The 114,529-nt window shown below is 71.1% G+C and carries 92 protein-coding genes, 12 tRNA genes, 1 other RNA gene and 4 pseudogenes (2 of these 109 running past the window's edge); 54 read left to right on the forward strand and 55 right to left on the reverse strand.

Going from position 1 to position 114,529, the window contains the following annotated elements; all coding sequences use genetic code 11:
* On the reverse strand, positions 1-720 hold the 5' portion of the coding sequence (locus ACZ6KY_RS13725; RefSeq protein ID WP_469310487.1) for a YcnI family copper-binding membrane protein. Its footprint begins 15 nt before the window's first position; 720 of the gene's 735 nt are visible here — the first part of the coding sequence; its start codon is at positions 718-720; the stop codon falls past the left edge of the window.
* 223 nt (positions 721-943) lie between these two features.
* Entirely contained in the window at positions 944-1,783 is an 840-nt protein-coding gene (locus ACZ6KY_RS13730; protein ID WP_469310488.1) for a hypothetical protein, read from the reverse strand.
* A gap of 251 nt (positions 1,784-2,034) precedes the next feature.
* On the opposite strand from ACZ6KY_RS13730, the gene ACZ6KY_RS13735 reads away from it, so the two are divergent.
* A complete protein-coding gene (locus tag ACZ6KY_RS13735; RefSeq protein WP_469310489.1) occupies positions 2,035-2,490 on the forward strand; it encodes an ATP-binding protein in 456 nt (151 codons plus the stop codon).
* 278 nt (positions 2,491-2,768) lie between these two features.
* Complete coding sequence (locus ACZ6KY_RS13740; protein WP_469310490.1) at positions 2,769-3,593, forward strand: triphosphoribosyl-dephospho-CoA synthase; 825 nt, start codon at positions 2,769-2,771, stop codon at positions 3,591-3,593.
* A 168-nt stretch (positions 3,594-3,761) separates the two neighbouring features.
* Here the strand turns inward: ACZ6KY_RS13740 and ACZ6KY_RS13745 are convergent, their stop codons facing one another.
* Both ACZ6KY_RS13745 and ACZ6KY_RS13750 read right to left on the reverse strand, forming a co-directional pair.
* Entirely contained in the window at positions 3,762-5,249 is a 1,488-nt protein-coding gene (locus ACZ6KY_RS13745) for an aminopeptidase P family protein (RefSeq protein ID WP_469310491.1), read from the reverse strand.
* Between the two features lie 99 nt (positions 5,250-5,348).
* On the reverse strand, positions 5,349-6,860 hold the full coding sequence (locus ACZ6KY_RS13750) for a PP2C family protein-serine/threonine phosphatase (RefSeq protein ID WP_469310492.1): 1,512 nt from the start codon (positions 6,858-6,860) through the stop codon (positions 5,349-5,351).
* 482 nt (positions 6,861-7,342) lie between these two features.
* Here ACZ6KY_RS13750 and ACZ6KY_RS13755 point away from each other — a divergent pair, with 482 nt between their 5' ends.
* Both ACZ6KY_RS13755 and ACZ6KY_RS13760 read left to right on the forward strand, forming a co-directional pair.
* On the forward strand, positions 7,343-8,008 hold the full coding sequence (locus ACZ6KY_RS13755; RefSeq protein WP_469310493.1) for a bifunctional DNA primase/polymerase: 666 nt from the start codon (positions 7,343-7,345) through the stop codon (positions 8,006-8,008).
* 179 nt (positions 8,009-8,187) lie between these two features.
* A complete protein-coding gene (locus tag ACZ6KY_RS13760; RefSeq protein ID WP_469310494.1) occupies positions 8,188-8,784 on the forward strand; it encodes a hypothetical protein in 597 nt (198 codons plus the stop codon).
* 232 nt (positions 8,785-9,016) lie between these two features.
* On the opposite strand, the gene ACZ6KY_RS13765 is transcribed toward ACZ6KY_RS13760, so the two are convergent.
* The 3 genes from ACZ6KY_RS13765 to ACZ6KY_RS13775 form a co-directional block, all read right to left on the reverse strand.
* The gene (locus tag ACZ6KY_RS13765; RefSeq protein WP_469310495.1) at positions 9,017-9,985 is read right to left on the reverse strand and encodes a DUF5926 family protein; all 969 of its coding nucleotides are present in this window, start codon (positions 9,983-9,985) and stop codon (positions 9,017-9,019) included.
* Between the two features lie 137 nt (positions 9,986-10,122).
* Positions 10,123-10,752, reverse strand: coding sequence for an ATP-binding protein (locus ACZ6KY_RS13770; RefSeq protein WP_469310635.1), 630 nt, complete (start codon positions 10,750-10,752; stop codon positions 10,123-10,125).
* A gap of 125 nt (positions 10,753-10,877) precedes the next feature.
* The gene (locus ACZ6KY_RS13775; RefSeq protein ID WP_469310496.1) at positions 10,878-11,687 is read right to left on the reverse strand and encodes a glycerophosphodiester phosphodiesterase; all 810 of its coding nucleotides are present in this window, start codon (positions 11,685-11,687) and stop codon (positions 10,878-10,880) included.
* Between the two features lie 257 nt (positions 11,688-11,944).
* On the opposite strand from ACZ6KY_RS13775, the gene ACZ6KY_RS13780 reads away from it, so the two are divergent.
* Positions 11,945-13,435, forward strand: coding sequence for a S1C family serine protease (locus tag ACZ6KY_RS13780; RefSeq protein ID WP_469310497.1), 1,491 nt, complete (start codon positions 11,945-11,947; stop codon positions 13,433-13,435).
* A gap of 166 nt (positions 13,436-13,601) precedes the next feature.
* On the opposite strand, the gene ACZ6KY_RS13785 is transcribed toward ACZ6KY_RS13780, so the two are convergent.
* On the reverse strand, positions 13,602-14,420 hold the full coding sequence (locus tag ACZ6KY_RS13785; protein WP_469310498.1) for a DUF2637 domain-containing protein: 819 nt from the start codon (positions 14,418-14,420) through the stop codon (positions 13,602-13,604).
* On the reverse strand, positions 14,413-14,622 hold the full coding sequence (locus tag ACZ6KY_RS13790; RefSeq protein ID WP_469310499.1) for a hypothetical protein: 210 nt from the start codon (positions 14,620-14,622) through the stop codon (positions 14,413-14,415). The genes ACZ6KY_RS13785 and ACZ6KY_RS13790 overlap by 8 nt, the downstream gene beginning before the upstream one ends.
* 438 nt (positions 14,623-15,060) lie before the next feature.
* Between ACZ6KY_RS13790 and ACZ6KY_RS13795 the strand changes: the two genes are divergently transcribed.
* Positions 15,061-15,147: transfer RNA gene (locus ACZ6KY_RS13795), tRNA-Ser, on the forward strand.
* A 354-nt stretch (positions 15,148-15,501) separates the two neighbouring features.
* Here ACZ6KY_RS13795 and ACZ6KY_RS13800 read toward each other — a convergent pair.
* Together ACZ6KY_RS13800 and ACZ6KY_RS13805 are read right to left on the reverse strand one after the other, a co-directional pair.
* Positions 15,502-16,779 (reverse strand): hypothetical protein, encoded by a 1,278-nt coding sequence (locus ACZ6KY_RS13800; protein WP_469310500.1) that lies wholly within the window; start codon positions 16,777-16,779, stop codon positions 15,502-15,504.
* 627 nt (positions 16,780-17,406) lie between these two features.
* Entirely contained in the window at positions 17,407-18,288 is an 882-nt protein-coding gene (locus tag ACZ6KY_RS13805) for a bifunctional DNA primase/polymerase (protein ID WP_469310501.1), read from the reverse strand.
* 372 nt (positions 18,289-18,660) lie between these two features.
* Between ACZ6KY_RS13805 and ACZ6KY_RS13810 the strand changes: the two genes are divergently transcribed.
* From ACZ6KY_RS13810 to ACZ6KY_RS13845, 8 genes and pseudogenes are all read left to right on the forward strand, one after another.
* Entirely contained in the window at positions 18,661-18,972 is a 312-nt protein-coding gene (locus tag ACZ6KY_RS13810) for a hypothetical protein (protein WP_469310502.1), read from the forward strand.
* 246 nt (positions 18,973-19,218) lie between these two features.
* Positions 19,219-20,421, forward strand: coding sequence for an acyl-CoA dehydrogenase family protein (locus ACZ6KY_RS13815; RefSeq protein ID WP_469310503.1), 1,203 nt, complete (start codon positions 19,219-19,221; stop codon positions 20,419-20,421).
* Positions 20,422-20,480: 59 nt separating this feature from the next.
* Positions 20,481-21,581 (forward strand): bifunctional MaoC family dehydratase N-terminal/OB-fold nucleic acid binding domain-containing protein, encoded by a 1,101-nt coding sequence (locus ACZ6KY_RS13820; RefSeq protein ID WP_469310636.1) that lies wholly within the window; start codon positions 20,481-20,483, stop codon positions 21,579-21,581.
* Position 21,582: 1 nt separating this feature from the next.
* Positions 21,583-22,899, forward strand: a complete 1,317-nt coding sequence (locus ACZ6KY_RS13825; RefSeq protein ID WP_469310504.1) for an acyl-CoA dehydrogenase family protein — start codon at positions 21,583-21,585, stop codon at positions 22,897-22,899.
* Positions 22,896-23,273, forward strand: a pseudogene (locus ACZ6KY_RS13830) (MaoC family dehydratase); the annotation flags it as partial. The gene ACZ6KY_RS13825 and the pseudogene ACZ6KY_RS13830, both read left to right, overlap by 4 nt.
* A gap of 137 nt (positions 23,274-23,410) precedes the next feature.
* Complete coding sequence (locus tag ACZ6KY_RS13835; RefSeq protein WP_469310505.1) at positions 23,411-24,577, forward strand: lipid-transfer protein; 1,167 nt, start codon at positions 23,411-23,413, stop codon at positions 24,575-24,577.
* A gap of 230 nt (positions 24,578-24,807) precedes the next feature.
* A complete protein-coding gene (locus tag ACZ6KY_RS13840; protein WP_469310506.1) occupies positions 24,808-25,401 on the forward strand; it encodes a SigE family RNA polymerase sigma factor in 594 nt (197 codons plus the stop codon).
* Between the two features lie 100 nt (positions 25,402-25,501).
* Positions 25,502-27,157 (forward strand): long-chain fatty acid--CoA ligase, encoded by a 1,656-nt coding sequence (locus ACZ6KY_RS13845; RefSeq protein WP_469310507.1) that lies wholly within the window; start codon positions 25,502-25,504, stop codon positions 27,155-27,157.
* A gap of 183 nt (positions 27,158-27,340) precedes the next feature.
* On the opposite strand, the gene ACZ6KY_RS13850 is transcribed toward ACZ6KY_RS13845, so the two are convergent.
* Both ACZ6KY_RS13850 and ACZ6KY_RS13855 read right to left on the reverse strand, forming a co-directional pair.
* Positions 27,341-31,438: a hybrid sensor histidine kinase/response regulator gene (locus ACZ6KY_RS13850; RefSeq protein ID WP_469310508.1), complete on the reverse strand. Its 4,098-nt coding sequence runs from the start codon at positions 31,436-31,438 to the stop codon at positions 27,341-27,343.
* A gap of 234 nt (positions 31,439-31,672) precedes the next feature.
* Positions 31,673-32,260 carry an SSI family serine proteinase inhibitor gene (locus ACZ6KY_RS13855; RefSeq protein ID WP_469310509.1) on the reverse strand — a complete coding sequence of 196 codons (588 nt, stop codon included), beginning with the start codon at positions 32,258-32,260 and terminating at the stop codon, positions 31,673-31,675.
* A 157-nt stretch (positions 32,261-32,417) separates the two neighbouring features.
* On the opposite strand from ACZ6KY_RS13855, the gene ACZ6KY_RS13860 reads away from it, so the two are divergent.
* Positions 32,418-32,508: transfer RNA gene (locus ACZ6KY_RS13860), tRNA-Ser, on the forward strand.
* Positions 32,509-32,746: 238 nt separating this feature from the next.
* Positions 32,747-32,819, forward strand: a tRNA-Arg gene (locus tag ACZ6KY_RS13865).
* A gap of 594 nt (positions 32,820-33,413) precedes the next feature.
* Here ACZ6KY_RS13865 and ACZ6KY_RS13870 read toward each other — a convergent pair.
* The 5 genes and pseudogenes from ACZ6KY_RS13870 to ACZ6KY_RS13890 all read right to left on the reverse strand — a co-directional run.
* Positions 33,414-33,638, reverse strand: a complete 225-nt coding sequence (locus ACZ6KY_RS13870) for a hypothetical protein (RefSeq protein ID WP_469310510.1) — start codon at positions 33,636-33,638, stop codon at positions 33,414-33,416.
* Between the two features lie 285 nt (positions 33,639-33,923).
* Positions 33,924-34,151, reverse strand: a complete 228-nt coding sequence (locus ACZ6KY_RS13875; protein ID WP_469310511.1) for a hypothetical protein — start codon at positions 34,149-34,151, stop codon at positions 33,924-33,926.
* Between the two features lie 359 nt (positions 34,152-34,510).
* Positions 34,511-34,837, reverse strand: coding sequence for an RRQRL motif-containing zinc-binding protein (locus tag ACZ6KY_RS13880; RefSeq protein WP_469310512.1), 327 nt, complete (start codon positions 34,835-34,837; stop codon positions 34,511-34,513).
* Positions 34,837-35,690 (reverse strand): annotated as a pseudogene (locus ACZ6KY_RS13885) (protein spdB). The gene ACZ6KY_RS13880 and the pseudogene ACZ6KY_RS13885 overlap by 1 nt, the downstream one beginning before the upstream one ends.
* Before the next feature lie 335 nt (positions 35,691-36,025).
* Positions 36,026-36,286 (reverse strand): annotated as a pseudogene (locus ACZ6KY_RS13890) (DUF6284 family protein); the annotation flags it as partial.
* A 495-nt stretch (positions 36,287-36,781) separates the two neighbouring features.
* On the opposite strand from ACZ6KY_RS13890, the gene ACZ6KY_RS13895 reads away from it, so the two are divergent.
* Complete coding sequence (locus ACZ6KY_RS13895; RefSeq protein ID WP_469310513.1) at positions 36,782-37,555, forward strand: GntR family transcriptional regulator; 774 nt, start codon at positions 36,782-36,784, stop codon at positions 37,553-37,555.
* The gene (locus ACZ6KY_RS13900; protein WP_469310514.1) at positions 37,552-38,118 is read left to right on the forward strand and encodes a GNAT family N-acetyltransferase; all 567 of its coding nucleotides are present in this window, start codon (positions 37,552-37,554) and stop codon (positions 38,116-38,118) included. The genes ACZ6KY_RS13895 and ACZ6KY_RS13900 overlap by 4 nt, the downstream gene beginning before the upstream one ends.
* Positions 38,119-38,146: 28 nt before the next feature.
* Here the strand turns inward: ACZ6KY_RS13900 and ACZ6KY_RS13905 are convergent, their stop codons facing one another.
* Complete coding sequence (locus ACZ6KY_RS13905) at positions 38,147-38,701, reverse strand: DUF4760 domain-containing protein (protein WP_469310515.1); 555 nt, start codon at positions 38,699-38,701, stop codon at positions 38,147-38,149.
* A 614-nt stretch (positions 38,702-39,315) separates the two neighbouring features.
* Here ACZ6KY_RS13905 and ACZ6KY_RS13910 point away from each other — a divergent pair.
* The 9 genes from ACZ6KY_RS13910 (at position 39,316) to ACZ6KY_RS13950 (ending at position 50,485) form a co-directional block, all read left to right on the forward strand.
* The gene (locus ACZ6KY_RS13910; RefSeq protein ID WP_469310516.1) at positions 39,316-40,281 is read left to right on the forward strand and encodes a hypothetical protein; all 966 of its coding nucleotides are present in this window, start codon (positions 39,316-39,318) and stop codon (positions 40,279-40,281) included.
* Between the two features lie 214 nt (positions 40,282-40,495).
* Positions 40,496-41,398 carry a DUF2797 domain-containing protein gene (locus ACZ6KY_RS13915; protein WP_469310637.1) on the forward strand — a complete coding sequence of 301 codons (903 nt, stop codon included), beginning with the start codon at positions 40,496-40,498 and terminating at the stop codon, positions 41,396-41,398.
* Positions 41,399-41,590: 192 nt separating this feature from the next.
* Entirely contained in the window at positions 41,591-41,941 is a 351-nt protein-coding gene (locus ACZ6KY_RS13920) for an antibiotic biosynthesis monooxygenase family protein (RefSeq protein ID WP_469310517.1), read from the forward strand.
* 28 nt (positions 41,942-41,969) lie between these two features.
* On the forward strand, positions 41,970-42,911 hold the full coding sequence (locus ACZ6KY_RS13925) for an amidohydrolase family protein (protein WP_469310638.1): 942 nt from the start codon (positions 41,970-41,972) through the stop codon (positions 42,909-42,911).
* A gap of 203 nt (positions 42,912-43,114) precedes the next feature.
* Positions 43,115-43,855: a response regulator transcription factor gene (locus tag ACZ6KY_RS13930; protein WP_328554635.1), complete on the forward strand. Its 741-nt coding sequence runs from the start codon at positions 43,115-43,117 to the stop codon at positions 43,853-43,855.
* Positions 43,852-45,498 (forward strand): sensor histidine kinase, encoded by a 1,647-nt coding sequence (locus ACZ6KY_RS13935; protein WP_469310518.1) that lies wholly within the window; start codon positions 43,852-43,854, stop codon positions 45,496-45,498. Before ACZ6KY_RS13930 ends, ACZ6KY_RS13935 begins: the two co-directional genes overlap by 4 nt.
* Before the next feature lie 14 nt (positions 45,499-45,512).
* Positions 45,513-47,021 carry a bifunctional glycosyltransferase family 2/GtrA family protein gene (locus tag ACZ6KY_RS13940; protein WP_469310519.1) on the forward strand — a complete coding sequence of 503 codons (1,509 nt, stop codon included), beginning with the start codon at positions 45,513-45,515 and terminating at the stop codon, positions 47,019-47,021.
* Positions 47,018-49,303, forward strand: coding sequence for a glycosyltransferase family 39 protein (locus ACZ6KY_RS13945; protein WP_469310520.1), 2,286 nt, complete (start codon positions 47,018-47,020; stop codon positions 49,301-49,303). Before ACZ6KY_RS13940 ends, ACZ6KY_RS13945 begins: the two co-directional genes overlap by 4 nt.
* Before the next feature lie 408 nt (positions 49,304-49,711).
* Positions 49,712-50,485 (forward strand): TetR/AcrR family transcriptional regulator, encoded by a 774-nt coding sequence (locus ACZ6KY_RS13950; protein WP_469310521.1) that lies wholly within the window; start codon positions 49,712-49,714, stop codon positions 50,483-50,485.
* Positions 50,486-50,515: 30 nt separating this feature from the next.
* On the opposite strand, the gene ACZ6KY_RS13955 is transcribed toward ACZ6KY_RS13950, so the two are convergent.
* Positions 50,516-50,986, reverse strand: a complete 471-nt coding sequence (locus ACZ6KY_RS13955; protein WP_469310522.1) for a PPOX class F420-dependent oxidoreductase — start codon at positions 50,984-50,986, stop codon at positions 50,516-50,518.
* A 154-nt stretch (positions 50,987-51,140) separates the two neighbouring features.
* On the opposite strand from ACZ6KY_RS13955, the gene ACZ6KY_RS13960 reads away from it, so the two are divergent.
* Positions 51,141-51,887 (forward strand): ANTAR domain-containing protein, encoded by a 747-nt coding sequence (locus ACZ6KY_RS13960; RefSeq protein WP_469310639.1) that lies wholly within the window; start codon positions 51,141-51,143, stop codon positions 51,885-51,887.
* Between the two features lie 7 nt (positions 51,888-51,894).
* On the opposite strand, the gene ACZ6KY_RS13965 is transcribed toward ACZ6KY_RS13960, so the two are convergent.
* From ACZ6KY_RS13965 to ACZ6KY_RS13975, 3 genes are all read right to left on the reverse strand, one after another.
* On the reverse strand, positions 51,895-52,716 hold the full coding sequence (locus ACZ6KY_RS13965; protein WP_469310523.1) for a YceI family protein: 822 nt from the start codon (positions 52,714-52,716) through the stop codon (positions 51,895-51,897).
* Between the two features lie 112 nt (positions 52,717-52,828).
* Positions 52,829-55,318, reverse strand: a complete 2,490-nt coding sequence (locus tag ACZ6KY_RS13970) for an MFS transporter (protein WP_469310640.1) — start codon at positions 55,316-55,318, stop codon at positions 52,829-52,831.
* An 82-nt stretch (positions 55,319-55,400) separates the two neighbouring features.
* Positions 55,401-55,925, reverse strand: a complete 525-nt coding sequence (locus ACZ6KY_RS13975) for a MarR family winged helix-turn-helix transcriptional regulator (RefSeq protein WP_469310524.1) — start codon at positions 55,923-55,925, stop codon at positions 55,401-55,403.
* 400 nt (positions 55,926-56,325) lie between these two features.
* Between ACZ6KY_RS13975 and ACZ6KY_RS13980 the strand changes: the two genes are divergently transcribed.
* A complete protein-coding gene (locus ACZ6KY_RS13980) occupies positions 56,326-56,523 on the forward strand; it encodes a hypothetical protein (protein ID WP_469310525.1) in 198 nt (65 codons plus the stop codon).
* A 98-nt stretch (positions 56,524-56,621) separates the two neighbouring features.
* On the forward strand, positions 56,622-57,449 hold the full coding sequence (locus ACZ6KY_RS13985) for a hypothetical protein (RefSeq protein ID WP_469310526.1): 828 nt from the start codon (positions 56,622-56,624) through the stop codon (positions 57,447-57,449).
* A 163-nt stretch (positions 57,450-57,612) separates the two neighbouring features.
* Here ACZ6KY_RS13985 and ACZ6KY_RS13990 read toward each other — a convergent pair whose 3' ends face one another.
* From ACZ6KY_RS13990 to ACZ6KY_RS14025, 8 genes are all read right to left on the reverse strand, one after another.
* Entirely contained in the window at positions 57,613-58,509 is an 897-nt protein-coding gene (locus tag ACZ6KY_RS13990) for an RNA polymerase sigma factor SigF (RefSeq protein ID WP_469310527.1), read from the reverse strand.
* A gap of 244 nt (positions 58,510-58,753) precedes the next feature.
* Entirely contained in the window at positions 58,754-59,842 is a 1,089-nt protein-coding gene (locus ACZ6KY_RS13995; protein WP_469310528.1) for an RNA polymerase sigma factor SigF, read from the reverse strand.
* Positions 59,843-60,058: 216 nt separating this feature from the next.
* Complete coding sequence (locus ACZ6KY_RS14000) at positions 60,059-60,352, reverse strand: Dabb family protein (protein ID WP_469310529.1); 294 nt, start codon at positions 60,350-60,352, stop codon at positions 60,059-60,061.
* 151 nt (positions 60,353-60,503) lie between these two features.
* Positions 60,504-60,683, reverse strand: coding sequence for a hypothetical protein (locus ACZ6KY_RS14005; protein WP_037615173.1), 180 nt, complete (start codon positions 60,681-60,683; stop codon positions 60,504-60,506).
* A 499-nt stretch (positions 60,684-61,182) separates the two neighbouring features.
* Positions 61,183-61,267, reverse strand: a tRNA-Ser gene (locus tag ACZ6KY_RS14010).
* Between the two features lie 165 nt (positions 61,268-61,432).
* Complete coding sequence (gene tadA / locus ACZ6KY_RS14015; protein ID WP_401329587.1) at positions 61,433-61,864, reverse strand: tRNA adenosine(34) deaminase TadA; 432 nt, start codon at positions 61,862-61,864, stop codon at positions 61,433-61,435.
* A 285-nt stretch (positions 61,865-62,149) separates the two neighbouring features.
* Complete coding sequence (locus ACZ6KY_RS14020) at positions 62,150-62,689, reverse strand: tRNA adenosine deaminase-associated protein (protein WP_469310641.1); 540 nt, start codon at positions 62,687-62,689, stop codon at positions 62,150-62,152.
* Positions 62,690-63,230: 541 nt separating this feature from the next.
* Positions 63,231-63,413, reverse strand: a complete 183-nt coding sequence (locus ACZ6KY_RS14025) for a hypothetical protein (RefSeq protein WP_351551613.1) — start codon at positions 63,411-63,413, stop codon at positions 63,231-63,233.
* Positions 63,414-63,550: 137 nt separating this feature from the next.
* Here ACZ6KY_RS14025 and upp point away from each other — a divergent pair, with 137 nt between their 5' ends.
* Positions 63,551-64,186, forward strand: a complete 636-nt coding sequence (gene upp / locus ACZ6KY_RS14030; protein ID WP_261703858.1) for a uracil phosphoribosyltransferase — start codon at positions 63,551-63,553, stop codon at positions 64,184-64,186.
* A 144-nt stretch (positions 64,187-64,330) separates the two neighbouring features.
* Here upp and ACZ6KY_RS14035 read toward each other — a convergent pair whose 3' ends face one another.
* Both ACZ6KY_RS14035 and ACZ6KY_RS14040 read right to left on the reverse strand, forming a co-directional pair.
* Complete coding sequence (locus ACZ6KY_RS14035; protein ID WP_469310530.1) at positions 64,331-64,987, reverse strand: LytR C-terminal domain-containing protein; 657 nt, start codon at positions 64,985-64,987, stop codon at positions 64,331-64,333.
* A 90-nt stretch (positions 64,988-65,077) separates the two neighbouring features.
* A complete protein-coding gene (locus tag ACZ6KY_RS14040) occupies positions 65,078-65,374 on the reverse strand; it encodes a type II toxin-antitoxin system VapB family antitoxin (RefSeq protein WP_003999914.1) in 297 nt (98 codons plus the stop codon).
* Positions 65,375-65,479: 105 nt separating this feature from the next.
* On the opposite strand from ACZ6KY_RS14040, the gene ACZ6KY_RS14045 reads away from it, so the two are divergent.
* Entirely contained in the window at positions 65,480-67,132 is a 1,653-nt protein-coding gene (locus ACZ6KY_RS14045; RefSeq protein ID WP_469310531.1) for a helicase HerA-like domain-containing protein, read from the forward strand.
* A gap of 120 nt (positions 67,133-67,252) precedes the next feature.
* Here ACZ6KY_RS14045 and ACZ6KY_RS14050 read toward each other — a convergent pair.
* Positions 67,253-67,825 (reverse strand): annotated as a pseudogene (locus ACZ6KY_RS14050) (HhH-GPD-type base excision DNA repair protein); the annotation flags it as partial.
* A gap of 51 nt (positions 67,826-67,876) precedes the next feature.
* Between ACZ6KY_RS14050 and ACZ6KY_RS14055 the strand changes: the two are divergent.
* From ACZ6KY_RS14055 to ACZ6KY_RS14065, 3 genes are read left to right on the forward strand one after another with little or no spacing between them, the layout of a single operon-like run.
* A complete protein-coding gene (locus ACZ6KY_RS14055) occupies positions 67,877-69,973 on the forward strand; it encodes a penicillin acylase family protein (RefSeq protein ID WP_469310532.1) in 2,097 nt (698 codons plus the stop codon).
* On the forward strand, positions 69,963-70,595 hold the full coding sequence (locus ACZ6KY_RS14060) for a GNAT family N-acetyltransferase (protein WP_469310533.1): 633 nt from the start codon (positions 69,963-69,965) through the stop codon (positions 70,593-70,595). Before ACZ6KY_RS14055 ends, ACZ6KY_RS14060 begins: the two co-directional genes overlap by 11 nt.
* A gap of 42 nt (positions 70,596-70,637) precedes the next feature.
* The gene (locus ACZ6KY_RS14065) at positions 70,638-72,650 is read left to right on the forward strand and encodes a copper resistance CopC/CopD family protein (RefSeq protein ID WP_469310534.1); all 2,013 of its coding nucleotides are present in this window, start codon (positions 70,638-70,640) and stop codon (positions 72,648-72,650) included.
* Between the two features lie 127 nt (positions 72,651-72,777).
* Here ACZ6KY_RS14065 and ACZ6KY_RS14070 read toward each other — a convergent pair.
* Positions 72,778-72,865: transfer RNA gene (locus ACZ6KY_RS14070), tRNA-Ser, on the reverse strand.
* Positions 72,866-72,937: 72 nt separating this feature from the next.
* On the opposite strand from ACZ6KY_RS14070, the gene ffs reads away from it, so the two are divergent.
* From ffs to ACZ6KY_RS14100, 6 genes are all read left to right on the forward strand, one after another.
* Positions 72,938-73,036, forward strand: an RNA gene (ffs, locus tag ACZ6KY_RS14075) — signal recognition particle sRNA small type.
* A gap of 153 nt (positions 73,037-73,189) precedes the next feature.
* Positions 73,190-75,559, forward strand: a complete 2,370-nt coding sequence (locus ACZ6KY_RS14080) for a DNA polymerase III subunit gamma and tau (RefSeq protein ID WP_469310535.1) — start codon at positions 73,190-73,192, stop codon at positions 75,557-75,559.
* Positions 75,560-76,165: 606 nt separating this feature from the next.
* Positions 76,166-77,419: a phosphoribosylamine--glycine ligase gene (purD, locus tag ACZ6KY_RS14085; protein WP_469310536.1), complete on the forward strand. Its 1,254-nt coding sequence runs from the start codon at positions 76,166-76,168 to the stop codon at positions 77,417-77,419.
* A 366-nt stretch (positions 77,420-77,785) separates the two neighbouring features.
* On the forward strand, positions 77,786-79,633 hold the full coding sequence (locus ACZ6KY_RS14090; RefSeq protein ID WP_469310642.1) for a M48 family metalloprotease: 1,848 nt from the start codon (positions 77,786-77,788) through the stop codon (positions 79,631-79,633).
* A gap of 191 nt (positions 79,634-79,824) precedes the next feature.
* Positions 79,825-81,354: a N,N-dimethylformamidase beta subunit family domain-containing protein gene (locus ACZ6KY_RS14095; RefSeq protein WP_469310537.1), complete on the forward strand. Its 1,530-nt coding sequence runs from the start codon at positions 79,825-79,827 to the stop codon at positions 81,352-81,354.
* Positions 81,355-81,512: 158 nt separating this feature from the next.
* The gene (locus ACZ6KY_RS14100) at positions 81,513-82,412 is read left to right on the forward strand and encodes a phosphoribosylaminoimidazolesuccinocarboxamide synthase (protein ID WP_469310538.1); all 900 of its coding nucleotides are present in this window, start codon (positions 81,513-81,515) and stop codon (positions 82,410-82,412) included.
* 127 nt (positions 82,413-82,539) lie between these two features.
* Here ACZ6KY_RS14100 and ACZ6KY_RS14105 read toward each other — a convergent pair.
* From ACZ6KY_RS14105 to ACZ6KY_RS14140, 8 genes are all read right to left on the reverse strand, one after another.
* Positions 82,540-82,612 (reverse strand) — tRNA-Gly (locus ACZ6KY_RS14105).
* 22 nt (positions 82,613-82,634) lie between these two features.
* Positions 82,635-83,279: a response regulator gene (locus ACZ6KY_RS14110; RefSeq protein ID WP_469310539.1), complete on the reverse strand. Its 645-nt coding sequence runs from the start codon at positions 83,277-83,279 to the stop codon at positions 82,635-82,637.
* On the reverse strand, positions 83,276-84,691 hold the full coding sequence (locus tag ACZ6KY_RS14115; protein WP_469310643.1) for a sensor histidine kinase: 1,416 nt from the start codon (positions 84,689-84,691) through the stop codon (positions 83,276-83,278). Before ACZ6KY_RS14115 ends, ACZ6KY_RS14110 begins: the two co-directional genes overlap by 4 nt.
* Before the next feature lie 20 nt (positions 84,692-84,711).
* Positions 84,712-85,515 carry an ABC transporter permease gene (locus tag ACZ6KY_RS14120; protein ID WP_469310540.1) on the reverse strand — a complete coding sequence of 268 codons (804 nt, stop codon included), beginning with the start codon at positions 85,513-85,515 and terminating at the stop codon, positions 84,712-84,714.
* Positions 85,512-86,567, reverse strand: coding sequence for an ABC transporter ATP-binding protein (locus tag ACZ6KY_RS14125; RefSeq protein ID WP_469310541.1), 1,056 nt, complete (start codon positions 86,565-86,567; stop codon positions 85,512-85,514). Before ACZ6KY_RS14125 ends, ACZ6KY_RS14120 begins: the two co-directional genes overlap by 4 nt.
* A gap of 168 nt (positions 86,568-86,735) precedes the next feature.
* Positions 86,736-86,808 (reverse strand) — tRNA-Gly (locus ACZ6KY_RS14130).
* A 116-nt stretch (positions 86,809-86,924) separates the two neighbouring features.
* Positions 86,925-86,996: transfer RNA gene (locus ACZ6KY_RS14135), tRNA-Gly, on the reverse strand.
* Between the two features lie 140 nt (positions 86,997-87,136).
* Positions 87,137-87,454, reverse strand: a complete 318-nt coding sequence (locus tag ACZ6KY_RS14140) for a histone-like nucleoid-structuring protein Lsr2 (RefSeq protein ID WP_469310542.1) — start codon at positions 87,452-87,454, stop codon at positions 87,137-87,139.
* 361 nt (positions 87,455-87,815) lie between these two features.
* Between ACZ6KY_RS14140 and purS the strand changes: the two genes are divergently transcribed.
* The 3 genes from purS to purL are packed head-to-tail and all read left to right on the forward strand — an operon-like array spanning position 87,816 to position 91,053.
* Positions 87,816-88,079 carry a phosphoribosylformylglycinamidine synthase subunit PurS gene (purS, locus tag ACZ6KY_RS14145; RefSeq protein ID WP_005482678.1) on the forward strand — a complete coding sequence of 88 codons (264 nt, stop codon included), beginning with the start codon at positions 87,816-87,818 and terminating at the stop codon, positions 88,077-88,079.
* Positions 88,076-88,780: a phosphoribosylformylglycinamidine synthase subunit PurQ gene (gene purQ, locus ACZ6KY_RS14150; protein ID WP_469310543.1), complete on the forward strand. Its 705-nt coding sequence runs from the start codon at positions 88,076-88,078 to the stop codon at positions 88,778-88,780. Before purS ends, purQ begins: the two co-directional genes overlap by 4 nt.
* Positions 88,777-91,053, forward strand: coding sequence for a phosphoribosylformylglycinamidine synthase subunit PurL (gene purL, locus ACZ6KY_RS14155; RefSeq protein WP_469310544.1), 2,277 nt, complete (start codon positions 88,777-88,779; stop codon positions 91,051-91,053). The genes purQ and purL overlap by 4 nt, the downstream gene beginning before the upstream one ends.
* A gap of 86 nt (positions 91,054-91,139) precedes the next feature.
* Here purL and ACZ6KY_RS14160 read toward each other — a convergent pair whose 3' ends face one another.
* The gene (locus ACZ6KY_RS14160) at positions 91,140-91,730 is read right to left on the reverse strand and encodes a Uma2 family endonuclease (protein ID WP_469310545.1); all 591 of its coding nucleotides are present in this window, start codon (positions 91,728-91,730) and stop codon (positions 91,140-91,142) included.
* Positions 91,731-91,996: 266 nt separating this feature from the next.
* Between ACZ6KY_RS14160 and ACZ6KY_RS14165 the strand changes: the two genes are divergently transcribed.
* The 4 genes from ACZ6KY_RS14165 to purM all read left to right on the forward strand — a co-directional run bounded on the left by ACZ6KY_RS14165 (position 91,997) and on the right by purM (position 96,375).
* Positions 91,997-92,797, forward strand: a complete 801-nt coding sequence (locus tag ACZ6KY_RS14165) for a maleylpyruvate isomerase family mycothiol-dependent enzyme (protein ID WP_469310546.1) — start codon at positions 91,997-91,999, stop codon at positions 92,795-92,797.
* 55 nt (positions 92,798-92,852) lie between these two features.
* Entirely contained in the window at positions 92,853-93,644 is a 792-nt protein-coding gene (locus tag ACZ6KY_RS14170; protein ID WP_469310547.1) for an META domain-containing protein, read from the forward strand.
* 61 nt (positions 93,645-93,705) lie between these two features.
* Positions 93,706-95,232 carry an amidophosphoribosyltransferase gene (gene purF / locus ACZ6KY_RS14175; RefSeq protein WP_469310548.1) on the forward strand — a complete coding sequence of 509 codons (1,527 nt, stop codon included), beginning with the start codon at positions 93,706-93,708 and terminating at the stop codon, positions 95,230-95,232.
* 42 nt (positions 95,233-95,274) lie between these two features.
* On the forward strand, positions 95,275-96,375 hold the full coding sequence (gene purM / locus ACZ6KY_RS14180) for a phosphoribosylformylglycinamidine cyclo-ligase (protein WP_469310549.1): 1,101 nt from the start codon (positions 95,275-95,277) through the stop codon (positions 96,373-96,375).
* A 202-nt stretch (positions 96,376-96,577) separates the two neighbouring features.
* On the opposite strand, the gene ACZ6KY_RS14185 is transcribed toward purM, so the two are convergent.
* Together ACZ6KY_RS14185 and ACZ6KY_RS14190 are read right to left on the reverse strand one after the other, a co-directional pair.
* Positions 96,578-96,832, reverse strand: coding sequence for a DUF3073 domain-containing protein (locus ACZ6KY_RS14185; RefSeq protein ID WP_356376542.1), 255 nt, complete (start codon positions 96,830-96,832; stop codon positions 96,578-96,580).
* A gap of 301 nt (positions 96,833-97,133) precedes the next feature.
* Positions 97,134-98,228: a Leu/Phe/Val dehydrogenase gene (locus tag ACZ6KY_RS14190; protein WP_469310550.1), complete on the reverse strand. Its 1,095-nt coding sequence runs from the start codon at positions 98,226-98,228 to the stop codon at positions 97,134-97,136.
* A 222-nt stretch (positions 98,229-98,450) separates the two neighbouring features.
* Between ACZ6KY_RS14190 and ACZ6KY_RS14195 the strand changes: the two genes are divergently transcribed.
* The gene (locus tag ACZ6KY_RS14195; protein ID WP_469310551.1) at positions 98,451-99,299 is read left to right on the forward strand and encodes a DUF8083 family protein; all 849 of its coding nucleotides are present in this window, start codon (positions 98,451-98,453) and stop codon (positions 99,297-99,299) included.
* A gap of 612 nt (positions 99,300-99,911) precedes the next feature.
* Entirely contained in the window at positions 99,912-100,118 is a 207-nt protein-coding gene (gene bldC, locus ACZ6KY_RS14200) for a developmental transcriptional regulator BldC (protein WP_003949541.1), read from the forward strand.
* A 467-nt stretch (positions 100,119-100,585) separates the two neighbouring features.
* Here bldC and ACZ6KY_RS14205 read toward each other — a convergent pair whose 3' ends face one another.
* From ACZ6KY_RS14205 to ACZ6KY_RS14245, 9 genes are all read right to left on the reverse strand, one after another.
* Positions 100,586-100,777: a DUF6274 family protein gene (locus ACZ6KY_RS14205; RefSeq protein ID WP_469310552.1), complete on the reverse strand. Its 192-nt coding sequence runs from the start codon at positions 100,775-100,777 to the stop codon at positions 100,586-100,588.
* A 252-nt stretch (positions 100,778-101,029) separates the two neighbouring features.
* Positions 101,030-101,104: transfer RNA gene (locus tag ACZ6KY_RS14210), tRNA-Asp, on the reverse strand.
* 95 nt (positions 101,105-101,199) lie between these two features.
* Positions 101,200-105,177, reverse strand: coding sequence for an ATP-dependent RNA helicase HrpA (gene hrpA, locus ACZ6KY_RS14215; protein ID WP_469310553.1), 3,978 nt, complete (start codon positions 105,175-105,177; stop codon positions 101,200-101,202).
* Between the two features lie 198 nt (positions 105,178-105,375).
* Positions 105,376-105,759 carry a hypothetical protein gene (locus ACZ6KY_RS14220; protein ID WP_469310554.1) on the reverse strand — a complete coding sequence of 128 codons (384 nt, stop codon included), beginning with the start codon at positions 105,757-105,759 and terminating at the stop codon, positions 105,376-105,378.
* A 247-nt stretch (positions 105,760-106,006) separates the two neighbouring features.
* A tRNA-Phe gene (locus ACZ6KY_RS14225) sits at positions 106,007-106,083 on the reverse strand.
* Between the two features lie 24 nt (positions 106,084-106,107).
* Positions 106,108-106,182, reverse strand: a tRNA-Asp gene (locus ACZ6KY_RS14230).
* 46 nt (positions 106,183-106,228) lie between these two features.
* Positions 106,229-106,301, reverse strand: a tRNA-Glu gene (locus tag ACZ6KY_RS14235).
* Positions 106,302-106,381: 80 nt separating this feature from the next.
* Entirely contained in the window at positions 106,382-107,962 is a 1,581-nt protein-coding gene (locus ACZ6KY_RS14240; protein WP_469310555.1) for a metallophosphoesterase family protein, read from the reverse strand.
* Between the two features lie 112 nt (positions 107,963-108,074).
* Positions 108,075-108,425 carry a metallopeptidase family protein gene (locus ACZ6KY_RS14245; RefSeq protein WP_469310556.1) on the reverse strand — a complete coding sequence of 117 codons (351 nt, stop codon included), beginning with the start codon at positions 108,423-108,425 and terminating at the stop codon, positions 108,075-108,077.
* Between the two features lie 166 nt (positions 108,426-108,591).
* On the opposite strand from ACZ6KY_RS14245, the gene ACZ6KY_RS14250 reads away from it, so the two are divergent.
* The 4 genes from ACZ6KY_RS14250 to ACZ6KY_RS14265 all read left to right on the forward strand — a co-directional run.
* Positions 108,592-109,842: a serine hydrolase domain-containing protein gene (locus ACZ6KY_RS14250; RefSeq protein WP_469310557.1), complete on the forward strand. Its 1,251-nt coding sequence runs from the start codon at positions 108,592-108,594 to the stop codon at positions 109,840-109,842.
* 192 nt (positions 109,843-110,034) lie between these two features.
* Entirely contained in the window at positions 110,035-110,562 is a 528-nt protein-coding gene (locus ACZ6KY_RS14255) for a hypothetical protein (RefSeq protein WP_469310558.1), read from the forward strand.
* Between the two features lie 361 nt (positions 110,563-110,923).
* Entirely contained in the window at positions 110,924-113,215 is a 2,292-nt protein-coding gene (locus tag ACZ6KY_RS14260; protein WP_469310559.1) for a DEAD/DEAH box helicase, read from the forward strand.
* Between the two features lie 211 nt (positions 113,216-113,426).
* Positions 113,427-114,529, forward strand: partial view of an FG-GAP-like repeat-containing protein gene (locus tag ACZ6KY_RS14265; protein ID WP_469310560.1) — the 5' portion only. The gene runs 2,020 nt beyond the window's last position; only the first 1,103 of its 3,123 coding nucleotides appear in the window; its start codon is at positions 113,427-113,429; the stop codon falls past the right edge of the window.

The following is a 114,529-nucleotide window of genomic DNA, read 5'->3' on the forward strand; positions in this document are numbered from 1 at the left end:
CCGCCGGCCGGCCAGAACGCCGTACGCCACGCCCGCCAGGCCGACGGCGATGCCCACGACGCCGAGCACGCGCGCGGTGGTGTCGCCGCCGTCCGCGGAGGGGGCCGCCTCGGTGGTGTCCTTGGCGGTCTTCCCGGTGTCGGTGGCGTCCTCCGCGACGGCGGACCCGTGATGGCCTTCCTCGGTCGCGGCCGAGAGTGCGAGCACCGGAGCCGGGTTCTCGGGCTCTTCCGCGCCCGCCTTCTGCGGCTCGATCCAGCGCACGACCTCCTTGTCGGAGTACGTCTGGACGGCCTTGAAGACGAGTTCGTCGGTGTCCTCGGGAAGCGCGCCGATGGAGAGCGGGAACTTCTGGAAGAAGCCCGGCTCGATGCCCTTGCCGTCGGCGGTCCAGGTGACCTTGGTGACGGCCTCGCTGATCTTCTCGCCGTGCGCGGTGACCGGCTTGGCCAGCTTGGACTTGGTGACCTTCACGGTCCAGCCGTCGAGCGGCTGCGGCATGACGGAGGCCAGCGGGTGGTCGGCCGGGAGGTTCACCTCGACCTGGGTGGTCGAGGCGTTGTCGCGCTCGTTGGGCACCTTGAAGTTCACGACGGCGTAGCCGCCCTTGGAGGCCGCACCCTCGGGCTGCACGCTGACGTGCGCGAACGCGGGGGCGGACAGGGCGAGAACGGCCGTGGCGGCGACGGTGCCGACGGCGGCGAGACGAGAAGCCTTCATGGAAAGGAACACTCCACTTTCAGTCCGGTGACGAAGGGGACGCGCGCGCCTCGGTGTCCCGCGGAAGAGGCGGGACGGCGCCCGGGGGAGACCCGGTGGGCACGCGCGCGTGCGGCACGACCGCGTCCCCTTCGAGAAGGTCCGTGAAGCCCGTGAGGTCCATGAAGTCGAGGACTTCGGGGACTCGGGGAATTCAGCGGATTCCGTGAAGCGGCGCGTCGTGTCAGGCGACGAGGACGAGTGCGGTGGAGGCGGGCGGCCCGCGGCGGACGACGGTGTGCTGGAGGGCGGTCGTCCGTGGAGCGAGGGGCGCGAGCAGCGCGGTGCGAGGCGTGCGCGCGACTTCGGGCGCCCCGGGAAGTCCCGTACGCAGGGCGCGTACGAGTGTCAGAGCGGCGCGCAAGGACCGTACGAGCGCCGCTTCCGCGACTCCCTGCGCCGACAGCCGCATGAGACGCAGGAGCGCCAGGTCGCCGCGGCGCAGCACCCACCCGGCGGCGACGGCCGCGAGAACGTGGCCGAGCAGCATCGTCAGGGAGGGCAGCACCGGCATCGGGGTTCCCGCGGCGGCCGGTACGGCGTCCGCGGCATGGCGCATGGACGACGTCATGCCCGTCATGCCCGTGTCGATCCGCGCGTCGACGAGGATCTTCCGGGCGGCCGCGGGGCTGATCGCCGTCGCGGCCGTACCGCACACCAGGTGGGCGGCCCGCGCCACGAGCGAGGCGTCGGACATCGACATCCCCGAGGCCGTCGAGCCCGTGGACCCGGTGGCCGTCGCAGTGGCCTGCAGGCCCAGTCCGAAGAGCGTGTGCAGCACGGTCTGGCCGAACGCGAGGAGCGCCACGATGCCCGGCAGCGCGCGTTCCCGTCCCGCCAGCGCCGCGGCGACGGCGAAGACCGCGAGGAAGCCGGCGCCCAGCGTCCACAGGGGGACCGTGGCGCAGGAGGCGATTCCGTGACCGACCGCGGCCAGCACGACGCAGACCGCGGCGAACACCGCGGCCCTCAGGGTCCGGAGGCCTGCTCCGGAGCGCGCCGAACGCTGGTGGGGGGCAGTCATGGCGGGCCCATCATCGCACTGGGCGCGGACGCCCCACGCGGCAGGTCCGATTGATGGCATGTGACCGGTCCGTCCGCAACGCGGCGTTGGGCCGGAAGGCCGTCATCCGGCGTCGACTCGCTTGTGCATACACCGCCCCTTCGCGAGAGCGCATCGGCCGTATGGGCGGCATCACGTCGCGTATGCGATTGCGCACGGGTGGTTGCGGCAATACGTAACGGTATGTCGAGCCGCGGCCGGGAGGCTGGAGCATGAGCATCTGGTGGTCACTCCATTTGCGGCGCGAGGCTGCGAGTGTTCCGCTCGCCAGACGCCTCTTGCTCGGCACGATGGAGAGCGCGGGTGTCGACCCGGACATCTCGTACGACCTCTCCGTCGCTCTCACCGAGGCCTGTGCCAACGCCGTCGAGCACGGCGGTGACGACGTGCGGGGCGCGTCCTGCGAGGCGTACCGCGTGACGGCCTATCTCGACGGCGATCAGTGCCGCATCGAAGTCGCCGATTCCGGTCCCGGTTTTCCCGCCGGGAACTCCCGCACTCTGCTCCGCCAGGCCGGGGAGGAGGCGGAGCACGGCCGGGGGCTGTGCCTGATCCGCGAGCTCGCCGACCACGTCCACATCGGCAACAAGCCGGGGCGGGGCGGTGCGGTGGTGAGCTTCGACAAGATCCTCAAGTGGAAGAAGGTTCCCTCGCTGCTGCCGGCTTGATGCGCCGGGCGGCGGCGACGTCCGACCGTGGCGTCTGACCGCGCGGGCCGACCGTGCCGTCTGACCGCGCGGGCCGACCCCGCCGCCGGGAGAACACCGGTCGCCGAAAGGAGCCCTTCACTCCACGGCCTGGGCTCCGGGTGCCCCGGAGCCCACAGGTCCGTCACAGGCTGCACCCAGGTTCTTGAGGGCTGATGTGCCTAGTTTTCCCTCGCACGCAGCCGGCTTCGTCTCCAGGTGCCTTCACCGCCGGCGTCCTCATGGGAAGGGGTACGTCGATGAGCAGCCGCGAGGGCGATGAGGTGCTGGCGCGGGCCGCGGTGGCCGCGTTGACCCGTCAGCTGGTGCTGACGCCCAAACCCGGACTGCCCGACCCGCGTGACCTCCGCGCCCGGGTCACCCGGCGGGATCTCGGCTCCCTGCGCTGGTCCGCCAAGGCGCTCACCCCCGGCCTCGCGGCCATGGCCGCCGCCGCCCGCCGCACCGGCCGGGCCACGCCCGAACTCCGCGCGGAGCTGGGCTCGATCGGCCGGTGCACCGAGCACTCGGTGGCCCTGACGGGCGGCGGCCACCGCGGTGCCCTGTGGGTTCTCGGGCTGCTGGTCGCCGCGGCGGCGCTGGACCCCGGGGGCGCTGGAGCCGATGTCACCGCGACGGCCAAGCGGATCGCGGCGCACGCCGACCGGCGGGCACCACGGCGGCCGTCCCGCGGCTCGTCCGTCTCCGCGAAGTACGGCGCGGCGGGTGCGCGCGGTGAGGCGCGTGCCGGATTCCCGCACGTGCGACGGGCGTTGGACGCGCTCGCCGGCGCCCGCTCGGCCGGCGTGCCCGAACCGTGCGCCCGTCTCGACGCCCTCCTCACCGTCATGTCCACCCTCCAGGACACCGAGTTGCTGTACACCGCCGGTCCCCATGGCCTCCGTCATGTCCAGGCGGGCGCCCGGGGCGTGCTGGAGGCGGGAGGTACGTCCACGGAGGCGGGGCGGGCGGGCCTGTCCGCCCTCGACGACGATCTCCACGCGCGCGGGTGGAGTCCCCGGGGCAGCGGCGGCCTGATCGCGGGCGCGCTGTTCGTGGACGCTCTGCCGGTCACGCGCCTCTGACGGGCCCGCCCAGGTCTACTCCGGCACCGGACCGGAAGCCGGAGTCCGCGCGGGGCCGCCCTCGTGGTCACGCCGGAGTCCGGAGGCCGCCCCCGGACACACCGCTGGCCGGGCACCCTGAAGGGCACCCGGCCAGCGGTCTCGTATCAGCCCTCGCGGGCACTGGCGTCAGCCCTTGAGGGACGCCATCCAGGCCTCGACCTCGTCCGAGCGGCGCGGCAGGCCGGCCGACAGGTTCCGGTTGCCGTCCTCGGTGACGAGGAGGTCGTCCTCGATACGGACGCCGATGCCGCGGTACTCCTCGGGCACGGTCAGGTCGTCCGCCTGGAAGTACAGGCCCGGCTCGACGGTCAGGCACATGCCCGGCTCCAGCGTGCCCTCGACGTACGTCTCGGTGCGCGCGGAGGCGCAGTCGTGGACGTCCATGCCGAGCATGTGGCCGGTGCCGTGCAGGGTCCAGCGGCGCTGGAGGCCGAGCTCCAGGACGCGCTCGACCGGCCCCTCGACGAGGCCCCACTCGACGAGCTTCTCGGCGAGCACGTGCTGGGCGGCGTCGTGGAAGTCGCGGTACTTGGCGCCCGGCCGCACGGCCGCGATACCGGCCTCCTGGGCCTCGTACACGGCGTCGTAGATCTTCTTCTGGATCTCCGTGTACGTGCCGTTGACCGGGAGCGTGCGCGTGACGTCGGCGGTGTAGAGGGTGTGGGTCTCCACGCCCGCGTCGAGGAGCAGCAGGTCGCCGGAGCGGACCGGGCCGTCGTTGCGCACCCAGTGCAGCGTGCAGGCGTGCGGTCCTGAGGCGCAGATCGAGCCGTAGCCGATGTCGTTGCCCTCGACCCGCGCGCGCAGGAAGAAGGTGCCCTCGATGTAGCGCTCGCTGGTGGCCTCGGCCTTGTCGAGGACCTTCACGACGTCCTCGAAGCCGCGCACGGTGGAGTCGACGGCCTTCTGCAGCTCGCCGGCCTCGAACGCGTCCTTGACGAGCCGTGCCTCGGAGAGGAAGACGCGCAGTTCGTCGTCGTGCTCGCGGGTGACCTTGTCGGTCAGGGCGGCCTCGACCGCGGCGTCGTAGCCGCGCACGACCCGGACGGGTCCGGTGGCTTCCTTCAGCGCGGCCGGCAGTTCGCGGACGTCCGACGCCGGGATGCCGTAGAGCTGCTCGGACTCGGTGAGGGAGTGGCGGCGGCCGACCCACAGCTCGCCCTGTCCGGACAGCCAGAACTCGCCGTTCTCGCGGTTGGAGCGCGGCAGCAGGTAGATCGTCGCCTTGTGACCGTCGGCGACGGGCTCCAGCACGAGGACGCCGTCCTCGGTGAGGTTGCCGGTGAGGTACGCGTACTCGACCGAGGCACGGAAGGGGTACTCCGTGTCGTTCGAGCGGGTCTTCAGGTTGCCCGCCGGGATCACCAGGCGCTCGCCCGGGAAACGAGCGGACAGCGCGGCGCGGCGGGCCGCGGTGTACTCGGCCTGCGCGATGGGCGTGAGACCCCGCAGTTCCGTGTCGGCCCAGCCGGACTTCATGCTGTCGGCCAGTTCGTCGGACACGCCCGGGTACAGGCCGTTCTTGCGCTGCTTGATGGGCTCTTCCTCGCCCGCTTCGTCAGCGGCTTCGTCGAGCACGGCTTCCGGGGTCTCCGGGGTGAGCGCCTCCGACACGGTCTGCCTCCTTGATACGACTCTGGACCTCCCCCATCGTACGGTCGTACTGAAGGGGGCCCAGGGCCGGAAGGCCTATTACACCGGGTATTCGTCCGCTCACTCGAACCGGGCCGCCAGCAGGACCACGTCCTCGTCGCTGTCCACCTCGTCGAGACCGTCCGGCAGCACGCAGCGCAGCACATGGTCGGCGATGGCGCCGGGGTCGTCGCGCAGCGCCCTCGGGACGCTCGCCCCCGCCGCGTGCAGCCGCGCGAAGGCACGGTCCATCGGATCGCCGGTGCGGTGCAGCAGGCCGTCGGTGTAGATCAGCACGGTCTCGCCGGGGTCGGCGGTCAGTTCGACGCTCGGGGCCTCCCAGCACGCGAGCATGCCCAGGGGCGCCGACAGGGAGGTCTCCACGAACTCGGTGCGCCGCGGGCCGATCACCAGGGGCGGGCTGTGTCCGGCACCGGCGAGCGTGAGCTTGCGCAGGGCGGGCTCGCAGTACGCGAAGAGGGCGGTCGCGGAGCGTGCGGGTTCGGTCAGCCGCAGCAGCAGTTCGAGGTCGGAGAGCACGGCGACGGGGTCCTCGCCCTCCATGACGGCGTAGGCCCGCAGGGAGGCCCGCAGCCGGCCCATGGCGGCGACCGCGCTGGGACCGGACCCGGTGACGGAGCCGACCGCGAGGCCGAGCGCGGCGTCGGGCAGCGGCAGCGCGTCGTACCAGTCGCCGCCGCCGCGCGGGCCGGTGCGGTGCCGGGCGGCGAGCTGGACGCCGGACACCCGGGGCAGCCGTGGGGGAAGCAGCTCCGCGGACATCGTCGTCACACAGGCACGCGCCCGTTCCAGCTCCAGCAGCCGCGCCAGGTGTTCCGTGGCGTAACGGACGTAGAGGCCGATGAGGTGGCGCTGACGCTCCACCGGTTCGGCGGGTTCGTCGTAGAGCCATACGGCGGCACCGAGACGGCCCGCCGCCTCCGTGGACAGCGGCAGCGCGTAGCTCGCCGCGTAGCCGAGACGGGCGGCCACCTCGCGGTGGCGCGGGTCGAGTCCGTCCTCCGAGAGGAGGTCCGGCTGGGTGATCTCGCCCTCGCCGCCCGGCAGCCCGTCCAGGATCTTCCCGTACGACATGGAGCTGCGCGGCACCGTCTCGATGTGGCCGAGGTCCGCTCGGGCCAGGCCGAGGCCGATCGTGGTGTCGGGGCCGAGGCCGTCGCCGGGTTCCATGACGACGAGACCGCGCCGGGCGCCCACGAGGGCGGCTCCGGCACGCAGCAGTTCCTGCAGTGCGTCGCTCAGTGTCGCGGTGCGTGCGAGGCGCTCGGTGAGTTCGTGGAGCGTGGTGAGGTCCGAGACCCAGCCCGCGAGACGATCTTGGAGAGCGGCCCCGGGACCGGCCGACGCGGTGGCCGAAGAGGCACCCGCGGGAGCGGGCGCCGGCGCGACAGTGTGTGCGGGCGATGGAACCGTTGAATCGATTCCGGCCACTTTCGGAAGGTGAGGGGCGTTCATGACGTCCGGCTTTCCGACCGGTGCGTATTGCTCAATAGCATCGCAAACCCCCATGTCGTTCTGCGCCGCTAGCGGTGTCTCCACATGTACACGTAGTCGTGAGGGGATGTCCAGCATTGTCCTGCTGGGATTCCTGGTGTCCGTGAGACCGGCGGTAACCCTTGCGGGAAATCAAAATTGGCCTAAAACTGACTCGGGTAACGGCTTATTGAGGTCGACTGGCCTCGTTCGACGGAGCGTCACAGCGGTCGTGATGGGTACGTACTCGGTGAAGGCCAGGGGTGGTTGAGATCCGCCCGGAACCTGGCGACGGACCCGGGCGTCTTAACCACCGACGACCGTGCCCCATCCTCCCGTGGCGGAGGCGGCAAGGAACACGCGGGACGTAAAACGCCAGGCGCCGCCACCCCACGCCATGCCCATGCTCTGGATCCACGCAGTATGGGCGCGGACACAGCCACATGCTCGGCCCAGAGGGGTTCCCCTTGTCTCCAGCGGGGGTGTGATGCGCCAGCAGGTACGCACAGTGAAGTGATCGACACATGGTGTGATGTGATCCTCGGTGTTGCCAGGCGTGCAACGGAAAGGAACGAGCGCTCATGCGCGAGATCCTCGGAAGGCGACGCAGGCTCCTGTCCAGGCGGAACAACGGGAGGCCTGAGATGCTCAGCGCGGCCCTGACCTTCGCGACCGAATGGCGGTGGCCCGTACTCCCGGGTGTGGCGGCCGACCCGCAGGGGCGTGCCCGCTGCGGATGCCCCGACCCGGAGTGCACGGTGCCCGGCGCCCATCCCTTCGACCCCGGCCTTCTCGCGGCCACCACCGACCAGCGCATGGTGCGCTGGTGGTGGACCAACCGGCCGTCGGCCCCCATCGTGCTGGCCACCGGAGGCGGCGCCCCGTGCGCGGTGAGCCTGCCCGCACTCGCGGCGGCCCGCGCTCTCGAGGCCCTCGACCGCACGGGCATGCGCCTCGGCCCGGTCGTCGCGTCCCCCTCCCGCTGGGCGATCCTCGTCGCCCCGTACTCCATGGAGCAGCTCGGCGAACTGCTCTACGCCAAGGACTTCGTTCCCGGCTCCCTGCGCTTCCACGGAGAGGGCGGCTACATCGCGCTGCCGCCGTCCGAGACGGGCCAGGGCCAGATCCGCTGGGAGCGTGCTCCGCTGCCCGGTTCGGCCGCCCCCTGGGTGCCCGACGTGGAGGCCGTGGTGGATGCGGTCGTCGAGGCGCTCACTCGTACGGGTGTGAGCGCTCCCGAGTTGTAGGGGCGTGGGGGGGGGGGGGGGGGGGGGGGGGGGGGGGGGGGGGGGGGGGGGGGGGGGGGGGGGGGGGGGGGTGGGTATGGGAGCGCACTCGGCGGGGGGGGGCCCCCCCCCCCCCCCGTGCGCCCCCCCCCCCCCCCCCCCCCCCCCCCCCCCCGGCCCGTGCTCGTTATCGTCCGCCTATGCAGCGTCATTCTCGGGGGCATCTGGCCTCAACGCCGGCGCGCGGCGGCCCGGACCCCCGAAGAGTCCGTCTGGTGGCGCTGGCCGGTGTCGTGGCGTTCGTCCTCGGCCTGCCACTGGCCGTGGCCTCGGCCGGCTCCGTGGGCGACGACGACTCCGCGGCCGCGCGCGGGGCGGCTCGTACGGAAGACCGGCCGCGGGCGCCCGAACCCCGGCGCTCTCCCCCACTCCTCGGCCTCGGTCTCGCCACCGCCGCCCGGTGCGGCCCCGAGCTCTCCTCGCCCGACGGCGTCGAGGCGCAGACCTGCGTCCTGACGCGGGGCGAGGAGACGTGGGCGCGCACCTACTACCGCAACGCGACCGGCGACGCGCTGAGCTCGGACCTGACTCTGATGGGCCCCGGCGGACGCACGGTGCAGATGAACTGCGCGGTGGACGCGGAGGACGACCCGGGGGCGTGCGAGACGCCCAGGGAGCGCACGGCGGGGGATCCGGGGGCGTATTCGGCGGTCGCGGAGTTCGCGAGGAGCGCCGGCTCCGACGGGCCGCTGCTGCTGCGCTCGGGGAGCAACTCGGGTCGCTGGCAAGGCGGTTGATGCCCTACGGGATTCCGGGCATGGAAAGACCCGGTTGCTGGCGACGGGGGATGCACCAGCAACCGGGCTACTCGAACGGTAACAAGAGATCTGCGGTTCGCAAATTCGATCTCGGCTATTCGGACACGGATTTACCTGTCACAACGGGGAGTTGTGACAGGAGTCACCCGTTTCCGAGGGCCTGACCAGCTGACCGGTCGGTCAGTTTCCCGGTCTGTGGTTCCGCTGTGGGTCAGCTGAGCGTCACCTGGCGGTTGGTGAGCCCCCCGCGCGCGCGGCGTTCGTCCGCGGTCAGCGGCGCGTCCATGGCCAGAGCGGTGGTGAGGCGCTCGGCGAACTCGGCCGCCGGCTTCTCGACGTCGTCCGCCGTGACACCGGTCGGCAGGTCCCAGACCGGCACCGTGAGGCCGTGCGCGCGGAAGGAACCGACCAGCCGGGTGCCCTCCCCGAGGCTGGACCGGCCCTCGGCGTGCAGCCGCGCGAGGGCGTCCAGAAGCTGCTCCTCCGCGTACGGCATGACCCAGCGCAGGTGGTTCTTGTCGGGCGTCTCGCACCAGTAGGCGGCGTCGACCCCGGCGAGCTTCACCGTCGGGATGGCGGCGGCGTTGGCCCGCTCCAGCGAGGCGGTCACCTCGGCCGACGCGTTCTCCGCGTCGGGGACCCAGAATTCGAAGCCGCTGTGCACAACTGGCTCGAAGGTGCCTTCGGGGTCGAGCAGGTCCTGGAGCCGCGGACCGTCGGCCGGGGCGCGCCGGCCCTCGACCGGGGTGCCGGGCGGCGCGACGAGCGCGCGCTGGAGGGTGTCGGCCAGGTCGCGGCTGATGTCGCCGGACGCCGTGTCGTTCTGCAGGCCGAGCAGCACCGAGCCGTCCTCGCGGCGCAGCGCGGGCCACGCCATCGGCAGGACGGTGGCGAGGGTGACCGAGGGAACGTCCTCGGGCAGGCTCTCCTTGAGCTTCAGCTCGACGGTCGCGGCGGGCACCAGCTCGCGCAGCGCGACCCAGTCCCCTTCGCCCCGCAGGCCCTCGAACGGACGGTGCACCAGCTCGGTCACGGCGTGCGCGGCAGCCCGGCCGTGGCAGGCCTTGTAGCGGCGGCCGCTGCCGCAGGGGCAGGGCTCGCGAGCGCCGACAACCGGGATCTCGCCGCCGTCCTTCAACTGCGGCTGCTTGGCCTTCGTCTGGGGTCGCTTCTTGGCCATCGTGGGTGTCTCCCGATCACGGCTCGTCTCGTACTGCCGCGAGCCTAGCCGTTCGTACGGGGACCGACGGGATCCTGTGGACAACGCACCGCGTCGTCCTGGAACCCGGCGGCCGGCCCGCGTGCCCCGGTCCGGTCTCAGTCGAGGTCGTCGAAGGCGTCCACGAAGTCCAGTCCGGGTATCCCGGACACCCTCGGTGACGCGACGCGCGTAGCGAAGTCGTCGTGCCGGCGCGCCGTTTCGACGTCGTCCTGGATGACCACCCACACCGTGACCTCGCCGTGGATGTCGTCCCGTACGCCCCAGTCCTTGGCCAGCGCCCTGATGATGTTCAACCCGCGACCGCCCCGCGCGGTGACCGACGGGGTGGCGGGGACGGGGCGGGTCGGGCCACCACCGTCCGTCACCTCGACCGTCAGCCGTCCCGCCGGGTCGATACGCCAGGTCGCGCGCACATCGCCGTCGCCCGCGAGGGCGTCGCCCAGGGGCCGGCCATGTCGGCAGGCATTGCTGAGCAGTTCGGAAAGGATCAGTACGGCATCGTCGATGACTGTTTCCGCCACACCGCCGGCGCGCAGTTGATCCCGCATCCGGTGTCTTGCTTCCCCCACGCCCGCAGGGCCATGGGGTACGGCCATGCTCGACGACGTGGGCACCTCCTGTGCCACCACCAACGCCACCCCCGAGACCTCCTTTGCCCCACGCCACGGAGTGGATGCCCCTTTGGAATGGACCGGAAACCGGCCAATCAACGTCTGCTGACGCACTCGTAACGATCGAATGCGGAACGAACGCGCCGGTGCACTCCCTGTAATCGAATGGCCGATTCTCGATGGTTTTCGAGGGGTGGCCATGGTGTTTTCCGTGGGTGCGCACTTCGGGGCAGGCCAGGTCAGCGGCCCAGTTGACGCAGTACCGCGCGCGGACGGTTGGTGATGATGGCGTCAATGCCCAGCTCAACGCAGAGATCGACGTCCTCGGGCTCGTTCACGGTCCAGACGTGCACCTGATGTCCGGCTCGTTTCAGTCGTTCGATGTACCCGGGGTGACTGCGTACGATCCGCATCGACGGGCCCGCGATCCGGACACCCGCGGGCAGTCGTCCGTCCCGTAGCCGGGGCGAGACGAACTGGAGCAGATAGACCGTCGGCAGGGTCGGGGACGCGGCGCGGACGCGGTGCAGCGAGCGCGCCGAGAAGCTCATGACGCGCACCGCGGAGTCGTCGGCGGACGCGGGGGCGTCCAGGCCGAAACGCTTCAGCAGGTGCAGCAGCCGTTCCTCGACCTGGCCCGCCCAGCGCGTCGGGTGCTTCGTCTCGATGGCCAGCTCGACGCGGCGGCCGGCGTCGGCGACGAGTTCGAGCAGCCTCTCCAGGGTGAGCACGGAAGTGTCCTCGAGGCCCACGGGGGCGTGCTCCCAGTCGGGCGACTCCTCGCGGTTCTTCCAGGAGCCGAAGTCCAGTGCGGCGAGTTCGGCGAGCTCCAGGGCGGAGACGGCTCCGCGGCCGTTGGACGTACGGTTCACGCGGCGGTCGTGGACGCAGACGAGATGGCCGTCGGCGGTCAGCCGTACATCGCACTCGAGGGCGTCCGCACCGTCCTCGATAGCCTTCTTGTACGCGGCCAGGGTGTGCTCGGGGGCCTCTTCGGAGGCTCCGCGGTGGGCGACGACCTGAATCGGGTGCTGTCGTGCGAGGGTCACCGCGTCATGGTGCCATCGTCGCGCGGCGAGCGTGAGGTGAGATGCGTCCCAATTCATTCCTTTCGACCGTAAAGGTCCGTTATAAAGGATGGCCTCGGACGCACAGCCACCGCTTATGGTGCCCTGACGCCCTGTGGGAAAAGCTGACGGCGTACAAAAGCACATGCACAGCTGAATCGCGCCGGGCCATCGACAAGCGTGAGTGGGCGTGACCGAGTGCGACCGAGAACAACAGCCGTGGATCGAGGAGAAGAGCTGTGAGCACCGAGAACGAGGGCACCGCAGTACCCCCGGCCCCGTCCGCACCTCCCGTGCCGGTGGAAACTCCTGCTGCTTCCGCGCAGGGCGCCTCGCACGCGGGGGGCGCGCCGACCGCTCCGATTCCCGCGGTGCCCGGCACCTCCGGCGCACCGGAGCACGCGTCGGCGCCCGCGGGCATGCCGGCGTACGCGTCGGCCGGAGCCGGGCAGGGGGCCGACCCCTACGGACAGGCCGCGACCCAGGGTTCCGCCCCCGAGGCGGGCTGGCCGCCTCCGCCGCCCGCCACCCCCTCGTACGCCGACGGCGGCGGCTCGGGAACCGGCGGCTGGGGCTCCTCCTACCAGCAGCCCGCCCCGAAGCCGAAGAACGGGCGCGGCGGCCTGGTCGCCGCGGTCCTGGTGGCCGCGCTGGTCGCCGGCGGCGTGGGCGGCGGCATCGGCTATTCCCTGGCCAAGAACAACGACGACTCCACCGACTCGACGACGGTGTCCGCCCCGAGCACCAGCGGCCAGGTCAAGCGCGCCTCGGGCACGGTCGCGAACGTGGCGGCCAACGCGCTGCCGAGCACCGTCACCATCGAGGCGCAGAGCACCAACGGCGAGGGCGGCACCGGCACGGGCTTCGTCTTCGACAAGCAGGGCCACATCCTCACCAACAACCACGTGGTGGCGGACGCGGTCGACGGCGGCAAGCTCACCGCGACCTTCCCGAGCGGCAAGAAGTACGACGCCGAGGTGGTCGGCCACGCGCAGGGGTACGACGTCGCGGTCATCAAGCTGAAGAACGCGCCCTCGGACCTGAAGCCGCTCGTCCTGGGCGACTCCGACAAGGTGGCCGTCGGCGATCCCACGATCGCGATCGGCGCGCCCTTCGGTCTCTCCAACACGGTGACCACGGGCATCATCAGCGCGAAGAACCGTCCGGTCGCCTCCAGCGACGGCAGCGCCAGCAGCAAGTCCTCGTACATGAGCGCCCTGCAGACGGACGCCTCGATCAACCCGGGCAACTCCGGCGGTCCCCTGATCGACGCCTCGGGCGCGGTGATCGGCATCAACTCGGCGATCCAGTCGTCGACCAGTGGCGGTCTCGGCAGCTCCGGCCAGTCCGGTTCCATCGGCCTGGGCTTCGCGATCCCGATCAACCAGGCCAAGTACGTCGCCCAGCAGCTGATCCAGACCGGCAAGCCGGTCTACGCGAAGATCGGTGCCTCGGTCTCCCTGGAGGACGGCACGGGCGGCGCGAAGATCACCGAGCAGGGCGCGAGCGGCTCGTCGGCGGTCGAGTCCGGCGGCCCCGCGGCCAAGGCGGGTCTCAAGCCCGGCGACGTCATCACCAAGCTCGACGACATGGTGGTCGACAGCGGCCCGACCCTCATCGGCGCCATCTGGACCCACAAGCCCGGCGACACCGTCAAGCTCACCTACACGCGCGACGGCAAGACCCACACGGTCGACGTCACCCTGGGCTCCCGGGAGGGCGACAACTGACCCTCGGCTCCTGTCCCGGACCGGGCCGATCCACGGGTCGGCCGGTCAGCGGCTCGGTAGCTCAGTAGGTCAATGGACGCACAGCTCGGAAGGGGTGTCTCTCACGGGAGACACCCCTTCCGCGTGCCGGCTGTCCCGCCTCGGGCGTGACGGCCCTCCGGACGGATCAGGCGCGCGGCGTGTTCGTGGCCGCCGACCCCTTCTTGCCCTCGACGCGCTCCGCGGAGGCGGCCGGGCAGGGGCGCTGCCGATGGCGGGACACGGTCTGGCGCGGCGGGCGGGTCAGCGTGATCTGACGGACCAGTTGCTGGAAGCAGCTCAAGGACGCGAGGGCCGGTACGACGGCCGTGGCCACACCCGTGATGGTCTGGTGGGCGTCGGCCACGCAGAACATCATGGCGACCGAGGAGAACAGCAGAACGATGTACCAGGAGTGCACGGCCCGGCGCTGGTGGAGGGCGGCTCTCAGAATGGAGAGCGAGGCCACCATCCAGGGGCCGTAGACCAGAAGAGGCCACCAAGGCCCCGTGCCGCTCTGCGCGTTGGACGCGATGTGCTGCAGAGGTGTGTAGGCCACCATGCCGCTGAAGACGCTCACCATCGACACGGTGGCGGCGGCGAGCGCGGCGATCACGAAGCTGACGGTCTGTAGCCAGTTGAAGCGGGGATTGCGGACTCGTACTTTCCGATGTCCGGTCGAGGACCGCCGGATGGGCGGCAACTCGGCGGTGAGCTGAACCAGATTGTCCATCGGGTCACTGGTGAATTCGTCCGTGTACGCCGGCTCGCTGCGCGGTGGAGGCACGATGACCTCTTGTTCCGCGGCGGCGTCCTGGAGGAGGTAGGTGAGCTCCTCGACCGGGTCCCAGCCCTGTTCGTGCAGGGAGTCGACGGGATCGTCGTACCCACCGGTCTCCGTCCCGGTGGGATATCCGGGTTGCTGTCCGTACCGGGCGAAGGAGAGATTCGGATAGTCGTCATTCACGGAAATTCGTCCCAGTCACGTGAGGGCTGCGGCGGCCGGAGCGTCCCTGGCCGTTCCACCGCTGGTTGATTTCCTCTTGAACCGCGTCCAGCACCGTCAGGAAATCTCTGAACAGCGACTCGGTGCCACGCAGTTCGATGCGCGCGCCGTCTCCGTGCAGGGTGCCGCGGGCGTCAGGCGATGTGTACGCGGCGGCAGGCATGTAGGTGTACCGTCCGGCCGCCACGGCACGGGCCGCGGCGGCCGGACCCTCCGCCGTCGGTCCGGAGACGGGTGGAGCGAGATAGCTTGCGTTCGCCATATTTCGCTAACGCCGCTCCCCCTCCTTCAGATGTGTGGCAATCGAGTGAGCGCAAACCGGCGAAGTATCCGCGAAAGCGGTTTTTCGTGAACCCGGAGCTGATGGGTTCCCGCGCGTTGACGGGTGGGTCCGTACTCCATGGGGGCGGTCAGGACAGCCCCCATGGAGGCCCTTCTCTCCGATCACACGGTTACGGCACCGGGCTTCAGCCGTCGGCACCGGACCGGTGACGTCGGTGAGCCCGCTCGGCGCTGGTGGACCCGGTGTGGACCGCGCCTCCGCGAGACGCTTGGAGCCGGGTACGCTGTATCCGCTCCCACCCCAGGTGGGCGGGGGCGGGGTGGGTTGCCCGAGCGGCCTAAGGGAACGGTCTTGAAAACCGTCGTGGCAGCGATGTCACCGTGGGTTCAAATCCCACACCCACCGCAGTTCATGGGTTTACCTGGCCGGACGGGGTGCCTCTCACTGAGGGGCACCCCATCCGTATGAGGCTTGTCCCGCGTCGATCAGGCTCCGTCATGGTGTCGATCGGTGGTGTGCCCCGAAGCCTGGCACGAGTTCTGTCCCAGGCCCCTGTCCCAGGACCTTCGAGGAGCGCACCGCTCCTTGTGCCGGGCGCCGCGATGGGAGGCCGACACGGCCGGGGCGCCGGGGGGAGCCGTCATCCGCTCCCCGTGGGCGTGCCGGGTCGGTTCCTGACGGCCGTGACGGAACCCGAAGAGAGCGGCCCGGATCGTGACGGCCGTGACAGGCAGCCCGCGCCCGGCCGCCGTACGCGGGTCAGGAGCGCTCACGGGCAGCTGGGTTGTTCAGGCAGAGCGCGATGTTCCGGACCGCGGCGGTGAGTTCCTCGATCACCCTGGCCGCCTGCTCCGCGTTGTGGAAGGCCGGGCGCCCTGCCAGGGACAGGCCCAGTTCCTGCGCCGCCTGGAGGGCTGCCCCGGCGCTCTCGGCAGGAGGGAGAGGCGAAGCGGCGGCGGGCGCGGACGCCTCGGCCGGGGGAGGAGACCCCGGTGCGGCGGACCGGACCGGCACGGTCGGGTTTGCCGTGGGCACGCCGGAAGCCGCGGGGGCCGGCTGGTGCGTCGGCTCAGGAAAGGCGGGTGCCGGCAGGCCGACCGGCATCGCGCCGGTCTCCGGCTCCCCTCGGTACCTGTCGAACGGGGGGTGGAAGGTGCCGGAGCCGCTGACCGGGGAGGTGTGTGCCTCCTCTTCCGGCCGGGACGGCAGAACCGGTGAGGGCTGTGCGGCGTACAGGCCATGGGAGATCTGCTGGACGTGCGGGATCAGGTCCGGCGCGCGACGCGTCCGGGGCAGGAGGAAGTGTTCGAAACCCGGGAACGCCAAGGTGGCGGAGTGCGTGGAGGCGCGGGGGCTGTACTGGGTCTGCCACTGCACGCGATAGCAGTCGACCTGATCGGCGCAGGCGGTGCGGGTGTGGAAGACCGCGGTGTTCTCTCCCAGGTCCGGGTACCAGAGGTTCGGACCCGGGAAGTGAACGGTTCGTCCCCGGGGCTTGATCTGCTCGGCGCACCCCATGCAGCAGCCCTCCGGCACCATGAGCGGGATGCCGCCGCTCTGCTCCGGCCGGCGGGGACCGCCCTCCCAGCGGTACTCCCCGTGGTGGCAGGGCGGCAGCTCGCCGCAGGCGCGGCAGACGGCGTAGTGCTCCGGGAGGACCTGCCAGTCGTGGCTGGCGGGAGCGCACCAGTGCTTCGGCGCGGATCGGGGCAAGTTCTCGCTGCGCAGGACCAGGACCACTGGGCGCTTGTAGAACTCGGCGCGCTCGGGGGCCGGTTTGACCGCTTGGCTGTTGGCCCGCCGCAGTTCGTTGGCGTGCCACCACAACTCCACGTGTTCGCCCCATGCCTTCTCATAGGACTCCGGCCACCAGTCGCCCGCGTAGTCGTTGATCTCCAGGATCCGCCAGGCCTGCCGGTCGAGTACCACAATGGAGTCGGCCCGCAACCGCAGGTGTGTCGTGTCGTCGCCCTCGTCCGGCCAGTCGTGCCGACCGATATGGGTGGGTTGGCCTGGGAGCCACCTGCGAACCTGCATGCCACGCTCCTCGGCAGCGAAACTTCAAAGTTTCAAATGGGGCAGTTGGCAACATTCTGAACAATCGAGACGTTTGCTTCGGTGTAGACACGCTCACGCTGTTGACTCATGAGGACCGGAAACGCGTTCCGTGTCATCACTTCCTTCCGGAAACGCCGTTGTCACCGGGCGTTTTCGCCACTCGGGCCGTCACCGGACCAGACCCCTCCGCAGCTCCGAGCCAGTGACCCCATACCCGGCCGTCAGGTTCCGACGCTCACCCGTACGTGTGATGAAGCCTGGTTTGCGGCACCCCGTACGTGTGCATCGTCCCGCAGTTCTGTTCACCGACCGCTGTGCGCCGACGGATGCGCGGGGACCAGGGCGGGCGGTGGGCGGGGCGGCGCCCCACCCGTCGCCCGCGCCGCCCGAAGCGGTCACCGGCCCACCGGGGTCAGTGGTCCCGCACCGCCTCCGGGCCCGAGGGCCGCTCCCCGGGCGGGGCGCCGGCCGGCTCCGCGGGCTCCCGCGCCGGCGGGGCGGCTCCCCGTGCCGGCCCGATCGGCGACGCCCTCGCCCCCGCGGCCGGGGTGACGCGGCCCTCCCCCGTGTCGCCTGTCACCCGGCGACGTGCGGGACGGCGTCGCTTCAGTGCCTCCGGGGCGAAGGAGCCGTCATCCGTGCCGCGGAGGCGATCGTCGAGCGGGCCTCTCGTTCGGTGAGGCCCGTGCGGACGGCGGCCTGGACGAGCGGGGTGATCAGTTGGGGGCCGATGCCGTTCTCGTAGGCACGGCACGCGGCCCAGAAGAGGCGGGTGTTGCGCTGGCCCTCGTGCGCGGCGAGGACGAACTGGACGAGCCCCTGGCCCTGCCGGTCGGTCGCGGAGGGCGTGGGGTGGTGCGCGCGGGGCGAGGGCGGCGGCAGGAGCAGGCGCAGGAGTTCGGGCGGGCAGGGTGCGGGCGCGAGTCGAGCGGTGCCGGGGGCCGTCTCGTACACGCCGTGTTCGGTGCGTGAGCCGGGGCCGACGAGGTAGCCGCCCGCGCCGCGGATGTCGATGCCCGGGGCGAGCCGGCCGGCCGAGTTGGGGACGACGACGTCCGGCGGTCCGCTCAGCCACAGATGGCGGCCGCCGCTGGGGGTCAGGACGACGACCGTGCCGGGGATCGTGAAGAGGTGGCGCAGCGCCAGTTCGCGCAGGGCGGTCGAGGAGTCCGTATCGGATTTGGTGTCGAGGTCGACGCCGATGAGGTGGTGCGGATGCAGCCCGCAGGCGATGCCGTAGCCGGTGGTCCAGGGGGCGGCGGCGAAGAGTGCGCGGATGCGCCGGGGCTCGGTCGAGGCGTCGTACACGCCGTGCCCGAAGCGGCCGCATTCGCCGTGACAGGGGAGGGGGTCGGGGTCGTCGCGGTGGGGGGAGCGCAGGGCCGGGAGCTTCGTACGGGACAGCGGAATCACCGCCAGCCCGCGCTCGGCCGCGGACAGGGCGTGGGCCAGGGCCAGGGTGGTGGCCCGCCGGTCGATGGTGGCCATACTTCATGTTCGTACGGGTGTTCGAAAAAGGGAAGGGTTCTCCGGAGGCGTGAGGGCGCCGGGCGGGTGAATGGGCGAGATCGGCCGAAAACGCGCCGGAACGCTTCAGCTGTTGCGGCACTTGGGATTGAGCGGCCGACAGGTGGCTGAGCAGGGGCTTTGTGGGCGTGAAGGTGGTTTATCGACATGTCATCACGCTTGAGGGGGAATTGCGGCTTCCGGGGTGGTTCGCCGGGGATGCGGTGGGCAACTCTGGACTCGCGACGTCGTGGACAGCGCCGAGGCGGTCGGCCAACCGCCTTGGAACAAGCCGTATTTCCCGTACGTCCCGGCGCACCGCCGGTGCGTACAACCGGTTCTGGAGGAATTCACATGGCAAGCATCCGTACCGCTCGCGTCCTCGCCGCCGTCGCGGCGCTGCCCCTGACCGCCGCCCTCTTCTCCGGCGTCGCGGCGGCCGACAACGGCTCCTTCGCGGACACCGGATCGAACGCGGGAGTGGCGACCGTCAGCGGCAGCGGGGTCGGGCGTGACAACAGCGGCAACTCCTCCACCGCTCAACAGCAGGCGGTCGGCTCCGGAGCCTCGAATCAAAGCAGTACCGCCCAGGTGAAGGGCTCCGCGGTCACGGCCGTCAACCAGGGCAACGAGAACGTCCTCGTCAACTTCGGCGAGCTCTGGTGAGCAGGGGGCCGATGGGTTCCCATCGGCCGGGGGTCTTCCGCATGGGGTAGTGCTCCGTGGGGGGTTCACAACGTCTGCGCGACGGTGCTTCGGCGCCGTCGCGCAGACGTGTTCGGGTGCTGGAGGGGTGGCTCACGCCGGTGGCGCGCGGGCGGTTCCGGGTGGTGTCCGTGACCTTGACAGGCAACAGCATCTGACGGACAGTCAGAAAACCTTGTTCGTACGAGGTCCGGGAGGGCCGCCGCCGTGCACCTCGCCCCCACCGAGCGCCAGCAGCGGCTGCGCGCCGAACTCCGCACGTACTTCCGGGATCTGATGCCGGACGGGCCACCGCCCGCCGACGACCCCGCACGACGGCGGGCGCTGCTGCGCCGCATCGGCGCCGACGGTCTGCTCGGGCTCGGCTGGCCGGTCGCGTACGGAGGGCAGGGGCGCGGAGCGGACGAGCAGTTCGTCTTCTTCGACGAGGCCTACCGGGCCGGTGCGCCCGTCTCGATGGTCACGCTGAACACCGTCGGACCGACCCTCATGAAATACGGCAGCGAGGAACAGAAGGACTTCTTCCTGCCGCGCATCCTGAGCGGTGAACTCGTCTTCGCCATCGGGTACTCGGAACCGTCGGCCGGCACGGACCTCGCCTCGCTGCGGACGCGCGCCGTCCGGGAGGCCGGGGCCGGGGGAAGCGCGGGAGGGGCCGGCGCCGAGGGCGGGCACTGGCGGATCGACGGGCAGAAGATCTTCACGTCCAACGCCCAGAACGCCGACTGGATCTGGCTCGCCTGCCGGACCGACCCGGACGCGCCGAAGCACCGGGGCATCTCGATCCTGCTCGTCCCCACGGACGCTCCCGGCTTCTCGTGGACACCGATCGAGACGGTGGGCGGCCAGACCACCACGGCGACCTACTACGACGGGATCCGCGTCCCGGCCGGGAACCTGGTCGGCGAGGAGAACGGCGGCTGGGGACTGATCACCAGCCAGCTCAACCACGAGCGGGTGGCCCTCGCCGCGATCGGCATGCAGGCCGAGGACTTCTACGTGGCCGCGCTGGAGGCGGCCCGTACACCTGATCCGGTGACCGGGCGGCGAAGGGTTGACGAGCCGTGGGTGCGTTTCCAGCTCGCCGAAGCGCATGTGCGACTGGCGGCATCACGCCTGCTCAACTGGCGTTTGGTGGGGGATCTGGGAGCCGGTGGACCGGCGCCCGGAGACGCGAGCGGCGTGAAGGTCATGGGAACCGAATCCGCCGTCGCGGTGTTCCGAATATGTCAGCACATCGTGGGAGCGGACGCGCTGGTCCGCTCCGGTTCACCGGGGGCGTTCGGGGTCGGCGAACTGGAGCGGATGAACAGGGCGGCGCAGATCAACACGTTCGGGGGCGGGGTGAGCGAGGTGCAGCGGGAGATCGTCGCGACGATGCGGCTCGGCATGAAGAGGGGGCGGCGGTGAGCGGCCGGGGAGCGGGCGGTGAGGGCGCCGCGCGTGACGGCGTCGTACGTGGCGGCGCCGTGCCTGAGGCTTCCCTGCCTGACGGCGCCGTGCGGGACGGGGACGGCCTGGCGGAGCGTTTGAAGGAGTATCAGGGGCGTGCGGCCACCGTCGGGGGTGTCGGCAGGGACCTGGTCAACGCGCCCATGATCCGGCACTGGTGCGAGGCCATGGGAGACACCAGTCCCGCGTACGAGGGGCCGGACGCCGTGGCCCCGCCCACCATGCTCCAGGCGTGGACGATGAGTGGCCTGTCCGGGCACGCGGACCGTCCTGGCCGCTCCGGGACGTACGACGAGCTGTTCGACCTGCTCGACGGCGCCGGATACACCTCGGTGGTCGCCACCGACTGCGAACAGGAGTATCTGCGTCCGTTGCGCCCTGGGGACGAGATCACCTTCGACTCGATGATCGAGTCCGTGTCCGAGCGCAAGACGACCAAGCTGGGCACGGGGTACTTCGTCACCACGCGGATGGACATCCGAGCGGGCGGCGAACTCGCCGGGACGCACAGGTTCCGCATCCTCAAGTACGTTCCGGCGCACCGGAATCCGAAAGGCACCGGGGTGGCCAGGGGCCCGTCGGGCACCACTGGGGCGAACACCCCGGAGGCGAAGAGAAGAGGCTTGCGCCCGCGCCCGGTGATCAACCGGGACAACGCCGGGTTCTGGGAAGGTGTCGAGCGGCATCGGCTGCTGATCCAGCGCTGCACGGCGTGCGGGGCGCTGAGATTCCCGTGGCTGCCGGGGTGCGGCGCGTGCGGCTGCCCGGACTGGGACACCGTCGAGTCGCGCGGCGAGGGGACCGTCTATTCGTACGTCGTCATGCACCATCCACCGTTCCCGGCCTTCGACCCTCCCTACGCCGTCGCTCTGATCGAACTCGCCGAGGGGGTGCGGATCGTGAGCAACGTGGTGGGAGTGCCGCACGACAAGGTGCGGATCGGGATGCCCGTACGGCTCGAATTCCAGCGGTACGACGAGGAGTTGGAGCTGCCGGTCTTCCGGGCGGAGGAGGGGTCCGGCGGCGACGGCGTTACCGGCGACTCGGCCGCGCGCTCGCCCGGGGGTTCCGCCCGCTCGGCCGCCTCCTTCGCCGGTCGCTCGGGTGGGGGGAGCTGACATGGACTTCACGCCCACCGAGGAGCAGGCGGCGGCCCGGGACCTGGCCGCGCGGATCTTCGGCGACCTCTCCACGCACGAGCGGCTCACCGCCGCTGGGACGGGCAGTGACGCCGGACTGTGGAAGGAGCTGTGCGCCGCCGGGCTGGTCGGGGCCGTCGCGGACATCGGGCTCCTCGGGCTCGTCCTGCTGCTGGAGGAGCAGGGGCGCACCACGGCCCAGGTGCCGTTCGCGGCGAGCTGCGTGTTCGGACTGCTCGCGGTGGCGGCACACGGTTCGCCCGAGCAGCGCGACCGGCTGCTGCCGGGGATCGCCGAGGGAACGGTGGTGGTGGCCGGCGCGATATCCGGATCGGGGCCGGGATCGGGGTGGGAGCCGGGGTCGGGATCGAGGTCGGGTGCGGGCTCCGGTGCCCTGATCGAGGCTGACGTCGGGGCCGATACCGGGTCCCACGCCGAAGCCGGTTCGGGTCCCGTGCGGGAGCCGACGTCGGGGGCGCGGGAACAGGGACCGGATGCACGAGGGTTGGCGCCGGGCGCGCGGGAACAGGCGGCGGAGACACGGGAGTCGGCGCCGGGGATGCGAGAACAGGAGCCGGGGACCCGGGAGTCGGCGCCAGGGGCTCGGAATCCGGCGCCGGGGATGCGGGAGTCGGCGTCCGGGAGGCTGACCGGTGTCGTCCCCGTCGTGCCCTGGCTGCGCGACGCCACCCATGTGCTCGTCGCCGACGACCGGCGGAGGCTCTGGCTGGTCCGCACCGCGGAGGCGGCGGTGAGCGAGCCGGTCGAGCTGACGGCGCCCTGGTCGGCGGGGCGCCTGACGCTGGACGGGACCCCGGGCGAGGCACTGGGCGCCGCGGGGGCGTGCGACGACCTGCTGGCCACGGCCCGTACCGCCTTCGCCGGACTCCAGGCCGGAGTGTGCGCCGGATCGCTGGCGCGGGCGGTGGAGCACACGAACGCGCGCGAGCAGTTCGGGCGGCCGCTCGCCGCCAAGCAGGGTGTCCAACTACGGGCCGCCGACGCGTACATGGACACCGAGGCGATACGGGTGACGGCGTACGAGGCGGCGTGGCGGCGCGACGAGGGGCTGCCGTACGCCACGCACGCCCTGACGGCCGCCTGGTGGGCGTCGGAGGCCGGGCAGCGGGTGGTGCACACGGGCCAGCATCTGCACGGCGGGGCGGGCGCCGACCTCGAACACCCCGTTCACCGGCACTTCCTGTGGGGTCGGCAGTTGGACGCGTATCTGGGATGCGGAGGCGAAGTGCTTCAGGAGTTGGGGGAGTTGATCGCGAACGGGAAGGAGGGGACATGAGGGTGGGCGACGTACTGCCGCCGCTGGAGATCGAGATCACCCGCACGCTGATCGTGGCCGGGGCGATCGCCTCACGGGACTACCAGGACGTGCATCACGACGCGGATCTGGCGCGGGCCAAGGGCTCGCCGGACATCTTCATGAACATCCTGACGACCAACGGTCTGGTCGGACGGTATGTGACCGACCACTTCGGCCCGGACGCGGTGCTGCGCAAGGTGGCGATACGGCTGGGCGCTCCCAACCACCCAGGGGACACGATGGTGTTGACCGGATCGGTCGAGGAGGTCGACGGCGACACGGCCACGGTGAGGATCCTCGGCGCCAACGGCATCGGCCGGCACGTCATGGGCACGGTGACGGTGACCGTCCCGACCGCGCCTCCGGTTCTGGAAGCGATTCCGGAAGCGACGCCCGTCTCTGCCCCCACTGCCACAACCGTCCCGGTCCCTGTCCCTGCTCCTGCCCCCGTGCCCGCCCCTGTCGACGCGCCGTCCGAAGGCGGTGTCGCATGAGCGTGCGCAGGCGGGACGGCCTCGGCGGGCGGGCCGCGATCGTCGGGATCGGGGCCACCGAGTTCTCCAAGGACTCGGGGCGCAGTGAACTGCGGCTGGCGGTGGAGGCGGTGCGGGCCGCGCTCGACGACGCGGGGCTGACTCCCGGGGACGTGGACGGGATGGTGACGTTCACGATGGACACCAGCCCGGAGATCACCGTGGCGCAGGCGGCCGGGATGGGGGAGCTGTCGTTCTTCTCGCGCATCCACTACGGCGGTGGGGCGGCCTGTGCGACCGTGCAGCAGGCGGCGCTCGCGGTGGCCACCGGAGTGGCCGAAGTCGTGGTCTGCTACCGGGCGTTCAACGAGCGGTCGGGCCGCAGATTCGGCTCGGGCGTGCAGCGTCGGGAGCCGTCGGCTGAGGGTGCGGCACTCGGCTGGGCCCTGCCGTTCGGGCTGCTCACCCCGGCCTCCTGGGTGGCGATGGCGGCCCAGCGGTATCTGCACACCCACGGCCTGACACCCGAGGCGTTCGGCCATGTCGCGGTGGTGGACCGGAAGTACGCGGCGACGAACCCGGCGGCGTACTTCCACGGCAGACCGATCACGCTCGCCGAGCACGCGGCCTCGCGGTGGATCGTGGAGCCGCTGCGGCTGCTGGACTGCTGCCAGGAGACCGACGGCGGCCAGGCCCTGGTGGTCACCTCCGTGGAGCGGGCCCGCGATCTGCCGCACTCCCCGGCCGTGATCACGGCGGCCGCCCAGGGCGCGGGCCGGGCGCAGGAACAGATGACCAGCTTCTACCGGGACGATCTGACGGGGCTCCCGGAGATGGGCGTGGTGGCCCGGCAGCTGTGGCGGACGGCGGGGATCAGCCCGGCGGAGATCGACGTGGGGATCCTGTACGACCACTTCACGCCGTTCGTGCTGATGCAGCTGGAGGAGTTCGGCTTCTGCGAGCCCGGGGAGGCCGCGGACTTCGTCGCCGAGGAGCGGCTGCCGCTGAACACGCACGGGGGGCAGCTCGGGGAGGCGTATCTGCACGGGATGAACGGGATAGCGGAGGGCGTACGGCAGCTGCGGGGCACGTCCGTGAACCAGATACCGGGCGCCGGGCGCGTCCTGGTGACCGCGGGAACCGGGGTTCCCACGTCGGGCCTGATCCTCGGGGCCGACGGATGAGACCGCCGCGGGTGATCCCGCCTCCTGTTCTCCGGCGTCCCGCTCTCTCGCGGCCCGCTCTCCCGCGTACTCCCCCGGTGGTCGTCTATCAGGGGTGAACCCTCAGAGGGCGGCCCCGCTTGTCCACCTTCAGGAGGTGAGGACAGCCCCAGTTCTACAACCTGAGGCGGACATGGCTTCGGGACCTGCGGCCGATCCGCCGGAGGAGGGGGCGAACCTAGCGTGGAGCCATGACCACACTCGTCTGCACGAGCGCCTCGGACGCCGCCACACGGGCGACGCGGCCCCGTTCGTACTCGTCGTTCTCGTCGTACGTGAAGGCGCGGCAGCCCGTGCTGCTGCGCACCGCCCGGTCACTCACCGCGAACCCGAGCGACGCGGAGGACCTGCTGCAGACGGCGCTGACGAAGACGTACGTCGCCTGGGACCGGATCGAGGACCATCGCGCGCTGGACGGCTATGTGCGGCGCGCCCTGCTGAACACGCGGACGTCGCAGTGGCGCAAGCGCAAGGTCGACGAGTTCGCCTGCGAGGAGCTGCCGGAGCCGGAGGGGCTGCCCGCCGCCGACCCCGCCGAGCAGCAGGCGCTGCACGACGCGATGTGGCGGGCGATCACGAAGCTGCCGGCGCGGCAGCGGGCGATGGTGGTGCTGCGCTACTACGAGGATCTGAGCGAGGCCCAGACGGCGGAGGTCCTCGGGGTATCCGTCGGCACGGTCAAGTCGGCGGTGTCCCGTGCGCTGGGCAAACTCCGCGAGGACCCCGAGCTGATCCCCGTACGTCAGGAAGGGTCCCGAACAGCGTCCCAGCAGGCCCTGAGCTGATCGATCATTCCTGCCCCTAGTGACATACCACGCGGTATGTGAGCAGAATCAGCGCAGCCCATTACTACCGCGTAGGCAATGTCGCCCCCGGGAGGACGCCGTGCTGAGCACGATGCAGGACGTACCGCTGACTGTGACCCGCATTCTGGTGCACGGGGCGCTGGTGCACGGAGAGTCGCAGATCACGACCTGGACCGGCGAGGGCGAGCCGCACCGGCGCAGCTTCCGCGAGGCGGGAGAGCGTGCGAACCAGCTGGCTCACGCCCTGCGCGACGACCTCGGTGTGACGGGCGACGAGCGGGTCGCGACCCTCATGTGGAACAACGCCGAACACGTCGAGGCGTACTACGCGATCCCCTCCATGGGCGCCGTGCTGCACACCCTGAACCTGCGCCTCCCGGCCGAGCAGCTCGTCTTCATCGTCAACCACGCGGCCGACCGCGTGGTCATCGCCAACGGTTCGCTGCTTCCGCTGCTCGCGCCGCTCCTCCCCCATCTGCCGACGGTGGAGCACGTGGTGGTCTCGGGTCCCGGTGACCGTTCGCTGCTCGACGGGACGAGCGTGCGGGTGCACGAGTACGAGGAGCTGATCGCCGGGAAGCCGACCGTCTACGACTGGCCGGAGATCGACGAACGGCAGGCCGCGGCCATGTGCTACACCTCCGGGACCACCGGCGACCCCAAGGGTGTCGTGTACTCCCACCGTTCGATCTACCTGCACTCCATGCAGGTGAACATGGCCCAGTCGATGGGGCTCACCGACCGTGACACGACCCTCGTCGTGGTCCCGCAGTTCCACGTCAACGCCTGGGGTCTGCCGCACGCGACCTTCATGTCCGGCATCAACATGCTGATGCCGGACCGTTTCCTCCAGCCCGCGCCCCTCGCCGAGATGATCGAGAGCGAGCGGCCGACGCATGCCGCCGCCGTCCCGACCATCTGGCAGGGCCTGCTCGCCGAGCTGACCGCCAAGCCCCGGGACGTCTCCTCCCTGACCCAGGTGACGATCGGCGGCTCGGCCTGCCCGCCCTCGCTGATGGCCGCCTTCGACGAGCTGGGCATGCACGTCTGCCACGCGTGGGGCATGACGGAGACCTCCCCGCTCGGCACCATCGCCCGCCCGCCGGTCCACGCCGTGGGCACGGACGAGGAGTTCGCGTACCGCCTCACCCAGGGCCGATTCCCGGCGGGCGTCGAGGCCCGCCTCACCGGCCCCGGCGGCGAACGGCTCCCCTGGGACGGCGAGTCCGCCGGCGAACTGGAGGTCCGCGGCCCGTGGATCGCCGGCGCCTACTACGGCGGCGACGGCGCCGAACCGCTGCGCCCCGCCGACAAGTTCAGCGAGGACGGCTGGCTCAAGACCGGTGACGTCGGCACGATCAGCCCCGACGGCTTCCTGACCCTCACCGACCGCGCCAAGGACGTCATCAAGTCGGGCGGCGAGTGGATCTCCTCGGTCGACCTGGAGAACGCCCTCATGTCCCACCCGGACGTGACCGAGGCCGCGGTCGTGGCCGTCCCCGACGAGAAGTGGGGCGAGCGGCCGCTGGCCACCGTCGTCCTGAAGGAGGGCTCCACCGCTGACTTCGAGACGCTGCGCGCCTTCCTCGCCGACGAGGGCAGGATCGCCAAGTGGCAGCTCCCGGAGCGCTGGTCGATCGTCGAGGCGGTCCCGAAGACGAGCGTCGGAAAGTTCGACAAGAAGGTGATCCGCAAGAAGTACGCGGAGGGCAGCCTGGACGTGACCAAGCTCTGAGACGCCACCGGGCGGCCACGGCCGGTCCCGGGGACCATCACACGTACGCCGGACGGAGTGCCTCAGGGCTCCCCGCCCGGCGTACGCGCGCTTCACCGACGTACCGGCGCATGGACGGTACATACGGCCGGGCGGGCGCAGGGACGTACGGACGACTGGTTCGTACGACCGGCTCGCCTACGGCTAGTTGGTGCCGATGCGGGCCAGGAGGTCGACGATCCGGTCCTGGACCTCGGCGCTCGTGGAGCGTTCGGCGAGGAACAGCACCGACTCCCCCGCGGCCAGCCGCGGCAGTTCGGCCGGGTCGACGGTGGCGGTGTAGACGACGAGCGGTGTGCGGTTCAACTGCCCGTTCGCACGAAGCCAGTCGACGATTCCGGCCCGTCGGCGCCGAACCTGCATCAGGTCCATCACCACGAGGTTCGGCCGCATCTGCGAGGCCAGCGTGACGGCGTCCTCGTCCGTCGAGGCGCGCGCGACCTGCATCCCGCGCCGCTCCAGCGTCGCCGTCAGCGCGAGCGCGATCTCCGCGTGCTCCTCGATGAGCAGCACGCGCGGCGGGTGCTGCTCGGAGTCGCGGGGCGCGAGCGCCTTCAGGAGTACGGCGGGGTCGGCGCCGTACGCCGCCTCGCGCGTCGCCTGTCCGAGTCCGGCCGTCACCAGGACGGGCACCTCTGCGGCGACGGCGGCCTGCCGCAGCGACTGCAACGCCGTGCGGGTGATCGGGCCGGTCAGCGGGTCGACGAACAGCGCGGCCGGGAACGCGGCGATCTGCGCGTCCACCTCCTCGCGCGAGTTCACGATGACGGGCCGGTAGCCGCGGTCGCTCAGCGCCTGCTGGGTGGTGGCGTCGGGCGCCGGCCACACGAGCAGCCGCCGCGGGTTGTCCAGCGGCTCCGGGGGCAGTTCGTCGTCCACGGGCCGCGGCTGCGGCTGGTCGGCGACCTCGACGGCACCGCCGGGACCGTCGAGCGGTTCGGGGCCCTCGGCCGCGTTCTCGTCCGGTGCGCCTATGGCGTACGACCGTCCGGCGCCCTCGGTGGTGCCGGGGCGCCGGGGTCCGGCACCCGGCTGGCCGCCCTGCGGAAGCGAGCGCGCGGCCGCCTCCGGGCGTTCGACGACCGGCTCGGGCGGAGTGCCGAGCTTGCGGCGGCGGCCCCCGCCGTTCGTCCCGTGCGGGGGAGGCGTCTGGGCCTGGACACCGCCGCCCGGCTGGGCCGCCGCGACCTGGCGGGCGAACGGAACGCCCTGGCCGAGCGTGCGCACGCTTATGGCACGGCCCTGCGTCGAGTTGGAGTCGGCCGGGGCGGACGCGGGCGTCGCCTCGGCGGGCAGTGGCTGGGCGATCCGCGGCGCCTGGCGCTCCGGGGGGAGCGGGACGGGGACCGGCTGTGCCGGGGCCGCCGCGTTCGCCGCGGGGAGCGCGGGCTGCGCGCCGGCGCCGGAGGTGGTGTTCGCGTTGGGCCACGACCGGGGCGCCGGAGCGGGCGCGGTACCGGACGGGCCGGCCTGCGCGGCGGCGGGCCGTCCGGGGGCGAGCGGCTGACCGGCGGTGACAGCGCCCGGGGCGCCCTGCGCGGGGAGCCCCCGCGCCGGAACCGGCTGTCCGGGAACGCCCTGGGCCGGGAGAGCCGCCGAGGGTGCTCCGGCCGCCGCCGCGGGCTGGCCCGGGGCGGTGATCTGACGGGCGCGTCGGCGGCCCGTCGGGGCGGAGGCGGGGTGCGGCTGCGGCGGGGTGTGATCGTCGTCGGGGTTGTGCGGCATCGCGTCATGACGGCCGTCGGGCTGCTGGGCCAGCGCGACCTGAGCCTGTGCGGCCTGAGCGACCTGTGCCTGAGCGGCCTGGACCTGGGCCGCCTGGGCTTGCGCGGCCTGTGCCTGGGCGGCCTGCGCCTGGGCCTCGGCCTGGACGTACTCCGGTGAGCGGTCCGCCTCCGCCGGCGGCAGCGCGAACACCGGACGGGCGCCCGTCTCCTGCGCGGCGGCACGCTCGGCCGCCGCGGCCAGCGCGCGGCGGCGCCGCCCGCTCGGCTCGCCCGCGTCCTCGTCGGGACCGTCCGGTGCCGTCGCCGCAGGAGCGGCCTGTGCGGCGGGCGCCGCCGGCAACGCCGCGGGCAGCGCGTTCTGTTCGCCGTCCCGGCGCGCGCGTCGTCCGGAGGGCACCGGCACCCCCTGCGGAGGCACCGTCCCGCCCAGCCCGGATCCCACGGCCGCGGTTCCCGCCCCGTGCTCGCCCGCCATCACGACCGCGCCCTCGGAGACCCCGTCGGGCGTCCCCTGGGCCGCGGCGTCGCCGGTGCCCTCGACGGGGCTGGGCCGGCCGCGGCGTCGCCCGCTACCGCCGGAGCCGTCGCCGGAGCCGTCCGTCTGCTCCTGTGCTTGCGGGAGCTCGCCGGCCGCCTGCTCCTCGGCGGCACGCCGGCGACGACGCCCGGTGGGAGCGGTCGTACCGGACTCCTCGACGGCCTTCGGGCCGGACTCCCCCGTCTCCTCGCTCTCCAGGAAGGCGTCCACGGAGGACCGCCGGGCCCGCCGCCTGCCACCGCTCTGCTGCGCGGTCGGCTCGGCCAGGGCGACCTCGGTGGAGACCACCGGTCCGGCGGCGAGCGGAACCGAGCCCGCCCCGCCCCCGATGGGCACCTCGAGGACGTACGCGCTGCCGCTCATCCCCGGCACCTCGTGCGTCTGGAGCACACCGCCGTGCGCGCGCACGATCCCGCGCACGATCGGCTCGTGCACCGGGTCTCCCCCGGCGTACGGTCCGCGCACCTCGATACGGACGACCTCGCCGCGCTGTGCCGCCGCCACGACGACCGTGTTGTCCATGTAACCGCCCGCCGACACCGGCGCGTTCCCGGTCGCGTCGACGCCCGCGACGTCCGCGATGAGGTGGGCGAGGGCGCCCGCGAGGCGCTGCGGGTCGACCTCGGCCTCGATGGGCGGCGCGTGCACGGCGAACTGCACGCGTCCGGGCCCGATCAGGTCGATGGCCCCGTCGACACCGGCCGCGACCACGGCGTCGAGCATGACGTTCGTACGGAAGATCGTCTCGACGCCGGCGTCCAGCCGCTGGTAGCCGAGGACGTTGTCGACGAGGGTCGTGATGCGCGAGTAGCCGGCCGAGAGGTGGTGGAGCACCTGGTTGGCCTCCGGCCACAGCTGCCCCGCGTCGTCCGCGGCGAGCTTGGCGAGTTCGCCGCGCAGCTGGTCGAGCGGTCCGCGCAGGGACTGGCCGAGGACGGCGAGCAGCTGCTCGTGCCGGGCGGTCAGCGCCTCGTAGCGGTCCTTCTCCCGCTCGCCGAGCGCCGCGTACCGCTCGTCGCCGGCGGCGAGTTCCTCCTCGTGCCCCTCGGTCAGCTCGGTGAGCTCGGCGGTGTGCCGCTCGCGCAGCTCCTCCAGCTCGGCGGCGTGCTCCTCACCGATCCGCTCCAGCTCATCGGCGTGCCGGGTGGCGGCCGCGTCCTTCTCCTCGACCAGGGTGTCGTACGGCCGCCGGTCGGTGAAGGTCATGACGGCGCCGACGAGCTGGTCCCCGTCGCGCACCGGAGACGTCGTCAGGTCGACCGGCACCTTGTCCCCGGACTTCGACCACAGCACCTGTCCGCGCACCCGGTGCTTGCGCCCGGAGCGCAGGGTGTCGGCGAGCGGCGACTCCGCATAGGGGAAGTCCTCGCCGTCCGCCCGCGAGTGCAGGATCAGGGCGTGCAGGTCCTTGCCGCCGAGATCGCTGGCCCGGTATCCGAGGATCTGGGCGGCGGCGGGATTGACGAGAACGACCCGCCCCTCGGTGTCCGTCCCGACGACGCCCTCGGCCGCCGCGCGCAGGATCATCTCGGTCTGGCGCTGCGAACGCGCGAGTTCGGCCTCGGTGTCGACGGTGCCCGAAAGGTCGCGTACGACGAGCATGAGCAGCTCGTCAGGGGTGGAGCCGTAGTTGTCGTAGGCCTGCTCGCCGCTCTCCAGGTTCGCGCTGGTGACCTCGACCGGGAACTCCGTGCCGTCGGTCCGCCGCGCGATCATCCGGGTCGGCTTGGTCCGCCCGCGATCATCGGTGGTGTCGGGGCGCCGCATGGATCCGGGGATCAGCCGGGAGTCGAACTCGGGCAGCAGATCGAGCAGCCCGCGGCCCACCAGGGCGGTGCCCGGGGTCTCGAAGGCCTCCAGGGCGATCGTGTTGGCGTTGACGACGGTCCCGTTGGCGTTGACCAGGACCAGCGCATCGGGCAGCGCGTCCAGTATGGCTGCGAGGCGAGCAGCGCCTCGGGATGGCCTGCTGCTCACGAGACGCTTCCTCCCTGTTACCGCACCTTGCCGACCGCGGATGCCATCTTGCCAACCGGCCCGCGGCGTGTCACGCGAGGGAGTCTACGGGCAGTGGTTGCGCTCGGGATGCCGGATGAGAGGGAGGTCGCACACATATGAGACGCAGAATCGGCGTAGAACCTGTGACCACGCGTTTCACCGGGCGGAACCGTGAGATCACCGTGACGTCGCCGTGTCCTGGCCCCGTCTGCGCTATGGGCGGGCGCCGGGCAGCAGCGGCACCAGGGCGTTCCAGCGCGAGATCTCGCACCCGTTCGAGCGGTCGTAGCGCGCGTCGACGGGGCGCCCCGCCCAGGTCCCCGTGACATGCGCCGTGGCCGGACCCCCGTACTCCATCGTGCACAGGGTGTCCGGCGGCACCGGGGCGAAGGTGTCCTTGCCCCAGGTGGTCATCCGGTCCAGCCGGTCGCACGCCTCCGCCGCGTGCGGATGGCCGCCGCCCGCGGGATGGCACTCCAGCTCGAAGGTCCCGTCCGCGCCGCCGCCCACGTCGTGGACGGTCACCGTCAGCCGGTCGACGGTGTCCTCCGGGCGGACCGGCGGGGGCATGAGGGCCGGCAGCGCTACCCCGTACGCGGCCTCGGACAGTGCCGACGGCCCGCCGGGGAAGAGCGGCGACGATCCGCCGGGGACCGCCGTGGAGGGTCCGGCGGGAGACGCCACAGATAGAGGGGGCACCCGGGGCGTGTCGTCGGAGGGGGTGCCGGCGGTGGCGCTGGGCACGGTCGAGAGCGCGGCGGTGGCGGCCACGGCGGCGGTGAGGAGCAGTCGGCGCAACATGACCTGCCTAACGCGGGGCGACCCACCCGGTTGCGCGCCGGTGGGGGCTTTGCGGTGCGGCGTATTCGCCTAGTACCGTGGGGGGCGATTGGTGACACCGCGCTCGACTGTGTCATCATCTGCACGCACCACTCGCGCTCGCGTGAGGGGTTGTGCGGGAGGCGTCGCCTAGTCCGGTCTATGGCGCCGCACTGCTAATGCGGTTTGGGACTTCAATCCCATCGAGGGTTCAAATCCCTCCGCCTCCGCGCGAAGATCCGAAGCCCCGGTCCACTGGACCGGGGCTTCGGCGTTCCGGGTGTCGGTGAGAGCCGCGGAGCGCGCCGGCGTGGGGGGTGCTCGCGAGGGCCCAGAAGTACGTTTGCCCAGCTCACAAGGGGTGAGGCAAACGGATTTCACATGGCGGCGGCAGTCATGTAATGTTCTTCCTGTCGCCGCGAGCGGGGCAAAAGCCCGGGAAGCGAAGACAGAAGCACAACAGAACAAGCACTCGTAGCTTAACGGATAGAGCATCTGACTACGGATCAGAAGGTTGCAGGTTCGAATCCTGCCGAGTGCACACAGATCAAAGGCCCCGCCGGTTGAACCGGCGGGGCCTTTGACATCAGCGGGTGACATCAACGCGCCCTGGGAACGCTCAGCGCCTGTGTCCGACCCCGAGCGCATGGGGCCTCCCTGAAAGGGCGGGCCCCGGATCGACCAGCTCAGCCGCCGAGGATGCCTTTAGGCAGGACCGAGCCGACGATGCCCGAGGGATTCCTCAGGACCTGGCCGATAGTGTCAAGGGGACTGCTGAGGGGAGCCGGGACCGGCCCAGGGGGGTTCGGAGTGTCGGCAGCCTGGGCGCCAGCGACGCCCAGGGCGAGGAGTCCCGCTGCGAGCGCGGCGACTGTCGTTGTGCGTACTGCGGTCCGCCAAACGGCGGTGGGGGCGGTCATCTGTCCTCCACGTTGTTGCGGTTCACGGGCGGAGCGTGTCCGCCCGAATTGATCAACCGGACAACTGCGCAGCGCGACAAGGGTTACGTCGGACTCCTCCGCCTGCGCCGAACGGTTCACCGTCGGCGAGGCGTAGCCGACCGGCGCTTGGACCTGGGGTTCAGACTCAGGCCCCCTGGCCGGTAGCTTCGTCTTCCCCTTCGTCGTGGGGAACGTCAGGGCCAAGCACGTCGTCCATCCGATCCGACGCCGCCCGCAACGCCGTCCCCATCACGTGTGCGTAGGTGTCCAGCGTCATGGTGATCGTGCTGTGCCCCCAGCGTCTCCATGATGGTGCGGGCATCGACTCCTTGAGCGAGCAGCAGGGACGCGCAGGTGTGCCGCAGGTCGTGCACCCGCACCCGCCGCACCCGTGCGTTGCGGCACAGGATGGTGAGCATCCGGTTCAGGCCCCGTGGGTCCGTGACCCCGCTCGATCTGCAACGCGGTCATCTCCGCGATCAGCCGGGTCTCGGCGGAGGTGGAGACGGAGTCGATCCGGTTGTCCGCGCGGCCGGTGTTCTTGCCACGCATGACCCGGTAGGAACCGCCGGCGAGCGCGGCGAGCATCTGGCGCCGCTCCGAACCGGTCAGCGGCCACAGCTCGCCCTGGCGGACGGCTTCGAGCTTGCGGTTCGTCTCGCGGATCGCACGGTCCAGGCGACGGGTGTCGGGCTTGGACATGGTCAGACCGTCCTTCCGGCGTGCGGGGCGAGGATGAGGTGGATGTCGGCGAGACGGCCCGTCGTGCCCTGGGACCCGAGCCACGCCGCGACTTCGCGGGTGACGCGGTCCCAGCAGAAGGAGGCGGGGGCGGTGACGGTGCCGTGGGCGAAGGCGCGGCCTTCGCCGGGGACGGTCACCCAGGCGTGCCACGCGTAGTCGATGGTGTTCGGAGCGGTGGTGCCGGCCACAGGTGAACTCCTAGACGTGGGAGGGGTGTTGGTGCGCAGCACTGATCGTTTGGGGGTGGTGGGGGCGCTAAAGTCGCGCGCATGGGTGGGGAAACTGAGGCGCAGAGCGCCCGAAAGAGCGGTGCCCGCAAGTGCCTCAGGTGCGAGGAACCGCTGTCGCAGAGCCCGCGGCTAATACCCCGTTTGTTCTGCTCGCCCGGGCATGCGGTCCAGGCAGCGTTCGCGGTGATGCTTGCTGCCTTTGCGGCCGAGCGGTTCGGCCTGCGCTTCGCCCTGCACGTCGTGCGTGCGGGACTGCGCGTCGGGCACCTGCTGGGTTGGATTCAGTCTCTGGACTGAGCTGGTGTTTCCTTGCGGTCTCACCGGCGCGGGCCGGCGCAGGGCACGCAGGTCCCGAGCGAGTCGGGGATGACGTAGCCCGCATCACGGTGGCAGGACGGGCAGGTGCGGCGGGCGGCGTTGGCCTTGGCCAGCGCCGCCCGCTTCGCGGCCGTCATGGGCCGCACCGGTCGAGCGAGGTCGACCCGGTACAGGTAGGCGACCAGCGGTCCACGACGGCGGCGCGGCCGTTCGAGCTGCGCCGCCACGGCCTGTCCGCCGGGCCGCAGACCGCGCGCCCGGAGCTGCCGTCTGGTGGCGTAGCCGTCCGGGGCGAGGCGCCACCGGAACACCGGCAACGAGCCCATCACGCCACGCGCTTCCACGCCGCCCGCAGGCGGACCTCGGATGCGGAGTGTCCGGCCGTACGGAAGCGGGTCGCCATCTCCCGGTAGGACAGGGCGGGAACACGGCTGGTACGGATCTCGTCCACGACCGCGTCAAGCTCGGCGTCGGTGAGCGCGGGCCCGGATTCCAGGGCTGTCAGCGGTGCTGTCGGTCCCCAGACGGGGAGTTCCCAGCGCGGCGTGACGTCGGGCGTGACGCGGTGCGTCACGCTGGTCAAGGCCCTGCCCGTGCCCTCGCCGGTCCGCGCCGCCTCCAGCGTCGACCAGGCGTCGGAGAGTCGTTTGGCGGTTGTGGCCTGGACGCGTGCGACGCGGGCGCCGGCCTGCGTCACGGCCGTCAGCCGGGTCTCCTCCGTCGTGGCTTCCGCCCGCAGCCGGGCACGCGCCACGGCCGCTTCGTCGCGGGCTTCCTGCTGGATGCCGGTGATGGCGGTCAGCGCGGTCGGGGTGAGCGCGGTCCGCTCCCAGAACCCGTGGACCAGCCACAGCGCCTTCGCCGCGAGCGGCAGCCACGCCACCGCCAGCCACGCGCCCGTGTCCGCCTCGGCGGTCAGCGCGTGGGCGACCAGGACACCGGTTGCGAGCAGGCCGAACGACCAGCCGACCCCGGTCACGACGTCGGAGTGGTCGCCCTGCGCGGCGAGGCGCCGTTCGTAGGCGAGGGTGGCCAGCCAGCCCCCGTCGATGCCCAGACCGACCACCAGCGCGACGGGCCACGGCATTGCCGAGCCCAGCCACATCACGACCACGGCCAGAGTGAGGACCAGGACACCGCCGTCACGGCCACGGCGGGCAGAGCGGTCGGGCGGGCCATCACGCCACCCCCGCCCTGTCGGGCACCTGCGTGTAGTCGGTCAGCTCGATGTCCGCGCCGCCGTACTTCGTCTGTGCGTTCAGCACGCCGGTGCGGTGGTCGCACTGCACGTGGAAGTCGACCGCGTCCGGGGCGATACCGAGCGCCGTCCGCCACGCCTCGAACGCGGTGAACCCGCCCTGCATGGCGTGGACCGGCAGGGACAGCCGGTCCGGGTAGATCGAGCTCACGTCGACCACCGGGGCCGGCAGGCCGGGGAAGTCGACCGCCAGCAGCCGCAACGCCCGCAGCGGTACCGCCAGGGCGTCCAGCGTGGGGATCGTGCTCATGCCGCACCCCCCCGCCAGGGACGTGCCGGCCGTGCGGTTGGACAGCTTGGCCCGCTCGGCGAGCACCCGGGCAAGCGCCCGGCGCACCCGGCGGGTGTCGACCTCGTCGGGGGCGTGGTGCATCGCGATGATCTGCGCGTCGATCAGGTCGACGTCCGCCAGGATCAGCGGCATCTCCAGCTCGATCGCGTCCAGCTCCGCGTCCGTCGGCTCCATGAAGTCGGCGAACGCGGTAACAGCTTCCTGAACAGTGACGATGGGGTTCATTGGGTCGTGTTCCTCTCACACAGGAACGGCCCGAACAGCGGCCCCGGTGTTACAGCACCGGGGCCGCGCGCCGTTGAAGTCGGTAGATCCGGCTCCCCTCAGCGCTGCTCGTACGAGACGAGCAGCTGAGGCAACCGGCCGCAGCGCGTGAGCTGCGAAAAGGTCGAAACGCGCCGTGCTCGCACGCAGGACCAGAACCCGCGCACGCCGCCCTCTTGCTTGCAGAGGTGGGGCGGTCTCCCTCAGCACGCTGTTGAGTTTTCAAGGCGCTGTCGCTGCCGGTGAGCGCGGTAACCCCTGGTCAGAGGGGCTCCCGTCTCCACGGGACCCGCCGGGCGCTGCCAGTACAGGCAGGCACACTCAATAGTGCTGCACCACCTGTTCAACTTGTTGGTACAAGCTGATGCGGTGATGCTGCACCCGCGGGCGGTGAGGTGTCAAGGGGTTAGGGACCACATGTACCAACAAGTTGCGCGAGTGCGTCATGATGGGGCAATGACCAAGCAGCCGAAGTACCGGCAAGTCGCTGACGTCCTGCGCCGCGAGATCGACAACGGCACCTACGCGCCGGGGGCGCGGCTGCCCTCTGAGAACGACTTGCAGCAGCGCTTCGACGCGTCCAGGAACACGGTCCGCAACGGGCTGAGCCTGCTGGTCGGCGAAGGTCTGATCTCGTCCAGCCAGGGGCTCGGATACGAGGTCAAGTCGCACGAAGTGTTCGAACTGAACGCGTCGCGGTTCGAGGATCTGACCTTCCCGCAGAACGGGGACGCCTACAGCACCGACGTGACGAACGCTGGCCGCCGGCCCCACCAGACGTTCCGCGTAGAGATGCTCCCGGCTTCGACCGATGTCGCTGCGCGGCTCAAGGTTCCGGCAGGTACGAAAGCGGTATTGCGGTTTTGTCATCGCTATGCGGACGACGTCCCTTGGTCCACGCAAGCGACCTACTATCCATCGTGGCTGGTCGACCAGTCGCCCCGGCTGGCCGAGCCAGGAGACATCGAAGAGGGCACCACGAGGTACCTAACCGCTCAAGGCATCGAGCAGGTCGGGTACTTCGACGAGATCGCCGCGCGAATGCCGACGCCGGAGGAAGCACGGCTGTTGGAGGTCGGCGCTGGTGTGCCGGTGCTGCTTTGGACGCGGACGGGCTACTCGGCAGATCGGCCCATCCGGTGCACCATCACGACCTTCCGGGGCGACTTGAACCGGATGAACTACGAGATCGGCGATCTGTCCGCCCGAAGCGAGAACGAGCCTCAGTGAGAATCACCCCTGCCCAACCGGGCGATGTGTCCAAGCTGCTGGCCTTCCGATCGGAGGCCGCAGCCTGGCTTTCCCGCCTCGGAACCGACCAGTGGCAACTCCCGTACCCGGCGGACAAGCTGTTGGGCACCGTAGAGGACGGGACTGTCTTCATGGTCCTGGACGGTGCCGCGACGGTGGCGACCATCACCTTGACCTCCGAGGCGGAGTCGGGCCTCTGGACAGAGCAAGAGCTCTCCGAGCCTTCGATGTTCATCAACAAACTGTCCGTCGCGCGAACGCACGCCGGACAGAACGTCGGTGGCCGTCTGCTCGATTGGGCCGGAGACCGTGCCTATCGAGCCGGGGCCAAATGGCTCCGGCTCGACGCGTGGACGACCAACGAGGATCTACAGGCGTACTACCTCCGCCAGGGGTTTGCGCACGTCCGCACGGTCTTGGAGGGGGCAGCGATCAACGGAGGTCCCCGGGTTTCAGGTTGGCTGGCCCAGCGGCCAACGCACCTTGCCGAGCACGGCTTTGTGGACGAGACCCCGGAGCCGGAACGCTTTGGTGACGGCTAGCCCGACATCGCCGTGTCCCCGGGTCCCCCTACGAAACGGGTTGTCCCTGCGGGGGCAGGTTTCCACTGGCTCCAGCGGGAGCGACGGGCCGGCGTGGCGTCATTTTGCCAGCCAGCCATTCCAGGTTCTCCCACACGCGGGGCTCGCCGTGCACCTTTCGCTGCGTCTCCATCCAGGGACGGTAGTTGTTCCAAACAGCGATGATGAGACCTCCCCATGCCTCGTCGATGACTTCTCGGTCGAAGGCGTCCGACTGCGCGCCGACAGCCAGGAAGTTGAACATTGTGAGGTAAGCCGTGATCAGTTTCGTCGTTGGCTCGTCACCTGCCAGCGAGAGGCTGAGCAGAGCTGAAATGGCCTCGTGATCCCGCTCGTTGGGTATCCCCTCGTCGAACAGCACCTTTCGCCGCTCCATGTTGGCCGTGAGGTACTCCATGGTCGCCTGCTTGCGGCGCCTGTCGTGATCTTGGCCTGTGCCACGAGCCAGCAAGAGGAGCTGCCACGCCAGTGCGCCGAAGGCAACGACACTGACGAGCAGAGAGCCGAACGAAGCAACCAGGGACCACCACTCATACGACGTCACGGCCCGATACCTTACGGAAGATGCGCAGCTAGCGGGGCTGTTTCTGACATCAATGCCTGACATCAACGTCCACGTACGAAGGCGTACAGCCACGGATCTCGCTCGGATCAGCGATGACCGATCACGGCCGCAGATCGACTTTGTACCGTGCGTGCATCGGGGGTGCACGCGCCTACGGATCAGAAGGTTGCAGGTTCGAATCCTGCCGAGTGCACACAGGTGAGAGGCCCCGGAGAGATCCGGGGCCTCTTGCGTTTTCGGGGACGTGCGGCAGTGGAGTACGGCAGCGGGACCGCGGGGGAGCCCGGACCCGGCAATCCTGGCCGCTGCCCAGACCACCTATGAAAGTCCAAGGGATCTCCTGCCGCGCCTCCGTCACGGCCGCGACGGACAGTTCGCGGCGGGCCGCGCCGGCGATCGTCCGACCCCGCCCCCAGAGCGGTGCTCCACATCCTGCCCGGCGCGGTCACCCAAGGACGGTGGGCCGTACAACCATCCTTCGGCTTGACATGTCTGAGCTCGTGTCAAACGCCGACTCCGGTCGGCTTTCCGAACCTGTTCGCCGGGAAGACCGGTCTGCTCACCGTTCCCGGCGCTTCTCCCACGGAGAGTGCATGCGTATTCGCGTTCCTGCGGCCGTCGCTGTCGTCTGCGGCGCCGTAGCGCTGACCGGCGCCACGGTGCCGGCCGCTCAGGCGGCCGACACGGCGGGTGCCGCGCGCCCCTGGCAGCTCGGCGCTCACTCCGCCCCCGCTACGGGGAAGTCGGCCTTCACGGCGCCGGCACCGGCGACGGCGGCCTCCGCCAAGCCGTACGCGCTGGCGGTGACCTTCTCGAACGTCAAGGTCGCGAGTGGCAAGTCCGCCGTGTCCGTCGGCACGAGCGCCATCGTGCATGTGCCCTACACCTTCACGCTCACGGCGACCAACGTCAACGGTCTCAGCGACGACGACTTCTACGTCGGCCTGGACCTCTACCGGGGTTCCGCCACGTCCCCGGCGACCGACCTGTACGGCGACAGTCCGGCTTCGTGCAGCGTGACCTCCTCGATGTCCTCCTACGAGAAGGTCGTCACCGTCGAGACCTGCAAGGGGACCGTCGACATCTACCCCAAGTACGACCTTCACAACGCCGACGCCGGAACGAGCTGGCATTCGGTGGCCTGGGCCGTCGCCTACAACGGCCAGGACCCCAGCGATGTGTCGGACGTCAGCAAGATCGGCACCGCGGACCAGGCCGGGCTCCGGTCCCCGGCGATCCAACGCCTGTCCAAGCTCACGACGAACGCCGCGCCCGAGCCGGTCACGAAAGGCAAGACGCTCACGATCACCGGTGCTCTGACCCGCGCGAACTGGGACACCCACAAGTACGCGGGCTACACGGGCCAGAAGGTCAGGCTGCAGTTCCGCAAGAAGGGCTCCACCGCCTACACCACCCTCAAGACCGTCAGCTCCGACAGCCACGGCAACCTCAAGACGACCTACAAGGCGACGACCGACGGCTACTGGCGCTATTCCTTCGCGGGAACGTCCACCACGCCGGCCGTCTCGGCCGCGGGTGACTACGTCGACGTCAAGTGACCCCACCCTGACCCCCGTCGCCGTCACCGTTGCTGTCCCGCGCCCGTGGCAACCGTGCCCCCGCGCCGGGCCCCGCGCGGCGTAGGCGAGAGGCTCCGGAGAGATCCGGGGCCTCTCGCGTTTCCGGACCCGTTCCCCGTCGGCTGCGCACCGGCCTTTCGGGCTTTTCGGCTGGTCAGGGTGCTTGTCAGCGGTGGGTTCTATTGTTGGTGGAGTGCGGCGGGTGTGGGTGTGTTCTGGGTTGCGGTGGTCGGGGGACGGGCCCGTGCTGGTGTGGGGCGGGGGGCGCGGGAGCCCGCTGGCTCCGGGGCGGCGGGTCGCGTTCGGCGTGGTGGACGGGGGTGTGCGGACGTGCGTCGGGGCGCGGGGGAACGCGTGTCCCGTGCGGGCCGTCGTGTCGCCGCGCGGTACGGGCGCGCGGTGCGAGGAGTGCGCGCGGCTGGACCGGGCGCACTCCGTGGCCGCCGACACGCTGGCCGATGATCCCCGGCCGTACCGCGTCTATCTCGCGTGGTTCGGGCCCGGCATGGTGAAGGTGGGGATCACGCGCGTCGAGCGGGGTTCCGCGCGTCTCCTGGAACAGGGCGCCGTCACCTTCAGCTGGCTGGGGCAGGGGCCGTTGATGGCGGCACGCCGGGCCGAGGAGCTGTTGCGGGCCGCGCTCAAGGTGCCGGACCGGATTCCGTACGCCGACAAGAGGGCGGTGCGGGCGGCACTGCCGGGGCCCGAGGAGCGCGTCGCCGAGCTCCGGGAGCTGCACGCGCGCGTCGGGGATCTCGACGGCTGGCCGGAGTCCCTCCGGCGCGCGCCCTTCGAACCCGTCGACCACACGGACGTGTTCGGACTCGCCGGGCTCCCGCCCGCGCAGGGGGTCGTGCGCGAGCTGGTCGGGGGAGGCGCGATCAGGGGTGAACTGTGCGGTGCCGCGGGCCCCGATCTCCATCTCCTCACCGGGCGCGGAGTCTTCGTTCTCGACACCCGGCTGATGACGGGGTGGGACCTGACCGGCGTCGGGGACGTGGGTGGGGGCGACGGCGGTGACGGTGGCTCTGGAATCACCTTTCCCGTGCGGGAGTTGCGGGCGCCGGACGCCGGTGTTCAGGACGGGCTCTTCTGAGGGAGCGATCTGAGGGAGGGATCTGCGGGAAGGAAAGGAGGGTGAGACGTGGCTGAGTGGCATCGGCAGGGAGGGCAGCCGGGCGAGGGAGGGGTGGGCTGTCGGCCCCCATGGTCAAGACTTCGATCCCTTTCGGATCCCGTTCGGAAAGGTGCTGGACGACGGGGGACGCCCGGAAGGAGAGTGTCGGACATGAGCGATCACTCTCAAGCGCCTGTCGCGGCCCATGAGCCGCCGTACTACGTCGCCGTGTTCACCTCCGTACGGACGGAGGAGGACGCCGGGTACGGGGAGACCGCCGAGCGGATGGAGGAGCTGGTCGAACAGATCCCGGGCTATCTGGGGATGGATTACGCGCGGACACCGGGCGGACTGGCCATCACCGTCGGGTACTTCCGGGACGAGGACGCCATCAAGGAGTGGAGTGCGCATGCCGAGCACCGGGCGGCACAGCGGCGCGGTCGGGCCGAGTGGTACGAGCGGTACACCCTGCACATCGCCAAGGTCGAGCGGAGCCATGGGTTCGAACGTGCCCACGGCTGAGCGGGAGGGCGCGGCCGTCGCCGGGGAGATGTCTGACGGGGTGCGGAGTCGGACGCCCCAGGACCCACACGCTGAGGAGGCCGTGGAGGTGCGGGACGAAGCACGGGAAGTGCGGGGGTTCTGGGAGGGGCTCGGGCTGCCCGGACTCGTCGACGTCCACACGCACTTCATGCCCGAGCGGGTGCTGCGCAAGGTCTGGGACTACTTCGACGGGCTCGGTGAGCTCACCGGCGGCGTCGAGTGGCCGATCACCTATCGCGCGGACGAGGACGAACGGCTGGCGCTGATCAGGGAGTTCGGGGTGCGCGCCTTCACGGCGATGCTCTACCCGCACAAGGCCGGCATGGCCGAGTGGCTCAACTCCTGGGCCGTCGACTTCGCCCGCCGGACCCCGGACTGCCTGCACACCTCCACACTCTTCCCCGAGCCGGGCGTCGAGCGGTACGTGCGCGAGGCGGTGGAGGCGGGCACCCGTGTCTTCAAGGCGCACGTTCAGGTGGGGGCGTACGACCCGGGGGACGAACTCCTCGACCCGGCCTGGGGGTTGCTCGCCGAGGCCGGTGTTCCTGTCGTGATCCACTGCGGATCGGGGCCGTCGCCCGGCAAGTACACCGGGCCGGGACCGGTCGCGGCCGTCCTCGGCCGGCATCCCCGGCTGCGGTTCGTCTTCGCGCACATGGGGATGCCCGAGTACGAGGACTTCCTCGGCCTCGCCGAGCGGTACGACGAGGTGCGGCTCGACACGACCATGGCGTTCACGGACTTCAGCGAGCGGCTCGCGCCGTTTCCGCCCGAACTGCTGCCCCGGCTCGCGGACCTCGGGGACCGGGTGCTCCTCGGCACCGACTTCCCGAACATCCCGTATCCGTACGTCCACCAGCTCCGCGCGCTGGAACGGCTCGGGCTGGGAGACGATTGGCTGCGGGCGGTCTGTTACGAGAACGGCGCACGTCTCTTCGGCCGCCACTGACGCACGCGTGCGCCTAGGCCTAGGCGTAACGCCTACAGGCAGGGCGTGGGCGGGAGTTGAGGCCCGGCGGCCGTGGACCGCGGTCGCCGCCCGGGAACCGCGTGATCTTCCCAGGAGTTCCCTGAGAGGCGCCTGTGCGTTTCTCAGGGTATTCACAGGTTACCGAAAGGATGCTCTCAGCGGCGCCCACCAAGGTGTCCGCTATGACCACGACCTCGCCCCAGGGGCGCACCGAACTGCTGAGGCCGGACGGGAGCCCCGTCCGGGTGCTTGTGGTGGACGACGAGCTGTCGATCACCGAGCTGCTGTCCATGGCCCTTCGCTACGAGGGCTGGCAGATCCGCAGCGCGGGCGACGGGACGGGCGCGGTGCAGACCGCGCGCGAGTTCCGGCCCGACGCCGTCGTTCTCGACATGATGCTGCCGGACATGGACGGGCTGACGGTGCTCGGCCGGCTCCGCCGGGAGCTGCCCGATGTCCCGGTGCTGTTCCTGACGGCGAAGGACGCGGTCGAGGACCGGATCGCGGGGCTCACCGCCGGTGGCGACGACTACGTCACCAAGCCGTTCAGCCTGGAGGAGGTCGTGGCCCGGCTGCGCGGTCTCATCCGGCGCTCGGGCGCGGCCGACCGGCGCTCCGAGTCCGTGCTCGTCGTCGGCGACCTCGCCCTGGACGAGGACAGTCACGAGGTGTCGCGGGGCGGCGACAACATCCACCTCACCGCGACCGAGTTCGAGCTGCTGCGCTTCCTGATGCGCAATCCGCGCCGGGTGCTGAGCAAGGCACAGATACTCGACCGTGTGTGGTCGTACGACTTCGGTGGGCAGGCCAATGTGGTCGAGCTCTACATCTCGTATCTGCGGCGCAAGATCGACGCCGGCCGTGAGCCGATGATCCACACCCGGCGTGGGGCCGGATACCTGATCAAGCCCGCCGTGTCATGAGCGGACGACGACGGCCGCGAGCGCAGAAGAGGCGAGGACGACAGCCGCGCACCCTGCGGTCGCGGCTCGTCGTCTCGGCGGTCGCGCTCATCGCCGTGGTCTGCGCCGTGATCGGCACGGTGACGACCATCGCGCTGCGCCAGCATCTGTACACACAGTTGCGAACGCAGATCAGCGACGCCGGCCAGCGGCTCTCGGGTCCCCCCGGGAACCCGCGGGGCGCGAACCCGGGCGACGGAGGCCAGGATCCCGGCAACTCGAACGGCGGCGGCTCGGCCGACTCCGCCGACAGCTCCTCCGGCGACAACCGGCTCCACGCCTTTGTCACCATGGGCCCGACGCAGACGAAGACCATAGCGGCCGAGGTCGGCACCGACGGCGGAGTCGGCAAGGCGGTCGTCTCCGCCGACGGGGCCAGCGACAGCGACGCGTTCCCGCGAAATCGGGCCGTCCCGCTCACCACCGCGCAGAAAGCGGCGCTCGCCTCCGTCGCCAAGGACGGCAAGGCGCACACCGTGGACGTCCCCGGCCTGGGCCAGTACTACGTCATGTATATGACCGGCCCTCACGGCAGTTACTACATCGCCCTGCCCACCGAGTCCGTCGACAACACCATCAACAACTTCATCCTCATCGAGGCGAGCATCACCGGTGCCGGTCTCATCGCCGCCACCATCGCGGGCAGCGTGATCGTCAGCCTCGCCCTGCGCCCCCTGCGCAAGGTCGCGGCCACCGCCACCCGTGTCTCCGAACTCCCCCTGCACACCGGCGAGGTCACCCTCTACGAGCGTGTCCCGGAGGCCGAGTCCGATCCGCACACCGAGGTCGGGCAGGTCGGGGCGGCGCTGAACCGCATGCTCGACCACATCCACGGCGCGCTGCACGCGCGGCAGCAGAGCGAGATGCGCGTACGGCAGTTCGTCGCGGACGCCAGTCATGAGCTGCGGACACCGCTCGCGTCCATCCGCGGGTACGCCGAGCTGACCAGACGCGGCCGGGAGGAGACCGGGCCCGACACCCGGCACGCCCTCGGGCGGATCGAGTCCGAGGCCGGCCGGATGACGGGGCTGGTGGAGGATCTGCTGCTGCTCGCGCGGCTCGACGCGGGGCGGCCGTTGCAGTACGAGCAGACCGACCTCGTCCCCCTGGTGATCGACGCCGTGAGCGACGCGCGGGCCGCCGGGCGTGGTCACAACTGGCGGCTCGAACTGCCCGAGGAGCCCGCGCTGGTGTCGGCGGACGCCGCGCGCCTGCAACAGGTCATGGTCAACCTCTTCGCGAACGCCCGCACGCACACCCCACCGGGGACGACCGTCACCGCGCGGGTGCACCGGCACGGGCCGTGGCTGTGCGTGGACGTCCAGGACGACGGACCCGGTATCCCGGCCGATCTGCTGCCCCGCGTCTTCGAGCGGTTCGCGCGAGGCGACTCGTCGCGCTCGCGGTCCTCCGGATCGACCGGTCTCGGGCTCGCCATCGTGCAGGCCGTCGCGTCCGCGCACGGGGGCGCGGTGACCGTGGACAGCGCCCCCGGCAGGACCGTGTTCACCCTGCATCTGCCCGCGATCGTCCTCGAAACATCGTGGCAACCGCACTCACAGGCACAGCACAGCGCCACCACATGGGTGCAACAGGGCGCTTGACCAGAGTCGTTCCCATGCGAACCGACTCTTCTCCCGGCAACCTGCCGGCGCGGGAGCACCTCCCGGCCGGAGCCGCCGGTACGCCTGTCCTGGACGTAGTGATCCCCGTCTACAACGAGGAGAAGGACCTCCAGCCATGTGTGCTCAGACTGCACGAGCACCTCAAGCGCACCTTCCCGTACGCGTTCCGCATCACGGTGGCGGACAACGCGTCCACGGACACCACCCCGCTGGTGGCGGCGCGGCTGGCGGCACAGATCCCGGAGGTCACGTCCTTCCGGCTGGAGCAGAAAGGCCGCGGCCGGGCGCTGCGGACCGTGTGGTCGGCGTCCGACGCGCCGGTCCTCGCGTACATGGACGTGGACCTGTCCACCGATCTGAACGCGCTGCTCCCGCTGGTGGCCCCGCTGATCTCCGGCCACTCGGACCTCGCGATCGGCTCGCGGCTGTCCCGCTCCTCGCGGGTGGTGCGGGGCGCCAAGCGGGAGTTCATCAGCCGCACGTACAACCTGATCCTGCGCGGCTCGCTCCAGGCCCGCTTCTCGGACGCGCAGTGCGGCTTCAAGGCGATCCGGCGTGATGTCGCCCAGGTGCTGCTGCCGCTGATCGAGGACACCGGCTGGTTCTTCGACACCGAGATGCTGGTGCTGGCCGAGCGGGCCGGGCTGCGCATCCACGAGGTGCCGGTCGACTGGGTCGACGACCCGGACTCGACCGTCCACATCGTGAAGACCGCGACGGACGACCTCTTGGGGGTGTGGCGGGTGGGACGGGCTCTCGCCACCGGTTCGCTGTCGCTCGACCGGCTCGTCCGGCCCTTCGGGGACGACCCGCGCGACCGCGAACTGACCGACGTACCCAAGGGCCTGGCCCGCCAGCTCGTCGGCTTCTGCGTCGTGGGCGGCCTGTCCACACTCTTCTACCTGCTGCTCTACAGCGGCTTCCGCTCCTTCTCGGGGGCGCAGATCGCCAACGCGCTCGCGCTGCTCGTCTCCGCGGTCGCCAACACGGCGGCCAACCGGCGGCTCACCTTCGGCGTACGCGGCCGGGGCGGTGCCGTCCGGCACCAGGCGCAGGGCCTGGTCGTCTTCGGTATCGGGCTCGCCCTGACCAGCGGCTCGCTCGCCGCCCTGAACGCGGGGACGAGCGATCCCGCGCACTCCACCGAGCTGGCGGTGCTCATCGCCGCCAACCTCGCGGCGACCGTGCTGCGCTTCCTGCTCTTCCGCGCCTGGGTCTTCCCCGACCGGCAGGGCGAGGCACCGGCGCCGTCCGCGGTGGCGGCCACGCACCGGCAGGCCCAGCAGGCCCCGCCGGTCCACCCGACGGCCGTACGGCAGGGCGCGGACGCGTATCCGCCGCTGCCGCAGCGCCCGGCGACGCCCTCGGACCCGTACGACACCGCCCCGTACGACACGGCCCCGGTCCGCGCCGGTGAGGCCGCGGACCGCTCCTGGCGGGATTCGACCATGCAGTTGCAGGCGGTGCGCCCGCACGATCACGATCCGAGGAACGCGCGATGACGACGCAGCCCGACACGAGCACCGGTACCGACGCCAGCACCGGTAGCGCCGGTACGAGTACGAGCCGCGACCCCGGTCACGCCTGGGGGCCGTCCGCCTCGACGCCTCCCCCGGAGCAGGCCCCGCCCGCGGTCGCCGCCCCCGGGGCCGGTGAGCCCGAGCAGCCCTTCTTCCGGCGGGTCTGGAGAGGCCGGCCGGAGGACCCGAGCTGGGCGCGCCCCGCCTTCCTCGGGCTGCTGCTCGCCACCGCGGTGCTGTACCTGTACGACCTGAGCGCCTCCGGGTACGCCAACTCCTTCTACTCCGCGGCCGTCCAGGCGGGCAGCCAGAGCTGGAAGGCACTCTTCTTCGGCTCGCTCGACTCGGCCAACGCCATCACCGTCGACAAGCCCCCGGCCTCGCTGTGGCCGATGGCCCTGTCGGTACGGATCTTCGGTCTCAGCTCGTGGGCGATCCTCGTCCCCGAGGTGCTCATGGGCGTGGCCACGGTCGGTGTCCTCTACGCGGCCGTGCGCCGCCGGTTCAGCCCGGCGGCAGGTCTCATCGCGGGCGCGGTGCTCGCGCTCACTCCCGTCGCCGCGCTGATGTTCCGGTTCAACAACCCGGACGCGATGCTCGCTCTGCTGATGACCGTCACGGTCTACTGCGTGATCCGCGGTCTGGAGGACGGCCGGACGAAGTGGCTTCTCTGGGCGGGCGTCGCGGTCGGCCTCGCCTTCCTCGCCAAGACGCTGCAGGCCTTCCTGATCCTGCCGCCGCTGGCCGTGCTGTACGCGGTCTGCGCGCCGGTGACGGTACGGAAGCGGTTCGCGCAGCTGGGCCTCTCGGCGGCCGCGATGGTCGTCGCCGGCGGCTGGTGGGTCGCGATCGTCGAACTGTGGCCCGCGTCCTCCCGCCCGTACATCGGGGGATCGCAGAACAACTCCTTCCTGGAGCTGACCTTCGGCTACAACGGCCTCGGCCGTATCAACGGCGACGAGACCGGCAGTGTCGGCGGCGGTGGTGGCGGCGGTGGCACCGGGATGTGGGGCGAGACCGGCTGGAACCGGATGTTCAACTCCGAGATCGGCAGCCAGATCTCGTGGCTGCTCCCGGCGGCCCTGATCCTGCTGGTGGCCGGCATCGTCCTCACCTGGAAGGCGAAGCGGACCGACCTGGCCCGTGGTTCCTTCCTCGCCTGGGGCGGCGCGCTGCTGATGACCGCGCTCGTCTTCAGCTACATGGCCGGCATCTTCCACCAGTACTACACGGTGGCCCTGGCCCCCTACGTCGCCGCCGTCGTCGGCATGGGCGCGACGGTGCTGTGGGAGGAGCGGGGCAAGCTGTGGGCGTCGCTCACCCTCGCCGGTTCGGTCACCGCGACCGCTGTCTGGGGGTACGTCCTCCTCAACCGCACCTCCGACTACCTTCCGTGGCTCAAGTGGCTGGTCCTCGTCGGGGGCCTGGCCGGCGCGCTCGGTCTGATCTTCTCGGCCAGGCTGGGCAGGCAACTCGCCCTCGCAGCAGTCGGGTTGAGCTTCGTGGCCGCGGTCGCGGGACCGACGGCGTACACACTCTCCACGGTGAACACCGGGCACACCGGTTCCATCGTGACGGCCGGTCCGGCCGGGGCGAGCATGATGGGCGGCCGGGGCGGCGGTCCCGGCGGCGGTGGCATGCGGGGCGGCTTCCCCGGTGGCGGCCAGAACCAGCGGAACGGCAACGGCGCCGCGCGGAACGGTCAGCAGGGCGGCGGCATGGGCCAGCCCCCGACGGGCGGCACCGGCGGCTTCCCCGGCCAGAACCAGCAGGGCAACGGCACCACCCAGGGGCAGAACCAGCAGGGCGGTATGCCCGGCGGCGGAACGGGTGAGGGCGGCATGGGTGGCATGGGCGGTGGCGGCGGTGCCGGCGGACTGCTGAACGGCGCGACCGTCAGCTCCGCGGCCAGGACGCTGCTGTCGAAGAACGCGGGGCACTACACCTGGGCGGCAGCCGCGGTCGGTTCACAGAACTCCGCGAGCTACCAACTGGCCACCGGCAAGCCGGTCATGGCGATCGGCGGCTTCAACGGCACAGACCCGTCCCCGACCCTGGCCCAGTTCAAGAAGTACGTGACGGACGGAAAGATCCACTACTTCATCTCGGGCGGCGGCATGGGTGGCGGCATGGGCGGTGGCGGAAGCTCCGGCACCACCTCCAGCTCCTCGCGCATCAGCTCGTGGGTCACGGCCAACTTCAAGAAGGTGACGGTGGGTTCGGCCACCTTCTACGACCTGACGCAGCCGACGAGCGGGAGCTGAGCGGCAGCTGAGCGACAACTGAGCGGTGGGGGGGGGGGGGGGGGGGGGGGGGGGGGGGGGGGGGGGGGGGGGGGGGGGGGGGGGGGGGGCGGGGGCGGGGGGGGGGGGGGGATGAGGTAACAGCGACGTGGGGGGTGTGGTCGCCCGGGGGGGGCTTGCCCCCCCCCCCCCCCCCCCCCCCCCTCCCCCCCCCCTCTCCCCCCCCCCCCCCCACCGCCGTTTGCGGCGCCGCTCGGCGGCGTTGCCGCCGCGGGCGGAAGGGGCAGACTCCGCGGTGGCGGTGTCCGTGGGAGGGCAACCGGGATCCGGCGCGTGGTTCTCCCGGGAGGGCCCGCTTGGCATCATCGAGGACGGTGGACCGGGGAGTTCCGGCCCGCTCCGTGGTTCGAGTTCCGAGGAAGGTGCGCCATGGTGAGGGCAGCCGACAAGGCGAAGCGACCGGCGCGGACCAGTGTCTGGCTGGAGGGCAGGGCACCCCGTGGCGGGGCCGCCCGGGGCGGTGGCCAGCCGTCCGGGCTCGACCGGGGGCGGATCACCGGGGCCACGGTGCGGTTGCTGGACGCGGAGGGTCTGGCGAAGTTCTCCATGCGGCGGCTGGCGGCGGAGCTGAACGTCACGGCGATGTCCGTGTACTGGTACGTCGACACCAAGGACGATCTGCTGGAGCTCGCGCTCGACGCCGTGTTCGGTGAACTGGAGCTGCCGGACGCCCGGTCGGAGGAGGGCTGGCGGGATCAGCTGCGGGCACTGGCCGTCGGGTACCGGGCGCTGCTGGTGCGCCATCCGTGGGTGTCCACGCTGATCGGGAACTTCCTGAACATCGGGCCGTGTTCCATGGCGTTCTCCCTGCGCGTGCGGGAGGTGATCCGGGACACCGGGATGCCGGCGCACGGGCGGATGGGGGCGATGTCGGCGGTGTTCCAGTTCGTGTACGGGTTCGGGACGATCGAGGGCCACTTCGTGCAGCGGTGCGCGTCGGCGGGGATGTCGCAGGACGAGTACTTCCGGCAGGCCATGAGCACCATCAGCGAACAGCCGCGGTTCGCGGCGCACTTCGAGAGCGCGGCGGATCTCATGGAGGCGCGGGGCGGCGACACCGTGTCGGAGATGCGGGAGCGGGACTTCGGATTCGCGCTGGAGCTGTTGATCGCGGGGATCGAGGCGATGGTGGCACGGGGCTGAGCCCCGTGCCGCAGGAGATTTCGGCCCCCGCTAGTCCTGGGGGGCCAGGTGGGCCGGGAAGCCGCCGGTCGCCACCGGGCCCCAGCGGGTGGGAGTGATCCGGATGATCGACTTGGCCTGCTTGCGCATCGCTTCGCGGTACTCGTCCCAGTCGGGATGCTCACCGGCGATGTTCCGGTAGTACTCGACGAGGGGCTCGACGGAGTCGGGGGAGTCGAGGACCTCGGCGGTGCCGTCGATCTGGACCCAGGGCCCGTTCCACTCGTCGCTGAGGACGATCAGGCCGACCCGTTCGTCCCGCTTGGCGTTGCGGGTCTTGGCGCGCTCGGGGTACGTCGAGACGACGATGCGGCCCGAGTCGTCGACACCACAGGTCAACGGGGAGCCCTGGGGGCCGCCGTCGGCACGGCGGGTGAGCAGGACGGCCCGGTGGCGGGGGCGTACGAAGTCCAGCAACTCGTCGAGGGAGACAGAGGTGTTCGTCGCGATGTTGGGTGCCATGCGATCAGCCTAGGCCGCGTGCCCCCCGGTCGCCCGCGGGCTGGGCCGGTGGGCGGCACCGGACCCCATCGGAGCGGCTAAAGTGCTCTTCGTCCTGTGCTCGCAGTCGGGAATGTGCTGCGGAGCTCTCCTGCGCATGGCCTTTTGGCCGTGCATGCCGAAGAGGTTCGTGGTGGCTGCGTCCGAGTTTTCCGAATTGCCCCGTTTCGCTACGGGTTTTGAGCTGGCCGAAGGCCTCACGACCGCCGCTCAGCAGTTGCACGAGACATCCAGTCCCCGTGCCACCCTGCGTACCGCCGTCCGGCTGGCCGTGCACGTCCTGCCGGGCGCCGAGCACGCCGGGATCTCCGTCATCGAGCACAAGGCCCACCGGCAGACCCTGGCCTGGACGCACGAGGTCGTCCGCACGGCCGACGCCCTGAACGTGGGCCGCGAGCATCACCCGTACTGGAGCCGGCTGTGGACCGCGCCGGTGGCCCGGATCGAGGACAGCGCCGCGGCGGACGGGGACGGGGATCTCGCGCTGTCGGACCTCGGACTGCGGTCGGTGCTGTCGCTGCGGCTGCGGGCCGACCGGCGCCGGCTGACCGTCCTGACGGCCTACGCGCGGGCGCCCCGCGCCTTCGACGAGTCGGCCACCCGGATAGGCCGGCTGTTCACCGCGCACGTCGGCATCGCGCTGGACTCGGCGACCCTGCGCGAACAGCTCACCGAGGCGATGCGCACCCGGGATCTGATCGGGCAGGCCACGGGCATCCTCATGGAGCGGCTCGGCATCGACGCGTCCGAAGCCTTCGACAGCCTCGTACGGACCTCGCAGCGGGAGAACGTCAAGCTCCGTGACCTGGCCCGACGGATCGTCGGTGCCGGTGAGGGCGAGGGCCGGGGTGAGGGCGGGTGAGCCGCGCTCAGGCGGCGGGCAGCGACTCCCCCCGCACCGCCTGGACGTCCAGTTCCACCTTCAGGGTCGTACCGATCGCGGAGATGCCCGCCTGGACGATCTGGTTGTAGTGCAGGGCGAAGTCCTCGCGGTGGAGTTCGGCGGTCGCGCGGAACGCGGCGCGGGTGCCGCCCCAGGGGTCGGCGCCGGTGCCGAGGTAGGCGAGGTCGAGGTCGACGGGACGTACGACGCCGTGCAGGGTGAGCTCGCCGCGCACGGTCCAGCGGTCGGAGCCGGCCGGTGTCAGGTCCGTCGAGCGGTAGGTGATCAGCGGGTACTTCTCGACGTCCAGGAAGTCCGGTGACCGCAGGTGTCCGTCGCGCGTGCCGTTGCCGGTGTCGATGGAGGCGGCCGTGATCGTCGCCTCCACCCGGGACTTGGCCACCTCGTCAGGGGCGATCTCGACGCGGCCCGCGAAGTCGGTGAAGCGGCCGTGCACGCTGGAGATGCCCAGGTGCTGGGCGACCACGCCGATCGAGGAGTGCGCCGGGTCGATGGTCCACACCCCGGGCGGGGGCAGCTCGGTGCCGCCCCGGCGGGCCAGCGTCACCTGGCCGACCTCGGCACGGCCGGCCGCCGTGACGATCGCGCCGGCCGCGGCGGGCGCGTACCCGAGCGCGGTCACGATCACCGTGTAGGCGCCCGGCGCGAGGCCCGTGGTGTCGTGCACGGCTCCGTCGGTGTCCGCCTCGGCCCGCAGCACCTGCGCGCCGGTCGAGTCGGTCACCGTGACGACCGCGTGCGACACGGCCCAGCCGTCCCGCGTACGGATCTTCGCGGTCAGTCCCATGGCAGTAACTCCTTGCGATGCGGCAATGAAATGCGATGCGGCAAATGAAAACCGGCCCGTGGGGGGCGCGCCTCCGCTCAGAGCGCGCGCACCCCACGGGCCGGGGCTCGGACTACTCGCCGGGGTGGGCGAGTTCGATCTGGTGGTCGTCCACGCCACGGCCGCCGACGGTCAGCGCGGTCGCCACCGGCGGGTAGCCCGCCGCGATGACGGTGTACTCGCCGCCGTCCAGGTCGGTGAAGGCGTACGCGCCGTCGCTGCCGGTCCTGGCCGTGCCGACCACGTTGCCTGCCGCGTCCACCAGCGTCACGCGGGCGTCCGACAACGGGCCGTGCGGCGCCCGTACGACACCCTGGAGCTGGGCACCCGCTTCGAGGTCGACCTCGATCCGGGTGACCCCGGTGCCGCCGACCTCGACGGGCAGGGCCCGCGGCCGGTGGCCCGCGGCGTTGACCGCGACCGTCACGACGCCGGGCACCAGCTCGGCGAAGGCGAACTCGCCCTGCTCACCGGTGGTTCCGGAGGCCAGCACATCACCACGGACATCGGTCACGACGACCATCGCGTCCTTGACCGGGGTGGCGGCCTCGGCGCCCCGGACGACACCGCTCAGCCCGCTGGTGCCGCTCAGCAGGATGTCGTACGCGAGCGGCTCGTCGTTCACGACGATCGTCGAGGCCTGCGGCTGGAAGCCGTCGGCGGAGGCGATCAGGACGTACGAGCCCACACCGGGCGCGTCCACCGCGTAGGAGCCGTCGGCCTGCGCGACCGAGCGGCCGAGCTGCCGTCCCGCCGGCGAGATCAGCGTGACCGCGGCCTGCGGCACGGGCGCGCTCTCGGCGCCGCGGACCTGACCGTGCACCCTGATCCCGCCGGACGCGGGCTGCGGGGCGCTCTCCCGCGTCGCGGTGGCGACGGCGGCGAGCCGCTGCGTGCCCTCGGGGCCCGCCTCTGTCGTGGTCGCGGCGAGGGCAGGGGCGAGAGCGGCGGTGGCCGCGGCCTCGACCGCTTCGGCGACCGGAGCCTCGGTCTCGGCCGCTTCGGCGACAAAAGGCTCGGCCGCCGGGGTTCCGGCCTGCTCCGCGGCGGCCTGCGCCAGCGCGCCGGACGTCCGCAGCGGGACCTCCTTGATGAACAGCACGATGAGGAAGGAGATCAGCGCCAGGCCGGAGGCGATCAGGAAGACGTCCGCGATGCCGTGGCCGTACGCGCTCTCCATCACGGTGCGCAGCGGGGCGGGCAGCTTGTCCATGTCCGGGATGCTGGAGCTGGAATCCGAACCGGACCCCAGGGCCGCGTACTTGGGTCCGAGGCCGGTCAGCCCGTCCATCACGTAGTGGGTGATCCGGTTGGCCATGACCGCGCCGAGCGCGGAGACACCGATCGCACCGCCCAGGGAACGGAAGAACGTCACGGTGGAGCTCGCCGCGCCCAGGTCCGACGGCGCCACCTGGTTCTGTGTGGAGAGCACCAGGTTCTGCATCGTCATGCCGATGCCGAGGCCCAGCAGCGCCATGAAGATCGCGACGTGCCAGTAGGCCGTGTCGTAGCGGATCGTGCCGAGGAGGCCGAGGCCGGCGGTGACCAGGAAGCCGCCGCTGACCAGCCAGTACTTCCACCGTCCGGTCTTGGTGATGACCTGGCCGGAGACCGTGGAGGAGATGAACAGGCCACCGATCATCGGGATCGTCATGACACCCGACATCGTCGGGGACTTGTCCCGTGCCAGCTGGAAGTACTGGCTGAAGAAGACGGTGCCGGTGAACATCGCGACACCCACGAAGAGCGACGCGAGGGAGGAGAGGGTGATCGTCCGGTTGCGGAACAGCCGCAGCGGGATGATCGGCTCGCTCGCCCTGGACTCCACGAGCACGAACAGCAGGCCGAGGACGATCGCGCCCGCGACCATCGTGTACGTCTGCCACGAGACCCAGTCGTACTTGTCACCGGCGAAGGTGACCCACACGAGCAGCAGGGAGACCGCGGCGGAGATGAAGAACGCGCCCGCCCAGTCGACCTTGACGTCCCGCTTCACGACGGGCAGGTGCAGGGTCTTCTGCAGCACGATCAGCGCGATGATCGCGAAGGGCACCCCGACGTAGAAGCACCAGCGCCAGCCGAGCCAGCTGGTGTCGGTGATGACACCGCCGAGCAGCGGGCCGCCGACGGTCGCGACGGCGAACGTCGCGCCCAGGTAGCCGGAGTAGCGCCCGCGCTCACGCGGGGAGATCATCGCGGCCATCACGATCTGGGCGAGGGCGGACAGACCGCCGACGCCGACACCCTGGACCACCCGGCACGCGATGAGCATGCCGGGGTTCTGGGACAGACCGGCGGCGGCCGATCCCAGCACGTAGACGATGAGCGCTATCTGTACGAGCGCCTTCTTGCTGTACAGGTCGGAGAGCTTGCCCCACAGGGGTGTGGTCGCGGTCATCGCCAGCAGTGAGGCCGTGACGACCCAGGTGTAGGCGGACTGGCCGCCGCCCAGGTCGCCGATGATCTCGGGGAGCGCGTTGGTGACGATCGTCGACGACAGGATCGCGACGAACATGCCGAGCAGCAGCCCGGAGAGCGCCTCCATGATCTGGCGGTGCGTCATCGGAGCGCCGTCGGCGCCACCGTGCTTGGCGTGAGAGCCCCGCACACCGGCTGGTGTGGTCGTTGCCATGGGCTTCCTTTTCTTACGTACTTACGCGGGTGTACGGGTGGTCAGTTCTGATACGTCTGTCTGGTTCCGTCGCGTACGGGGGAGGGCGCGAGGGCGTCCGCTGCGGGGAGCGGCAGTCGCCGAAGCTCTCGCGCAGCCGGCCCATCAGCTCGATGAGCAGTCCGACCTCGTGGTCGGACCAGTGGCTGAGCCGGTCGGCGAGCAGCCGCGACGTACGCAGGGAGAGCTCGTCGAGCTGCTCCTGGCCGGCGTCGGTGAGGCGCAGGATGCGTGAGCGCTTGTCGGCCGGGTCGGGGGACCGTTCGATCCAGCCCCGGTCGGCGACGTGAGCGACGTGGCGGCTGGTCACCGACATGTCCACGGAGAGCAGCTCCGCGAGCCTGCTCATCCGCATCTCGCCGTACCGGCCGAGCAGCGTGAGCACGGCGGCGGAGCCTCCGGGGCAGTCGGGCGGCAGGATCCGCCCCATGTCCCGCTTCACGGCACCGATGGCGCTGAGCTGACGAGCCAGTTCCTCGTACTGCGCCTGCTCGGCCATCACACCCCCCGTATTCGTTGCTTAGGGCAACCATAAAAGCAGTTGGTTGCCGCAGGCAAACGAGTTGGTGGCTTCAGGGCTAAAAATTCGGTAAAGGCAAGGCTTGGTGAGCGTAAACTCGCAGGTGGAGATGGGTTCGGGGAGGGCCGGGCTGAAGGGTGCGGGACAAGTGGCGCCGAGCTGGACGGCGGCGGGCGACGGGTGCGGGACGAAGGGCGACGGCTCGTCTTCGGCGTCAAGACGTGTCGCGAGGGCCGTGCGCAGGCCCGTCGTGGGCGGTGTGCGGACTCGTCACGATCGGTGTACGGGCGTCGTGACCGGTGTGCGGATGCGTCACGAGTAGGTGTGAAGGGGAACCCGGCACTTGGGCAGCTCCCGCGTATTCGCTAGGGTCCGGCCTATGGCAAACACCCAGGGCCCCGAGGGCAACTACGACCCCGCGGGCAGCACCCAAATGTTCCGTGCGTTCGTCGACGAGGCCCCCCAGGGCCGGCAGCAGCAGGCGCCCGCTCCCGCAGGTCCCCGCGTGGGCCTGATCGTCGGCGTCGTTCTCGCCGTCGTGGTCGTCGCCGCGGTGGCCTGGCTCGCCCTCATGTGACCGGGCTGGACGTGTGACCGAGTTGGACGAGTGACCGGGCGCGACGCGTGACGGTACGGGACGCATGCCCGAGCCGGACGCGTGAACGGGCGGGACGCGTGACCGAGCTGGGTCACGGAATCCGGCAGGGGCACGAAACCCGGCAGGGCCGCGCCACCGCTTCCAGCTTCCGCTACTTCCACTGGACGGACACGTCCCGGGTCTCGATGTGCATGCCCAGCGGCACCCGCCACGCGTCGACGCACACCGTCCAGGTCCTGCTCTTCTTCGCGCCGGCGGCGATCGGCGCGGGAAGGGCCTCGGCCGACCGGATCGTCGCCCAGTCGATCCCGAGCGACCCGATGATGTGTGTCCCGAACGTCACCGTGCCCGAACGCACCGCCGTACCACCGGTGTTGCTGAAGGAGACGGTCACGTTCTCGCACCAGCGCCGATCGGCGGCCGCACGCGAGGTGTCGCTGACGCGCAGCGCGGCCGGCCCGGCGCTCGATGTCGACCCGGGCGCGGGCGGCGCGGAGGAATGCCCCGAACTGCCGCCCGTACGACCGGAGTCGCCACCGGAGCTGCTTCCGGCGGACGAACCGGACGTCGAACCGGCGGTCGAAGAGGACCCGCCGCTGTCGCCGGCCCCCGTGCCTCCCGGACCGTCCGCCCCGGCCCCGGGACCACCCTCACCGGCACCCGACCCTCCCGAACCGGCGGTCCGGGCCGCCGAGCCCTCCGGACCACCTGCGCCGTCGGCCGAGGACCCGCCCGGTCCGGCGGTCGACGCCGTCTTCCCGGAGTCGGAACTCCCGTTGCTCCCGGCGGCGTTGGAGCCGTTCGCGGCCGTACCGTCCAGCGGCGCCAGGGACACCTCGCCCGAAGGCGCCACCGCCGCCCCGGACGCCCGTGGGGAGCCGCCAGCGGCCCCGACGGCGACATAGCCGCCGCCGCTCCCGCCGCTCCCGCACGCGGCCAGCGCTCCGCCCAGACACAGCACAGCCGCCGAGGCACCCACCAGGGCACCTCGGCGACCACGTATCGACTCGTGACGCATCGCGCCAGTTTGGCTGACGATCCGTCAATTATGAACCCCGCGTGGGGCGGTCAGTCGGAGATGAGGCCTTCCCGCAGCTGGGCCAGCGTGCGGGTGAGGAGACGGGAGACGTGCATCTGCGAGATGCCGACCTCCTCGCCGATCTGCGACTGGGTCATGTTCGCGAAGAAGCGGAGCATGATGATCCGGCGCTCGCGGGGCGGCAGCTTGGCGAGCAGCGGCTTGAGCGACTCGCGGTACTCCACGCCCTCCAGCGCGGTGTCCTCGTAGCCGAGGCGGTCCGCGAGGGAGCCCTCGCCGCCGTCGTCCTCGGGAGCGGGCGAGTCCAGCGACGACGCCGTGTACGCGTTGCCGACGGCGAGGCCGTCGACCACGTCCTCCTCGGACACCCCGAGAACGGCGGCGAGTTCGGCGACCGTCGGAGAACGATCGAGCTTCTGCGAGAGCTCGTCGCTGGCCTTGGTGAGGGCGAGCCGCAGCTCCTGGAGGCGGCGCGGAACGCGGACCGACCAGGAGGTGTCGCGGAAGAACCGCTTGATCTCACCGACGACCGTCGGCATCGCGAAGGTCGGGAACTCGACGCCGCGTTCGCAGTCGAAGCGGTCGATCGCCTTGATCAGGCCGATGGTGCCGACCTGGACGATGTCCTCCATCGGCTCGTTGCGGGAGCGGAAGCGGGCCGCCGCGTACCGGACGAGCGGGAGGTTGAGCTCGATGAGGGTGTCCCGGACGTAGCCGCGCTCCGGGCTGTTCTCGGCGAGTGCGGCGAGCCGCAGGAAGAGGGAGCGGGACAGGGTCCGGGTGTCGATGGCGCCCGAGGACTCGGGGACCAGAACGGCTACCGGGGCCTCGGCGGCAGGGACATCGTGAAGCGCGGCGTGCGCCTCGGGCGCTGCGTCGCTCTTGGTGAGCGTGAGCACCTTCGAGCTGCCCTGATCTGCGGACATGCCACCCCCTTTGGGTCGCGGACGGTCGCGGCAGTCGCTCCCGTCGGAGGAACGCAGCCTCCACCTGAATACCGGAGGCGAGGCCGCGGCAAACGCGCTTCCGGAAGAATGTCACATGTCGGCAACACGCTGTAGAGACTTGTCGACATGTAGAGGGTGGATCAGCCCTGGAAGAAGGGGGTCTGACGGTATTTCAGCGCTGAACTGGCAGAAAAAGCTCTCTTGAGCGATTCGCTCTTTTCGGTTACGCCTCGATCCTGTTTGCGGATCGAAGACGCGCGAAGCTACGGGCGAGGAGCCTTGACACATGCATCTGGGAAACCCCCAGTTCGGCGCTGATCTGAGACTGGGTCAGGTTGCTGTAGTAGCGGAGCAGCAGGATCCGCTGCTCGCGTTCGGGCAGTTGTACGAGCAAATGCCGTACGAGGTCGCGGTGTTCGACTCCGTCGAGCGCGGGGTCCTCGTAGCCGAGCCGGTCGAGCAGTCCCGGCAGCCCGTCGCCCTCCTGGGCCGCTTCGAGGGAGGTCGCGTGGTACGACCGGCCCGCCTCGATGCAGGAGAGCACCTCCTCCTCGCCGATGCGCAGCCGTTCGGCGATCTCCGCGGTGGTGGGCGAGCGCCCGAAGGCGGTCGTCAGGTCCTCGGTGGCGCTGTTCACCTGCACCCACAGCTCGTGCAGCCGGCGCGGTACGTGGACGGTGCGAACGTTGTCACGGAAGTACCGCTTGATCTCGCCGACGACCGTCGGCATCGCGAAGGTCGGGAACTGCACGCCACGGTCCGGGTCGAAGCGGTCGATGGCGTTGATCAGGCCGATGGTGCCGACCTGGACCACGTCCTCCATCGGCTCGTTGCGGGAGCGGAACCGGGCCGCCGCGTAGCGGACGAGCGGCAGATTCGCCTCGATGAGGGCGCCGCGGACCCGGTTGTGCTCGGGGGTGCCCGGCTCCAGCACCTTGAGTTCGCCGAAGAGCACCTGCGTGAGGGCCCGGGTGTCGGCACCGCGACGCCGCTCCTGGGTGACCTCCTGGATCGGTGCGGGACCGGTCGCGGGGTCCGGTGCCGGGCCCGGTGCGGGAGTGGCTGTGGGGCCGGACGCGGAGCCGGATGTGGGACCAGGGGCGAGAGGGGCTGTGGAGTCGGACGTGGGGCCAGGGGCGGGAGGGGCCGTGGAGCGGGCTGTGGGGCCGGCTGCGGGGCTCAGGGCGCTCGGTGCGGCGCTCGGTGCCGTGGTCTGCGCCGGGGGCGAGAGGGAGGGCGGGGCGGGCGTGAGGGCCGACGCCTGGGCCTTGGCCGGGGCTTCCTCCTGGGGCGGCGCAGTACTGGCCGACACGGTCAACGCCACCTCTTCATTCGTCAACGATCCGTCAACGTATCCGTCAACTCGTCCGTCAAAAGCGGTCATAGCATCACAAGACATGTGCACTGTGTGCAAGCACCGCATAACGCCGTGTTGGAGGTGAGTTGGAGGCGAGTTGGGGCGTAAGACGCCAAAAACCCCTGACCGGTTGCGGTCAAGGGCTCGGAAAAAGAGTGCGATCGAAAACGGTCAGAACGGGTAGTCGGCGATCACCCAAGTGGCGAACTCCCGCCAGAGCGCGACACCGGCCACGTGCGCCGGGTGCTCCAGGTAACGCTTGAGGGCGTCACCGTCGTCGACGGCGGCGTTGATCGCGAAGTCGTACGCGATGGGCCGGTCGCTGATGTTCCACTCGCACTCCCAGACCCGCAGCTCGGGGATCAGACCACCGAGCGCGCGGAAGGCGGCGACGCCCTCGACGACGCGGGGCTCGTCGCGCAGGACACCGTCGTTGAGCTTGAAGAGGACCAGATGGCGGATCACGGGCACTCCCTGGTGGTTGTGAGGTGGTTCTTCGCCCGGTCGCGTCCGGGTCCGGCCGCGCCGCGCCGCGCTCCGTCGTGCCCGCTCGGTGCCGGGCGCGCGGAATCCCCGAGGCGCGCGATCACTGAGGCGCGGGCGTCGCCGGCTGGCGTCAGTTCTTCGCTCCGTCGGCGATCCAGGTCATGAAGTCGCCGATCGCCCCAGCGGCGTTCGATATGCCCTCGAACGCTATCTGGACGTAGTCGGCGGCCTTGGCCGGATCCGTGATGATCACGTAGAGCGCGAAGACCACGAGCACATAGATGGCGATCTTCTTCGAATTCACCGCCATGGCGGCCTCCCCTGTGACTGCTGCGCCCGTGGGCCCCCTGCTGCCGGCGGTGAGTGTAACCTTCACGCCGCTTCTAAGGACCAACGGCCCGCTGGTCGAGGTCTTTCGCGGGGCCCGATCGGCGCTCCCGCGGTCCACGATGGAAGGGAGCCCCGGCGGGAACCGACAGGAGTCCACGGGGCCCGGAGGGACCCCACTGCGGGGTCCTCGCTGCCCGACTTCCCCCGAGACGGCGGCGCGGACTCGCGGGTCCTTTCCGTGGGGGAAGCGGTGCCCCCGATGCGCCGCTTCCCCCTCCTCTGTGGGAGCGGAGAACCCTTTCGGGTGCGGAGGAGCCCCGGCGGCCGAGCGGCGCCGGGGCCCCTCCGCGTCCGGGTCCGTACGGACCCCCGCCCCGGAACGCCTGCCTCTCGAAGACCTGCCCCGGAACGCACGCCTCTGGGACACACGCTCCCGGAACGCACGAAGGGCCCCGTCTCTCGACGAGGCCCTTCAGAAGCGGTAGCGGAGGGATTTGAACCCTCGGTGACTTGCGCCACACTCGCTTTCGAGGCGAGCTCCTTCGGCCGCTCGGACACGCTACCGAGGGAGACCCTACCCCAAGGTGGGCCGTGGTCTGAAATCCGTTTCGGCGGCCCCGGACCGCCCGCGGAGGACGCGGGCCGACGGCCGCCCGGTGCCCGCCCGGGCATGCCGGGGCGGAGGGCGGATGCCCGTCCTGGGCCCGCTCGGTGCGTGGTGGTGGCCGGTCAGCGGTCGCGGAAGAAGTCGGTGAGCAGCGCGGCGCATTCCTCGGCGAGGACACCCTCGATCACCTCGGGCCGGTGGTTGAGGCGCCGGTCGCGGACGACGTCCCAGACGGAGCCGGTCGCGCCCGCCTTCTCGTCACGGGCGCCGTACACCACCCGCTCGACACGGGACTGGACGAGCGCGCCCGCGCACATCGTGCAGGGCTCCAGGGTGACGACGAGCGTGCACCCGGACAGCCGCCACTCACCGAGCCTGGCGGCGGCCCTGCGCAGCGCGAGGACCTCGGCGTGCGCCGTCGGGTCGCCGGTGGCCTCGCGTTCGTTGTGTCCGGCCGCGAGCACGGTCGTACCGTCCGGGGACAGCACGACGGCACCCACGGGAACGTCCCCGCCCCGGACGGCCAGCCGTGCCTCGTCCAGCGCGAGCCGCATCGGGGCCCGCCACCGATCACGTACGGGATCGGGCGGGCGGGGTACCTGGTGGGGGGTGCTCACCCGGGGAACCTAGCGGAATCCCGGCGGGTGCGACGGCGGGGGCGTGCGGGCGCCGCTCCCCGCCGCCCCACCGTCCCGGTGAGGGCGAGTGGCAAACGGCGGGCGAAGACCCGGCCCGCTGGACGGGGCCGGCTCATCGGTATGGAGGTTGGCTCGCGGACAAGGAGGGCTCGCAGACCAGAAGGGCTGGGCCCGCCGTCTCCGACCACCGTTTCCGGCGGCCTAGCGGACGGTCTCCAGGACCTCTGCCGCTCCCAGCGCTTCGGCGATCGTGCTGAGCGCGTCGCCTTCGTCCAGGGCCAGCAGTTCCCTCTCCGTCACTCCGAGGTCCGCGAGGATGTAGCGGTCCCCGACGGGGCTGTGCGACACGGCATCGCCGGACACGCTCCCCTGTTCCTCCTCGTCGTCCTCGGAGTCCCTGGGTTCACCGTCCTCCGTGCCGTCCAGATCGAGGGAGTCCAGGTCGGCGTCGTCGTCGCCCGGATCCCGTCCTAGTAGTTCGTCCGTGAGCAGGATCTCGCCGTACGAGCTACGGGCAGCCGCGGCGGCGTCCGAGACGTAGATACGAGGATCCTCCTCGCCGTCCACGCGGACGACGCCGAACCACGCGTCCTCCTGCTCGATGAGTACGAGCACCGTGTCCTCGTCCGAGACTTCACGGGCCAGGTCGGTCAGATCCGACAGGGTTTCCACATCGTCGAGCTCTGTATCGCTCGCTTCCCACCCGTCTTCGGTGCGCGCGAGCAGTGCGGCGAAGTACACCGTGACTCTCCCACTGGTCATAGGCGTGCCGGTTGGGGTTCCCCCCGGCGGAGGCTATGGGCGAGGAATGCTGCTCCGAGCCCCGCCCACTCGGAATCGTGGCAGAAACAGAGCGTTCAGGGGATGTCTTCGGCCTGCTGTGTCTGCCTCTTTTGATCGCTAACAGCGGATCGTACGCGGCTGCCCGCGCCGCGTAGGCACCTCTCAGCCCGACACGTCCACCACACGGTCCCCCGTGACACGGGCGTGGCCCGGTTCCACAGCGGCCGGGCGACCGCTTTCTCCCCCGGCGCGCCACCGGCCGCCGCGCGGGCGCGTCACCCCTTCACGGCGGCCACGCCACCGACGGCGACGCGGGCGCGCCGACGACGTTCCCGCGGGCGTGGCGGCGGGGCTGATGACCGCGGTGGGCGCGGGCCGCCGGCGGACAGGGAACCCGGTCCGGTGTCCCCCGGTGCCCCTGCCGGGCGTGGGCCGACGGATCACGGGGGCGCAGGTCTGCGACCGTGGTGTGCGGGTCCGCGGCCGGGGCTGGTGGCGACTACCAGCGGAACGTTCGCATGCGCATCGCGTGGCGCAGGCGGGCGGTCTTGGCGCGGCGCGGCTGGACCCGGTCGCGCAGCTCGCGCGCCTCGGTCAGGTCGCGCAGGAACTGGGCCCGTCGCCTCCTGCGCTCGGCGTCGCTCTCCAGCCGCTCGGAGGTCTCCTCTTCCGGGTTCCGCATGGCACACCACCCCAGGTCCGTCCCTCCCACCTTCCCTCTGATGACCGGTTTGATGCCAGCGGACGGGTGATCCCGGGCGGCGGTCCTTGCCGGGCGGGTCAGTGGCGGGGGACGGGAGCCCCGCTACTGTTGTGGACATGCGTCTTCACGTCGTCGACCACCCCCTGGTCGCCCATAAGCTCACCACCCTGCGCGACCGGCGCACCGACTCCGCGACCTTCCGGCGGCTGGCCGACGAACTGGTCACCCTGCTCGCCTACGAGGCCACCCGCGACGTGCGCACGGAGCAGGTCGACATCGTGACCCCGGTCTCCCCGACCACGGGCGTCAAGCTCTCCTACCCGCGCCCGCTCGTCGTGCCGATCCTGCGCGCGGGCCTCGGCATGCTCGACGGAATGGTCCGGCTGCTGCCGACCGCCGAGGTGGGCTTCCTGGGCATGGTGCGCGACGAGGAGACGCTCCAGGCCTCCACGTACGCCACCCGCATGCCTGACGACCTCTCCGGCCGTCAGGTGTACGTCCTGGACCCGATGCTGGCCACCGGCGGCACGCTCGTCGCCGCGATCCAGGAGCTGATCAAGCGCGGCGCCGACGACGTCACCGCCGTGGTCCTCCTCGCCGCCCCGGAGGGTGTCGAGCTCATGGAGCGCGACCTGGCGGGCACGCCGGTCACCGTCGTCACGGCCTCGGTCGACGAGCGCCTGAACGAGCACGGCTACATCGTGCCGGGTCTCGGCGACGCCGGGGACCGGATGTACGGGGCCGCCGAGTAACTCCGCACGCCGGGTAACTCCGCGGAGACGCGAAGCGACCCCGGAGCCGGCGGGCTCTCGTCCGCGAGCGACTCCGGGGTCGGCAGCGCCACTTTCGAGCCCGGCTTCAGAGCCGGCGGCTCTCCTCCGGGAGCGACCCCGGAGTCAGCAGCTCTTCTTCGTGGTGGAGGGCGCCGGTTTGGGCTGAGCCAGGACGGTCAGCGCGTTGTCGGCGTCCTCCTTCTTCGTCAGCGCCTTGAATTCGGTGCCGATGATGAGGTCGACCGTGGTGGCCCGGGCGCGGCCGTCGGTCTTCAGCTGGGCGCCGGAGAGCTGGGTGTTGAGGACGGGCAGCGCGGCCTGGTCGGCGGCCTTGGCGCCGACCAGTATCCCGGCGCCCGCGACCTTCTTGTCGTACGCGGCCGACGCGTTGCCCACGTCGCCGATCTTGAAGCCGCGCTTCTTCAGCTCGTCCGCCGTCTGCTTGGCGAGCCCGCTGCGGGGCGTCGCGTTGAGGACGTTCACGGTGATCTGGCCGGGTTTGGGCAGCGTGACCGCCAGGGCGGCGGCCGCGGAGGCCTTCGCCGTCGGCGTGACCTTCGATCCGCAGTCCGCCTTGGTGCTCGCGGCCGTGGCCTTGCTGCCACCCGTGTAGATGTCGATGAGCTGCAGGGTCCCCCACCCGATCAGCCCGAGTGCGGTGACGGAGGCGACGCTCAGGAAGGCGAGCTTGCGACGCCCTCGAGGTCGGCGCATCCGCGGGTACTTGTCCCCCGTGATCCGATACTGGCCACCCATGCCAGGGGGAGTAAGCATGCTCATGGGCGCAGCGTAGTGCGCCGAGACGCCAATGCCTACTAGATGATCATTGCCCGGTGTTCAGTTCAACCCATTGGGGTCAAGCCGTGGCCATTAGTCCAGTTCAAGAACGCGCGCGTGCAGCACCTGGCGCTGCTGGAGCGCGGCGCGGACGGCGCGGTGCAGGCCGTCCTCCAGGTACAGGTCGCCCTGCCACTTGACGACGTGGGCGAAGAGGTCGCCGTAGAAGGTGGAGTCCTCGGCGAGGAGGGTCTCCAGGTCCAGCTGGCCCTTGGTCGTCACGAGCTGATCGAGGCGGACCGGGCGCGGCGCGACGTCCGCCCACTGCCGGGTGCTTTCCCGGCCGTGGTCGGGGTACGGCCGGCCGTTTCCGATGCGCTTGAAGATCACACGGAAAGCCTACCGGTCAAGACCTTCCGGGCGCAGCCATGGCGACGGAGTGCGACGCTGGAAAAGATGTCGTAAATCCTTGCAAATCGGGAACAGGGGTCTGATATGAGTGACAGCGGGACCATGCCGTCGGCTGCCGCTGAGACCGCTCCCGAGCGGGTGGTGGGCGCCCCCGCGCTCCCGCGGGAGGCCCTGGAGATCGCCGCCGGCTACGCCTTCGCGGGTCCCGCCCTCGACCTCGGCGCGCTGATCTGGGACGGAACGTGCCTGCCCGACGCGCAGATCCGCATCCCGCTGCCGATGCTCAACCGGCACGGTCTGGTGGCGGGCGCCACCGGCACCGGCAAGACCAAGACGCTCCAGCTGATCGCCGAGCAGCTGTCGGCGCAGGGTGTCCCCGTCTTCCTCGCGGACATCAAGGGTGACGTCTCCGGGATCTCGGCGCCGGGCGAGCCCGGGACGAAGGTCCAGGAACGGGCCGGGGAGGTCCACCAGGAATGGACACCGGGCGGCTGTCCGGCGGAGTTCTACGCGCTCGGCGGCCTCGGCCACGGCATTCCCGTACGCGCCACGGTCACCAGTTTCGGGCCGGTGCTGCTGTCGAAGGTGCTCCAGCTCAACCGGACCCAGGAGCAGTCGCTCGGGCTGATCTTCCACTACGCGGACCAGAAGGGCCTGGAGCTGGTCGACCTCGTGGACCTGCGCGCGGTCGTCGCCTTTCTGACCTCGGACGAGGGAAAACGTGAGCTGAAGGGGATCGGCGGGCTGTCCACCGCCACGGCGGGCGTCATCCTGCGCTCGCTCACGGCCTTCGAGGCGCAGGGCATGAGCCCCTTCTTCGGGGAGCCGGAGTTCGACACGGGCGAGCTGACGCGTACGGAACCGGACGGCCGGGGCGTGGTGTCGGTCCTCGAACTGCCCGCCGTGCAGGACAGACCGCAGCTCTTCTCGACGTTCCTGATGTGGCTGCTCGCGGATCTCTTCCACGACCTGCCGGAAGTCGGCGACCTGGACAAGCCGAAGCTCGTCTTCTTCTTCGACGAGGCCCATCTGCTCTTCGGCGACGCGTCGAAGGCCTTCCTGGACTCGATCACGCAGACCGTCCGGCTCATCCGTTCGAAGGGAGTCGGCGTCTTCTTCGTGACGCAGACGCCGAAGGACGTCCCCGGAGATGTCCTCGCCCAGCTCGGCAACCGCGTCCAGCACGCGCTGCGCGCCTTCACCCCGGACGACCAGAAGGCGCTGAAGGCCACCGTGAGGACGTTCCCCGACTCCCCGTACGACCTCGAAGAGGTCCTCATGGGCCTGGGCACCGGCGAGGCCGTGGTCACCGTGCTGAGCGAGAAGGGCGCTCCGACGCCGGTCGCGGTGACCCGGCTGCGCGCCCCGCGGTCGCTGATGGGGCCGGTGGAGGCGGACGCGCTCGACCGTGCGGTGAGGGAGTCGCCGTTGTACGGGCGGTACGCGCAGGCGGTGGACCGGGAGTCGGCGTACGAGAAGCTGACGGCGGCACGGACCGGCGGCGGGCCGGCGGCCTCCGGCGCGACGTCGTCTCCGTCGGCCTCGCCCCCGCCGGGGCCCCAGGGCGGGCCGGAAGCCGCGCGCTCCGGCGGTCGGGGCCGGCCGAAGGAGGACGCCTCCGTCGTCGAGCAGGTCGTCGGCAGCGGGCTGTTCAAGTCCCTGGCCCGGTCGGTGGGTACGCAGATCGGGCGGGAGATCACCCGCTCGATCTTCGGGACGGCCCGGAAGCGGCGCTGATTCCAGCCCGACAGGGTTCCGGTCCCATAGGGCTCCAGCCCCACAGGGCTCCGGTCCCGGGAGGCCAGGAGCACCCCGGCCCGGGAGGGCGGGACGCCGGTTGTCCTGGCCCGGCCCCGGCTACTCGCCGGTGGCCGTCGCCGCGGCCTTCGTCTCCTGTTTGTGGGCGCGGACCTCGGCGAGGGACTCCGGGCCGGTGATGTCGGCGACCGAGCGGAAGGACCTGGCCTCGCCGTACGGGCCCGCCGCCTCGCGCCAGCCCTCGGGGCGGACGCCGAGCTGCTTGCCGAGGAGGGCCAGGAAGATCGGGGCCTTCTGCGGGCCGAAGCCGGGGAGTTCCTTGAGGCGGCGGAGGAACTCCCCGCCGGTCGTGGCGTCCTGCCAGACGGCGGCGGTGTCCCCGTCGTAGTGCTCGACGAGGTACTGGCACAGCTGATGGACGCGCTTGCCCATCGAACCGGGACAGCGGTGCACGGCGGGCTTCTCCGAGAGCAGCGCGGCGAACCTCTCCGGGTCGTACGAGGCGATCTCGTTCGCGTCGAGATCGTCCGCCCCCATGCGCTGGGCGATCGTGTACGGCCCCGCGAAGGCCCACTCCATCGGCACCTGCTGGTCCAGCAGCATGCCGACCGGGGCCGCGAGCGGGCTGCGGCCGAGCAGTTCGTCGGCCTCGGGCTGCCGGGAGAGGCTGAGTTAGGTTAGCCTAACCTGACATGGCTGGGGATGGACGAGTGGGGATGGACCGTGACCGCCGAGATCTACCGTGACACCTGGGGCATCCCGCATCTGCGCGCCGGAAGCGCGCGGGAACTCGCCCACGCGCAGGGCCGGGTCACCGCCCGGGACCGGGCCTGGCAACTGGAGGTCGAACGGCACCGCTCGCAGGGCACCTCGGCCGCGTTCCTCGGCGCGGAGTCCGTCGGCTGGGACCGGTTCGCGCGGCAGGCCCGGCTCGACGACACCGCGCGACGCTGCTTCGAGGCCCTGGACGAGCGGGATCCCGAGACCGCCGCGTGGGTCGTCGCGTACGTCGACGGGGTCAACGCCGGGCTGGCCGAAGGGGCCCCGCGCGCGCCCGAGTTCGCGGCGAGCGGGCTCGCCCCGGGGCGCTGGGAGCCCTGGAGTCCGCTGGGAGTCTGGCTCGGTACCCACATCCTGTTCGCCGGGTTCCCCGCCAAGCTGTGGCGCGAGGAGGTCGTACGGCGCCTCGGCGCGGACGCGGTCGGCCTGTTCGCCATGGACGGGCCGGGCACGGCCGGGAGCAACGGATGGCTGGTGAGCGGCGAACGCACCGCCACCGGGCACGCCGTCATCGCCGGTGACCCGCACCGCTTCATCGAGGAGCCCGGCGTCTACCAGCAGATCCGGCTCTCCTGCCCGGAGTTCGACGTCGTCGGCCTCGCCGTCCCCGGCGTCCCGGGCATCGCCCACTTCGGCCACACCGGGACCGTCGCCTGGGCGATCACCAACGCGATGGCCGACTACCAGGACCTCTACCGGGAGCGGCTGCGGCTCGTGGGCGCAGGGGACGCCCGGGACGCCGGGAACTCCGGGGGCGGCGCGGCTGTCGAGGCCCTCGATCCCGACGGTGTGTGGCGGCCGGCGGCACGGCACCTGGAGCGGGTGGAGGTGGCCGGCGGCGAACCCGTCGAGGTCGAGGTGATCGAGACGGCGCGCGGGCCCGTGATCATCGGGGGCGCCGGAGCCGAGGAGTCCGTCAGCCTCCGCTACCCGCCCCGCGTGACACGGGACCTCGGCTTCGGCGCGCTCCTCCCGCTGCTGCGCGCCCGCCGGGTCGCCGACGTGGACCGGGCGTTCGACGCCTGGGCTGAGCCGGTGAACGTCGTGCAGGCCGCCGACACCGAGGGCGGAGTGCTGCACCGCGTCGCGGGCCGGGTCCCGGTGCGCGGTGCGGCCGGCCGTACCCGGGTCGTGCCCGCCTGGGAGGCCGGGCACGAGTGGACCGGCTGGCACGAGATGCCGTACGGCCCGGTCGAGGACGGCCTCGCCGTGATGGCGAACCAGCGCGGCCCCGGGGCCCCGCTGGGCGTCGAGTTCGCGCCGCCCCACCGCGCCGCCCGTATCCGACAGTTGCTCGACGCGGGTGTGGAGTGGTCGGCGCGGGACATGCCGGCCATCCACATGGACACCCGTCTCGCCTCCGCCGCGGCCCTGTTGGACCGACTGCCCGCGCTTGGACTCTCCGGTGCCGCGGCCGGGCTCAGGGATCAACTCCTTCGCTGGAACCGGCACATGGACGCCGACAGCGACACGGCGGCGGTGTACGCGCAGGTGCGCGGCGAAGTCGTACGACGGCTCGCGGCCCATCCGGCCCTCGCCGTACTGGCCGGGCCGCCCGCCGTCCCGGATGTCTTCCTGCCCTGGCTCGCCCTCGCCCCGCGCGTCGCCTTCGCTCTCGAAAACCTGCTGACGGTACGGGAGTTGTACGGAATCGACCGCGACGACGTGGTGCGCGCGGCCGTCGAGGAGGTGGCCGCCAGGACCGTCTCCCGCACCTGGGGCGACACCCATCGCCTCGCCCCCTGGCGGGCGTTCACCGGCACCGCGTACGACGAACCGGCCCTGTCCGGCGACAACGACTGCGTCCTGTCCACCTCTTCGGTGCCCGGACTGACCGACCTGAGCGCCCGCGGATCCGCCGCCCGGTACGTCTGGGACCTCGCCGACCGGGACAACAGCCTCTGGGTGGTCCCGTTCGGAGCCGACGGCGTTCCCGGAGCGGCCCACCACCGCGACCAACTCCCCTTGTGGCTCAGGGGAGATCTCGCCCCGGTGACCACCGACTGGAACACGCTGACCAAGGAGAGCGATGACGACTGAGACGTACGCCGACGCCCGCGAGGCCGTTCACGAGCGACGGGTCGACGGTTTCGGCACGGTCCGGGTGCTGCCCGTCGACCCGCACGCCGACCTCGACGTCCTGCACGCCTGGGTCACCGAGGAGCGGGCCGCGTACTGGGGCATGACCGGGTTCACCCGGCGGCAGGTGCTGGAGACCTATCTCCACCTCGACTCGCTCGACACCCACCACGCCTTCCTCACGGTCAAGGACGGCGTGCCGGCCGCGCTCTTCCAGACGTACGAGCCCGAGGCCGACCGGGTCTCCGAGTGCTACGAGGTCGGGCCCGGCGACATCGGCGTCCACCTGTTGATCGGACCCCCGGCCCCCGGCGGCGGCGAGCGGCCGGGCTGGTCGTCCGCACTGGTCACGGCGTTCCTGGCGTACGCGCTGACCGGCCTCGACCGGCAGCGGGTCGTGGTGGAACCCGACGCCCGCAACGCCAAGGCCATCGCGCGTCTGACCCGGCAGGGATTCGTCCCCGCCGGGGACATCGTGCTCCCGGAGATCGATCTGCCCGAGGTCCATCTGCCCGAGAAGCGCGCCCTGCTCGCCTTCCTGACGCGGGAGGCCTTCGAGAAGGGTCCGACGGCGCAGAGGTGAGCCGGACGCGGCCCCCGTCCGTACGTAACCGAGACTCTGCACATGCGGATACGGAGACGGCGTGTGAACGGAAGCGGACAGCGAGACCGGCGACGGCTCGGCACACGGGCCCTTGCCCTCCTGGGCAGCGTCCTGGTGCTGGTGCTCTTCGGGGGCGTGGGCGCCGCGTCCGCCCACGCGGCGCTCACGAGCACCGACCCGCAGGACGGCAGCGTGCTGAAGTCGGCGCCCCGCGAGGTGACCCTGACGTTCAGTGAGTCGATCGGCCTGCTCGACGACTCCTTCCGCGTGCTCACCCCGGAGAACCGGCGCGTCCACACGGGCGAACCGAGCCACACGGACGGCCGTTCCGACACCGCCGGCGTCACCCTGCCGCGCGGCCTCGGCACCGGCACCTTCACCGTGGCCTGGCGGGTCGTCTCGGCGGACAGCCACCCCGTCTCCGGCGCCTTCACCTTCTCCATCGGCAAACCCTCCACGACAGTGGCACCCCCGCCGCCCACCGGTGGGAACCCCGTCTCCGCCGCCCTCTACGACATCGCCCGCTACGCCGCGTACAGCGGACTCGCCCTGCTCATCGGCGCGGCCACGTTCGTCCTGGCCTGCGGCTTCCCGGGCTCCGTACGGCGTCTGCTGGTGACCGGCTGGTGGATCCTGCTCGGCTCCACGTTCGCGCTGCTCCTGCTGCGCGGTCCCTACGAGCGCGGCACCGGCGCGGGCGGCGCCTTCGACCCGGCGATCCTGAGCGAGACCCTGACGAGCCGGCCCGGCATCGTGCTGGTGGCGCGGCTCGCGCTGCTCGCCGCGGTGGCCTTCGTGCCCCTCCGGGAGCCGGTACGCGACCGGGAGTCCAGCCGTGGCGTCCTCGTGCTCGGCGGACTGTTCTCGCTGGCGCTCGCGGTCACCTGGGCCGCCGCGGAGCACGCCTCCGCCGGGATCCAGGTCCCCGTGGCGATGGTCTCCTCCGTGTTGCATCTGCTCTCCATGGCGGTGTGGCTCGGCGGTCTGACGGCCCTGCTGACAGCCCTCCACCGCCCCGCCGAGCCGATCCCCCCGGCCGTCGTCACCCGCTTCTCCCGGCTCGCCCTCACCTCGGTCGCCGTCCTCGCCATCACCGGCGTCTACCAGTCCTGGCGCGGCCTCGGCTCCTGGGACGCCCTGACCTCGACGTCGTACGGCAGGCTCCTGGTCGTCAAACTCGTCGGGGTGACGCTGCTCCTGGCGGCAGCGGCGTTCTCGCGCCGCTGGACGGCCCGGCTGGCGACGGGGGAGCCCTCCACCACCGTCCCCGCCGAGCGGGTCGCGGTAGCGGTCGCGGTGCCGGCCGGAGCGCCGACGCACCCGGCCGCGGTCACCGGCGACCTACCGGAGGCGCACGAGGGCGAGGACGCGGGCGCCCAGAAGGACGCCGAGGGAGAGGGCCCGACGGAAGAGGGCCCGACGGAAGAGGGGCCTACGGAAGAGGGGCCTACGGGAGCCGGATCTACGGGAGACAGGCCAAGCGGAGCCAAGCCGACAGGGGACGGGCCGACGGGAGCCGGGCCCACTGGGGGTGGACCGGGGGACATCGCGCACCACCGCGGCCTGCGCCGCTCGGTGCTCGCCGAGGTCACCATCGGCATCCTGGTGCTGGTGATCACGACCATGCTGACCGGGACCCAGCCGGGCCGCGCGGCCACCGAGAGCGCCGCCGCCGTCGCGGCCGCGGCCCGGCCGACCGCGACGACGACACTGGTGCCCTTCGACGTCGGTACCCCGGGCGGCCACGGCAAGGTCCAGATCGAGCTGTCGCCCGGCCGGGTGGGCGAGAACTCCGTGCAGGCCGTGATCATCGGACCTGACGGCGGCCTCGCGACCGTCCCCGAAGTGCGCCTCACCTTCACCCTGGAATCCCAGAAGGTCGGCCCGATCGACGCGGAGATCACCGACAAGGGCGGCTACTGGACCTCCGACGGCCTCACCCTTCCCCTCCCCGGAACCTGGACCATGAAGGTCACGGTCCGCACCGGCGACATCGACGAGGTCACCGTCTCGAAGACGGTGAAGATCGGCTGAGGAACTCCGGAGAAGGCGGGAGCCGTCGGCTCCCGCCCCACCGCGTCGGACGACGTCGCCTCCGACAACGTCGAAGGGCCCCGCTGCAAGCAGCGGGGCCCTTCGACGTTAGTGCCCGGTGAGGCACTGGCGGAGGATACGAGATTCGAACTCGTGAGGGGTTGCCCCCAACACGCTTTCCAAGCGTGCGCCCTAGGCCACTAGGCGAATCCTCCGGGGCAAACAATACAAGACGTTGAGGAGTGCTCGCGAACTCGTTCCCCACCCCCGGCATCCTGTACTCTTTGCGGAGCCCCTCACGTGGCGCTATCTGACTGAACTCCCCCAGGGCCGGAAGGCAGCAAGGGTAGGTTGGCTCTGGCGGGTGCGTGGGGGGCGCTTGCGTTTCCGGAACGGGTCGCCGGACGGCCGCTGGACCGCCATCGGACGGCCGCTGGGACGGATATCGGGCCGGCCGGGGACCGGATGCCGCCGGGGTCGCGCCCGGGATGCGCTCAGGACGGTCCTTGTTGTCAGTGGGCGCCTATAACCTCGTAGACGTGTCGTCTCTCGCGCTGTACCGCCGCTATCGCCCGGAGTCGTTCGCCGAGGTCATCGGGCAGGGGCATGTCACCGACCCGTTGCAGCAGGCGCTGCGGAACAACCGGGTCAATCACGCGTACCTGTTCAGCGGTCCGCGCGGGTGCGGGAAGACCACGAGCGCACGCATCCTGGCCCGCTGTCTGAACTGCGAGCAGGGGCCCACACCGACCCCGTGCGGGGAGTGCCAGTCCTGTCAGGACCTCGCCCGCGACGGCCGGGGCTCCATCGACGTCATCGAGATCGACGCCGCTTCGCACGGTGGCGTGGACGACGCCCGTGACCTGCGGGAAAAGGCCTTCTTCGGGCCCGCGAGCAGCCGGTACAAGATCTACATCATCGACGAGGCCCACATGGTCACGCCGGCCGGTTTCAACGCGCTGCTGAAGGTCGTCGAGGAACCCCCGGAGCACCTCAAGTTCATCTTCGCCACGACCGAGCCCGAGAAGGTCATCGGGACGATCAGGTCGCGGACCCACCACTACCCGTTCCGGCTGGTGCCCCCGGGCACCCTGCGCGAATACCTGGGCGAGGTCTGCGGCCAGGAGGGGATTCCCGTCGCGGACGGTGTGCTGCCTCTTGTCGTACGGGCGGGCGCTGGGTCCGTGCGTGACTCCATGTCCGTGATGGACCAGCTGCTCGCGGGTGCCGCCGACGCCGGTGTGACGTACGCCATGGCGACCTCGCTGCTCGGGTACACCGACGGCTCGCTGCTGGACGCGGTCGTCGAGGCGTTCGCGGCGGGGGACGGCGCCGCCGCCTTCGAAGTGGTGGACACCGTCATCGAAGGCGGCAACGACCCGCGGCGATTCGTCGCCGACCTGCTGGAGCGGCTGCGGGACCTGGTGATCCTGGCGGCCGTTCCGGACGCGGCGGAGAAGGGGCTCATCGACGCCCCGGTCGACGTGGTGGAGCGTATGCAGGCGCAGGCCGGGGTCTTCGGCGCCGCCGAACTGAGCCGCGCCGCCGACCTCGTCAACGAAGGGCTGACGGAAATGCGCGGAGCCACCTCGCCGCGCCTCCAGCTCGAACTCATCTGCGCGCGCGTGCTGCTGCCCGCCGCCTACGGGGACGAGCGGTCCCTCATGGCCCGGCTCGACCGTATCGAGCGCGGGGTGAACTTCTCCGGCGGTGGAGCGGCCCCCGCCATGGGCTACGTCCCAGGACCCGAGGCGCACGGCGCGGTGCCGGTCCCGCAGGCCGGGCCTGCGGTGCCTTCCGGCGGCGGGCCCGCTGCTGCCCGGGCCGCGGCCCGGGGAGCGGGACCGGGCCCAGTGCAGGGCGTGGGATCTGGCGCGGGGCATGGAGCGGGGGCGGCGGGAGCCGGTGAGGGCGCCGGAACCGTGCCGGGAGCGATGCCCGGGACGTCCGCGCCCGTCGCGCCCGCGGCATCCGTCACCGCCCCGGCTCCGGCGAGTGCGCCTTCGTACGCCCCTGTGGCACCCGAGCAGCCCGCGGCCCCGCCTGCCGGTGCTCCCGCGGGGGCCGCGCCCGGTGCCTGGCCGACCGCGACCGCCGCCGGCAGCGGCAGGCGTCCCGGCGGCTGGCCCACGGCGACGCCCGCGGGCAGCGGCCAGGCTCCGGCACCGTCCGCACCGGCGCCCGCCGCACCCGCTCCTCCCACCGCCGCCGGACACGGAGCGCCCCAGGCTCCCGCTCCGGCACCGGCCGCGGGTGGCCCCGACCCCCGTGTGCTGTGGCCGAACATCCTGGAGGCGGTGAAGAACCGCCGCCGGTTCACCTGGATCCTGCTCAGCCAGAACGCGCAGGTCACGGCCTTCGACGGTACGACCCTGCAGATCGGCTTCGTCAACGCCGGGGCGCGGGACAACTTCGCGAGCAGCGGCAGCGAGGACGTGCTGCGGCAGGCGCTCGCGGAGCAGTTCAACGTGCAGTGGAAGGTCGAGGCCGTCGTGGACGCCTCGGGCGGCTCGGCACCGCCGGCCGCTCCGGCGGGCGGCGGGTTCGGCGGCGGAGGCGGATACGGCGGGGGCGGCAGCGCCGGCGGCGGCTACGGCGGCGGTGGTGGCAGCGGTGGCGGTGGTGGTTACGGCGGGGCTCCGGCCGGCCAGCGCCCCGCTCCCCAGCAGCCGTCCGTTCCGGCCTCGGGGCCCTCGGCCGCGCAGTCCGGCCCGTCCGCGGGCCGTGCGCAGGGCCAGGGCATGTCCGCGCCCGCGTCGGCCCCGGCATACGAGCCGCCGCCGGTCGCCCCCGAGGACGACACCCCGGAGGACGACGACCCCGACCTGGACGAGTCCGCACTCTCGGGCCACGACCTGATCGTCCGCGAGCTCGGGGCAACGGTGGTCGAGGAGATCTCGAACGAGTGAGGGGCTTGGCAACGCCGCTTCCCGGCGCTGCCTCCCGGTGCCCCGGCGCTGCCTCCCGGTGCCCCGGCGCTGCCTCCCGGTGCCCCGGCGCTGCCTCCCGCCGCCCCGGCCGTACTGGCTCCACCGGCGCGACTTCCCGGTGTTCCGGAGCCCCGGCAATCACCTCCGGCCGACGGGTCCCGTTGAATCCCGGGTGATGCTCGGCCCCCTGAGCGCCCGGACGCCGCACGCTCGGATCCCGCATGCGCGGCCACGGCTTCGGGAGCACCGTCGGACGGTCGGCCTTCGCCGAGTCCCGGAAATCCCGGAGCCGATCCCGGCGCTGGTCCCGGAGCCGCTCCAGCCAGACTGCCTCTCGCGTTCCCGAGCGTCCTCCCCGTGCTCCACGTCTCCGGGCCGGGAGCTCCCGGCCCGGCCCGACCGAGGCCCCTCAGAAGCGCCTCGGATCCGCCTCGGAGCCGTCTCGGAGCCGTCTCGGAAGCACCTCCGAGTGACGCCTCCCGGCGCTCGGGAGACCTGGTTCTCGGAGGATCGCACCAGTGCCGTACCCCCTCCGCTTCGGAAGCCCCCACAAGGGCACCCTCGCGCGGCGGCTAGGCTGACCCCGTGAAGGTCCTTGTCATCGGTGGTGGCGCCCGCGAACACGCCCTGTGCCGCTCCCTGTCCCTCGACCCCGACGTCACCGCCCTGTACTGCGCTCCCGGGAACGCCGGGATCGCGGAGGTGGCGGAGCTGCGCGCGGTCGACGCCCTCGACGGCGCCGCCGTGTCCGCGCTGGCCACGGAGCTCGGCGCCGAGCTGGTGATCGTGGGCCCGGAGGCCCCGCTGGTCGCCGGTGTCGCCGACGCCGTGCGCGCGGCGGGCATCCCCTGCTTCGGTCCCTCCGGGGAGGCCGCGCGACTGGAGGGCTCCAAGGCGTTCGCGAAGGACGTGATGGCGGGTGCCGGCGTCCCCACGGCACGCTCCTACGTCTGCGCGACGCCCGAGGAGGTCGAGGAGGCGCTCGACGCGTTCGGAGCGCCGTACGTCGTGAAGGACGACGGACTGGCGGCCGGCAAGGGCGTCGTCGTGACCGACGACCTCGAGGCGGCGCGGGCGCACGCCAACGCCTGCGACCGCGTCGTCATCGAGGAGTTCCTCGACGGTCCCGAGGTCTCCCTCTTCGCGATCACCGACGGCACGACCGTCGTCCCGCTCCAGCCCGCCCAGGACTTCAAGCGCGCGCTGGACGGCGACGAGGGCCCGAACACCGGCGGCATGGGCGCGTACTCACCGCTGCCCTGGGCGGACCCGAAGCTCGTCGACGAGGTCATGGAGACCGTCCTCCAGCCGACCGTCGACGAACTGCGCCGCCGCGGCACACCGTTCTCCGGACTCCTGTACGCCGGCCTGGCGATCACCAGCCGCGGCGTGCGGGTCATCGAGTTCAACGCCCGCTTCGGCGACCCCGAGACCCAGGTGGTCCTCGCCCGTCTGAAGACCCCGCTCGCCGGTGTCCTGCTGGCGTCCGCGAACGGCACCCTCGCCGATCTGGAACCGCTGCGCTGGAGCGACGACGCGGCGGTCACCGTGGTCGTGGCCTCGCACAACTACCCCGACACCCCGCGTACCGGCGACCCGATCACCGGGCTCGACGCGGTGGCCGCCGAGGACGCCCCGCACGCGTACGTCCTGCACGCCGGCACCCGGCACGAGGGCGGAGCGGTGGTGAGCGCGGGCGGCCGTGTGCTGTCCGTCACAGCGATCGGATCCGGCCTCGCCGAGGCCCGCGAGCGCGCCTACGCGGCGGTCGCCCGCATCGGTCTGGACGGTTCGCAGCACCGCACGGACATCGCGGCGAAGGCGGCGGCCGAGGCATAGCCCCAGGTCCCCATAGCATCACCGGGCCCCGGATTCCGTACGGAATCCGGGGCTTTGGCATGGTGCGTCCGGGCGCTTCCACCTGCGGGTTTCCGTAGGGAACAGGGGACCCGATCAAGGCCCGCCGTCATCCACCTTTCCCCAGAGCCATTCCATCGAGTGACCGATGGCCTATCCGGCTGACGAGGGCCGGGGCCCCAACTAGGGTGCGGCGAAAGCATTCCGGCACTTGGCCCACCGGCATTGCGATGTCGGTGGCGGGTGCCACAGTGGGGGAGTGACCAACGCCAGGGCATCCGTCGGCACCGGCAGTGAAAAGGCCGGGGCCCGGCGGACAATAGGGGGTGACGTCCGGTCGTGACCGGTATGGGTGTGGAGGTGGGCGCGCAGACCGCGCGCTCCCGGGCTCTCGCTGTGCTGCGCATCCGCAGCAGGGCGCTGGCCGTCGCCCTGCTGCCCGCGGCCGTGGCCGTCGTGCTGCTCGTCGGTGGCTCCACCGGCCGTATCACCGGCGGGCCCTGGGGGATCGCGCGGTGGATCGTGACGGTCCTCGCCGTCGTCGTCCTTCTCGCGGCGGCGGGCATCGCGCTCCTCGTGGCCCGAGCCCGGCCCGCGATGAGCCCCACGGTCCCGATCTCCGAGGAATCGGCCCCCGATCTCTACCGGATGGTCCGTGACCTGGCCGACCGTCTGGAGGTTCCGGCTCCCTCGGCGATAGCGCTCACTCCTGACTGCGACAGCTGGCTGGAGGACCGCACCCACCGGGCGCACGGCCGGTTCTCGTCCGGCGGCGGGGACGAGCCGGCCTACGCGGACGGCCGGCGCGGAAGCCTGGTCGGCGGCCGCCCGGTGCCCGCACTGGCGAACCGCGCCCGCCGGGTCTCCGCCACCCCCGTCCTCGTCATCGGTTCCCCCTTCCTGTGGTGGATGCGGGTCGGCGAGCTGCGGGCGGTCCTCGCCCCGGTCGTCGCCGGTACGGGCCCCTCGGCACACCCGGACATAGCCGCGGCCCGCCGATTCGTACGGGGTCTGGACGCGGCCGTGGCCGTGGCCTCGGCCCCCGGCCGTGACCCGCTGTCCCGCACGGTCCTGGCCGGCGCGGGCTGGGTGACCCGTCTCCTGCTGCGCGGCTGCCGGGTCCATGCCGCCGAAATGGAGCGGGGGGTGGCGTCCGCGGCGGCCGAGCGCGCACAGGCTGTGGACTACGGCGTGCGGATCGTCGCCCAGGAACAGGTGGGTCTGGCGTACGCGGGCTGGGACCGCCTGCTGACCCGTGTCGCGCTGCCCGCCTGGCGGATGGGCCGCTGGCCCTCCCGGCTGGACGTGGGCGTCGTCGCCGCGCTGACCGAGCTGTCCCGCCGCGACCGCCTGGCCGAGGGCTTCACCTCCCGGCTCGGTGAGCGCCCGGCCTGCGACCTGCTCGAAGAGCCCGGCACCGTGGACGAGGCGGCTTCGCTGCTCGCCGCCCGGCTCTTCCACGGCGGTCCCGCGGAGGCCGGCCCCGACTGGGCGCCGGTCGACTGGCAGGACTACCCGGACGAGGTCGTCGACCGTAAGTGGCGCACCGACGCGGCCCGCCTCCACCGGGTCCTGGACGCGCTCGGCGTCCGGCACCCCGCCGACCCCGCGCTGCCCGAGGCGGACGGACCGACCCTGGCCCGTGTGCTGGACCACCTGTCCGCACCGACGGGAGCCACGCCCGCCCCGGATCCGCACCCGGAGGCCGCCCTCGCCGTCCACCGCACGGAGGCGTACGGGGAGATGGGGATCGCCGAGAGCGACGACCCGGACCTCGCCGTGGGGAACGAGCGGTCGGCGGCCCTCGCGGCCGGGATCACCGCGGAAGTCGCCCGCGAGGAGGCGTCCGCCCCGGCGGCGCCCCAGCCCGCCGGGGGCGCCGAGCAGCAGGGACCCGACCACGCCCTCTGGGACGACCGGATGCTTCCGCTGTTCCCCCTCCAGCCGCCCAGGACCGCTCGTGAACTGCTGGCCGACCACGTCACGGCGATGGTCTGCTGCGCCGCGATGGACACCGCCGGGGCGGTGCCCGGACTCGACTGGCTGGACGGCCCGTCCCTCCTCGTCGCCGGTGAACGGGCAGCGGACCTCGGCCCCCGGGTCCTCACCCTCATAGAGACCGGGGACCCCACTCCCCTGCGGGACTGGCTCCGCCATCTCGGCGTCCGCCCGGAGAAACCGGTCCGCCTGGTCTGACGACCGTCCGGCCGGCCCCACCCGGCCCACCCACTCGCAGTCGGCTCGGCCCAGGCGGAGCCATCCGTTCCACTCACGTCAATTCGCGACGAACGGTGACGGACTGCGTGCGTAATGTGATGTGCTGGGACCGATCGCACACAGCGCAAGGGCTTACCAGTACGACGGGGGAACGAGGGAGGGGAGCGGACATGGGATCGGAGCAGATCCGCCGCTGGGAGTCGGGAGCACTCGCGCACGCGGTCACGGACCCCTTCGGCCAGGGCCCCGTTCCCTGGCTCCGCGGCAGTGAGACCTATTTCGACGACACCGGCCATGTCGTCCCCTGGTACCTGGACACCGAAGCACCCCAGGCGCCCCAACCGGCGACCGGCGCCTCACGGATCCCGGCCCCGCGCTCCACCTCACGCACCCGCCCGCGCACCGGCCCCGGAGGCCCCCGCTCCGCGGACGACGTCCACCGCCAGATCAAGGGCTTCACCACCACGGGTGCCGCCGCCCCCGGCGAGTCCATCGACTTCCACGTCACGGTCGACCCGCCGCAGGAGTTCAGCGTCGACATCTACCGCATCGGCCACTACGGCGGCGACGGCGCCAGCAAGATCACCACGAGTCCGCGGCTCTCCGGCATCGTCCAGCCGTCGCCGCTCACCGCCGACCGCACCGTCTCCTGCCATCACTGGTGGCTGTCCTGGCGCCTGCAGATCCCGTCCTACTGGAGCGTCGGCGCCTATGTCGCCGTCCTCACCACCGTCGACGGCTACCGCTCCCACGTCCCCTTCACCGTCCGCAACCACCAGACGGCCGATCTGCTCCTGCTGCTCCCGGACATCACCTGGCAGGCGTACAACCTGTACCCGGAGGACGGTCACACCGGCGCCAGCCTCTATCACGCGTGGGACGAGAACGGCCGGCTGCTCGGCGAGGCCGACGCCGCGACGACCGTGTCGTTCGACCGCCCCTACGCGGGCGCGGGCCTCCCCCTCCATGTGGGGCACGCCTACGACTTCATCCGCTGGGCGGAGCGCTACGGATACGATCTCGCCTACGCCGACGCCCGCGATCTGCACGCCGGGCGTGTCGACCCCACCCGCTACCGCGGCCTGGTCTTCCCGGGCCACGACGAGTACTGGTCGCCGCAGATGCGCCGCACCACGGAACTCGCCCGCGAACACGGCACCTCGCTCGTCTTCCTCTCCGCCAACACCATGTACTGGCAGGTGGAGCTGGGGCCGTCCCCGTCGGGTGTCGCCGACCGGCTGCTGACCTGCCGGAAACGCCGGGGTCCTGGCAAGCCCGCCCTGTGGCGGGAGATCGACCGCCCGGAGCAGCAGCTCATCGGCATCCAGTACGCGGGACGCGTCCCCGAGCCGCACCCCCTGATCGTCCGCAACGCCGACCACTGGCTGTGGGAGGCGACCGGCGCGCACGACGGCGACGAGGTGGAGGGCATGGTCGCGGGCGAGGCGGACCGTTACTTCCCGCGCACCCCGCTGCCGGAGCACCAGGACCGGATCCTGCTCGCGCACTCCCCGTACCCGGACAGCGAGGGCACCCTCCGCCATCAGGAGACCTCGCTCTACCGGGCCCCGTCCGGCGCCCTGGTCTTCGCATCCGGGACGTTCGCGTGGTCTCCGGCCCTCGACCGACCCGGCCACGTGGACCACCGTATCCAGCGGGCGACCGCCAATCTCCTCGACCGCATCTGCAAACACGACTGAGACACGACCGGGAGATACGACCGGGGAAGCCCCGCCGGGCGCCTCGCGGCACGCCCGCACCGCAGGCACCCGGACCCGCACATCACGGCCCCCTGTCCACACCCGCTCGCCCCATACGGGAGAATCGAGGCAGTTGGACATAACCACGGGGAGGAACCGTGTCCGGATTCGTCGAAAAGCCCGAGCCCCTTCAGGTGCCGGGTCTGGTACATCTGCACACCGGCAAGGTGCGCGACCTGTACCAGAACGAGGCGGGCGACCTCGTGATGGTCGCCAGCGACCGCATCTCCGCCTACGACTGGGTTCTCCCCACCGAGATCCCCGACAAGGGCCGCACACTCACCCAGCTCTCCCTGTGGTGGTTCGACCAGCTCGCCGAGCTGGCGCCCAACCATGTGCTGAGCACCGAACTCCCGCCGGGCGCCCCCGCCGACTGGGCCGGCCGCACCCTGATCTGCAAGTCCCTGCGGATGGCTCCCGTCGAATGCGTCGCCCGCGGCTATCTGACCGGCTCGGGTCTCGTCGAGTACAACGAGTCCCGCACGGTCTGCGGCCTCGCGCTGCCCGAGGGTCTCGTCGACGGCTCGGAACTCCCCGCGCCGATCTTCACCCCGGCCACCAAGGCCGCGGTCGGCGAGCACGACGAGAACGTGTCGTACGAGGAGGTCGCCCGTCAGGTCGGCGCCGACACCGCGGCCGAGCTGCGCCAGGCGACCCTGGCCGTCTACGGCCGCGCCCGTGATATCGCGCGCGACCGGGGCATCATCCTCGCGGACACCAAGTTCGAGTTCGGCTACGACGGTGACACGCTCGTCCTCGCCGACGAGGTGCTGACCCCGGACTCCTCGCGCTTCTGGCCCGCCGACGTCTGGGAGCCGGGCCACGCGCAGCCGTCCTTCGACAAGCAGTACGTCCGGGACTGGCTTACCTCCGCGGAGTCGGGCTGGGACCGCAGGAGCGAGCAGCCGCCGCCCGCCCTGCCCGAGCACGTCGTGGAGGCCACCCGCGCCAAGTACATCGAGGCGTACGAGCGTCTGACGGGCGTCAGCTGGACCTGACCCCGGACCGGGCCCGGCCACCGGCCGGGTCCGGCAGCCCTCCGAGCCGGACAGTCCGAAGGATCTCCGGCCCCGGCAGGCGCACACGAAGAAGCCCCCGACCAGAGGTCGGGGGCTTCTTCTCCGGAGCGGACGACCAGGTTCGAACTGGCGACCTCAACCTTGGCAAGGTTGCGCTCTACCAACTGAGCTACGTCCGCATGCGCCGTGGCGCGACAGCCACTATACCCAACCTCGCTCCCGTGCGAGACGCACTGCCGCGTGACGGTTTTCCGCGCCCAGCTTGGACGCGGCCGACGACAGATAGTTCCGCACGGTCCCCTGGGACAGCGCGGCGCGCTCCGCGATCTCCGCCACGGGCGCCCCGTCGGCGGCGAATTCGAGCACCTCGGCCTCGCGCGCGGTCAGCGGCGAGTCCCCGGCGGAGATCGCGTCGGCCGCCAACTCCGGGTCCACATAACGGTTTCCCGCGTGCACGGTACGGATGATCTCCGCAAGCCGCCGCGCGCTGACGGTCTTCGGGACGAACCCGCGCACACCCGCCGCAAGCGCTCGCTTCAGATGCCCCGGCCGCCCGTGACTCGTCACGATCAGCACCTGGCAGCCCGGCAGTTCGGCCCGCAGGGATGTGGCCACACTCACACCGTCGGCCCCCGGCATCTGAAGATCCAGGACGGCGACATCGGGCACATGCGCCCGAGCCATCGCCAGCGCCTCCGGTCCGGTCGCCGCCTCGGCCACCACGACGAGGTCGTCCTCCAGCCCGAGCAGTGCGGCCAGTGCTCCCCGGATCAGATGCTCGTCGTCGGCGAGCAGCAGCCGTACGGGAGCGTCGGGCGTCGGCGCGCCGGGCGGTACGGACGTCATGGGGTGGCCTCTCTCACCTGGTGCGGAACGGACGGGGGCGGCGACGGCTCTCGCCGCGTCTCGCCGTCCCCCGAGTCCGAGCTCCCGTCTCCGGGACGGTCACTGTCCCTGTCTCCGGGGCGGTCCCGGTCCCTCTCCCCGGTCTTGTCTCTGTCCCGGTCTCTGTCTCTGACCGGGGAGGCGGGCAGCGGTACTTCCGCCGTCAGCCGGAACACTCCGCCGCTCGCGCCGGCCCGCAGTACCCCGTCCACCTCCCCCAACCGCTCACGCAGCCCCACGAGACCGGTTCCTCTCCGCTGCCCGGAGCCGCCGTCCGGTCCGGGGCCCGGTCCCGCGTCGTTCGGCACCCCGTCGTTCTCGACGGTGAGGGTCACCCGCTCCTCCGTCACGCGCAGCGACAGCGCGCACCTCTTGGCGTCCCCGTGCCGCAGCACGTTCGTGGTCGCCTCCCGCACGACCCAGCCGAGCGCCGACTGCACCTGCGCGGGCAGCTCCGGGGCGGTGGCGGTGATGTCGCAGTCGATTCCCGCCGCGGTCAACACCCCTTGGGCTCCTGCCAGTTCGTTGGTCAGATCGGCGTCGCGGTAGCCCCGTACGACCTCCCGTACCTCCCGCTGGGACTCCCGGGCGATCCGCTGCACCTCGGTCATCTGGTCCACGGCCTCGGCCCGCCCGCGCCTGGCCAGCTGTACGGCGAGTTCGCTCTTGAGGGCGATCACCGCGAGGTTGCGGCCCATCACGTCGTGCAGATCGCGGCCGAAGCGCAGCCGCTCCTCGGCGACGGCGAGCCGGGCGCGGGTCTCGCGGGCCTCGTCGAGTTCGTAGACGGCGTCGAGCAGCCAGACGGAGAAGCCCGCGGTGAACGTCAGGAAACCGGCGGTCAGCAGGACCAGGACGGCGGTGACCAGCGCGGCGGGACCGGGGAAGCCGAGGGGGAGGGACAGGACGCCGGCACCCGCCGCCGCGCCGAGGACGCCGTACGTCATCCGGCGTCTGTGGCGCGTCCCGAGCGCGACCGTGCCCGTGCCGAACGCGGTGACACCGACGAGCACCGAGGAGGCGACCAGGTATCGGCCGTCGCTCGCCGGGCGCCACGGGGTGCCCGAGACGACGGCCCCCACGACGGCCACGACGGAGGTGCTCACGGCCAGCGCGAGCAGTGTCCGCCTGGGCTGTTCGCGGGTACCGCGCGTCCAGTCCAGCGCCTGCGAGGCGGTCACCGCGCAGAACGCGGAGTGCCCGCACACCAGCAGGAACAGGATCCAGGACCGTCCCGTCGGCATGTCCCCGAAGAGGGGCAGCCCGATCGAGGCGGCTTCGAGCACGGTGAAGAAGTGGAACGACCACCGTGTGTACGTCTCGACCTTCGCCGGTGTGCTCTTGCCCCGCCACCAGCCGGACGGCCTGCCCATGCCCACCCCCACGTCCGTGGTCACCGCCGCGGCTCCCAGCGGAACCACCGGCGTACAGCAAACACCGCGATCACCGTCCAGGCCACCGCCGTGAAGAGGGCGCCCGCGGTGTCGTGGGCGGAGAGGTGCCCGGTCCAGCCGCCGCGGATCAGGGTGATCACCGGGGTGAGCGGCAGCAGTTCGCAGAACGGGGCCATGCCGTCGGGCAGCGTCTCCAGGGGGATGAAGGTCCCGGAGCCGACCAGCGACACCAGCGTCAGGGGCGTGGCCGCGACCTGGGCCCCCTCGACGCTCTTGCTGAAGCTCGCGGTGACGGCGGCGAGCGCCGGCCAGGTGATGAGCGCCAGCAGCAGTCCCAGCAGGACGAGTTGGGGTTCCTTGGGGGTGCCGACGCCGAGTGTCACCCGGTAGGCGACGGTCAGGATCAGGCACTGGGCGAGACCGATCGCGACCGAGGGCAGCGCGGCGCCCGCGAGGATCTCGACGTCCCGCAGCTCCCCGGTGCGCAGCCGCTTGAGGACGAGTTCCTCGCGGCGGGCCGCGTACACGCTCACCAGGGAGCTGTAGACGGCGAAGAGGAGCGAGAAGCCGATGGAGGAGGGGAGCAGGATCGACCCGACGGTGAGTCCGGTGCCCTTCAGGTCCATCGTGTCGACGGTCGAGCGGAGCATGAACGGCATGACCAGCGGTACGAACACCGCTGCCGCGAGGGTCGCCTTGGTGCGGCCCAGCAGCGTCAGTTCGGCGCGTGCCAGTGCTCTCGTCCGGCCGGCGGCCGTGGTCCTCGGCGTGCCGGCGCCGGTGGTGACTGCCGTTCCGCTCATGCCGCTGTCCCCCTCTTCCGCGCTTTCGCGGCGGTCCTGTCGTCCCGGGAACGCCCGGCCGTCTTCCGGGCGTCCGAGGCCGGTTCCGCCGTCCTCGGCCCGTGCGCGCCCTGCGTCGCCGCCTCCCGCGCGATCCGCAGGAACGCCTCCTCCAGGGAGGCCGAGCGCACATCGAGCCTCCGCAGCTCGACCCGCGCCCGCTCGGCCCACACGAGCAGGGCGGTGGCCGTCCGTTGCAGCTCGTGGGTGCGCAGCCTGATCACGCGGCCCGCTGTCTCGTGGCCGCTCACACCGAGTTCCGGCAGCGGGGGCAGATCGCCGGGGAAGTAGCCGTCGGGCAGCTCGAAGGAGACGTGCGACGGCTGGGAGGCGGTCACCTCGGCGGGAGTGCCGAGGGCAGCGATCCGTCCTTCGTGGAGGATCGCCAGCCGGTCGGCGAGTACCTCCGCCTCCTCCAGATAGTGGGTGGTCAGCAGGACCGTGGTCCCGCCGTCGCGCAGTTCACGGATCAACTCCCAGGTGCCGCGGCGGCCTTCGACGTCGAGTCCGGTCGTGGGCTCGTCGAGGAAGAGGACCTCGGGGGCGCCGAGGATCGCGAGCGCCAGGTCAAGGCGCCGCTTCTCACCGCCGGACAACTGCTTCACGCGCACGTCGGAGCGGTGCGCGAGGCCGGCCCTGTCCAGTGCCTGTTCCATGGGCCGGGCCCCACTGGTGCACGCGGCCCACATCCGCGCGGTCTCCGCGACCGTCAGCTCGGAAGGGAATCCGCCTTCCTGGAGCATCATGCCGATACGGGGGCGTACGGCGGCCCGGTCCGCGTACGGATCGTGCCCGAGGACCCGCACGCGCCCGCCGGCCGGGGGCGCCAGACCCTCGATCACCTCGACGGTGGAGGTCTTGCCCGCGCCATTGGTGCCGAGAAGAGCGAAGAGCTCACCGCGGCCCACGGAGAAGGTGACTCCGCGCACCGCCTCGAAAGCTCTTCCGTCGCCCCCGTACACGCGCCGCAGATCAGTGACCTCGATCACGTCATCTCGCTCGTTCGTGTTCATGAGATCAGCGTCCCGGCGGACGGGTCCCGGCAGCAGTGCGCGTTGTCATCACTCCGCATGACAAATGTCAGACGGCGTCCGGACATGAGCGCACCCGGACATGAGCGGCCGGTGATACGTGAATACGACAAAGGCCCCGGTCGACTGACCGGGGCCTTTGCTTCGCGGAGCGGACGACCAGGTTCGAACTGGCGACCTCAACCTTGGCAAGGTTGCGCTCTACCAACTGAGCTACGTCCGCATTGCCTCCGACCGGCTTCCACCGATCGGCGCGAGCACCACTCTACCTGATCGCCCTCAAGCTCTCGACAAGCTCGAGCAGGGGGAACCCCCATGCGTGATCGGTAAGCGATGCAGAGCGGGTGACAGGAATTGCACACTGCGCCTTCCCCCTGGAAGGGGGATGTTCTGCTACTGAACTACACCCGCACGACCTTCGGGTTCCGGCTTTTTCGGCCTGGCCCCTCGGCGTGTTCCAGACTCTAGCTGATCAGGCGGGGGTCAGCGCAAGTCGGTTGTTCCAGGGGTCCGGTGGAGGGGTCTCGCGGCACCCCGCCCGGGGCGCCGGCTCAGTGCGCCTCGGCGAACGCCTCGTAGACCCGCTTGGGGATCCGGCCGCGCGGCGGCACGTCCATCTTGTTGGAGCGGGCCCAGGCGCGGACCGCGGCCGGGTCGGGCGTCAGCGCGGTGTGCGTGTACGCCTTCCCGGACTTCGACTGCTTGCGGCCGGCCTCGACGTACGGCTCGAGCCGCTTACGCAGTTCCTCGGCATTGGATGGATTGAGGTCGATCTCGTACGACTTGCCGTCGAGTCCGAAGGCGATCGTTTCCGCCGCTTCCGAGCCGTCGATGTCGTCAAAGAGAGTGACCACGACACGCTGCGCCACGAATATCGGTCCCTTCGTGCGGCACCTCCGCGATCAACGGTCATGACGTGCGTGGACGCCACGGAGTTGTCGGGGAGATGTCGACTGTCCGGCTGTTATTGAGCAAAGTATCGGCTATTGCCAATTCCTTTGTACAGTGCCCGGCATTGCATTGTGAAGCCCGACTAAATCCCCCCGCGTGTCCGAAGGCAATGGAGTCCTACCGCTCTTCTGCGGTTTTTCCCAGGATTTTCCGTCGATGCCCCCGCGCCGATGCGGGATCGTGATCGGGGTCACGTAGGATTCTACGAATCTACGCGAGTAGAAATTTTGTACGGGTAGTCTGAAGGGACCTGCTCAGCACCACACACCGGGAGTGCCAGTGGCACGCGTCGTAGTCGACGTCATGCTCAAGCCGGAGATCCTCGACCCCCAGGGCCAGGCGGTGCAGCGTGCACTGCCGCGCCTCGGTTTCGAAGGTGTCTCCGACGTCCGTCAGGGAAAGCGATTCGAACTGGAAGTGGACGGACCGGTGGACGACGCCGCCCTCGCCCGCATCCATGAACTGGCGGAATCCTTCCTCGCCAACACCGTGATCGAGGACTTCACCGTCAAGGTCGAGGAAGTCGCGGAGGCCGGAAAGTGACCGCTCGTATTGGAGTCGTCACCTTTCCCGGCAGCCTCGACGACCGCGACACGCAGCGCGCGATCCGGCTGGCGGGCGCCGAACCCGTAGCTCTCTGGCACAAGGACAAGGACCTCAAGCAGGTCGACGCCGTGGTGCTGCCCGGCGGTTTCTCGTACGGCGACTATCTGCGGGCGGGCGCCATCTCGCGCTTCTCGCCGGTGATGGAGACCGTCATCGAGCAGGCGAAGTCCGGAATGCCGGTTCTCGGCATCTGCAACGGCTTCCAGGTCCTCACCGAGGCGCACCTTCTCCCCGGCGCGATGCTCGGCAACAACCACCTCCACTTCATCTGCCGTGACCAGAAGCTGCGGGTGGAGAACGCGGACACCGCCTGGACCGCCGACTACACGGCCGGCCAGGAGATCAACATCCCGCTGAAGAACATGGACGGGCGGTACGTCGCCGACGAGCACACGCTCGACATGCTGGAGGCCGAGGGCCGGGTCGCGTTCCGCTACGTGGTCCGTGGCGAAGCCGCTGATGGATGCGGCAACCCGAACGGCTCGCTGCGCGACATCGCCGGCATCACGAACGAGGCGGGCAACGTCGTCGGGCTGATGCCGCACCCGGAGCACGCCGTCGAGCCGCTCGTCGGCTCCGGCCGCACCGACGGCCTCCCCTTCTTCACCTCGATCCTCAAGAAGCTGGTCAACGCATGAGCCGCACGCCTCTGGACACGGTCGAGAACGCGGCCGCGACCCCCGACGTCGAGCTGCCCTGGGCCGAACTGGGCCTGAAGAAGGACGAGTACGAGCGCGTGGTCGAGATCCTCGGCCGCCGGCCCACCGGCGCCGAGCTCGCCATGTACTCCGTCATGTGGTCCGAGCACTGCTCCTACAAGTCCTCGAAGGTCCACCTCCGCCAGTTCGGCGAGAAGGCCCCGCAGTCCGACGCGCTGCTCGTCGGCATCGGCGAGAACGCCGGTGTCGTCGACGTCGGCCAGGGCTACGCGGTCACCTTCAAGGTCGAGTCGCACAACCACCCGTCGTACGTCGAGCCCTACCAGGGCGCGGCCACCGGCGTCGGCGGCATCGTGCGCGACATCATCGCCATGGGCGCCCGCCCGGTCGCGGTCGTCGACCCGCTGCGCTTCGGCGCGGCCGACCACCCCGACACCAAGCGCGTCCTGCCGGGCGTCGTCGCGGGCATCGGCGGCTACGGCAACTGCCTGGGCCTGCCCAACATCGGCGGCGAGGTCGTCTTCGACGCCTGTTACCAGGGCAACCCGCTCGTCAACGCCGGCGCCATCGGCGTCATGCGGCACGAGGACATCCACCTCGCGAAGGCGTCCGGCACCGGCAACAAGGTCATCCTGTACGGGGCCCGCACGGGCGGCGACGGCATCGGCGGCGCGTCGATCCTCGCCTCGGAGACCTTCGACGACGCCAAGCCGTCGAAGCGTCCCGCCGTCCAGGTCGGTGACCCCTTCCAGGAGAAGCTCCTCATCGAGTGCACCCTGGAGGCCTTCGCCGAGAAGCTGGTCGTCGGCATCCAGGACCTCGGCGCGGCCGGACTGTCCTGCGCCACCAGCGAGTTGGCGTCCAACGGCTCCGGCGGTATGCGCGTGACGCTGGACGACGTACCCCTGCGGGACTCGACTCTCTCGCCCGAGGAAATCCTCATGAGCGAGTCGCAGGAACGCATGTGCGCGGTCGTCGAGCCGTCGAAGGTCGACCGGTTCCTGGAGATCTGCGACAAGTGGGACGTCATCGCCACCGTCATCGGTGAGGTCACCGACGGCGACCGGCTGGAGATCTTCTGGCACGGCGGCAAGATCGTCGACGTCGACCCGCGCACGGTCGCGCACGACGGCCCGGTCTACGAGCGCCCCTACGCCCGCCCCGAGTGGCAGGACGCGCTCCAGGCCGACGACGCGAACAAGCTGCCCCGCCCGGCGACGGGCGAGGAACTGAAGGACCAGGTCCTCAGGCTCGTCTCCTCCCCGAACCAGGCCTCCAAGTCCTGGATCACCTCCCAGTACGACCACTTCGTGCAGGGCAACACGGTGCTGGCCCAGCCCGAGGACTCGGGCATGATCCGCATCGACGAGGAGACCGGGCTCGGCGTCGCCATCGCGACCGACGGCAACGGCCGTTACGCCAAGCTCGACCCTTACACGGGCGCGCAGTTGGCCCTCGCCGAGGCGTACCGCAACGTCGCGACGACCGGCGCCAAGCCGCTCGCCGTCTCCGACTGCCTGAACTTCGGCTCGCCCGAGGACCCGGCCGTCATGTGGCAGTTCGTCGAGGCGATCCGTGGACTGGCCGACGGCTGCCTGCAGTTGGGCACCCCGGTGACCGGCGGCAACGTCTCGCTGTACAACCAGACCGGCGAGGCCGCCATCCACCCGACCCCCGTCGTGGCCGTGCTGGGCGTCATCGACGACGTCGCCCGCCGCACCCCGGTCGCCTTCCAGGAAGAGGGCCAGCTCCTCTACCTGCTCGGTGACACCCGCGAGGAGTTCGGCGGCTCGGCCTGGTCGCAGGTCATCCACGACCACCTCGGTGGTCTGCCGCCGAAGGTCGACCTGGAGCGCGAGCGGCTGCTCGCCGAGATCCTCATCTCGGCCTCCCGCGACGGCATGATCGACTCCGCGCACGACCTGTCCGACGGCGGTCTCGTCCAGGCCGTGGTCGAGTCGGCGCTGCAGGGCGGCAAGGGCGCGCGGCTGATCGTCCCCGACGGTCTCGACGCGTTCACCTTCCTGTTCTCGGAGTCGGCGGGCCGCGCGGTCGTCGCCGTCCCGCGCTCGGAGGAGCTCCGCTTCAACGACATGTGCGGTGCCCGGGGTCTGCCCGTCACCCGCATCGGTGTCGTCGACGGCACCGAGTCGGACGCGACCGCGGTGATCGACGTCCAGGGCGAGTTCGTACTCTCCCTGACCGAGCTGCGCACGGCCCACGAGGCGACGATCCCGGCGCTGCTGGCGTAACCGGTTCAGCCCGAGCCCGTACGGGCTGAACGGCCTGTACGGCGAAGCCCCCGCCCGGATGCGGTTCCGGACGGGGGCTTCTCGGTTCATCGGACGTAGCTTTTGAGGATCTCCGTGTCGAGTTCGATGCCGATCGGGTCGGGGACGGACACCGTCTCGCCGAACTTCGCCGTGTGAAGGGTGCGGTATCCCCCGACCTTCCGGTCCGGGGCGCTGTGCACGGTGATGGTGCGGGAGTCCCGGTCGACCAGGAGGTACACCGGGGTTCCGGCCTGGCCGTAGGCGGCCGGCTTCTCGTGCCGGTCCCGTCGGTCGGTGTCGGAGTCGGAGTCGTACGAGGTGACCTCGACGACCATGAGCGTTCCGTCCGGGTCGGCCCATTCGCCCGCACCCGCGAAGTGGGCTTCGGGCGTGAGCACCGCGTCCGGTTTCGCCCTGCCCTCTCGATACGCCTCCACCCGGAGCCCTCGGCCCTGATACAGGTCCAGGTCGGGCCTGGCCTGCATACAGCGTCGGGCCAGCCAGGTCACGATGGTGTTCTGGTCTCCGTCGGTCGCCTTCTCGACCCCGATCCGTCCGTTGATGAATTCCGACGTGACGGTCTCGGGAGCGGCGGAGGCGATCGTTTCGAACTCCTCCACCGACATCTGAGACGTGTGCTCGGCCATAGCCATCATGTTCACCCCCTTCCAGGCGCAGGCCAGTGTTGTCCACGTCCGGTGGCGCCGGGTGGCTTTCGCCGCCGTTCACGCTCACGGGTGACCGTCCTCGTTCGCCTCGTTCGCCTCGTTCGCCTCGTTCGCCTCGTTCGCCTCGTTCGCCTCGTTCGTGCGGGCCGGGTACGCGTGGGCGTTGACGCTTCAGCGCGGAGCGTCGCCCTTCCGCGCCTGGCCACCGCCCGGGGGCCTGAACGGATCTGCCGTCAAGCCATAGGCTCCCAGCCATGCCTCCGGTCAAGAAGCGCGCACGGACGTACGACCCCGCCAAGATCCGCGCCGCCGTGCGGGCGCAGTTCGGGAACGTACGGGAGGGTGTCCGTACCCTCACCCCGGAGCAACTCGCCCTGCCCACGAGGCTTGGTGAGTGGTCGGTGCGGGAGCTGGTCGCGCACATCGGGACGGCCCTCGACGTGGTCGGCCGGAACCTCGACCGGCCCGCTCCCGCGAAGGCGGAGGTCGCCGTGCTCGACTGGCCGTTCGGGACGTCCGCGAACTCCGGGGACATCGCCGACACGGCCCGGCAACTCGCCGAGCGCCGTCCTGATCCCGTCGCCTACCTCGCCGGCGTCGGGGAGCGTTTCGCCGAGCGGCTCGCCGCGCACCCCGCCGGCACCCGGCTGCTCGCCACCGGTACCGGCGCGATGACCCTCGCCGACTACCTCGTCACCCGCACCGTGGAACTCGTCGTCCACACCGACGACTTGAACGCGGCCGTCCCCGGGCTCGACATCCCCTTCGACCGCCAGGCCCTCGCCGCCTGCACCCGGCTGCTCGCCGACGCCATCGCCGTGAAGGCGCCCGGCGCGTCGACGGAGGTCCGGATCCCGCCGTACGCCGTCGTGCAGTGCGTGGAAGGGCCCCGGCACACCCGTGGCACTCCGCCGAACGTCGTCGAGACGGACCCGCTGACCTGGATCCGGCTGGCGACGGGACGCACGCGGTGGAAGGCGGCGCTGGACGACGCGAAGGTCAGCGCGAGCGGTGAGCGCGCCGATCTGGCCGCGCTGCTGCCCCTGATGGGCTGAACCCACCCGCATCACCCTCGGGGAACCGGTCCCCCACCCCTCCCGTCACATCGGCATGGACAAGCAGCGAATGACCCTCGGTGTCCTGACCCTGCTTCCCCTTGCGGCCGCGTGCGGTACCCAGACGGCGGGGGGCGGTTCGGCCCGGACGGAGACGGCGTCCGTGACCGGGGTCCACTGGACGGTCGACCGTCTCACCGTGGACGGGAAGACCGCGCGGGCACCCTCCGGCGCGTATCTGAAGATCGGTGACGACGGTCGCGTCAGCGGCAACCTCGGCTGCAACGGGTTCGGTTCGAAAGCCACCTTCGAGGGTGACCGTGTCGCGTTCGGCGGGATGTGGACGACCGACATGGCCTGCGAGAACGGCCCGATGAGCTTCGAGCGGAGCCTCGGCCGCACCTTCGCGGACAAGGGCGCGTTCACGGCGAAGGCCGACGGCGACCGGCTGACGCTCACCACCGACGGCGGCGACCGGATCAGCCTCACGAGGGAGAAGGACGCACCCCTGCGGGGGACGAAGTGGACGGTCACGGCACTGGGTGACAAGAACGTCTCCCAACCGCTCCCGAAGGGGGCGAACGCGTTCTTCGTCCTCCGCGCGGACGGCACCTTCGACGGCCGGCTCGGCTGCAACCACGCGTCCGCCCAGGCCACCGTCGGCGACGGACATATCACCCTCGGTCCGGCCAGGACCACCCGCATGATGTGCCAAGACTCACTCATGAGGACCGAGAAGACACTGCTGGGGCTCTTCGACGGCAAGGTCGCCTACACGTTGGATCATCGCGGCATCGCGCTGACCAGCGAGAACGGCACTGTCGTCAGCGCGGTGGCCGCCAAGTGATCAACTGAGGGCCCATATCCCCAATTCGGACCAGTGGTCGATCTCGCCTACACTCGGTGCCGTGCCACGTGGTGACGGTCGACTCAATCATGATCTGCTCCCCGGTGAGAAAGGCCCCCAGGACGCTTGTGGCGTCTTCGGTGTCTGGGCTCCGGGCGAAGAGGTCGCCAAGCTCACTTACTTCGGGCTCTACGCCCTCCAGCATCGGGGTCAGGAATCCGCGGGAATCGCGGTCAGCAACGGCTCCCAGATCCTCGTCTTCAAGGACATGGGCCTCGTGTCCCAGGTCTTCGACGAGACCTCGCTCGGTTCGCTCCAGGGTCATATCGCGGTCGGTCACGCCCGCTACTCGACCACCGGTGCCTCCGTGTGGGAGAACGCCCAGCCGACGTTCCGCGCCACCGCGCACGGTTCCATCGCGCTCGGCCACAACGGCAACCTGGTCAACACGGCGCAGCTCGCCGAGATGGTCGCGGACCTGCCCAAGCAGGAGGGCCGCACCACCCGTGTGGCGGCCACCAACGACACCGACCTGCTCACCGCGCTCCTCGCGGCCCAGGTCGACGACGACGGCAAGCCGCTGACCATGGAAGAGGCCTCCGCCAAGGTCCTCCCCCAGGTCATGGGCGCCTTCTCGCTCGTGTTCATGAACGAGCACACCCTCTACGCCGCCCGTGACCCGCAGGGCATCCGCCCGCTGGTCCTCGGCCGCCTGGAGCGTGGCTGGGTGGTGGCCTCCGAGTCCGCGGCCCTCGACATCTGCGGCGCCAGCTATGTGCGCGAGATCGAGCCGGGCGAGTTCGTCGCCATCGACGAGAACGGCCTGCGGAGCTCGCGATTCGCGGAAGCGAAGCCCAAGGGCTGCATCTTCGAGTACGTCTACCTGGCCCGCCCCGACACGGACATCGCCGGCCGGAACGTGTACCTCTCGCGCGTCGAGATGGGCCGCAAACTCGCCAAGGAAGCCCCTGTGGAGGCCGACCTGGTGATAGCGACTCCGGAGTCCGGGACGCCCGCCGCGATCGGTTACGCGGAGGCCTCCGGCATCCCGTTCGGCGCCGGCCTGGTCAAGAACGCGTATGTCGGCCGGACCTTCATCCAGCCGTCGCAGACGATCCGCCAGCTCGGAATCCGCCTGAAGCTGAATCCGCTCAAGGAAGTCATCAAGGGCAAGCGCCTGGTCGTCGTCGACGACTCGATCGTGCGCGGCAACACCCAGCGCGCCCTGGTCCGGATGCTCCGCGAGGCCGGTGCGGCCGAGGTCCACATCCGGATCTCCTCCCCGCCCGTGAAGTGGCCCTGCTTCTTCGGCATCGACTTCGCGACCCGCGCCGAGCTGATCGCGAACGGCATGACCATCGAGGAGATCGGCACCTCGCTCGGCGCCGACTCCCTCTCGTACATCTCCATCGACGGGATGATCGAGGCCACGACGATCGACAAGCCGAATCTGTGCCGCGCCTGCTTCGACGGCGAGTACCCGATGGAGCTTCCCGACCCCGAACTGCTCGGCAAGCAGCTCCTGGAGACCGAGCTGGCCGCGGGTCCCGCAGCCACGGCCGCGGCTGACGCCATCCGTCGCCCGTAGCGCCGCAGAGCCCCGTTTCACCAACCCGAAAGATCCCAGGCAATGCCTTCTGTGTCTGATCAGTCCCCTCCGGCGACAGGCAGTGCCTCCGGTGCGTCCTACGCGGCTGCCGGAGTCGACATCGAGGCGGGCGACCGCGCCGTTGAACTGATGAAGGAGTGGGTGAAGAAGACGCAGCGCCCCGAGGTCCTCGGTGGCCTCGGCGGCTTCGCCGGCCTCTTCGACGCCTCCGCCCTCAAGCGTTTCGAGCGTCCGCTGCTCGCCTCCGCCACCGACGGTGTGGGCACCAAGGTCGACATCGCCCGGCAGCTGGGCGTGTACGACACCATCGGCCACGACCTCGTCGCGATGGTCATGGACGACATCGTGGTGTGCGGCGCCGAGCCGCTCTTCATGACCGACTACATCTGTGTGGGCAAAGTCCACCCGGAGCGGGTGGCGGCCATCGTGAAGGGCATCGCCGAGGGCTGTGTCCTGGCGGGATGCGCCCTGGTGGGCGGCGAGACGGCCGAACACCCCGGTCTGCTCGGTCCGGACGACTTCGACGTCGCGGGCGCCGGTACGGGCGTCGTCGAGGCCGACCAGCTCCTCGGCCCGGATCGCATCCGTACGGGTGACGCGGTGATCGCCATGGCGGCCTCCGGTCTTCACTCGAACGGGTACTCGCTCGTCCGGCACGTCCTCTTCGACCGGGCGAACCTGCGCCTGGACCAGCACATCGAGGAGTTCGGCCGCACGCTCGGCGAGGAGCTCCTGGAGCCCACCAAGATCTACTCGCTGGACTGCCTGACGCTGACGAAGAGCACCGAGGTGCACGCCTTCAGCCACATCACCGGCGGCGGCCTGGCGGCCAACCTGGCGCGGGTCGTCCCGGACGGTCTGCACGCCGTGGTCGACCGCGAGACCTGGACCCCCGCGCCGGTCTTCGACCTGGTCGGCAGGACCGGTGGCGTCGAGCGCCTGGAGCTGGAGAAGACGCTGAACATGGGCGTCGGCATGATGGCGATCGTTCCCGAGGAGTCCGCCGAGGTCGCCCTCGCCGTCCTCGCGGACCGCGGAGTGGACGCCTGGATCGCCGGTGAGATCACCGAGCGCGGGGACCACACGACGGGCGCGGCGCTCATCGGCGACTACGCGAACTGAAGCAGGCGACCACGGGGGCTGAAGCCGGCGACCAGCGGGCCGAAGCCCCCGAAGCAGCACGAAACCCGGTCCGGCGCTGAGGCCCCGGACCGGGTGAAGTGCAGTCGCTACGAGAAAACCGCCAGGCGGGATCTACCAGAAGCCCACGCCAGGAGATCCGCTACGAGAAGAGATCGCGGAAACTGCGAGGGACGCTGTTGCGTCAAGCGCCGCGACGTTGCGACTGGGGACCGGACTCCTCGTCCTCGTCCTCGTCGTCGTCGTTGTAGAGATCCGCGTACTGTGCGTACGGGTCGTCTTCCTCGTCGTCGTCTTCGAACGGCTCGCCATTCGGCGGCTGGCTCGAAGTCGAAGCGCCCAGCTCATTGGCCAGACGCGAGAGGTCAGTCCCGCCGCTGCTGTACTTCAGCTGGCGGGCGACCTTCGTCTGCTTGGCCTTTGCCCGGCCGCGCCCCATGGCTCGACCCCCTCGGATACGGGGCTCGACGGCCCCAGAGTCTTGACACGCGTTCATGATCTGGAACGGACTCTCCGTGGAGAGACCGGTCCGTAGGGCTTCCACGGTACCTGAGCCCGCGCCCATACGGTACGTCGCCCGCAGCACGCGCCTTCACCCAGAACCCGCGAGGTGCCCTGTCCTCGCTGGTCAACCGCGATTTTAACCTCTTCTTGGCGTACGACCCGCCGACAGACGTGAGAGTTCTCTCCCAACCGGCCGCCGACGGGTCCCTGACAAGCGCCTATGGCCCCGGAAGGGGTCAGTGACTCCGCGCCTCCGCCATCCGCTGCTCGGCGATCCGGTCGGCCGCCGCGGCCGGCGGAATCCCGTCCTGCTTCGCACGTGCGAATATGGCCAGCGTGGTGTCGAAGATCTTCGTGGCCTTCGCCTTGCACCGGTCGAAGTCGAAGCCGTGCAGCTCGTCGGCGACCTGGATGACACCGCCCGCGTTCACCACGTAGTCGGGGGCGTACAGGATGCCGCGGTCCGCGAGATCCTTCTCCACACCCGGGTGCGCCAGCTGGTTGTTGGCGGCACCGCACACGATCCGGGCGGTGAGCACCGGCACGGAGTCGTCGTTGAGCGCCCCGCCCAGCGCGCACGGCGCGTAGATGTCGAGGCCCTCGGTGCGGATGAGCGCCTCGGTGTCCGCGACGGCCGTGACACCGGAGGGGTGCCGGTCCAGGATCCGCCGTACGGAGTCGGCCCGCACGTCCGTGATCACGACCTCGGCGCCGTCCTCGCGCAGGTGCTCGACCAGGTGGTGGCCCACCTTGCCGACGCCGGCGACGCCGACCTTGCGGCCACGCAGCGTCGGGTCGCCCCACAGGTGCTGGGCGGAGGCCCGCATGCCCTGGAAGACACCGAACGCGGTCAGGACCGACGAGTCGCCCGCGCCGCCGTTCTCCGGGGAGCGGCCGGTCGTCCACCGGCACTCCCGCGCCACGACGTCCATGTCGGCCACGTAGGTGCCGACGTCGCACGCGGTGACGTACCGGCCGCCGAGCGAGGCGACGAACCGGCCGTACGCGAGGAGCAGCTCCTCGGACTTGATCTGCTCGGGGTCGCCGATGATGACGGCCTTGCCGCCGCCGTGGTCGAGCCCGGCCATGGCGTTCTTGTACGACATCCCGCGCGCGAGGTTGAGGGCGTCGGCGACGGCCTCCTGCTCGCTCGCGTACGGGTAGAAGCGCGTGCCGCCGAGGGCGGGGCCCAGGGCGGTGGAGTGGATGGCGATGACGGCCTTGAGGCCGCTGGCGCGGTCCTGGCAGAGCACGACTTGCTCATGACCCCCCTGATCCGAACGGAAAAGGGTGTGCAGTACATCAGCAGGCGCGCCGGTTACGTCGGTCACTGTGGTGACTCCCAGGTAAAAAGCGGCGGTTGGGTGCGGGGCCCGTGCGGATGGCGGGCTCCGTGGGGATGAGACTAGAGCCTGTGCCGACCCGCCCTCGGCGCAGTGTTCAGGATCACCTACGGGCGGGGTACAGCCATGGTTCGATTTGCATAGATTTCTCTTCAGGTTGTGAGCGGTTCTCGCTGGTTTTCCCGGTGGTCGACGGGGGAGGGAGCAGGCGTGCCCAAGGTGTCCGCGGTGATCGTCCCGTACACGTCGTATCTGCGGGTGTACGAGCCACTGGCCGCGTTCCCCGAGTCCGAGCGCGCCCACTGGACGCGCTACGCCCGGCGCGCCGAGCACCCCTCGTACCAGGACGAACTGCGCCGCTCGCTGGCCGACTTGCTGCCCACCCCGCCGGTCCCCGTGCCGGTGCACGAGAGCGGCGACGCGTTCGTGGCCGAGGTGGACGGGGTGGTGTGCGTCTGCCCCTGGCGCACCCGGCTGCGCGGCTGGCAGGCCCTGGACGAGCTGGGCGAGGAGCTTCCGGCGTCCGTGCTGGACGCGGTGCTGCCGCCGCTGGTGCGCCGTCAGGCCGCGCTGGACTACGAGCGCTGGCTGGTGCGCAACCCCGACGCCCGCCCGTGGATCCGCACCGCGACCTGGCAGGTGCCGCTGAACTGGTTCGTGCTCGTCACGGACGAGGAGCGGGAGTACGAGAAGGGGACGGGCTCCGCCGGAGCCGCGCCGCTGCTGCGCTACCGGACACCGATGGTGCAGGCGCGGCGGCGCACGGCGCGGGCGCTGCGGACGCTCAGGGACGCCCTGGACGAAGGGCCGCTCATCGAGGGCCTGGTGGACGTGGGGCGCTGGCTGGAGGAGTTCCATCCGAGCTCCCTGGTCGAGCTGGACTACGGCGGGCTCGTGCACACGCTGCCGGCCGGGGAGCTGGAGGGCGACCACTCCGCGGCGGACGTCGCCGAGGGCATCGAGGCGCTGCGCACCGGGGACGGGGCGGCGGCGGGCGAGGCGTACGGCCGGCTGGTGGAGCGCTGGCGGTCGGTCAGGGACCGGCGTTCGTCGAACTGACGCGTCGCGCGGGCGCGCGAGGCCGGGGCGGGCGCCGCCCCATGGTTCGGGTGGGGAGGGAGGTGGCTCCCGGGCCCCCGGTTCAGTGTGATCTGCTTCTCACAGGTTTCCGTCGAACTCGCGTATGGTCCTCACACGCTGAAGAACCCTCACGTCCAGGACGTAGGTCCCGATCCGGGCTTATGCGTCAACGGGTGTCAAGCGTGACGGACGGCACTTACCCGGCTCTTGCATCGCTTCCCCCTCCTCGTGTCAAAATAGGACAAGGAGCCCGGGGGAGGGCTCCCTCCGCCCATGTTTGGGGGGAATCTCGGCATTGCACGCTTTGGGGGGTCTGGTGACTCCTGATCGCCCCTGTGACTGATCGTCACAGTGGCGTGACTGTCCGCTATGGCATGGTCCATCGGCTTCCGTCGCTGATGAACACCTGGGAGGGCAATTCCATCGGTTTGGCCGACGCGGCTGGACGGATGGTGTAGTTGTAGTGCCGAGGACAAGCCGTTCGTCCTATAACCGACTCGACTCGCGTCCGCCATTTCGGGCAACGCGGGTCAAGGTGCAGAATTTAGAGGAAAGAACCGAGAAGGTTCGGTTCTCCCGAGGAGGCCGCTCATGACCGCTCGCACCCCTGATGCCGAGCCGCTGCTGACCCCCGCTGAGGTCGCCACGATGTTCCGCGTCGACCCCAAGACGGTCACGCGGTGGGCGAAGGCCGGCAAGCTCACATCCATCCGCACGCTCGGCGGACACCGCCGTTACCGCGAGGCTGAGGTCCGCGCACTGCTCGCGGGTATCCCGCAGCAGCGCAGCGAAGCCTGAACCATCGCATAACCGGACAAGTCAACGGGTCCCCCAACCCGTCGAGGCGTCCACACCGCAGCTCCAAGCGACGCGGGTTCTGCCCCAACAGAGCTCACGCCCAAGCTTTATCGCCACTTGAACAGGGTGCGTCGTAGATCGCGCTGGACTCCGCCGGGTCCAGCGCGATCTTTTTTGTGCGGTCCACGCGCCTCGACGGCCGGCCTGTGAGCGGCCTTGTCGGAGTCTGGGGGCGGGTGTCGGATCGGCTGTGGAAGTCCTCGACGAGGAGTGCAATTGCACATATTAAATTGACTGGTTGTAGGAGGGGGGTAAGTTCCACACTTCTGAAAACATATGCGGTGACTCCCGTCACATGCCACAGTCCTTGTCGCCCGCGAGCCTTCTGCGCTAGGGGAGTTGGGGCCGCGAGAGGTCGTGTCGCGTCGGGGCGCGCGCCGCGGGACGGTCGTCGAGGCGGCCCTCGGTCACGCTGTCGAGGGACTTTCGTCCTCCGGGGTGTTCTCGGGGTCCTGCTCGTCGTGCGGAGCGGGCTCCATGGCCAGCCGCGCGAGCCGGTGACAGATCGGGCAGTGCCGCGTCAGATGGCGGTACCCGGAGGCGGCCGCCAGATGGGCTCGGAGCAGAGCCCGGGTCTCGTGCCGAGCGGACACCGTCATACGCACCTCCGGAAGGCCGGCAGGGCGAGGGCCCTGGATTCCGGGGTACCGGCGGAATGTGACGCCGTCAAGGGACGCGAACGCGCCGCAGGGGCGCCCCTGGAGGTCCCGACGGCCGTACGTGGACCGGTGCGCGCACGCGAACGCGGACCGGTACGCACGCGCCGACGCGGAAACGAGGAAGCGGGCGGGGGCGGACGGGAGCGGGCATGCGAAAAGGCCCGGAGCCGAAGCTCCGGGCCTTTCTTCACGCGGTCCTGACGGGATTTGAACCCGCGGCCTCCACCTTGACAGGGTGGCGAGCACTCCAAACTGCTCCACAGGACCTTGTTTCGCAGCGACTTGTTCTTGCGCTGTGCTGCGAAATGAGACTGTACAGGAGGGCGGGCCCGGGGTCGAACTCACCACGCGTACAGACGTCGTTACGGGGCGGCGGCGTCGATCGCCTTCACGATCCGCTTGTCGGAGACGGGGTACGCCGTGCCGAGCGCGTGGGCGAAGTAGCTGACCCGGAGCTCCTCGATCATCCAGCGGATGTCCAGGACCGGCGAGGGCACCGGCCGGCCCTGCGGGAGCTGCTCCAGGAGCCAGGCGTACTCGTCCTGCATCTCGTGGACCTTCTCCATGCGGCTGGTGTCCCGCTGGACGCCGGTCGGCATCTGCTGGAGACGGCGGTCCGCGGCGACCAGATAGCGCATCAGGTCCGGCAGCCGCCGCAGTCCCGTCGCCGTGACGAAACCGGGCTTCACCAGGGCGTCCAGCTGCTTGCGTACGTCCGCGAGGTTCGCGAGCAGCGTCGGGCTCCTGACGCCCTTCAGGCGGCGCTCGCAGGCCTGCCAGGCGGCGAGGACCTGCTGCACCTGCCCGACCGTGCGCACGGTCGTGTCGACGATCTCGGCGCGCACCTTGTCGTAGAGCTTCCGGTACGACTCCTCGTCCCACGCCGGGCCGCCGAAGTCACCGATCAGCTTGTCCGCCGCGGCCATCGCGCAGTCGTCGAAGAGCGCCTGGACCGAACCGTGCGGGTTCGCGGACAGGGCGAGCTTCTGGGCGTTGGTGAGCTTGTCCGAGGCGAACTTGCCCGGGTTGACCGGGATGTTCCGCAGGATCAGCCGGCGGGTGCCCTTCCACATGGCCTCGGCCTGCTCGGCCTCCGTGTCGAAGAGCCGCACGGAGACGGTGTTCGCCGCCGGCCCGTCGTCGACCAGCGCCGGGTACGCCTTCACCGGCTGGCCCGCCCGGCGCGTCTCGAAGAGCCGCGTGAGCGTGCCGATCGTCCAGTCCGTCAGACCCGTGCGTTCCAGCGACTCGCCGCCCTCGCGCTCCGCCGTCGCCGCGGCGGCCTGCGAGATCGCCTGGCGCGCCTTCGGCTTCAGCCGGACCTTCAGGGCCTCCAGGTCCTTGTCCTCGGCGAGCTTGCGGCGCCGCTCGTCGACGATCCGGAAGGTGATCCTCAGGTGGTCGGGGAGCCGCGACCAGTCGAAGTCGTCCGCCGTCAGCGGCACTCCGACCATGCGCTTGAGCTCGCGCGCCATCGTCTGCGGCAGCGGCTCCTGGAGAGGCACGGCCCGCTCCAGGAACTTCTGCGCGAAGTTCGGGGCGGGAACGTAGTTCCGCCGGATCGGCTTCGGCAGGGAACGGATCAGCTCCGTCACCACTTCCTCCCGCAGCCCCGGGATCTGCCAGTCGAAGCCCTCGTCCGTGACCTGGTTCAGGACCTGGAGCGGGACGTGGACGGTCACGCCGTCCGCGTCCGCCCCCGGCTCGAACTGGTAGGTCACCCGGAACTTCAGCCGCCCCTGGAGCCAGGAGTCGGGGTAGTCGTCCTTCGTGACCTGCCCGGCCCGGTCGTTGATGAGCATCGAGCGCTCGAAGTCGAGGAGTTCGGGCTCCTCGTGGCGCTTGTGCTTCCACCAGGAGTCGAAGTGCGCCCCGGACACGACGTGTTCGGGCACCCGCTGGTCGTAGAAGTCGTACAGGGTCTCGTCGTCGACCAGGATGTCCCGGCGGCGGGCCCGGTGCTCCAGCTCCTCGACCTCGGTGAGGAGCTTGCGGTTGTCGGCGAAGAACTTGTGGTGCGTACGCCAGTCGCCCTCGACGAGCGCGTTACGGATGAACAGCTCGCGACTGGCCTCCGGGTCGATCCGCCCGTAGTTCACCTTCCGCTGCGCGACGATCGGCACGCCGTACAGCGTGACCTTCTCGTACGCCATCACGGCGGCCTGGTCCTTCTCCCAGTGCGGTTCGCTGTACGTCCGCTTGAGGAGATGGCCGGCCAGCGGTTCGACCCACTCCGGCTCGATGCGGGCGTTGACGCGCGCCCAGAGCCGGGAGGTCTCGACGAGTTCGGCGGACATCACGAAACGCGGGGGCTTCTTGAAGAGCGCCGAACCCGGGAAGATCGCGAACTTGGCGCTGCGGGCGCCCAGGTACTCGTTCTTCCCCGTGCTCTTCCCGCTCTCCCCGCCGGTCTCCTTCACGTCCTTCATGCCGACGTGCGAGAGCAGGCCGGCGAGCAGCGACACATGGACGCTCTGCTCGGGCGCGTCCTCCTCGTTGAGGTGGATGCCCATCTGCTTGGCGACGGTCCGCAGCTGGCTGTAGATGTCCTGCCACTCGCGGATGCGCAGGAAGTTCAGGTACTCCTGCTTGCACATCCGGCGGAACGCGGACGAACCGCGCTCGGTCTGCTGCTCGCGGACGTAGCGCCACAGGTTGAGGAAGGCGAGGAAGTCGGACGTCTCGTCCTTGAAGCGGGCGTGCTGCTGGTCGGCCTGCGCCTGCTTCTCGGACGGACGCTCGCGCGGGTCCTGGATGGAGAGCGCGGCCGCGATCACCATGACCTCGCGGGCGCAGCCGTTCTTGTCGGCCTCCAGGACCATCCGGGCGAGCCGGGGGTCGACGGGCAGCTGGGCGAGCTTGCGGCCGGTCGGCGTGAGCCGCTTGCGGTGGTCCTTCTCCGCCGGGTCCAGCGCGTTCAGCTCATGGAGGAGCTGGACGCCGTCGCGGATGTTGCGGTGGTCCGGCGGGTCGATGAAGGGGAACTTCTCGATGTCGCCGAGGCCGGCCGCGGTCATCTGGAGGATGACGGAGGCGAGGTTCGTCCGGAGGATCTCGGCGTCGGTGAACTCCGGCCGGGAGAGGAAGTCGTCCTCGGAGTACAGCCGGACGCAGATGCCGTCGGACGTACGGCCGCAGCGGCCCTTGCGCTGATTGGCGCTGGCCTGCGAGACCGGCTCGATGGGCAGCCGCTGCACCTTCGTGCGGTGGCTGTACCGGGAGATGCGCGCGGTGCCCGGGTCGATGACGTACTTGATGCCCGGGACGGTCAGGGAGGTCTCGGCGACGTTGGTGGCCAGAACGATCCTGCGTCCGGTGTGGGCCTGGAAGACGCGGTGCTGCTCGGCGTGCGAGAGCCGCGCGTACAGGGGCAACACCTCGGTGAAGCGGTAGTTCTTCTTCGTCAGCGCGTCGGCCGTGTCGCGGATCTCGCGCTCGCCCGACAGGAAGACGAGGATGTCGCCCTTGCCCTCGGCCTGGAGCTCCTCGACGGCGTCGCAGATCGCGGTGATCTGGTCGCGGTCGGTGTCCTCCGAGTCCTCTTCCAGGAGGGGGCGGTAGCGCACCTCCACGGGGTACGTCCGCCCGCTGACCTCGACGATCGGGGCCTCGCCGAAGTGCCGGGAGAAACGCTCCGGGTCGATGGTCGCGGAGGTGATCACGACCTTGAGATCGGGCCGCTTGGGCAGCAGCTGGGCGAGGTAGCCGAGCAGGAAGTCGATGTTCAGGGACCGCTCGTGGGCCTCGTCGATGATGATCGTGTCGTACGCGCGCAGCTCGCGGTCCGTCTGGATCTCGGCGAGCAGGATGCCGTCCGTCATGAGCTTGACGAAGGTGGCGTCCGGGTTCACCTGGTCGGTGAAGCGGACCTTCCAGCCGACGGCCTCGCCGAGCGGGGTGTCCAGCTCGTCCGCGACCCGCTCGGCGACGGTACGGGCGGCGATACGACGGGGCTGGGTGTGCCCGATCATGCCGCGGACGCCACGGCCCAGCTCCATGCAGATCTTCGGGATCTGGGTGGTCTTGCCGGACCCGGTCTCCCCGGCGACGATCACCACCTGGTGATCACGGATGGCCTCCGCGATCACGTCCTTCTTCTGGCTGACCGGGAGCTGCTCGGGATAGGTGATGGCGGGCACGCGGGCGCGGCGCGCGGCCATCCGGACCTCGCCCTTGGTGACCTCCGCCTCGATCTCGGCGAACACGGCGGAGCGGGCCTCGGGCTTGTGGATCTTGCGTGCGCCTTCGAGCCTGCGCCCGAGCCGGTGCGCGTCGCGCAGGGACAGCTCGGCCAGGCGGGCGGCGAGATCGCCGAGGGCGGGGGCAGGGTGCGTAGACATACGCGGTCCAGGATCTCACCTCGGGGAAATGGCTGGCGAACGCTTTTGCGCGCCCCGGCCGTCCGGCCCTGCCCGCGCCGCTTTCCGGACCCGTGGCGGGACGGGCGGGAGCCGGTCCCGCCACGCTGGACGGCACCGCGTTCCGGCGCCCGCCGCTGTGCGGCCGGCGCAGTCCCGGGGGCGCCGGCCGGTCCCTGGCTACTCCTGGGGATGCGGCTCGTCCCGGGCTGCTTCCGGGGACGCCGCCGGCGCCGGGACTGCCGCCGAGGGCGCGGCCGGTCCCGAGGGCGCTGCCGGTGCCGGGACTGGTCCCGGGGCGGGGACCTGCGGCTGCGCCATGGCCCTGGCCGTGTTCGAGACCGCCTTGATGCCCAGGTAGGCAGTGGTCGTGCCGCTCACCGCGGTGAAGGCGGCGGTCAGCACGCCGACGCTCACCGCGTCGTCGCCGTGGAGCTGCCAGACCCCGAAGACCGCGACGCCGACGATCGCGAGATTGCTGATGACGACCGCGAGAAGCCCGTACCGCGCCCGGTCCTTCTCCAGTTCGGTGTCCTGAACCACTCTGGCCTCGTCCCGGCTCATGTCATCCCCGCCCCGAAGGAACCCGCTCGATCAGCCAGAAGGTAGCGCCGACCGGACGCGGTGCCAAGCCACACGCTCCTCACCGATCGCACCCGTCGGCGTGACGGAGAAACCGGTGATGACGGGCTGCTTCCGGCGCCGCAGCGTGCCGGCCTTCTGCTGGACGGTGGTCTCGCCCGAGGAGTCCCCCTAAGGTTCCGCGAACGACGAAAACCCCCTCCGGGCGACCCGGAGAGGGTTTTCGTTCTGGTGGCTGGGGCCGGGGTCGAACCGGCGACCTATCGCTTTTCAGGCGATCGCTCGTACCAACTGAGCTACCCAGCCACGAGGTTTCCGGAGAAACCTCAGCGGTCCTGACGGGATTTGAACCCGCGGCCTCCACCTTGACAGGGTGGCGAGCACTCCAAACTGCTCCACAGGACCATGCTCTTGTGTGCGACGCGTGAATAGTGTCGCACACGGTGTTGCGTGCCCCCAACGGGATTCGAACCCGTGCTACCGCCTTGAAAGGGCGGCGTCCTAGGCCGCTAGACGATGAGGGCTATCGGCCCGCCTGGGCGCTTCTCAGCGCGTCGGGGACGTCATGAGCATATGGGATGGCGGGGGGTATCGCCAAAACGGTTTACGGGGTGGTCCCGGAGGGGCTCGGGGAGGGGCTCGGCGACAGGGGCGCGCCGGGCTGGTTCTCCTTCGGGAGATGCCGGCTGACCTCGGCCGTCGTCTGGCCGAGACCGCCCAGTTCGATCTCGTCCCAGGCCTGCAGCCGACGGGTGTCGCGGTCGAGGTAGAGGACCGAGGCCTCGATCGGGTCCGGGTACTGGCCCTCGACCGCGCGCAGTCCGCTGCCGCCCGTCGAACCCTCGATACGCAGCCGTGTGCCGTCTTTCATGACCTCCATCCCCTCGTGGTGCAGATGACCGGCCAGCACCATCGGCACCTGGCCGTCCGTCCCGCGGGCGGCCGACGGCTCGTGGGCGATGGCGATGTCCACCGGGGTGCCCGCGGCACGCTGGTCGCGCAGGGCCGAGGCCAGCCGGGCGCCCGCGAGGTACTCCCGCGCGTCGCCGCCCGGCGCGACCGAGCGGTCCGGGGTGAACTGGGGGTCGCCGATGCCGGCGAAGCGCAGACCCGCGATCGTGACCGCCCGGCCGTCGTCGAGGACGTGCACGTTCTTCATGTGTTCCAGGTAGCGCTGTGTCTCGCGCGAGTCGTGGTTTCCGCGGACCCAGACGTACGGGGCGCCCAGGTTGGGGATCGGGTCCAGGAAGCCGTTCTCGGCCGTCGAGCCGTGGTCCATCGTGTCGCCGGAGTCGACGATCACATCGATGGCGTACTGCTTCACGAGCGAGGCGATGATCTTCCAGCTCGCCGGGTTCAGATGGATGTCGGAGACGTGCAGAACCCGGATCGTGGTCGGGTCGGGCTCGTAGGCGGGGAGGGTGGAGGTGACGTCGTACAGCTTCGTCACGTTCGTCACCAGACGCGCCAACTCCTTCTGGTAGACGTCGAATTCACTGACGATGCTGCGGGCGTCGCCGACCAGGGAGGGCGCGGAGGCGAGGAGCCCGGAGTACTTCGGCTCCAGGACGGACTCGGGGTTCCAGGTGGCGTAGGCGGTCCCTCCCGAGGCGGCCAGCAGGGCGAGGGCGAGGCCGCCCGCGGCGAGGGCCCGGCGCGGCCGGCGGTAGACCGCGAGGCCGAGGGCGGCGGCGCCGCCGACCACCGCTGTGCAGGAGCGGACGGCCAGGTCGAGGGTGCCGTGCTCGACGTCCCGCACGATCTCGTCCTGGAGTCCGGCGAGCCGCTCCGGGTGGTCGACGAGGGCCTGGGAGCGCTCCGGGTCGAGCCGGTCCACGTCCACGTCGAGGCGCAGCGGGGCCTCGTGGCTGCGCAGTTCCAGTGCGCCGAGCGGGGAAATGTTGATCTTCGTGCCGCCGATGAAGGAGGGGCGCAGGGTCATGGTGGTGTTCATGGGGCCGACCGGGACGCGGACGTCGCCCACCACCAGCAGTCCCAGCCAGGCGCCGAGCAGCACGACGCAGAGAAGTCCGAATGCCCGGCCGTACGGGTTCGGCCGGGCGGCGAGTTCCAGCACCGGGCCCTTGCGGTGGCCGTGGCGGCGGGTGAGCGCGTGCGGCGCCCGGCGGGCGCGGTCGGTCATACGGCGGACGGTGGCGGTTGCGGCAACGAGGACGCGGGCCATTGGTCCCGTATGCCCAAGGGCCGGGGCGGGTATGCGGGAGTTCCGCCCCTCTTGCCGGGCTCCGCGAGGGGAGGCGGGCCCGCGCCCGGCCGCGGGCCCGTCCGTGCTCCGGTCAGCCCCAGCCCAGTTCGTGCAGCCGCTCGTCGTCGATGCCGAAGTGGTGGGCGATCTCGTGGATCACGGTGACGGCGACCTCGTGGACCACGGCGTCCGAGGTCTCGCACCTGCGCAGGGTGGGGCCCATGTAGATCGAGATGCGGTCCGGGAGCACCCCCGCGTACCACTCGCCCCGGTCGGTGAGCGGGGTGCCCTCGTAGAGGCCCAGCAGTTCGGGGTCGTCCGCCGGCGGCTCGTCCTCGACGAACACGGCGACGTTGTCCATGACCCGGGTCAGCTCGGGCGGGATCCGGTCGAGCGCCTGGCTCACGAGCTCTTCGAAGGTTTCGCGCGTCATCTCCAGCACAAGGCCATTGTCGGGGACGGCACGCCACCGGCGGCGTACGACGGAGGCCCGGAAGGGCCGGATCCGGTGGAGGGAGAAACCGGTCGCCTGCCCCACATGGGGTGTCTCATAGTATTTTCGGAGTGTTCTTTCGAATTGCCCCTGATCGACCGGCGATAGTGCGGGCATGACACGCACCTCATCCCCGACGCGTCCGAGGGCGCGTGCGCGCGCCCGGGGGGCCCTCCTCTGCGCCGCGCTCCTCGCCGTCACGGTCCAGACCACCGCCGCCGCACCGGCGTTCGCCGGGGGGCCCGGACGTCATGACCGGGGCGACTGTGTGAGGACCGCGAGGCCTCTCGGCGGCGAGGCCCGTGAGGTTCTCGGGATCACCCGCAAGGCCAAGGCCGAACTCCATCTGAAGTCAGTGGAGTTGAAGGTCACCAGCCATGGGCGCGAGGTCCTCACCGACGCGCTCGGCGAGTCCATGACCGGTGTCCCGGCGCAGCCGGACATGCACTTCCGTGCCGGTTCCGTGGCCTTCTCCTACGTCGGCACGGCCCTCCTCCAGCTCGTCCAGGAGGGGAAGATCCGCCTCGACGACACCGTGGAGCGCTGGCTGCCCACTCTGCCCAAGGCGAACCGGATCACCCTGCGGATGCTGGCCACCAACACCACCGGGCTGCACGACTACGTCACCGACCCGGCCTTCCTGGCCGAGCTGGAGGCCCACCCGTTCCGCCAGTGGACCCCGAAGCAGCTGCTCGCGTACCCCTACAGCCACCCGTTCTGGTACGAGCCGGGCACCAACTGGAGCTATTCGCACGCCAATTACGTGCTGCTGATCCAGGCGCTCGAGAAGATCACCGGCACCCGGATCGACAGGTTCCTGAGGGAGCGGGTCACGGGTCCGCTGGGTCTCGACAACACCCGGAACAACTTCACCCCCGACATCCCGCGTCCGGTCCTGCACGCCTTCACGTCCGAGCGCGGCCTCTACGAGGAGTCCACGTTCTGGAACCCGTCGTGGACCACCGCGCCCGGCGCGGTCATCACCACGCACGTCTGTGACCTGGCCCGTTCGGCAGCGGCCATCGGCAGTGGTGAGCTCCTCTCGCACCGCTCCTACCGGACCCTGATCAACCCCGGGACGGTCGGCCTCGGGCACGCGACCGCCACCTGTCCGGCCACGGTCTGTCTGGAGCAGACCGAGGCCAAGCACTTCGGGCTCGGGGTCATCGTGATCAACGGATGGGTCCTGCAGAACCCGTCGTTCTCGGGCTACGCGGCGATCCAGGCGTATCTCCCGTCCGACCGTCTGGCCATCGCGGTCAACGCCACCAAGACCAAGGACACGCCCGACGGCAACATGGCCGAAGTGGTCGCCCAGCGCATCGCGGCCGCGCTCGCCCCCGAGGCCCCGCTGGCGATCGGCTGACCCGAGGCGCCTCCCGGATCGCACTCGCCGCGCGGGACCAACGCGCTTCCCCCGCGCCTCCCCGGGCCCGGTTGGGCCCGGGGACGCGTGTCTTCTTGCGGGCGGCGGGAGTTGGGCAGGGAGAACTCCCGTTTCTCCCCACGCTCCCGGCTCCTCCAGAGCGGGGGACACCCCGTTCGGAGGTGGCCGCCCGTGCGCGCCTTGTACGTACCCGTCCGTCTGGTCGCCACGGTGATGACCGTGGCCGCCGCAGCCGGTTGCATGAGCGTCGGCGACGACGCGGGGCGCCCGGGGCCCTCGCACTCGGCGGGGCAACGGGCCGGCGAGGCGCCCGTCGGCGGGACCGCCGTGGGCGGCGGCGGAGCCGGGTCGTACGGAGGGAGGAGCGGAAAGGGCGGCAAGGGCGGAAAGGGCGGCAAGGCCTCGGCGAAGCCGGGGGAGTCCGCGTCCGCCGGCGCCTCGGCGTCGGCGTCCCCGGGCGCGAAACCGTCCGCGAAGGCGACGGAGAAGGACGGGGGGCCGTCCACGGACTCCGTGCCGCCGGGCGGCGAACCGACTCCCACGCGTACGACGGCGGACCCGACCCCCGAGCCCCCGCCCGTCTCGTCGCCGCCGCCGCCCGACCCCGGTCCGGCGGAGCCGTCGTCGTCGGCGCACGAGCAGCCGGTGACGCAGCTGGTCCAGCGGGAACCGGCCCCCGAGGCGGGCTCGCCCGTGTAGCGGGCGCCGGGGGTCGCCGCCGGGCCCCGTGGACGCGGTCGATGTGGCGGGGTTCACGGGGATCGAGGCCGTGGATGTGGCCCGTTCAACAGCGCGGTCGGCGCGGCCGAGGTAGCTTTGTTGATGCGAGCAGGTGGCTAAGAACGCACCCCCACCTGGTCGTAGGAGGCTCGGTTTGCCTTCATGGGGGAAGGGTGCGTATGGTAGTAGATCGTTTGATCCCATTTGCCCGGCGCCGCCGCAGAGAGCGCCGCGTGGCGCGTACTCTCCCTTGCCGTGGCCGGACCGCATAGAGGCGGTCGTTTGCGACTTCACGGAGTTTGGGCGCGTGCCGAAGAACTCCGGAAGGTTCGCATTTCGCATGTCTGTTTCCAGTACTGATCACGTCGTCGTGCCCGAGAACAACGAGAACAACGACGCGGTCGAGGCCGTAGAGGTCATCGAGACCATCGAGGCTGTCGAGACCATCGAGACCGTCGAGTCCGCCCCCGAGATGACCTTCGAGGACCTCGGTCTCCCCGAGGGCATCGTCCGCAAGCTCGCGCAGAACGGCGTGACCAGCCCCTTCCCGATCCAGGCCGCGACCATCCCGGACGCCCTGGCCGGCAAGGACATCCTCGGCCGTGGCCGCACCGGCTCCGGCAAGACCCTCTCCTTCGGTCTGCCGACCCTGGCGCAGCTCGCCGGCGGCCACACCGAGAAGAAGAAGCCGCGCGCCGTCATCCTCACGCCGACCCGTGAGCTGGCCATGCAGGTAGCCGACGCGCTCCAGCCCTACGGCGACGTCCTCGGCCTGAAGATGAAGGTCGTCTGCGGCGGTACGTCGATGGGCAACCAGATCTACGCCCTGGAGCGCGGCGTCGACGTCCTCGTCGCCACCCCGGGCCGTCTGCGCGACATCATCAGCCGCGGCGCCTGCTCGCTGGAGAACACCCAGATCGCCGTCCTCGACGAGGCCGACCAGATGTCGGACCTGGGCTTCCTGCCCGAGGTCACCGAGCTGCTCGACCAGATCCCGGCCGGCGGTCAGCGCATGCTCTTCTCGGCCACGATGGAGAACGAGATCTCCACGCTGGTCAAGCGCTACCTGACCAACCCGGTCACGCACGAGGTCGACAGCGCCCAGGGCAACGTCACGACCATGTCGCACCACATCCTCATCGTGAAGCCCAAGGACAAGGCGCCGGTCACCGCCGCGATCGCCTCCCGCAAGGGCCGCACGATCATCTTCGTCCGCACCCAGCTGGGCGCCGACCGCATCGCCGAGCAGCTCCGCGACGCCGGTGTGAAGGCCGACGCGCTGCACGGCGGCATGACCCAGGGCGCCCGTACGCGGACGCTGGCCGACTTCAAGGACGGTTACGTCAACGCGCTCGTCGCGACCGACGTCGCCGCCCGCGGTATCCACGTCGACGGCATCGACCTGGTCCTGAACGTGGACCCGGCCGGCGACCACAAGGACTACCTGCACCGCTCCGGCCGTACCGCTCGCGCGGGCCGCTCCGGCACCGTCGTGTCGCTGTCGCTGCCGCACCAGCGCCGCCAGATCTTCCGGCTGATGGAGGACGCGGGCGTCGACGCCGCGCGTCACATCATCAACTCGGGTACGGCCTTCGAGCCCGAGGTCGCCGAGATCACCGGCGCCCGGTCGATGACCGAGGTCCAGGCCCAGTCCGCGGGCGACGCCGCCCAGCAGGCCGAGCGTGAGGTCACCCAGCTCACCAAGGAGCTGGAGCGCGCGCAGCGTCGCGCCGCCGAACTGCGCGGCGAGGCCGACCGTCTGGTCGCCCGTGCCGCCCGTGAGCGCGGCGAGGACCCCGAGGTGGCCGTCGCGGCTGCCGCCGAGGCCGCCGAGCAGGCTGTCGTCGCCGAGGCCCCGGCCGCCGAGTCCGTGGTCGCCGAGGCCCCGGCCGAGCGTCCCGCGTACGAGCCGCGTCAGCGCCGCGACGAGCGGGGCAACTACGAGCGTCGCGACAACGACCGTGGCGGCTTCCGCCGTGACGACAACCGCGGCGGTGGCGGCTTCAACCGCGATGACCGTGGCGGTCGTTCTTTCGAGCGTCGTGACGACAACCGTGGCGGTGGCTTCAACCGCGACAACCGCAGTGGTGGCGGCTTCAACCGCGATGACCGTGGCGGTCGTTCTTTCGAGCGTCGTGACGACAACCGTGGCGGTGGCTTCAACCGCGACAACCGCAGCGGTGGCGGCTTCAACCGTGACGACAACCGTGGCGGTGGCTTCAACCGCGACAACCGCAGCGGTGGCGGCTTCAACCGTGACGACAACCGTGGCGGCCGTCCCGCCGAGCGTCGTGACGACAACCGCGGCGGTGGCGGCTTCAACCGCGATGACCGCGGTGGCCGTTCTTTCGAGCGTCGTGACGACAACCGCAGCGGTGGTGGCTTCAACCGTGACGACCGCGGTGGCCGTTCTTTCGAGCGTCGTGACGACAACCGCAGCGCCGGCGGCCACCGGGGCAGCGACCGTCCCTTCAACCGTGACCGTCAGGGCGACCGTCCCGCGGGCGGCAGCTTCCGCTCCGGCCACGACCGCCCGGCCGCCCGTCGCGACGACCACCGTACGACCGGCACCGGCACCGGCACGGGTTCGTTCCGCCGTGACGAGAAGCCGCGCTGGAAGCGCAACGGCTGACGCCGACTAGCTCAGTGAAGTGATGTGGCCCCCACCCGGTCCGGGTGGGGGCCACATCGTCGTCTCCGGGGGCGAGCCGTGGAAAATGACTTCCCGCTCGCCTTCCAACTCCCGTTAGGATCATGGGACTTGTGTGGAGGATGCGACGACTGGGGGCCAGGTCGACGCCTGGGACGGCAGACGCCCCTCCACTGTTCCGGGAGGGGATCTCTTGCTTCGTCATGCCTTCGTCCGTCCTCCGCGAGCGAGACGTGCCGCTGTCGCCGCGGCCGCTTCCGCGCTGCTCGCGGGTGGCGCGATCCCGCTGCTGCCGACGTCCGCGTCCGCGGTGGGTTCTGCTCAGGAGACGGTGGTTCCGTCCGTTCACCGCTCGTCGTACACGGCGGCGACGCTCGTCAATCCCGACACCACCACGGGCGGCGACGCGGTGGGCGTCCTGGGCGTCTTCCACCGGCTGGAGGGCCACCCGGGAGTGGTGTGGACGCGTTACGCGGACGGCAGGTCCTTCGACGCCCCGTCGACCGCCGACGCCCTGGTCACCCTCGGGACGGGCAGCGATGTCCTCGCGTACCGCTACGACGACGGCCACGTCGACCTGTGGAACGCCGTCGACGGCACGACCACCACGCTCCACGTGCCCGCCGGGCAGACGCTGTACAACGTCTTCGGCACCACGGTCGTCAGCTACCAGAACGTCACGGCCGAGGACGGCACGACCAGCAAGCTCAAGCACCTGCTCACCGCCGGGCCCGACGGGACCACACGCGATGTGCCCGTCGGTGAGGTGCCCTCGGGCATGGTTCTCGGGGGGCCCGTGCGCGGTGACGCGGCGGGGCTGGTGTTCTTCGCCAGGGTGGACGGCGCTGCCACGCTGGTCGACGTCGACCCGGAGACCGGCCGGATCCGGGCCTGGACCGCGGCCCTGCCCACCACCGGATCCACCTACACCAAGCTCTCCCCCCGACACCTCGTCGTGTTCGGCGGCGTCGAGAGCACGAAGGCGTACGTGTACTCCCGCTCCGACCTGTCGGCTGCACCCGTCGAGGTCACGCTCGACAGCACCGGCTCCCGTACCGCTGACGACCTCGCGGTGGTCGGCGACTGGCTCGTCCACCGTCCGGGCAGCGGTGCGAAGGTGACGGCTGTTCCGATGGCGGGCGGGGAGGCGGTGACTCTGTTCGTCGCCTCGAACTCGGGTGTCTCCGCCGCCCCGGACGGCACCGCGGTCGTCATCGGCCGCACCGGCGCCGACGACTGGGGAGTCCAGCGGATCACCGCGGGCGCCGACGGCAGGCCCACGGTCGGGATGGTCAA

The sequence above is a fragment of the Streptomyces sp. NPDC042002 genome (assembly GCF_055588305.1).

Excerpts from the sequence above, each read along its gene's own strand:
- ACZ6KY_RS13835 (WP_469310505.1), top strand. The coding sequence starts at position 23,411 with ATGAGCGTGCGCAGGCGGGACGGCCTCGGCGGGCGGGCCGCGATCGTC.
- ACZ6KY_RS13740 (WP_469310490.1), top strand. The coding sequence starts at position 2,769 with ATGAGCAGCCGCGAGGGCGATGAGGTGCTGGCGCGGGCCGCGGTGGCC.
- ACZ6KY_RS14025 (WP_351551613.1), bottom strand. The coding sequence starts at position 63,413 with ATGCGGAACCCGGAAGAGGAGACCTCCGAGCGGCTGGAGAGCGACGCC.
- ACZ6KY_RS13895 (WP_469310513.1), top strand. The coding sequence starts at position 36,782 with ATGACCAAGCAGCCGAAGTACCGGCAAGTCGCTGACGTCCTGCGCCGC.
- hrpA (WP_469310553.1), bottom strand. The coding sequence starts at position 105,177 with ATGTCTACGCACCCTGCCCCCGCCCTCGGCGATCTCGCCGCCCGCCTG.
- ACZ6KY_RS14110 (WP_469310539.1), bottom strand. The coding sequence starts at position 83,279 with ATGACGTCCGTACCGCCCGGCGCGCCGACGCCCGACGCTCCCGTACGG.
- ACZ6KY_RS14115 (WP_469310643.1), bottom strand. The coding sequence starts at position 84,691 with ATGGGCAGGCCGTCCGGCTGGTGGCGGGGCAAGAGCACACCGGCGAAG.
- ACZ6KY_RS13920 (WP_469310517.1), top strand. The coding sequence starts at position 41,591 with ATGAGCGATCACTCTCAAGCGCCTGTCGCGGCCCATGAGCCGCCGTAC.
- purM (WP_469310549.1), top strand. The coding sequence starts at position 95,275 with ATGCCTTCTGTGTCTGATCAGTCCCCTCCGGCGACAGGCAGTGCCTCC.
- ACZ6KY_RS14125 (WP_469310541.1), bottom strand. The coding sequence starts at position 86,567 with ATGAACACGAACGAGCGAGATGACGTGATCGAGGTCACTGATCTGCGG.
- ACZ6KY_RS13965 (WP_469310523.1), bottom strand. The coding sequence starts at position 52,716 with ATGGGACTGACCGCGAAGATCCGTACGCGGGACGGCTGGGCCGTGTCG.
- ACZ6KY_RS14240 (WP_469310555.1), bottom strand. The coding sequence starts at position 107,962 with ATGGCCCGCGTCCTCGTTGCCGCAACCGCCACCGTCCGCCGTATGACC.
- ACZ6KY_RS13945 (WP_469310520.1), top strand. The coding sequence starts at position 47,018 with ATGACGACGCAGCCCGACACGAGCACCGGTACCGACGCCAGCACCGGT.
- ACZ6KY_RS14120 (WP_469310540.1), bottom strand. The coding sequence starts at position 85,515 with ATGAGCGGAACGGCAGTCACCACCGGCGCCGGCACGCCGAGGACCACG.
- ACZ6KY_RS13870 (WP_469310510.1), bottom strand. The coding sequence starts at position 33,638 with ATGCTCACCATCCTGTGCCGCAACGCACGGGTGCGGCGGGTGCGGGTG.
- ACZ6KY_RS13955 (WP_469310522.1), bottom strand. The coding sequence starts at position 50,986 with ATGGCACCCAACATCGCGACGAACACCTCTGTCTCCCTCGACGAGTTG.
- bldC (WP_003949541.1), top strand. The coding sequence starts at position 99,912 with ATGACCGCTCGCACCCCTGATGCCGAGCCGCTGCTGACCCCCGCTGAG.
- ACZ6KY_RS13840 (WP_469310506.1), top strand. The coding sequence starts at position 24,808 with ATGACCACACTCGTCTGCACGAGCGCCTCGGACGCCGCCACACGGGCG.
- ACZ6KY_RS13730 (WP_469310488.1), bottom strand. The coding sequence starts at position 1,783 with ATGACTGCCCCCCACCAGCGTTCGGCGCGCTCCGGAGCAGGCCTCCGG.
- ACZ6KY_RS13810 (WP_469310502.1), top strand. The coding sequence starts at position 18,661 with ATGGCAAGCATCCGTACCGCTCGCGTCCTCGCCGCCGTCGCGGCGCTG.
- ACZ6KY_RS14005 (WP_037615173.1), bottom strand. The coding sequence starts at position 60,683 with ATGGCGGTGAATTCGAAGAAGATCGCCATCTATGTGCTCGTGGTCTTC.
- ACZ6KY_RS13950 (WP_469310521.1), top strand. The coding sequence starts at position 49,712 with ATGGTGAGGGCAGCCGACAAGGCGAAGCGACCGGCGCGGACCAGTGTC.
- ACZ6KY_RS13800 (WP_469310500.1), bottom strand. The coding sequence starts at position 16,779 with ATGCAGGTTCGCAGGTGGCTCCCAGGCCAACCCACCCATATCGGTCGG.
- ACZ6KY_RS13910 (WP_469310516.1), top strand. The coding sequence starts at position 39,316 with ATGCGTATTCGCGTTCCTGCGGCCGTCGCTGTCGTCTGCGGCGCCGTA.
- ACZ6KY_RS13960 (WP_469310639.1), top strand. The coding sequence starts at position 51,141 with ATGCCGAAGAGGTTCGTGGTGGCTGCGTCCGAGTTTTCCGAATTGCCC.
- ACZ6KY_RS13970 (WP_469310640.1), bottom strand. The coding sequence starts at position 55,318 with ATGACGCACCGCCAGATCATGGAGGCGCTCTCCGGGCTGCTGCTCGGC.
- ACZ6KY_RS14250 (WP_469310557.1), top strand. The coding sequence starts at position 108,592 with ATGACACGCACCTCATCCCCGACGCGTCCGAGGGCGCGTGCGCGCGCC.
- purL (WP_469310544.1), top strand. The coding sequence starts at position 88,777 with ATGAGCCGCACGCCTCTGGACACGGTCGAGAACGCGGCCGCGACCCCC.
- tadA (WP_401329587.1), bottom strand. The coding sequence starts at position 61,864 with ATGCGGCTCGCGCTGGACGAGGCACGGCTGGCCGTCCGGGGCGGGGAC.
- ACZ6KY_RS14165 (WP_469310546.1), top strand. The coding sequence starts at position 91,997 with ATGCCTCCGGTCAAGAAGCGCGCACGGACGTACGACCCCGCCAAGATC.
- ACZ6KY_RS13765 (WP_469310495.1), bottom strand. The coding sequence starts at position 9,985 with ATGGCCAAGAAGCGACCCCAGACGAAGGCCAAGCAGCCGCAGTTGAAG.
- ACZ6KY_RS14095 (WP_469310537.1), top strand. The coding sequence starts at position 79,825 with ATGGGATCGGAGCAGATCCGCCGCTGGGAGTCGGGAGCACTCGCGCAC.
- ACZ6KY_RS13790 (WP_469310499.1), bottom strand. The coding sequence starts at position 14,622 with ATGCCTGCCGCCGCGTACACATCGCCTGACGCCCGCGGCACCCTGCAC.
- ACZ6KY_RS13825 (WP_469310504.1), top strand. The coding sequence starts at position 21,583 with ATGGACTTCACGCCCACCGAGGAGCAGGCGGCGGCCCGGGACCTGGCC.
- upp (WP_261703858.1), top strand. The coding sequence starts at position 63,551 with ATGCGTCTTCACGTCGTCGACCACCCCCTGGTCGCCCATAAGCTCACC.
- ACZ6KY_RS13925 (WP_469310638.1), top strand. The coding sequence starts at position 41,970 with ATGTCTGACGGGGTGCGGAGTCGGACGCCCCAGGACCCACACGCTGAG.
- ACZ6KY_RS13805 (WP_469310501.1), bottom strand. The coding sequence starts at position 18,288 with ATGGCCACCATCGACCGGCGGGCCACCACCCTGGCCCTGGCCCACGCC.
- ACZ6KY_RS14205 (WP_469310552.1), bottom strand. The coding sequence starts at position 100,777 with ATGACGGTGTCCGCTCGGCACGAGACCCGGGCTCTGCTCCGAGCCCAT.
- ACZ6KY_RS13735 (WP_469310489.1), top strand. The coding sequence starts at position 2,035 with ATGAGCATCTGGTGGTCACTCCATTTGCGGCGCGAGGCTGCGAGTGTT.
- ACZ6KY_RS13760 (WP_469310494.1), top strand. The coding sequence starts at position 8,188 with ATGCAGCGTCATTCTCGGGGGCATCTGGCCTCAACGCCGGCGCGCGGC.
- ACZ6KY_RS13855 (WP_469310509.1), bottom strand. The coding sequence starts at position 32,260 with ATGTTGCGCCGACTGCTCCTCACCGCCGCCGTGGCCGCCACCGCCGCG.
- ACZ6KY_RS14260 (WP_469310559.1), top strand. The coding sequence starts at position 110,924 with ATGTCTGTTTCCAGTACTGATCACGTCGTCGTGCCCGAGAACAACGAG.
- ACZ6KY_RS14185 (WP_356376542.1), bottom strand. The coding sequence starts at position 96,832 with ATGGGGCGCGGCCGGGCAAAGGCCAAGCAGACGAAGGTCGCCCGCCAG.
- ACZ6KY_RS13755 (WP_469310493.1), top strand. The coding sequence starts at position 7,343 with ATGCGCGAGATCCTCGGAAGGCGACGCAGGCTCCTGTCCAGGCGGAAC.
- ACZ6KY_RS14170 (WP_469310547.1), top strand. The coding sequence starts at position 92,853 with ATGGACAAGCAGCGAATGACCCTCGGTGTCCTGACCCTGCTTCCCCTT.
- ACZ6KY_RS13940 (WP_469310519.1), top strand. The coding sequence starts at position 45,513 with ATGCGAACCGACTCTTCTCCCGGCAACCTGCCGGCGCGGGAGCACCTC.
- ACZ6KY_RS14090 (WP_469310642.1), top strand. The coding sequence starts at position 77,786 with ATGGGTGTGGAGGTGGGCGCGCAGACCGCGCGCTCCCGGGCTCTCGCT.
- ACZ6KY_RS14065 (WP_469310534.1), top strand. The coding sequence starts at position 70,638 with ATGCGGATACGGAGACGGCGTGTGAACGGAAGCGGACAGCGAGACCGG.
- ACZ6KY_RS13930 (WP_328554635.1), top strand. The coding sequence starts at position 43,115 with ATGACCACGACCTCGCCCCAGGGGCGCACCGAACTGCTGAGGCCGGAC.
- ACZ6KY_RS14045 (WP_469310531.1), top strand. The coding sequence starts at position 65,480 with ATGAGTGACAGCGGGACCATGCCGTCGGCTGCCGCTGAGACCGCTCCC.
- ACZ6KY_RS14160 (WP_469310545.1), bottom strand. The coding sequence starts at position 91,730 with ATGATGGCTATGGCCGAGCACACGTCTCAGATGTCGGTGGAGGAGTTC.
- ACZ6KY_RS14060 (WP_469310533.1), top strand. The coding sequence starts at position 69,963 with ATGACGACTGAGACGTACGCCGACGCCCGCGAGGCCGTTCACGAGCGA.
- ACZ6KY_RS13980 (WP_469310525.1), top strand. The coding sequence starts at position 56,326 with ATGGCAAACACCCAGGGCCCCGAGGGCAACTACGACCCCGCGGGCAGC.
- ACZ6KY_RS13975 (WP_469310524.1), bottom strand. The coding sequence starts at position 55,925 with ATGGCCGAGCAGGCGCAGTACGAGGAACTGGCTCGTCAGCTCAGCGCC.
- ACZ6KY_RS13880 (WP_469310512.1), bottom strand. The coding sequence starts at position 34,837 with ATGGGCTCGTTGCCGGTGTTCCGGTGGCGCCTCGCCCCGGACGGCTAC.
- ACZ6KY_RS13935 (WP_469310518.1), top strand. The coding sequence starts at position 43,852 with ATGAGCGGACGACGACGGCCGCGAGCGCAGAAGAGGCGAGGACGACAG.
- ACZ6KY_RS13990 (WP_469310527.1), bottom strand. The coding sequence starts at position 58,509 with ATGTCCGCAGATCAGGGCAGCTCGAAGGTGCTCACGCTCACCAAGAGC.
- ACZ6KY_RS14035 (WP_469310530.1), bottom strand. The coding sequence starts at position 64,987 with ATGAGCATGCTTACTCCCCCTGGCATGGGTGGCCAGTATCGGATCACG.
- ACZ6KY_RS13750 (WP_469310492.1), bottom strand. The coding sequence starts at position 6,860 with ATGCTGGACATCCCCTCACGACTACGTGTACATGTGGAGACACCGCTA.
- ACZ6KY_RS14220 (WP_469310554.1), bottom strand. The coding sequence starts at position 105,759 with ATGAGCCGGGACGAGGCCAGAGTGGTTCAGGACACCGAACTGGAGAAG.